Source organism: Streptomyces sp. AM8-1-1 (assembly GCF_032229325.1).
GTDB lineage: Bacteria > Actinomycetota > Actinomycetes > Streptomycetales > Streptomycetaceae > Streptomyces > Streptomyces achmelvichensis.
This window is the reverse complement of sequence record NZ_CP135086.1, coordinates 8,204,327-8,319,669: the sequence shown is the minus strand read 5'-3', so window position 1 is coordinate 8,319,669 and position 115,343 is coordinate 8,204,327. Positions and strand designations below refer to the sequence as shown.

93 protein-coding genes and 17 pseudogenes (1 of these 110 cut by a window edge) are annotated in these 115,343 nt (G+C 67.4%); 59 read left to right on the top strand and 51 right to left on the bottom strand.

From position 1 onward, the window contains the following. Positions 1–197: 197 nt before the first annotated feature. Complete coding sequence (locus RPQ07_RS37050; RefSeq protein WP_313948652.1) at positions 198–1,289, top strand: PucR family transcriptional regulator; 1,092 nt, start codon at positions 198–200, stop codon at positions 1,287–1,289. Between the two features lie 645 nt (positions 1,290–1,934). Continuing rightward, positions 1,935–2,090, top strand: a complete 156-nt coding sequence (locus tag RPQ07_RS37045; protein ID WP_313948651.1) for a hypothetical protein — start codon at positions 1,935–1,937, stop codon at positions 2,088–2,090. Between the two features lie 95 nt (positions 2,091–2,185). On the opposite strand, the gene aztD is transcribed toward RPQ07_RS37045, so the two are convergent. The 4 genes from aztD to aztB form a co-directional block, all read right to left on the bottom strand. After that, a complete protein-coding gene (gene aztD / locus RPQ07_RS37040) occupies positions 2,186–3,385 on the bottom strand; it encodes a zinc metallochaperone AztD (RefSeq protein ID WP_313948650.1) in 1,200 nt (399 codons plus the stop codon). A gap of 89 nt (positions 3,386–3,474) precedes the next feature. Continuing rightward, the gene (gene aztC, locus RPQ07_RS37035; protein ID WP_313948649.1) at positions 3,475–4,464 is read right to left on the bottom strand and encodes a zinc ABC transporter substrate-binding protein AztC; all 990 of its coding nucleotides are present in this window, start codon (positions 4,462–4,464) and stop codon (positions 3,475–3,477) included. After that, entirely contained in the window at positions 4,461–5,696 is a 1,236-nt protein-coding gene (locus RPQ07_RS37030) for a hypothetical protein (RefSeq protein WP_313948648.1), read from the bottom strand. The genes aztC and RPQ07_RS37030 overlap by 4 nt, the downstream gene beginning before the upstream one ends. Beyond that, positions 5,693–6,571 (bottom strand): zinc ABC transporter permease AztB, encoded by an 879-nt coding sequence (aztB, locus tag RPQ07_RS37025; RefSeq protein WP_313949139.1) that lies wholly within the window; start codon positions 6,569–6,571, stop codon positions 5,693–5,695. The genes RPQ07_RS37030 and aztB overlap by 4 nt, the downstream gene beginning before the upstream one ends. A gap of 16 nt (positions 6,572–6,587) precedes the next feature. On the opposite strand from aztB, the gene aztA reads away from it, so the two are divergent. After that, a complete protein-coding gene (aztA, locus tag RPQ07_RS37020; protein WP_313948647.1) occupies positions 6,588–7,331 on the top strand; it encodes a zinc ABC transporter ATP-binding protein AztA in 744 nt (247 codons plus the stop codon). A gap of 539 nt (positions 7,332–7,870) precedes the next feature. Here aztA and RPQ07_RS37015 read toward each other — a convergent pair. The 4 genes from RPQ07_RS37015 to RPQ07_RS37000 are packed head-to-tail and all read right to left on the bottom strand — an operon-like array spanning position 7,871 to position 11,827. Continuing rightward, positions 7,871–8,905, bottom strand: a complete 1,035-nt coding sequence (locus RPQ07_RS37015; protein ID WP_313948646.1) for an NAD(P)-dependent alcohol dehydrogenase — start codon at positions 8,903–8,905, stop codon at positions 7,871–7,873. Positions 8,906–8,926: 21 nt separating this feature from the next. Next, on the bottom strand, positions 8,927–10,153 hold the full coding sequence (locus RPQ07_RS37010; RefSeq protein WP_313948645.1) for a cytochrome P450: 1,227 nt from the start codon (positions 10,151–10,153) through the stop codon (positions 8,927–8,929). Between the two features lie 55 nt (positions 10,154–10,208). Next, on the bottom strand, positions 10,209–11,612 hold the full coding sequence (locus RPQ07_RS37005; RefSeq protein ID WP_313948644.1) for an NAD(P)/FAD-dependent oxidoreductase: 1,404 nt from the start codon (positions 11,610–11,612) through the stop codon (positions 10,209–10,211). After that, a complete protein-coding gene (locus tag RPQ07_RS37000) occupies positions 11,609–11,827 on the bottom strand; it encodes a ferredoxin (RefSeq protein WP_313948643.1) in 219 nt (72 codons plus the stop codon). The genes RPQ07_RS37005 and RPQ07_RS37000 overlap by 4 nt, the downstream gene beginning before the upstream one ends. A gap of 488 nt (positions 11,828–12,315) precedes the next feature. Here RPQ07_RS37000 and RPQ07_RS36995 point away from each other — a divergent pair, with 488 nt between their 5' ends. From RPQ07_RS36995 to RPQ07_RS36985, 3 genes are all read left to right on the top strand, one after another. Beyond that, the gene (locus RPQ07_RS36995; RefSeq protein ID WP_313948642.1) at positions 12,316–14,142 is read left to right on the top strand and encodes a glycoside hydrolase family 15 protein; all 1,827 of its coding nucleotides are present in this window, start codon (positions 12,316–12,318) and stop codon (positions 14,140–14,142) included. Between the two features lie 347 nt (positions 14,143–14,489). Further along, on the top strand, positions 14,490–16,667 hold the full coding sequence (locus RPQ07_RS36990) for a SpoIIE family protein phosphatase (RefSeq protein WP_313948641.1): 2,178 nt from the start codon (positions 14,490–14,492) through the stop codon (positions 16,665–16,667). A 673-nt stretch (positions 16,668–17,340) separates the two neighbouring features. Beyond that, positions 17,341–17,922 carry a TetR/AcrR family transcriptional regulator gene (locus RPQ07_RS36985; protein WP_313948640.1) on the top strand — a complete coding sequence of 194 codons (582 nt, stop codon included), beginning with the start codon at positions 17,341–17,343 and terminating at the stop codon, positions 17,920–17,922. A gap of 161 nt (positions 17,923–18,083) precedes the next feature. On the opposite strand, the gene RPQ07_RS36980 is transcribed toward RPQ07_RS36985, so the two are convergent. From RPQ07_RS36980 to RPQ07_RS36970, 3 genes are all read right to left on the bottom strand, one after another. Then, complete coding sequence (locus RPQ07_RS36980) at positions 18,084–18,758, bottom strand: TetR/AcrR family transcriptional regulator (protein ID WP_313948639.1); 675 nt, start codon at positions 18,756–18,758, stop codon at positions 18,084–18,086. A gap of 266 nt (positions 18,759–19,024) precedes the next feature. Further along, the gene (locus tag RPQ07_RS36975) at positions 19,025–20,071 is read right to left on the bottom strand and encodes a zinc-binding dehydrogenase (RefSeq protein WP_313948638.1); all 1,047 of its coding nucleotides are present in this window, start codon (positions 20,069–20,071) and stop codon (positions 19,025–19,027) included. Between the two features lie 132 nt (positions 20,072–20,203). Further along, complete coding sequence (locus RPQ07_RS36970; protein WP_313948637.1) at positions 20,204–23,422, bottom strand: cytochrome P450; 3,219 nt, start codon at positions 23,420–23,422, stop codon at positions 20,204–20,206. A 199-nt stretch (positions 23,423–23,621) separates the two neighbouring features. On the opposite strand from RPQ07_RS36970, the gene RPQ07_RS36965 reads away from it, so the two are divergent. Further along, positions 23,622–24,311, top strand: coding sequence for a TetR/AcrR family transcriptional regulator (locus RPQ07_RS36965; RefSeq protein WP_313948636.1), 690 nt, complete (start codon positions 23,622–23,624; stop codon positions 24,309–24,311). Positions 24,312–25,593: 1,282 nt separating this feature from the next. Here RPQ07_RS36965 and RPQ07_RS36960 read toward each other — a convergent pair. Next, on the bottom strand, positions 25,594–25,923 hold the full coding sequence (locus RPQ07_RS36960; protein ID WP_313948635.1) for an NIPSNAP family protein: 330 nt from the start codon (positions 25,921–25,923) through the stop codon (positions 25,594–25,596). 565 nt (positions 25,924–26,488) lie between these two features. After that, positions 26,489–26,734, bottom strand: a complete 246-nt coding sequence (locus RPQ07_RS36955) for a hypothetical protein (protein ID WP_313948634.1) — start codon at positions 26,732–26,734, stop codon at positions 26,489–26,491. 374 nt (positions 26,735–27,108) lie between these two features. Between RPQ07_RS36955 and RPQ07_RS36950 the strand changes: the two are divergent. After that, positions 27,109–27,296, top strand: a pseudogene (locus RPQ07_RS36950) (glycoside hydrolase family 15 protein); the annotation flags it as partial. 648 nt (positions 27,297–27,944) lie between these two features. Next, positions 27,945–28,256, top strand: a complete 312-nt coding sequence (locus RPQ07_RS36945) for a hypothetical protein (protein WP_313948633.1) — start codon at positions 27,945–27,947, stop codon at positions 28,254–28,256. Here RPQ07_RS36945 and RPQ07_RS36940 read toward each other — a convergent pair. Together RPQ07_RS36940 and RPQ07_RS36935 are read right to left on the bottom strand one after the other, a co-directional pair. Further along, positions 28,253–28,600, bottom strand: coding sequence for a DoxX family protein (locus RPQ07_RS36940; protein WP_313948632.1), 348 nt, complete (start codon positions 28,598–28,600; stop codon positions 28,253–28,255). The genes RPQ07_RS36945 and RPQ07_RS36940 overlap by 4 nt on opposite strands. Before the next feature lie 332 nt (positions 28,601–28,932). Then, positions 28,933–29,568, bottom strand: coding sequence for a TetR family transcriptional regulator (locus RPQ07_RS36935; protein WP_413777815.1), 636 nt, complete (start codon positions 29,566–29,568; stop codon positions 28,933–28,935). Positions 29,569–29,970: 402 nt separating this feature from the next. Here RPQ07_RS36935 and RPQ07_RS36930 point away from each other — a divergent pair, with 402 nt between their 5' ends. Both RPQ07_RS36930 and RPQ07_RS36925 read left to right on the top strand, forming a co-directional pair. Beyond that, positions 29,971–32,430 carry a SpoIIE family protein phosphatase gene (locus tag RPQ07_RS36930; RefSeq protein ID WP_313949138.1) on the top strand — a complete coding sequence of 820 codons (2,460 nt, stop codon included), beginning with the start codon at positions 29,971–29,973 and terminating at the stop codon, positions 32,428–32,430. 85 nt (positions 32,431–32,515) lie between these two features. After that, positions 32,516–34,945, top strand: a complete 2,430-nt coding sequence (locus tag RPQ07_RS36925; protein WP_313948630.1) for a SpoIIE family protein phosphatase — start codon at positions 32,516–32,518, stop codon at positions 34,943–34,945. Positions 34,946–35,675: 730 nt separating this feature from the next. On the opposite strand, the gene RPQ07_RS36920 is transcribed toward RPQ07_RS36925, so the two are convergent. From RPQ07_RS36920 to RPQ07_RS36905, 4 genes and pseudogenes are all read right to left on the bottom strand, one after another. Continuing rightward, positions 35,676–36,086 (bottom strand): SRPBCC family protein, encoded by a 411-nt coding sequence (locus RPQ07_RS36920; protein ID WP_313948629.1) that lies wholly within the window; start codon positions 36,084–36,086, stop codon positions 35,676–35,678. 1,055 nt (positions 36,087–37,141) lie between these two features. Next, positions 37,142–37,624, bottom strand: coding sequence for a lamin tail domain-containing protein (locus RPQ07_RS36915; protein ID WP_313948628.1), 483 nt, complete (start codon positions 37,622–37,624; stop codon positions 37,142–37,144). Between the two features lie 327 nt (positions 37,625–37,951). Next, a pseudogene (locus RPQ07_RS36910) lies at positions 37,952–38,877 on the bottom strand (helix-turn-helix domain-containing protein). 1,115 nt (positions 38,878–39,992) lie between these two features. Then, positions 39,993–40,196 carry a cold-shock protein gene (locus RPQ07_RS36905; protein WP_313948626.1) on the bottom strand — a complete coding sequence of 68 codons (204 nt, stop codon included), beginning with the start codon at positions 40,194–40,196 and terminating at the stop codon, positions 39,993–39,995. 226 nt (positions 40,197–40,422) lie between these two features. Here RPQ07_RS36905 and RPQ07_RS36900 point away from each other — a divergent pair. Beyond that, positions 40,423–40,901 (top strand): annotated as a pseudogene (locus RPQ07_RS36900) (ATP-binding protein). A 185-nt stretch (positions 40,902–41,086) separates the two neighbouring features. On the opposite strand, the gene RPQ07_RS36895 reads toward RPQ07_RS36900, so the two are convergent. Continuing rightward, positions 41,087–42,055, bottom strand: coding sequence for a chlorophyllase (locus tag RPQ07_RS36895; RefSeq protein ID WP_313948625.1), 969 nt, complete (start codon positions 42,053–42,055; stop codon positions 41,087–41,089). Between the two features lie 310 nt (positions 42,056–42,365). Here RPQ07_RS36895 and RPQ07_RS37890 point away from each other — a divergent pair, with 310 nt between their 5' ends. Beyond that, positions 42,366–42,641, top strand: a complete 276-nt coding sequence (locus RPQ07_RS37890) for a hypothetical protein (protein ID WP_413777814.1) — start codon at positions 42,366–42,368, stop codon at positions 42,639–42,641. 600 nt (positions 42,642–43,241) lie between these two features. On the opposite strand, the gene RPQ07_RS36890 is transcribed toward RPQ07_RS37890, so the two are convergent. Then, positions 43,242–44,309 (bottom strand): endonuclease/exonuclease/phosphatase family protein, encoded by a 1,068-nt coding sequence (locus RPQ07_RS36890; RefSeq protein WP_313948624.1) that lies wholly within the window; start codon positions 44,307–44,309, stop codon positions 43,242–43,244. Between RPQ07_RS36890 and RPQ07_RS36885 the strand changes: the two are divergent. The 6 genes and pseudogenes from RPQ07_RS36885 to RPQ07_RS36860 form a co-directional block, all read left to right on the top strand. Continuing rightward, positions 44,310–44,429, top strand: a pseudogene (locus RPQ07_RS36885) (FKBP-type peptidyl-prolyl cis-trans isomerase); the annotation flags it as partial. Positions 44,430–44,634: 205 nt separating this feature from the next. Then, positions 44,635–45,534 (top strand): RNA ligase family protein, encoded by a 900-nt coding sequence (locus RPQ07_RS36880; protein ID WP_313948623.1) that lies wholly within the window; start codon positions 44,635–44,637, stop codon positions 45,532–45,534. 147 nt (positions 45,535–45,681) lie between these two features. Next, entirely contained in the window at positions 45,682–45,828 is a 147-nt protein-coding gene (locus RPQ07_RS37885) for a hypothetical protein (RefSeq protein ID WP_413777813.1), read from the top strand. Further along, on the top strand, positions 45,828–46,040 hold the full coding sequence (locus tag RPQ07_RS36870) for a LexA family protein (RefSeq protein WP_313948622.1): 213 nt from the start codon (positions 45,828–45,830) through the stop codon (positions 46,038–46,040). Before RPQ07_RS37885 ends, RPQ07_RS36870 begins: the two co-directional genes overlap by 1 nt. A 115-nt stretch (positions 46,041–46,155) precedes the next feature. Continuing rightward, a complete protein-coding gene (locus RPQ07_RS37880; RefSeq protein WP_413777812.1) occupies positions 46,156–46,398 on the top strand; it encodes a DUF6233 domain-containing protein in 243 nt (80 codons plus the stop codon). A 207-nt stretch (positions 46,399–46,605) separates the two neighbouring features. Beyond that, on the top strand, positions 46,606–46,800 hold the full coding sequence (locus tag RPQ07_RS36860; protein ID WP_313948620.1) for a hypothetical protein: 195 nt from the start codon (positions 46,606–46,608) through the stop codon (positions 46,798–46,800). Between the two features lie 183 nt (positions 46,801–46,983). Here the strand turns inward: RPQ07_RS36860 and RPQ07_RS36855 are convergent, their stop codons facing one another. Both RPQ07_RS36855 and RPQ07_RS36850 read right to left on the bottom strand, forming a co-directional pair. Further along, a complete protein-coding gene (locus RPQ07_RS36855; RefSeq protein WP_313948619.1) occupies positions 46,984–47,361 on the bottom strand; it encodes a fic family toxin-antitoxin system, toxin component in 378 nt (125 codons plus the stop codon). Next, the gene (locus RPQ07_RS36850; protein ID WP_313948618.1) at positions 47,361–47,600 is read right to left on the bottom strand and encodes a hypothetical protein; all 240 of its coding nucleotides are present in this window, start codon (positions 47,598–47,600) and stop codon (positions 47,361–47,363) included. Before RPQ07_RS36850 ends, RPQ07_RS36855 begins: the two co-directional genes overlap by 1 nt. Positions 47,601–47,758: 158 nt before the next feature. Between RPQ07_RS36850 and RPQ07_RS36845 the strand changes: the two genes are divergently transcribed. Beyond that, on the top strand, positions 47,759–47,902 hold the full coding sequence (locus RPQ07_RS36845) for a hypothetical protein (RefSeq protein ID WP_313948617.1): 144 nt from the start codon (positions 47,759–47,761) through the stop codon (positions 47,900–47,902). Between the two features lie 27 nt (positions 47,903–47,929). Here RPQ07_RS36845 and RPQ07_RS36840 read toward each other — a convergent pair whose 3' ends face one another. The 3 genes from RPQ07_RS36840 to RPQ07_RS36830 form a co-directional block, all read right to left on the bottom strand. Next, positions 47,930–50,095 carry an NACHT domain-containing protein gene (locus tag RPQ07_RS36840; RefSeq protein WP_313948616.1) on the bottom strand — a complete coding sequence of 722 codons (2,166 nt, stop codon included), beginning with the start codon at positions 50,093–50,095 and terminating at the stop codon, positions 47,930–47,932. A 954-nt stretch (positions 50,096–51,049) separates the two neighbouring features. After that, entirely contained in the window at positions 51,050–51,202 is a 153-nt protein-coding gene (locus tag RPQ07_RS36835) for a hypothetical protein (protein ID WP_313948615.1), read from the bottom strand. A 792-nt stretch (positions 51,203–51,994) separates the two neighbouring features. Continuing rightward, positions 51,995–52,621, bottom strand: a complete 627-nt coding sequence (locus tag RPQ07_RS36830; protein WP_313948614.1) for a class I SAM-dependent methyltransferase — start codon at positions 52,619–52,621, stop codon at positions 51,995–51,997. Positions 52,622–52,684: 63 nt separating this feature from the next. On the opposite strand from RPQ07_RS36830, the gene RPQ07_RS36825 reads away from it, so the two are divergent. Further along, a complete protein-coding gene (locus RPQ07_RS36825) occupies positions 52,685–53,347 on the top strand; it encodes a helix-turn-helix domain-containing protein (RefSeq protein ID WP_313948613.1) in 663 nt (220 codons plus the stop codon). 263 nt (positions 53,348–53,610) lie between these two features. Here RPQ07_RS36825 and RPQ07_RS36820 read toward each other — a convergent pair. Continuing rightward, positions 53,611–54,620, bottom strand: a pseudogene (locus RPQ07_RS36820) (IS30 family transposase). Between the two features lie 1,291 nt (positions 54,621–55,911). After that, on the bottom strand, positions 55,912–56,868 hold the full coding sequence (locus tag RPQ07_RS36810) for an alpha/beta hydrolase fold domain-containing protein (RefSeq protein WP_313948612.1): 957 nt from the start codon (positions 56,866–56,868) through the stop codon (positions 55,912–55,914). A gap of 405 nt (positions 56,869–57,273) precedes the next feature. On the opposite strand from RPQ07_RS36810, the pseudogene RPQ07_RS36805 reads away from it, so the two are divergent. From RPQ07_RS36805 to RPQ07_RS36790, 4 genes and pseudogenes are all read left to right on the top strand, one after another. Then, a pseudogene (locus tag RPQ07_RS36805) lies at positions 57,274–57,426 on the top strand (IS5/IS1182 family transposase); the annotation flags it as partial. A 127-nt stretch (positions 57,427–57,553) separates the two neighbouring features. Next, a pseudogene (locus tag RPQ07_RS36800) lies at positions 57,554–58,031 on the top strand (transposase); the annotation flags it as partial. A 670-nt stretch (positions 58,032–58,701) separates the two neighbouring features. Beyond that, entirely contained in the window at positions 58,702–59,910 is a 1,209-nt protein-coding gene (locus RPQ07_RS36795; RefSeq protein ID WP_313948611.1) for a nitrous oxide reductase family maturation protein NosD, read from the top strand. A gap of 272 nt (positions 59,911–60,182) precedes the next feature. Beyond that, positions 60,183–60,698 (top strand): annotated as a pseudogene (locus RPQ07_RS36790) (transposase family protein); the annotation flags it as partial. Between the two features lie 29 nt (positions 60,699–60,727). Here the strand turns inward: RPQ07_RS36790 and RPQ07_RS36785 are convergent. Both RPQ07_RS36785 and RPQ07_RS36780 read right to left on the bottom strand, forming a co-directional pair. Beyond that, positions 60,728–61,924: pseudogene (locus RPQ07_RS36785) on the bottom strand (IS3 family transposase). Between the two features lie 70 nt (positions 61,925–61,994). Further along, positions 61,995–62,108, bottom strand: a pseudogene (locus RPQ07_RS36780) (IS5/IS1182 family transposase); the annotation flags it as partial. A gap of 316 nt (positions 62,109–62,424) precedes the next feature. On the opposite strand from RPQ07_RS36780, the gene RPQ07_RS36775 reads away from it, so the two are divergent. The 8 genes and pseudogenes from RPQ07_RS36775 (at position 62,425) to RPQ07_RS36745 (ending at position 71,936) form a co-directional block, all read left to right on the top strand. Next, positions 62,425–62,730, top strand: coding sequence for a hypothetical protein (locus RPQ07_RS36775; RefSeq protein WP_313948610.1), 306 nt, complete (start codon positions 62,425–62,427; stop codon positions 62,728–62,730). Positions 62,731–63,260: 530 nt separating this feature from the next. Then, positions 63,261–64,190 (top strand): 3-oxoacyl-ACP synthase III family protein, encoded by a 930-nt coding sequence (locus RPQ07_RS36770; protein WP_313948609.1) that lies wholly within the window; start codon positions 63,261–63,263, stop codon positions 64,188–64,190. Position 64,191: 1 nt separating this feature from the next. Beyond that, positions 64,192–65,139, top strand: a complete 948-nt coding sequence (locus RPQ07_RS36765; RefSeq protein WP_313948608.1) for a 3-oxoacyl-[acyl-carrier-protein] synthase III C-terminal domain-containing protein — start codon at positions 64,192–64,194, stop codon at positions 65,137–65,139. Beyond that, positions 65,136–67,103 carry a fatty acid CoA ligase family protein gene (locus RPQ07_RS36760; RefSeq protein ID WP_313948607.1) on the top strand — a complete coding sequence of 656 codons (1,968 nt, stop codon included), beginning with the start codon at positions 65,136–65,138 and terminating at the stop codon, positions 67,101–67,103. The genes RPQ07_RS36765 and RPQ07_RS36760 overlap by 4 nt, the downstream gene beginning before the upstream one ends. Continuing rightward, complete coding sequence (locus RPQ07_RS36755; protein WP_313948606.1) at positions 67,100–68,134, top strand: NAD-dependent epimerase/dehydratase family protein; 1,035 nt, start codon at positions 67,100–67,102, stop codon at positions 68,132–68,134. Before RPQ07_RS36760 ends, RPQ07_RS36755 begins: the two co-directional genes overlap by 4 nt. Positions 68,135–68,136: 2 nt before the next feature. Continuing rightward, positions 68,137–70,665 (top strand): annotated as a pseudogene (locus RPQ07_RS36750) (amino acid adenylation domain-containing protein); the annotation flags it as partial. Further along, positions 70,642–71,256, top strand: a complete 615-nt coding sequence (locus RPQ07_RS37875; RefSeq protein ID WP_413777867.1) for a non-ribosomal peptide synthetase — start codon at positions 70,642–70,644, stop codon at positions 71,254–71,256. The pseudogene RPQ07_RS36750 and the gene RPQ07_RS37875, both read left to right, overlap by 24 nt. Further along, complete coding sequence (locus RPQ07_RS36745) at positions 71,253–71,936, top strand: formyltransferase family protein (RefSeq protein ID WP_313948604.1); 684 nt, start codon at positions 71,253–71,255, stop codon at positions 71,934–71,936. The genes RPQ07_RS37875 and RPQ07_RS36745 overlap by 4 nt, the downstream gene beginning before the upstream one ends. An 88-nt stretch (positions 71,937–72,024) precedes the next feature. Here RPQ07_RS36745 and RPQ07_RS36740 read toward each other — a convergent pair whose 3' ends face one another. From RPQ07_RS36740 to RPQ07_RS36725, 4 genes are all read right to left on the bottom strand, one after another. Next, positions 72,025–72,324 carry a hypothetical protein gene (locus RPQ07_RS36740; RefSeq protein ID WP_313948603.1) on the bottom strand — a complete coding sequence of 100 codons (300 nt, stop codon included), beginning with the start codon at positions 72,322–72,324 and terminating at the stop codon, positions 72,025–72,027. A gap of 582 nt (positions 72,325–72,906) precedes the next feature. Continuing rightward, a complete protein-coding gene (locus tag RPQ07_RS36735; protein ID WP_313948602.1) occupies positions 72,907–73,461 on the bottom strand; it encodes a hypothetical protein in 555 nt (184 codons plus the stop codon). A 911-nt stretch (positions 73,462–74,372) separates the two neighbouring features. After that, the gene (locus tag RPQ07_RS36730; protein ID WP_313948601.1) at positions 74,373–74,546 is read right to left on the bottom strand and encodes a hypothetical protein; all 174 of its coding nucleotides are present in this window, start codon (positions 74,544–74,546) and stop codon (positions 74,373–74,375) included. Between the two features lie 46 nt (positions 74,547–74,592). Further along, positions 74,593–75,060, bottom strand: coding sequence for a MarR family winged helix-turn-helix transcriptional regulator (locus tag RPQ07_RS36725; protein WP_313948600.1), 468 nt, complete (start codon positions 75,058–75,060; stop codon positions 74,593–74,595). 103 nt (positions 75,061–75,163) lie between these two features. Between RPQ07_RS36725 and RPQ07_RS36720 the strand changes: the two genes are divergently transcribed. The 3 genes and pseudogenes from RPQ07_RS36720 (at position 75,164) to RPQ07_RS36705 (ending at position 77,703) form a co-directional block, all read left to right on the top strand. Further along, positions 75,164–76,390 (top strand): amidohydrolase family protein, encoded by a 1,227-nt coding sequence (locus tag RPQ07_RS36720; protein WP_313948599.1) that lies wholly within the window; start codon positions 75,164–75,166, stop codon positions 76,388–76,390. Between the two features lie 119 nt (positions 76,391–76,509). Further along, positions 76,510–77,224 (top strand): annotated as a pseudogene (locus RPQ07_RS36710) (integrase core domain-containing protein); the annotation flags it as partial. A 209-nt stretch (positions 77,225–77,433) separates the two neighbouring features. After that, positions 77,434–77,703, top strand: coding sequence for a hypothetical protein (locus RPQ07_RS36705; RefSeq protein ID WP_313948598.1), 270 nt, complete (start codon positions 77,434–77,436; stop codon positions 77,701–77,703). 127 nt (positions 77,704–77,830) lie between these two features. Here the strand turns inward: RPQ07_RS36705 and RPQ07_RS36700 are convergent, their stop codons facing one another. Continuing rightward, complete coding sequence (locus tag RPQ07_RS36700; RefSeq protein ID WP_313948596.1) at positions 77,831–78,799, bottom strand: chlorophyllase; 969 nt, start codon at positions 78,797–78,799, stop codon at positions 77,831–77,833. 300 nt (positions 78,800–79,099) lie between these two features. After that, entirely contained in the window at positions 79,100–79,711 is a 612-nt protein-coding gene (locus RPQ07_RS36695; RefSeq protein WP_313948594.1) for a glycosyl hydrolase, read from the bottom strand. A 187-nt stretch (positions 79,712–79,898) separates the two neighbouring features. Between RPQ07_RS36695 and RPQ07_RS36690 the strand changes: the two genes are divergently transcribed. Further along, positions 79,899–80,093 (top strand): DUF6381 family protein, encoded by a 195-nt coding sequence (locus tag RPQ07_RS36690; protein ID WP_313948593.1) that lies wholly within the window; start codon positions 79,899–79,901, stop codon positions 80,091–80,093. Between the two features lie 163 nt (positions 80,094–80,256). On the opposite strand, the pseudogene RPQ07_RS36685 reads toward RPQ07_RS36690, so the two are convergent. Beyond that, a pseudogene (locus RPQ07_RS36685) lies at positions 80,257–80,781 on the bottom strand (CNNM domain-containing protein); the annotation flags it as partial. 379 nt (positions 80,782–81,160) lie between these two features. Between RPQ07_RS36685 and RPQ07_RS36680 the strand changes: the two are divergent. Next, positions 81,161–81,499, top strand: a complete 339-nt coding sequence (locus RPQ07_RS36680; protein WP_313948592.1) for an STAS domain-containing protein — start codon at positions 81,161–81,163, stop codon at positions 81,497–81,499. Positions 81,500–81,654: 155 nt separating this feature from the next. Here the strand turns inward: RPQ07_RS36680 and RPQ07_RS36675 are convergent, their stop codons facing one another. Next, positions 81,655–82,542, bottom strand: coding sequence for an RNA polymerase sigma factor SigF (locus tag RPQ07_RS36675; RefSeq protein WP_313948591.1), 888 nt, complete (start codon positions 82,540–82,542; stop codon positions 81,655–81,657). 335 nt (positions 82,543–82,877) lie between these two features. After that, positions 82,878–83,474, bottom strand: coding sequence for a helix-turn-helix domain-containing protein (locus tag RPQ07_RS36670; protein ID WP_313948590.1), 597 nt, complete (start codon positions 83,472–83,474; stop codon positions 82,878–82,880). A 47-nt stretch (positions 83,475–83,521) separates the two neighbouring features. Between RPQ07_RS36670 and RPQ07_RS36665 the strand changes: the two are divergent. The 5 genes and pseudogenes from RPQ07_RS36665 to RPQ07_RS36645 all read left to right on the top strand — a co-directional run. Beyond that, a pseudogene (locus tag RPQ07_RS36665) lies at positions 83,522–83,686 on the top strand (ATP-binding protein); the annotation flags it as partial. 691 nt (positions 83,687–84,377) lie between these two features. Continuing rightward, positions 84,378–85,751 carry a hypothetical protein gene (locus RPQ07_RS36660; RefSeq protein WP_313948589.1) on the top strand — a complete coding sequence of 458 codons (1,374 nt, stop codon included), beginning with the start codon at positions 84,378–84,380 and terminating at the stop codon, positions 85,749–85,751. After that, positions 85,699–86,313 (top strand): sensor histidine kinase, encoded by a 615-nt coding sequence (locus RPQ07_RS36655; protein ID WP_313948588.1) that lies wholly within the window; start codon positions 85,699–85,701, stop codon positions 86,311–86,313. The genes RPQ07_RS36660 and RPQ07_RS36655 overlap by 53 nt, the downstream gene beginning before the upstream one ends. 11 nt (positions 86,314–86,324) lie before the next feature. Then, positions 86,325–86,978 carry a response regulator transcription factor gene (locus RPQ07_RS36650; RefSeq protein WP_313948587.1) on the top strand — a complete coding sequence of 218 codons (654 nt, stop codon included), beginning with the start codon at positions 86,325–86,327 and terminating at the stop codon, positions 86,976–86,978. 711 nt (positions 86,979–87,689) lie between these two features. After that, a complete protein-coding gene (locus RPQ07_RS36645) occupies positions 87,690–88,892 on the top strand; it encodes a heparin lyase I family protein (RefSeq protein WP_313948586.1) in 1,203 nt (400 codons plus the stop codon). Positions 88,893–89,129: 237 nt separating this feature from the next. Here RPQ07_RS36645 and RPQ07_RS36640 read toward each other — a convergent pair whose 3' ends face one another. Next, positions 89,130–89,420: a hypothetical protein gene (locus RPQ07_RS36640; RefSeq protein WP_313948585.1), complete on the bottom strand. Its 291-nt coding sequence runs from the start codon at positions 89,418–89,420 to the stop codon at positions 89,130–89,132. Between the two features lie 119 nt (positions 89,421–89,539). Here RPQ07_RS36640 and RPQ07_RS36635 point away from each other — a divergent pair, with 119 nt between their 5' ends. Then, positions 89,540–89,710 (top strand): hypothetical protein, encoded by a 171-nt coding sequence (locus RPQ07_RS36635; RefSeq protein WP_313948584.1) that lies wholly within the window; start codon positions 89,540–89,542, stop codon positions 89,708–89,710. 116 nt (positions 89,711–89,826) lie between these two features. Next, entirely contained in the window at positions 89,827–90,150 is a 324-nt protein-coding gene (locus RPQ07_RS36630; RefSeq protein ID WP_313949137.1) for an ATP-binding protein, read from the top strand. Between the two features lie 428 nt (positions 90,151–90,578). On the opposite strand, the gene RPQ07_RS36625 is transcribed toward RPQ07_RS36630, so the two are convergent. Continuing rightward, complete coding sequence (locus tag RPQ07_RS36625) at positions 90,579–91,715, bottom strand: sensor histidine kinase (RefSeq protein WP_313948583.1); 1,137 nt, start codon at positions 91,713–91,715, stop codon at positions 90,579–90,581. Positions 91,716–92,425: 710 nt separating this feature from the next. Here RPQ07_RS36625 and RPQ07_RS36620 point away from each other — a divergent pair. Both RPQ07_RS36620 and RPQ07_RS36615 read left to right on the top strand, forming a co-directional pair. After that, a pseudogene (locus RPQ07_RS36620) lies at positions 92,426–92,500 on the top strand (hypothetical protein); the annotation flags it as partial. 100 nt (positions 92,501–92,600) lie between these two features. After that, positions 92,601–92,858, top strand: a complete 258-nt coding sequence (locus RPQ07_RS36615; protein WP_313948582.1) for a transposase — start codon at positions 92,601–92,603, stop codon at positions 92,856–92,858. Here RPQ07_RS36615 and RPQ07_RS36610 read toward each other — a convergent pair. Together RPQ07_RS36610 and RPQ07_RS36605 are read right to left on the bottom strand one after the other, a co-directional pair. After that, positions 92,851–93,570 (bottom strand): hypothetical protein, encoded by a 720-nt coding sequence (locus RPQ07_RS36610; RefSeq protein WP_313948581.1) that lies wholly within the window; start codon positions 93,568–93,570, stop codon positions 92,851–92,853. The genes RPQ07_RS36615 and RPQ07_RS36610 overlap by 8 nt on opposite strands. A 527-nt stretch (positions 93,571–94,097) precedes the next feature. Next, positions 94,098–94,403 (bottom strand): annotated as a pseudogene (locus tag RPQ07_RS36605) (GNAT family N-acetyltransferase); the annotation flags it as partial. A gap of 166 nt (positions 94,404–94,569) precedes the next feature. Between RPQ07_RS36605 and RPQ07_RS36600 the strand changes: the two are divergent. Continuing rightward, complete coding sequence (locus RPQ07_RS36600) at positions 94,570–94,704, top strand: hypothetical protein (RefSeq protein WP_313948580.1); 135 nt, start codon at positions 94,570–94,572, stop codon at positions 94,702–94,704. Positions 94,705–94,988: 284 nt separating this feature from the next. Here RPQ07_RS36600 and RPQ07_RS36595 read toward each other — a convergent pair whose 3' ends face one another. Then, positions 94,989–95,144, bottom strand: a complete 156-nt coding sequence (locus RPQ07_RS36595) for a hypothetical protein (RefSeq protein WP_313948579.1) — start codon at positions 95,142–95,144, stop codon at positions 94,989–94,991. 727 nt (positions 95,145–95,871) lie between these two features. Further along, positions 95,872–96,798: a winged helix-turn-helix domain-containing protein gene (locus tag RPQ07_RS36590; RefSeq protein WP_313948578.1), complete on the bottom strand. Its 927-nt coding sequence runs from the start codon at positions 96,796–96,798 to the stop codon at positions 95,872–95,874. Between the two features lie 134 nt (positions 96,799–96,932). On the opposite strand from RPQ07_RS36590, the gene RPQ07_RS36585 reads away from it, so the two are divergent. From RPQ07_RS36585 to RPQ07_RS36575, 3 genes and pseudogenes are all read left to right on the top strand, one after another. Continuing rightward, entirely contained in the window at positions 96,933–97,886 is a 954-nt protein-coding gene (locus RPQ07_RS36585) for a hypothetical protein (RefSeq protein WP_313948577.1), read from the top strand. Positions 97,887–98,751: 865 nt separating this feature from the next. Continuing rightward, a complete protein-coding gene (locus RPQ07_RS36580; RefSeq protein ID WP_313948576.1) occupies positions 98,752–99,264 on the top strand; it encodes a hypothetical protein in 513 nt (170 codons plus the stop codon). Positions 99,265–99,706: 442 nt separating this feature from the next. Then, positions 99,707–100,557, top strand: a pseudogene (locus RPQ07_RS36575) (IS5 family transposase). 157 nt (positions 100,558–100,714) lie between these two features. On the opposite strand, the gene RPQ07_RS36570 reads toward RPQ07_RS36575, so the two are convergent. Continuing rightward, positions 100,715–101,056, bottom strand: coding sequence for a hypothetical protein (locus tag RPQ07_RS36570; protein ID WP_313948575.1), 342 nt, complete (start codon positions 101,054–101,056; stop codon positions 100,715–100,717). A 430-nt stretch (positions 101,057–101,486) separates the two neighbouring features. On the opposite strand from RPQ07_RS36570, the gene RPQ07_RS36565 reads away from it, so the two are divergent. After that, a complete protein-coding gene (locus tag RPQ07_RS36565; RefSeq protein ID WP_313948574.1) occupies positions 101,487–102,278 on the top strand; it encodes a class I SAM-dependent methyltransferase in 792 nt (263 codons plus the stop codon). Between the two features lie 1,038 nt (positions 102,279–103,316). Here RPQ07_RS36565 and RPQ07_RS36560 read toward each other — a convergent pair. Beyond that, positions 103,317–104,513 carry a phosphatidylinositol-specific phospholipase C1-like protein gene (locus RPQ07_RS36560; protein ID WP_313948573.1) on the bottom strand — a complete coding sequence of 399 codons (1,197 nt, stop codon included), beginning with the start codon at positions 104,511–104,513 and terminating at the stop codon, positions 103,317–103,319. Positions 104,514–104,622: 109 nt separating this feature from the next. Between RPQ07_RS36560 and RPQ07_RS36555 the strand changes: the two genes are divergently transcribed. Continuing rightward, positions 104,623–105,006, top strand: a complete 384-nt coding sequence (locus tag RPQ07_RS36555; RefSeq protein ID WP_313942391.1) for a hypothetical protein — start codon at positions 104,623–104,625, stop codon at positions 105,004–105,006. A 19-nt stretch (positions 105,007–105,025) separates the two neighbouring features. Here RPQ07_RS36555 and RPQ07_RS36550 read toward each other — a convergent pair whose 3' ends face one another. Continuing rightward, entirely contained in the window at positions 105,026–106,159 is a 1,134-nt protein-coding gene (locus RPQ07_RS36550; protein ID WP_313942390.1) for an IS630 family transposase, read from the bottom strand. Positions 106,160–106,443: 284 nt separating this feature from the next. Next, entirely contained in the window at positions 106,444–107,046 is a 603-nt protein-coding gene (locus tag RPQ07_RS36545; RefSeq protein ID WP_313948572.1) for a 3'-5' exonuclease, read from the bottom strand. Positions 107,047–108,387: 1,341 nt separating this feature from the next. On the opposite strand from RPQ07_RS36545, the gene RPQ07_RS37870 reads away from it, so the two are divergent. The 4 genes from RPQ07_RS37870 to RPQ07_RS36530 all read left to right on the top strand — a co-directional run bounded on the left by RPQ07_RS37870 (position 108,388) and on the right by RPQ07_RS36530 (position 110,940). Next, positions 108,388–108,627: a hypothetical protein gene (locus tag RPQ07_RS37870; protein WP_413777811.1), complete on the top strand. Its 240-nt coding sequence runs from the start codon at positions 108,388–108,390 to the stop codon at positions 108,625–108,627. Between the two features lie 243 nt (positions 108,628–108,870). After that, positions 108,871–109,470 carry a hypothetical protein gene (locus RPQ07_RS36540; protein ID WP_313948571.1) on the top strand — a complete coding sequence of 200 codons (600 nt, stop codon included), beginning with the start codon at positions 108,871–108,873 and terminating at the stop codon, positions 109,468–109,470. A gap of 54 nt (positions 109,471–109,524) precedes the next feature. Beyond that, positions 109,525–110,073 carry a GNAT family protein gene (locus RPQ07_RS36535; protein WP_313948570.1) on the top strand — a complete coding sequence of 183 codons (549 nt, stop codon included), beginning with the start codon at positions 109,525–109,527 and terminating at the stop codon, positions 110,071–110,073. A gap of 363 nt (positions 110,074–110,436) precedes the next feature. After that, positions 110,437–110,940, top strand: coding sequence for a DUF1877 family protein (locus RPQ07_RS36530; protein WP_313948569.1), 504 nt, complete (start codon positions 110,437–110,439; stop codon positions 110,938–110,940). A 354-nt stretch (positions 110,941–111,294) separates the two neighbouring features. Here the strand turns inward: RPQ07_RS36530 and RPQ07_RS36525 are convergent, their stop codons facing one another. Both RPQ07_RS36525 and RPQ07_RS36520 read right to left on the bottom strand, forming a co-directional pair. Next, positions 111,295–111,813: a hypothetical protein gene (locus RPQ07_RS36525; protein WP_313948568.1), complete on the bottom strand. Its 519-nt coding sequence runs from the start codon at positions 111,811–111,813 to the stop codon at positions 111,295–111,297. Positions 111,814–112,239: 426 nt separating this feature from the next. Next, a complete protein-coding gene (locus RPQ07_RS36520) occupies positions 112,240–112,920 on the bottom strand; it encodes a histone-like nucleoid-structuring protein Lsr2 (protein WP_313948567.1) in 681 nt (226 codons plus the stop codon). A 380-nt stretch (positions 112,921–113,300) separates the two neighbouring features. Between RPQ07_RS36520 and RPQ07_RS36515 the strand changes: the two genes are divergently transcribed. Together RPQ07_RS36515 and RPQ07_RS36510 are read left to right on the top strand one after the other, a co-directional pair. Continuing rightward, positions 113,301–113,663, top strand: coding sequence for a hypothetical protein (locus RPQ07_RS36515; protein WP_313948566.1), 363 nt, complete (start codon positions 113,301–113,303; stop codon positions 113,661–113,663). A 401-nt stretch (positions 113,664–114,064) separates the two neighbouring features. Then, on the top strand, positions 114,065–115,343 hold the 5' portion of the coding sequence (locus tag RPQ07_RS36510; RefSeq protein ID WP_313948565.1) for a S8 family peptidase. 2,531 nt of this gene lie beyond the right edge of the window; the window shows 1,279 of its 3,810 coding nt (coding positions 1–1,279); it begins with the start codon at positions 114,065–114,067; the stop codon falls past the right edge of the window.

Sequence of the window (115,343 nt, the reverse complement as noted above, 5' to 3'; positions counted from 1 at the left end):
TCCAGTGGTTGCGGCCGGACCCCGCACGCCCCACCGAGACCGTCCTGTCGCCGGCGGACCTTGCCGCGGCCCGGGCAGAGCTCGGCCCTGCCCCGGTCCAGTGGGCCCTCCAGAGCGCCGACGCCATCGCAGAGGAAGTCATCAGGAGGGTGCCCGAGCACGGCGGCGGCCCCGCCGCCACGACTACCCTGAGACGTGTGACCCAGTCGGCGGTGCTGACGGGATTGCACTTGATGATGTCCGACTTCAACGCCCCCATCCCCCCTCTCGCCGAGGAAGCGCTGGAAGGATGCCGGGAGTTCGCGCGCCGCGGCATCCCGCTGGAGCTCGTCCTGCGCGGAGTGCGGCTCGGACACGCCCACTTGACGCGCGGCCTGGCAGCAGGAGTCGAGGAGCACGTCCCGGCCGACCAGCGTCTGGCCGAGATGCGCCGGATCGAGGACCTGCTGTTCACCTACGTCGACGCCCATTCGAGCGTGATGGCCGAGGAGTACATCGCCGAACGGGACCGCTGGCGCGGCAGTGACGAAGCTGCCCGCCGCGCGGTCATCGACGAAGTACTGGCCGGGCGCCCGGTCGACCAAGAAGCCGCCGCGCTGCGTCTGCGGTACGACCTGTCTCGCACGCATGTGGCCGCAGTGCTGTGGAGCGACGGCACCGCCTCTTCCGCGCCCGCCGCAGAACATCTTTACCGCGCGGCCTCCAATATGGCCCGCGCCCTGGAGACGGCCAGGACGCTCATCGTCCCGGCCCACGACAACGACGTGTGGGCATGGTTCGCCGTCGGCGGCGAGAACGCCGATGACCTCATCCGCTCCTTGCCCAGCTCTCTGCCCCAGCCGGCAGGGGTGCGTGCGGCTCTCGGCCCGCCGGCACCAGGGCCCCGCGGCATGCGGCGCAGCCATATGGGGGCGCTGCAGGCACAACGGATGGCATTGCGCGGTTCGGAGTACTGGCTCTGCGACTACAGGAACATCCGCCTGGCGGCCCTCGTCACGGCTGACTCCGAACGCGCACGCTGGTTCGTTCAGGAGGTCCTCGGGCCGCTAGCGGCCGAGGGAGGCCGCCTGCGTGAGTTGCGCGAAACCCTGCGCATCTACCTCGCCGAAGGACGCAGCCCCCGCACGGCGGCCGAGCGCCTGCACATTGCCCGCAACACCGTGACCTACCGCGTCAAGCGCGCTGAGGAATTACTGCCCACAGCTACCACGGCACTCAGCTCACTGGAACTGCGCGTAGCGCTCGAAATCGCGAATGCCTCGCCAACCGGCACGTCGGCCGTCAATTGAAGTCTCGCTGTCTTGTGTCGCGGACTTCCTGGCGCCTGCCCCGGTAGCCACGTTCGTAGATCATTGGGATGAGGAAGCTGCCATGACCGGGCTCGGGTCTCGACGAAGAGGGCTTTCCGTTGTGCGCCAGGGGCCCCACCCGTTTGTGTGGGCGGACTCCCCCGCCGGTCGTGCCGCAAGCGGGTGACGGGAAGTCGTCCCCCGTCCGAGACCGGCATGGACGCGCGAGGCGGAAAGACGCGTGACGAATGGCAAGACGGTGGACTGCAAGGTCAAAGGACCGGTCCGGCATCACGTGCACGGTCATGATGCCGCTGTATTCAGCCATAGCCAACGATCCCCCAGGCGTTCGGTTAGCCAAAGAAGGACACACGCTCCGCCCGACAAGCCCCACACCCAATGCCACGACGCGCAGGGGAAACTGGCGCCGTGCAGCGAAGGCCAGCCATAGCCCGGCTGCCGCCCGCGGGGCGGCCAACTGCAAAAACTCGCACCCATCACTTGAGCCGTCCGCATAGGGCGGCCGACGGCTCAGGGGGCCTCGGTCACGAGCCCCCTTCACATGGTGTCCTCAACGAGCTCCCGCAACCTAGCCATTCCCAGGAACAGCAGTTACAGGGTGGCAGCGGCGGCCGTGTGGTGGTCATGGCGCGCGAGATCGGCCAGGACGTCAAGGACGTGCTCATCGAAGCCCTGCGGCCGGGGGAAGGACCCGACACCGTGGAGCGTGGCAGACCTCAGCCCAATCTCCCTCATGGACTCCAGCGGCAACACCGTCTTCTGCCATCCATCGACTGGTGAGTGACGCACATGGGTGTGGCGCATCGTTAGTGCCGAGGAACCCGTATTGCGAGGCATTGCCTGGACGTCCAGCCACGGAACGGCAGCATGCGAAGTCAGTGCCCCGCAACGACGCCCGACAGCTCGTTGGTGCTCTCCGGCAGGGTGACGGAGGTGATCTTCTTGCCGCTCTCCAGGTCGATGGCGTGCAGGGCCTTCTTGCTGGGATCGGAGACGTACGCGGTGGCGTCGCGGACGAACAGGGTGGGCCGGGCCTCCTGCCAATCCAAGGGCTCCTGCCACTTACCCACGGCGGGGATCTTCTTCTCGATCTCGCCGCTGTCCGGGTCGATGACGTGGATAGCGCCGTCGGTACCGAGAACGAGGGCCTCGCCCTCCGGGCCGCGGGCCAGTGAGCGGAAGGAGTAGCTGGTGCCCAGGTCGACCAGACGCAGCTTCTTCTTCTCGGTGTCGATGAGGGAGACACGGGTGGGCCGCTCCAGCTCGGCCTCCGGGTCCGTCTTGTAGTCGCCCAGGAGGACCGGGGAGGTGTCGCTGCCAGCCTGGTTGCCGATGCGTCCGTAGTCGTCGGGGGCGTCGACCTTGGTGAATGCGCCGTCCTTGTAAATCAGGATGCCATCCTCGCAGCCGACGGCGATGGCCTCGTTCTGGGCGGCCGCCTCACCGTGCACGCCGGGGCACTGCTCGTTGCGTGTGATCTCCTTGGTGTTCTCGTCCAGTACCAGCGCGCCTGTCCGCTTCTCCTCGGTGCCCAGCGTGCTGAGGAGTTCGGCGTTCTCCAGTTCGATGGCGACACCGTGGTGCGCCTCAGCAGAGGTGTAGGTGCGTCCTTCCGGCTTCTCGCCACTGCTCAGGTCGGCGGGGTCGAAGACGTTGACCTCTCCGGTGCCGTCGGTGAACAGCACCGTCTTGCCCGCGTGACGTACGACGTGGCCGGGCTTGGAACCCTTGTACTCGATGTCGGTGAGGGCCTGCCCGGTGGCGTTCAGCACGCGGAAACCGGTGTCGGTGGAGACGATGACATGGTCCTCGTCGCCCGCGGGGTTGACCCGGTTGAAGCCGGAGAGCTCGATGGTCTTGGTTAGCCTGAGGCTCTCGCCGTCCAGGATGTACAGTCCGCCGTCGAAAGTGGTGACCAGCGGGTTCTTGACCGCGGCGGCGGGCGCGGCACTCGCGGTGCCCTCGGCCTTGGCGTCGGAGGAGGAGTCCCCCTCTCCGCAGGCGGTCAGAACCGTGGACACGGCCAGGGCGAGTGCCATTCCCGTGAGGGCTCTGTTGCGTATCGACTTGCTCATCGACGTGTTCCTTTCCGCGGCGGGCGGTGGTGGCAGTGGTGTGTGACGGTTTCGGCCCGGTCGGCCGGTGTCCGTTGGGATTCAGGGAGTCAGTTGCCGCTTGAGCCGTCGGTCAGGCCGTCGGTCATGGCGGTGGTGTTGGCGCGCATCATCCGCAGATAGGTGTCGGGACCTTCGCCCTGCGCGGTCAGCGACTCCGAGTAGAGCGCGACGACCTGGACCCGGCCGCCCAGTTCCGTACGCAGGACTTCGGCGAGTCGTGTGGGCTGGGAGGAGTCGGCGAACACGGTTCGTACGCCGGCCCTTTCCATCGCGTCGGTGAGCGAGCGCAAGTCGGAGGAGCTGGGTGAGGCCAGCGTTGTGCCGCTGGGAATGACCGCGCCGATCACCTGGAAGCCGAAGCGGTCAGCGAGGTAGCCGAAGACGTGGTGGTTGGTCACCAGGGCACGCTTGTCCTTGGGAACGCGCTCGAAGGACTTCTCCATCCAGGTGGTGAGGTCGGCAAGTTCTTCGCCGTAGCGATCGGCATTGGCGCGTATCGCGTTGCCGTCCACGCCGTCGACGTGCTCGATCACCTGATCGGCTATCAGGCCGGTGGCCCGACGCACCCGGTCGGGATCGGTCCAGAAGTGCGGGTCGGACTGTTCATCCTCTTGCTCCGGGCCTCCGTCGTCGGCTGTATGGAAGGTGAGCGGGTCGGCCGCCTCGCCGACGGCGAAGGTGGCGACGCCGGACTCGCGGGCGGCGCCCACGTGCCGCAGTACGTTTTCCTCAAGTCCCAGGCCGTTGTAGACAACCAGGTCGGCCCGCTCCAGCTCGGCTGCCTGGACCGCCGACAGGCCGAAGGAGTGCGGGTCGGCGTTGGGCTTCATCAGCACGGTGATGTCGGCTTCGTCACCCACGATCTCCCGGGTGATGTCGCCGAGGATGTTGGTCGTGACGACGATGCTCGGCTGGTCCTGACCGGTGGTGCAAGCCGTGGCGGCAGCGGCCGTGACGAGGGCGAGCAGGCCCACGGCCAGACGGCGCAGCCGTGCCACGCTCACCCGCACGCGCTGCTTCGCCGCGATCCGGCTCATCGGCCGGTCTCCGCCATGAGGACCGGCTCGATGTCCAGATCAAAGGAGCGCGCGATGCGCAGGTCGTCGTTGTAGTCGATCTCGAACACCTTCTTGCCCTCGGGGTCGTTGACGTAGGCGCGGCTGCGGTCGACTTCGATGACGGGGGTGCTGCCGTCGGTGTCGGCCCGCTCTTCTCCGGTCAGGAGCGGCTTGGTCCGCGTGATCTGCTTCCCGGTGGCGATGTCGTAACCGTGCAGCGAGCCGTCGGTCTCCAGGACGAGCAGTGGGGAGCCCGATCCGGCCGTGTTGGCGGCGACGACGGGCCCGGTGCTCACCCGGGTCCAGGTCCGCTCGGTGACATCCAGGACCCATACGGCGTCGTCCCCGGCCGGTGCTGTGAGGGTGTCGCTGCCGGGTCGCTGGCGGAACGAGGCGGCCCTTTCCTTCGCCGAGACGTCTTCGCCGTAGGGAATCTTTTCGGCGGTGAAGGCGCCGTCCTCCTCACGGACGAGCAGGGCACCGTCGGCGCAGCCCAGGACCACGCCGCGCCGGGTGACGGCGTCACCTCGCGGCTCCTCGCACTCCACGTCCGGGGAGGCGACGCGCTGGCCCTTGCGGTCGAGCACGACGAGCTTCGTGGTGCCGCCCTCGTCCGCGAAGGCCAGCAAGTGCCCCTCGTGCGGCACGACGGCGCCGGCGTAGGTGCCCACCAACGTCCGGGAAGACGCGATCTGGCCCTTGTCCAGCTTGCTCCGGTCGTAAAGGGTGGTCTGCCCGTCCTCGTCGGTCGCTGCGGTCACGGCGACGTCACTGCGCACCTGCGCCTGACCGCCCACGGGAAGCTCACCGACGTCACGTATCGCCGCGCTGTAGTAGTGAACGTGGTCGCCGTGGTCCACCCTCCAAACGCCGCTGTCGAGCACATGCGTGCCGCCGGAGGCGTGGAGGTAGCCGAACCTTCCGTCCGTGCCCAGCCGTACGGCACCTTCTACTTGTGCCGTCTTGTGCACCTTGCCGGTGATGAGGTCGAGCACCCGGCTGTTTCCGCTGTCGGGGTCGTTGAGGAGCAGGCGGGACTGCTGCTCGGCGGCCTCCTGTGCTCCCTCGACGTACCCGTGCGGAGTGGCGGACGAGGAACTTGCCGCGGGTCGGGAGTCGTTGTCTTTCTCTTCCGCGCAGCTCGTAGCGAGCAACGCGGTGAGTACCAGTACAGCCGGAGCCCACGGAGTGACGTTTCTGCGGACGGTCATGACGATCGCCTCAGGCTTCTTTCCGTTGACTTCAAGGGCGGGGGTTGGACGAGGCGCGCACGGTGGTGACGTAGGCCGGACACCACGTGGGAGAGGAAGAACTGACTCACCGCAAGGGCCGATACGGTCGCGCCAGCGGCCGTGCCCAGGTGCCAGGACAGCAGCAGGCCGCCGAACGTGGCCGCGCCGCCGAGGAGTGCAGCGAGCGTCATGACCCCGCGTACGCTGCGCGCCCACGGCAGGGCCGCCGCCGGCGGAGCGATAAGCAGGCCGAGGACCAGCAGCGTTCCCACGATGTGGAACGAGGCCACGATCGCCAGACCGAGCAGGCCGAGCAGCATGGCGTGGGTCAGCCGCGGACGCAGCCCCAGGGTCTGAGCCTTGCGTGAGTCGAACGCCAGGGCCAGGAAAGCGCGGTGGCCGAAGACCGAAACCACCAGCGCCGCGAACAGTGCCGCCGCCAGCAGGAAGAGGTCCTGCTGCCGGACGGCGAGGACGTCACCGAACAGGAAGCCGGTCAGGTCCACCGCGAAGGACTGCGAGCGCGACACAATGATCACGCCGAGTGAGAGCATGCTGACGAAGAGCAGTCCGATGCCGGTGTCCTGGGGCAGCCTCGGCGTACGTCCCAGTACGGTGACGCCCGCCGTCATGACCGCGGCGCTGGCCACTGCGCCCACCAGCAGGTTCCCGCCGAACAGTGAGGCGAGCGCGACCCCCGGCAGCAGACCGTGAGACATGGCGTCGCCAAGGAAGGCCATCCCCCTCAGGACCACCCAGGTGCCCGCCAGCGCGCAGATCGCGGACACGAGCATCCCGCCCCATAGGGCTCGCTGCACGAAGGTCACTTCGAACGGGGCTGTCAACCATTCCATGAGCGAGGACACTACAATGAAAATCATGTTCAAAAAACCCGACCCTTCGCCCACCTCGCCCCAAAAGCGGACCCCCCGCATCCGTTGCACCGAGCTGTCAGCCGGCTATCCGGGACACCCGGTCCTCCAGCAACTCAATGCACAGATACCGAAGTTGGCCACGACGGCACTCGTCGGACCGAACGGCAGCGGCAAGTCCACCCTGCTCGGCGTTCTCGCCGGTGTGATCCCTCCGACATCCGGCGCGGTCCACCACGACGGAGAACGACCACCTGCCTTCGTACCGCAGCGCGGAGCCGTCGGCGACAACCTGCCGCTCACCGTCCGACAGACCGTGGAGATGGGACGCTGGGGCGAGCGCGGACCGTGGCGGCGGCTGACCCGCCAGGACCACTCGGCCGTGGACTCCGCGCTGGACCGACTCAGCATCCGAGACCTCGCCTCACGCCAACTGGGAGAACTGTCCGGCGGGCAGCGTCAACGCGCCCTCATCGCTCAAGGGTTGGCACAGGAATCGGACCTGCTGCTTCTCGACGAACCGACCACGGGCCTGGACCCGGAGGCCAGGAAACGGATCGGGGAACTGCTGACCACGCTGGTCGCAGACGGCGTGACGGTCGTCCAGGCCACGCACGACCTGGCGGTCGCACGCACGGCGGACGCCTGCCTCCTGCTCAAGGACGGCCGCCTCGCCGGACAGGGGCATCCCGACCGAGTCCTCACCACGTCCACGATGGCCCGGATCTGGCAACCGCTCTGAACCACCGGAACTTCTACCCGTCCCGGACCCGCTCGCCCTGTTCGGCGACCCGTAGCCACAGCCCAGTTGAGCACCACGGTCCATGTGGCGGGTCGGACCGCGATCGTCATCAGGGTTGTCAAATGAAGGTGGAGGTGACTGCGCTAGACATCGCTATGGCAAGTTTCCGCAGCAGCATGTCCGCTCAAGGCGGGGCGTGGGCACTGCCCTTGTCGGCAGGCCTCAGCAGTTGCCCTTCCTCCTGGCCTGCGATCAAGGTGAAGCAGCAACACACTGTCGAGCTACGTGTCCTCACTGGCTTGCCAGGACCCGACGCGAAACTTCTCGCCGCTATGGTTGCCATCCGTGCTGCACGTTGCGGCGGCGTTCGGAGCCACATGTGCACAGGGGGTGCGCGTCCGGGTCCTGCTGGGGCGCCACCGCGGCGTGAGGGCAGGGCCGTCGAGAGCGGTCCGAGGACCGAAGGAGGCCGCCTAACACCCGAAGGCAGAGGTGTGGCCCCATGCTCCGTCGTGGCGCGGTCGCGTGGATGACGGTACTCACGCGTGGGGAGTGATGACGGCTCGTCCTTGGATCTTGCCGTCATGCAGCAGCTGGTATGCCTCATTGGCGCGTTCCAAGGGGAAGTACTCGACCAGCATCTTGATCTTTTGCTGCTGGGCAAGGGTGACCACTTCCATGAGTTCGGGGATGAAGCCCCAGTAGGGCGAGGTGACCGAACACTCGTGCGGCGGGCTCAAGAAGTCGACGGGAAGTGCTCCGCCGCCGAGACCGACGATGGTCAGGTGGCCGAGCACCCGGGCCACCTGAGCCGCCATCCGCAGAGTCGGGTCTACGCCCACCATGTCCAGCACGAGCTGAGCGCCCTGCCCCCGCGTCATGTCCTTGATGCGCGTGACCGCCTGGTCGCCCGAAACCAGCGCCTCGTCCGCGCCCATGCTCTTGGCGATCTCCAGCTTGCCGGCGTCGGTGTCTACCGCGACGACGGTCGTCGCCGCGCTGAGCGCTCGCAGAATCTGAATGGCCATCTGGCCCAGACCGCCCGCCCCGATCACCACCGCCGTCGAGCCCGGCCCCAGCAGGTGCAGCGACCGCTTGACGGCGTGATAGCTGGTCAGCCCCGCGTCGCTGAGCGGGGCGGCCTCGCGGGGATCGAGGGTGCCCAGCGGAAGCAGGAAGCGCGACGCCGGAACCAGCAGGTACTCAGCCATACCGCCAGCGTGACCACCCAGGCCCCCGCCCAGACCGCCCGTCGTCTGGCAGTAGTTCTCCCGGCCCTCCCGGCAGTTGGCGCACAGCCCGCAGCCCCAGGGGCCGTAGACGATCACCGGATCTCCGGGCGCGAACCCGGTGACGCCCGGTCCCAGCGTCTCCACCCACCCCGCGTTCTCGTGGCCGATAGTGAAAGGGAGCCCCCCCACGCGCTCCGGGGGCGCCTCCATGAGATGCAGGTCCGAGTGGCAGGCGCCGGCCCCCCCGACCTTCACCAAGACCTGCCCCGGCCCGGGCTCGGGCACCGGTACCTCGCGCAGCTCCGCCGGCTTCTGCGGTTCGACGAACTGGAATGCTTTCATGGCTATCCCTTGCTCGGGGGCTCAGTCGCGGATTCCGTCGAAGTCGACCAGGAGGTGGCGCGGGCCGCGGAAAATCTGGTTGTGGCGGTACGGGGGCGGGTCCTCGACGAGCCGCGGGTTCTCCACGCGGCGGAAGAACTCGCTGACAGCGGTCTGGACTTCCAGCCGCGCGAGCGGAGCGCCGAAGCAGTAGTGGATGCCCTGGCTGTAGCCGACGTGGTCGTTGTTCGGGCGCTCGAGGTCGAGCTTGTCGGGATTCTCGAACCGCTCCGGGTCGCGGTTCGCCGAGGCGTAGCACAGGAAGATCGTCGAGCCCGCCGGGATGGTGGTGCCGGCGATCTCTATGTCCTCGAGGGCGGAGCGGGTGTGCCACAACTGGACCGACGACTCGAAGCGCAGCAGCTCCTCGATCCCGGGCACGATGAGCTCGGGCTGGCGGCGCAGTTTCTGGAGCTGGTCGGGGTACCGCAGCAGGGACAGCACGCTGTGGGCGATCAGGTTGACCGTCGTCTCATGCCCGGCGAAGAGCATGAGCATTGCATTGTTGACGAGCGACTCCTGGGGGGACAGGCGCCCCTCCGGGCCGTCGTCGTTGCACATATCCGACAACATGCCCGGGCTGGGCTGCTTGCGGTACTGGTCGAACAGGTCAGCCAGGTACTGCCTCAACGCGGCCACCTGAGCGGGAACCGCCTCTAGGCGGCGCTGCTGCTCCGGGTCGTTCGCCTCCGGGCCGAAGTCCACCCCGTCCAGGGCCTTCTCGATCCAGTCGTGGATGCGCGGGATGGCCTCCAGCGGCACGCCCAGGACCTTGCAGATAACGGTCACCGGCCCCGGGAAGGCGAACTCGTCGACGACGTCGATTCGGGTCTTGCCCTTCATGCCGTCCAGAAGCTCGGCGAAGATGCGGCCGATCTCGGGCTCCATGTCGGCGATCATGTGGGGACACTCGGGCGGCCCGAAGTGCCGATTCATCCGGCGGCGATCCCCATCGTGCCCGGGCGGGTCCGTGGTGATGATCGTCCCCTCGAAGGGGTCGGTCCCCGGGAGCGCCCCGGGGCGCTTCCTCGTATCCGAACTGACACGGTTGTCGTGGAGCAGCGCGACGACCTCTCGATAGGTGCTCACGACATAGCTGCCGTCCGGCTGCAGCGACACCGGGGTCTTCCGGAGCTCCTCGAAGAAGGGGTACGGATTGGCGCGGTTGGCGTTGCGGAGAACCTGCTGCCAGGGGGTTTCCTCGGCCATGATGCTCTTCTTCCTGTTGGCGCTGTCCGGTGACGCGCTGGTCCAGAAGGGCGCGTCAGCGGCGTCGAGGCCGGAACTCGGCCCTTCGCTCGTTCGGGTCATGGCCGGTCAAGACAACGTCGGGCAACTCCGTCGGGACGCCCGGCGCGGGGAACTCGGCCGGCATCGGGTTCATGTCGTCCGGCCGATCCCAACCCGGCGGCGGGGGCGGGAACGGAGCCGATTGCTCGATCAGCCGCCCGTAGTGCTCCAGCCACCTGCCGTGATCGAAGGTGACGGCGGCGACGATACGGCCCCGACGACCGTAGGCGGCGGCGAAGCGGCGCTCCTTGACCGACCCCTGCGTGAAGACGATCTCGTCGCCGAACGTCGGCACGCCGACAGACTTGATGTTGACGCCGAACTGACCGGACCAGAAGCCGGGCAGCAACAGATGCGGATAGTAGTCAGGATCGAGATTCACCATGTTGTGGGCCACGACCTCGGCACCAAGGACGGCATTGTCCCAGTGCTCCATCGCGAGGAACTGGTACTCGTACAGCACGTGGGGCGCGCGCGCCACGTCCCCCACCACGTAGACGGTGTCGGTCACCACTCCGTTGATGTCGAAGGCGCGACCGCCGGCGTCGCAGCCGATGCCCCAGAAGCCGGCCGCCAGCCCGGAGCCCTCCAGCCATTCCACGTTGCGGATCGACCCGAGCGAGGCCACCACCACGTCTGCCTCGACGATGGTCCCGTCCGACAGCCGAGCACGCCGCACGTGTCCGCTCGCGTCGCCCTCCAGCGAGGACACGCCCACCCCGCAGCGCAGGTCCACGCCGTGGTCGCGCTGCATCTCCGCGGCGATCTTGCCGATCACTCCCCCGAGCGCGCCGACCAGCGGCGCCGAGCCCCGCTCGGCGACGGTCACCGGGATTTCGAGTTCTCGGCAAACGGAGGCCATCTCCGAGCCGATGAACCCGCCGCCGATGATCAGGACGCGCGACGGCCGCGCGGCCAGCGCCTTTTCCAGCCGCGCAGCGTCATCACACGAGCGCAGCGAGTACACCCCCTCCAGGGAGGCTTCGTCCGGGTTCGGCCACCGCCGCGCGCGGGTGCCCGTGGCGATCAGCAACCGGTCGTACGGGACCTGCTCGCCGTCGGCCAGGCGCACTTGCCTGGTAGCCCGGTCCAACCCGGTCGCGGCCACCCCGAGCCGCCACTCCGCACTCACTTCTCGCAGGCGGGGCAGCTTGGTATGGTCGGCCGGCACCCAGCCTTTGAGCACCTGCTTGGACAGCGGAGGACGGTCGTAGGGCTCATGCAGCTCATCCCCAATGAGGGTCAGAGACCCGCTGAAGCCCTCCTCGCGCAGGGCTTCGGCCGCGCGCAAGCCCGCCAGGGAGGCACCGACGATGACGATCCGTCCGTTGGCCTTGAAGTCGCGCACCAGCTCCGCGACGGTTGCCGGCATGGTCATGACGTCACACTCCGCTCCGCGCCGTCCAAGCGGTCGATCAGGATCGCCTGTACCGGACACGCCGCGGCTGCTCGCTGAACCTGCAAACGCCGCTCGTCATCGGGGTTCGGCTCGTAGGTGAGTGCCTCCTCACCACTCAATCTGAAGACGTCGTGTGCCAGAAACACGCACTGCGCATATCCCTGACACCGATTCAGGTCTACAACGATCCGCATGGGCAGACTCCTTCCTCGTCGCCTCCCGCATCACAACGACTGCCGGCGAAGTCATTCGGCTATGCCTCAACTTTGCGGGGGAACAGGCCACTGTCAGGCGACCCGGCTGGACAACCCACCCATCGCCCCGGCCGAGGACCAGAGGGCTCAACGCCCGGCAAGTTCGCTCTTCTTCGCGACGGAGCTCCCTTGCCGCAACGCATAGCGACAGGCGACAGGCGACACGGCTCGACGGACGATCCCCTAAGGGGCGTCGACACCAAAGCGCGCCCGGACATTCCGTTACCTATAGGATAGTTCACCCCGCCCCCCAAGACCACAACTCCGCTATCAGGGCAGATTGCTCCATGCGGAACGTGGCGGTCGGCAACGAACGCACCGTGGTCTCGTACCCCGCACCGCCGCCGCCCGGCCCGCCGGGCCCGCCTGATGACCCCTGCGATCGGGAAGAACTCAAGGAGTGGCAAGAGCACAGGGAGGCTGCTGAGATGTCCGGAACACCGACACAGCGCAAAGCCGTCCGGTATCCGCCGATCGCTGAGCACGGCCTGATCGGGAATCTGCGTACGGCGGCCCTGGTCAGCACGGACGGGACCATCGACTGGTACTGCTGCCCTTCCTTCGACTCCCCGAGTGTGTTTGCCGCCATCCTCGACGCGCGCCGGGGCGGGGCGTTCGAGCTGCGCGCAGCCGTGCCGGCCGAAACCAAACAGTTCTACTTCCCGGACACCAACGTGCTGATCACCCGGTTCTTCACCGAGGACGGGCTGGGCGAGATCCAGGACTTCATGCCGGTGACGGACGCCAACGAAGACGACGACCCCCACAGACTGATCCGGCGGGTGGTGTGCATCCGCGGGAAGATCCAGTTCCGGGCCAGGGTTGCCCCCCGTTTCGGCTACGGCGCCCATCCACACACGGTCCGGATGCAGGACCGGACTGCCCTGTTCACCTCCGACTCGCTGTCCTTGGCGCTGACCGCCACGGTGCCGCTGGAGTGTGACGGGAAGGACGTATGGACGCAGTTCGAACTCTCCCGGGGGGAGACGACGGTTTTCGCCGTCGACCGGGTCAGCGGCAACGCCCCGCCGCGCGGGTGCCCGCATGCGGAGGCCGAGCAAGCGTTCACCGCCACGGTCACTTTCTGGCGGCGCTGGCTGCAGCAGTCCCGCTACCGCGGCCGATGGCGGGAGATGGTGAACCGCTCCGCCCTCACCCTCAAGCTGCTCACGTACGTCCCCACCGGCGCGATCGTGGCAGCCCCCACCACCAGCCTGCCCGAGCAGATCGGCGGCGGCCGCAACTGGGACTATCGCTATGTATGGGTACGCGACGCCGCGTTCGCCGTCTACGCCCTGCTCAGGCTCGGCTTCACCGAGGAGGCCAAGGCGTTCATGGGCTTTCTCACCCAGCACAGTGACCGCCCCGAGGACGGTCTGTCCGGCCCGCTGCAGATCATGTACGGCATTGACGGGCGTTCCGAACTGCCCGAACGCGAGCTGCCCCACCTAGAGGGCTACCGGCGCTCGGCGCCCGTGCGGGTCGGCAACGACGCCGTCAACCAGCTGCAGCTGGACATCTACGGCGCCCTGCTCGACTCCGTGTACCTGTACGACAAGTGGTGTGAACCCCTCCTGAGCGGCCAATGGCGTGGCGTGTGCCACGTGGTGGACTGGGTCTGCGAGCACTGGGACCAGCCCGACGAAGGTGTGTGGGAGACCCGCGGTGGGCGCAAGAAGTTCCTCTATTCCCGTCTGATGTGCTGGGTGGCCATCGACCGCGGCATCCGCATCGCGCTGCACCGCGGCCTGCCGGCCGAGCTCGTCCGCTGGGGTCCGGTCCGCGACACGATCTACCGTCGGATCATGGACGAGGGCTGGTCCCCCGCCCGGCAGGCGTTCGTCCAGTACGAGGGCGGCGACGTGTTGGACGCCGCTGTGCTGATGATGCCGCTGACCAAGTTCATCGCTCCCAACGACCCCGTGTGGCTTTCCACTCTCGATGCCCTCGGCAACGAACTGGTCTCCGACTCCCTGGTCTGGCGCTACGACCCCAAGGCAAGCCCCGACGGCCTGGAAGGCGACGAAGGCACGTTCTCCATCTGCTCGTTCTGGTATGTGGAGGCCCTCACCCGCGCCGGACGCCTGGACGAAGCCCGCCTGGCCTTCGAGAAGATGCTCACTTACGCCAACCATCTCGGGCTGTACGCCGAGGAGATCAGCCACACCGGAGAGCAACTGGGCAATTTTCCCCAGGCATTCACCCACCTCGCCCTCATCAGCGCCGCCTACAACCTCGACCGCGCGCTGGGCTGACGGGCAGACCCGGCGGCTCCCAAGAGCAGTCACCGCAAGAGCCTTTGATCCCCGGCTCATGCGGGAAGCCTGCGCCGCTCGTCACGCTGATCCCCCACCTCGGCACGGCACGCCTGGTCGAGGACCCGCCCCCTCCGCAGAACGCCAAGCTCCGAGACGCGCGACCGCCGCCGGGACGGGAACAACCTGAAGGGGACGAATGATGGGACAGATGCCGGAGACAACTAGCGCCATGGCGTCCTTGACCACGACCGCCTGTGAGACCGGGGCTCCTCCCAGACGCCGCGAAGACCTCAGCCGGAATGCGAGGGCTTCACGGTCGGCTTGGACGGCGTAACCTCGTCAGTGTGGACTTCACCGCGGACAGTCTTCTGTCTCGTGCCGCGCATGAACTCAGCCCGCGAGCGGACGAGCTGATCCACGACGTAGAGCAATGCCTGCGGCGCGAGGTCCCCGAGCTGTGGGACGAACCGGATATCGCGCAGATGACCGGGGAGAATGTCGCCGAGCATGTCACCGCCCTCCTCTTCGGCATCGAGCACGGCATCGAGCCGCGGCAGATCAAACCGCCAACCGCCGACGTGGAGCGCGCGCGTCGGCTGGCTCAGCGCAACAAGCCGGTCACAGCGATGCTGCGCGCCTTCCGCCTCGCGCAGAGCCGCATCCTCGACCGGCTGCTCGAAGAGTTGCCTCGATTCTCCGGCGACGCCGAGCTGATCAGCGCGGCGACGCGCAGGCTGCTCGCGCTGGCGACCGAGTACGTGGACCGCACATCGGAGACGGGCGTCCTGGCCTTCCAGGAGGAGCGAGATCACCGGGTGCAGCGGCGGCTGTCGGTGCTGAACGAGGCGAGTGTACGAGTCGGAACGACACTGGACATTGCCCGCAGCGCCCAGGAGCTGGCGGACCTGGCCACCGAGTACTTCGCCGACGCCGTCGCCGTAGACCTCCTCGACTCGACTACCGCAGACGGCGTCATGGCGGAGGGCGCCCTCGTGGTCCGACGGGTCGCCCAGCGGTCCGTGGCGGAGGGTTACCCCGAGACGACCTATCCGGAGATCCACCGGGAACTCTCGATCCCGCCGCAGCAGCTCCACAGCTATCCGGACGGATCCCCCACGGCTCGCGCCCTGGTCACCGGCCTGCCCTCACGGCACCACTTCGGCCCGTCCGTAGCAACGCTCCTGGTACCGCTGTGCGCCCATGGCAACACGCTGGGTGTCGCTCAGTTCTTCCGGCACAGCAAGCCCGGCCAGGACGAGGACGAGGATCTGCTCCTCATGCAGGAGATCGCGGGCAGGGCGGCGACAGACATCGACAACGCCCGCCACTACACACAGGCGCGCGTCACCGCCCTCACCCTCCAGCGGAGCCTGCTCCCTCAAAGCTCCCCCCCGCAGTCCGCCGTGGAGGTCGCCTCCCGATACCTCCCTGCTGCCGCCCAGCTGGGTGTGGGCGGCGACTGGTATGACGTCATACCGCTGTCCGGTGCCCGGGTCGCCCTGGTCGTGGGCGACGTGGTCGGGCACGGTATCCACGCCGCCGCCACCATGGGCCGACTACGGACCGCTGTGCGCACCCTCGCCGACATCGACCTTCCACCCGACGAACTGCTCACCCACCTCGACGACGTCGTCATCCGCCTGGCCGCCGAAGCCTCTGCAGAAGTGGACACCGAATCCGCAGGGGACATCGGCGCGACCTGCCTGTACGCCGTGTACGACCCTGTCGCCAGCCGCTGCACACTCGCCCGCGCGGGGCATGTGTTGCCCGCAGTGGTGAACCGCGACGGAACCGTCGACTTCCTCGATCTGCCCGCCGGCCCACCGCTCGGCCTGGGCGGCCTCCCCTTCGAGACGGCGGAGGTCGACCTGCCCGAAGGCAGTCTCATCGCCCTCTACACCGACGGCCTGATCGAGGCCCTCGACCACGACATCGAGGCGGGCCTCACCCGACTGTCCCACTCCCTCGCGCAGACCAGCGCCTCCTCCCTGGAAGCGACCTGCGACACCGTCCTCCATGCGCTGCTGCCCGCCGACCGGCCGCACGACGACGTGGCACTCCTCCTGGCCCGCACCCACACCCTCGGGGACCGTCAGGTCGTCACCTGGGACGTAGACGCCGACCCTGCCGCAGTCGCCCGGGCCAGAGCCAACGTCTCCGAACAGCTGACCACCTGGGGACTGGAAGAACTCGAATACACCACCGAACTGGTCGTCAGCGAACTGGTCACCAACGCCATCCGCTACGGCCTCCCTCCCATCCAGTTGCGTCTCATCCACGACCGCACCCTCATGTGCGAGGTCGCGGACGCCGGCAGCACGACTCCACATCTGCGTCGCGCTCGTGTCCTCGACGAGGGCGGGCGAGGCCTGTTCCTCGTCGCTCAACTCTCCGAACACTGGGGAACACGCCATGCCCGACGAGGCAAGACGGTCTGGGCGGAGTGCACCCTGGACGCACCGGAGCTCTTCGGTGGTGCGGCGCTGGACCTGGACCTGGAGGGGCTTCCTGAGGTGGTGTAGAGGCAGCCCGCGCTGATGGTCGGCCGCTGCCCTGACAAGCGGTGCCGTCCTGGGCCACACACGGCACGCCGGGCAAAGCGGCGGCGTGGTTGCACGCAGCGTGCCAGTGGCGTCGACATGTCGCACGAAGTACGAACCTTTAGCATCAACAGGGGCGGGCTGTTAATGGGATGAGGGACCGCTCGGTCTCCCGCTGCGGAAGAACGCCTGAAGTCGCCTTGTCGGGCGCCGTTTTCACCCAGTGACCGTGTGCATCCGTAGGTTTTCAAGCCGGCCCGAAGGCAGTTGCTGGTTCCAGTCGCGATCGTGCTGAGTCCGGATTGATCGAGCCGAGTTGCTAGGCCGGTCTTTGCGGGCCATTCATGTTGGCCATGTTCAGGAAGGATGCCGTGGGCGCCGGTGTCGGGGGCCACCGGCGCCCACTCACCCCTTGCCCGAGGTGGCTTCAGGACGGCTCTTGAGCTGTCGCTCAAGGGACGAGAGCGTCAGACTGCTGCCCCTGGGGGAGGTGCAGGGGCGCTGTTGGGTGCGGAAGCAGCCGCAGCGCCCCCTTCGTTCCATACTGCGTACGGAACTTCTGGATGGTACCGTACGTCGTATGGAAAAGCAAAGGAAGGCCCCCCGGGGGACCAGGAAGAGGGACGTCCCGCTTACCACGGACGGCATCTACGCCATGGCACTGCAGCTCATCGACGCCGACGGGGTCGAAGCGCTCACCATGCGCAAGCTCGCGACCGCGTTGGATGCGAATCCGATGTCGCTGTACCACCACGTGCCGAACAAGGACGCTCTGCTGCACGGGGTGGCAGCGCGCGTCGGCTCGCAGTTCCGCGAGGAAGAACTGGAGGACATTCCCTGGCAGGACCGCATGCGCCAACTGGCTCTGGACTTCCGCGCCTTGGCACACCGCCACCCCAAGCTGATGAAGTACTCCTTCGCGCGCGCCGACTACGTTCAGCCGGAAGACCCGTTCTGGCGGGGACTCACCGACACACTGGCCGCCGCCGAACTGCCGGCCTCCGCAATCCCGCGCGTCGCTGCCTCCCTGGTCGCGGTCTTCACGGGCCTGTTGCTCAGCGAACTGAACGGGGCACTCCAGCGGTGGACCACCCTCCCCCCGGCGCCCTCGGGCCCCGACGGTGAAGAGGCGTCCCCACCCGCGAAGGACGTGGTCGACACGATGTTCGACTATGCGCTGGACGCCACGATCGCCGGCTTGGAGAGCCAAATCGCACGAATCCGCAAGGAGGCATAACGAAGCGGGCGGCGGCCGTGGACTCCGCTGATGCACGCGTCTCCCCGCATCAGTGACTGCCCGCTGAGGCAGTGAACAGCGGACGCAGGAGCCTGGTCAGCCATCTCACCCAAGGCGCGACGCTCAGCGGCGGACGGCAGGCCACCGCTGGTCCGTCACCATCAACATGCTCGTGCAGACCGCGCAGCTGTCGGAACGCCGTGCATGCCCTCTGACTCATACATAACGTCACGCACGCGGAGCGCAGCCACCTGTGGTGTTACGCCGGCGGCGACGAGGAGCATGGTCGCCGCCGCCTCACCTGTGGGATCCGCCCAGGTGGACGCGGCGTTCTCATCGGCGAGGGCCAGCATCAGCGCTTCCAGCGCCCGGGCGAGGACAGGCGCCGGAACATGGTCCGCGAACACGCCTTCCTCCTGACCACGACGCACGGTCGCGATGGCCTCTTCGCGCGCCGGTGTCAGGGTGGCTCGGATGGCCGCCACTCCCAGATCGCGGCGCCCCAGCGAGATGAGCAAGCGGTACCGGTCACCCACCACCCATGCCGCCAGGGCCATCCGCGCCATCGCCTCCAGTGGGTCGGCACCTGGACTACGGGCGGCGGCGAACGCCTGTTGAAGCGTTCGGCCTGCTTCCTGCGTCAAGGCGGCGATCAGCGCTAGCCGGCTGGAGAAGTGTCCGTAGAGGGTGCGCCGCGCGACGCCGGCCGCCTGAGCGATGGTCTCGAGACTCGCGTCGGGGTTGTCTCCCAGTTCCTGCCGAGCGGTCGCGAGGATACGTGTGCGGTTGGAGCGCGCGTCATGGCGCTGCGGCGTGCGGCCCAGCACGTCGGTCATCTGCATGACTCCTTTCTCACTTCAGTCGTGTGCGCCGCTACGGAGGACGCCGAGTGCGGTACCTGGTTACGAGTCGGCAGCAGCGGTTTCACGGCTGCGGCGGGAGGGGTCAGCTCGCCGCCGTGTCCCTACCGGCCTCACCTGGCCCGGAGTCTTCGCGTGTCAGGCCTGCAGGTGCCGGAAACTGTGGGCGCCGGCGCTCCCTCAAGCGCCGGCGCCCACTCACCCCATGCCCGAGGTGGCTTTGATATCCCGCTGGACAGGTGTCAGGGGACGAGGATGAGTCGGATCGGGTCGCCGATCTTGTTCTCCAGCCGGTGGACGGCGTCGGCGGCGTCGGCGAGCGGGACATGGTCGGTGATGGAGGGGGCAAGGTCGAGGCGGCCGGATGCGGTCAGCTGCACGAGCTCGGTGACGGATTCGGGGAAGCCGCCGTAGTGGCCGCGCACCTGCTTCTGCATGTAGTTGAACGTCAGGCCTTCAGTGATGGTGAGGGGCTTGGGCGTGATGCCGACCAGGATCAGGGAGCCGCCGAGACCGAGCACGGCGGCTGCCTGCTCTCGGACGGCGGGAACGCCGGCGCAGTCGAAGGCGAAGTCGAGGCCTCGTCCGGCAGTGGCCGTGCGTACCTGCTCGGCGAAGTCGGGGGCGGTTGGGTCGAGTGCAACGTCCGCGCCGAAGGCCAGGGCTCGTTCCCGGGCGCTGGGCAGCGGGTCGACGGCGATGATCGGTGCGGCGCCGACCAGGCGGGCGATGCGTACGTTGTGGGCACCGACTCCGCCGACGCCCCAGACGCCCACGGACTGGGCGGGGCGTACGCCTGCAGTGGCGACGATGGCTGCGTAGGGGGTGGAGACCGCGTCGGGGATGATGGCGGCTTGGTCGAAGGGGAGGCTGTCGGGGATGGGGATGAGGGTGTCCTCGCGGGCGACGGTGTACTGGGCCCAGCCGCCGTCGTAGTCGATGCCGGCGGTGCGCATCTGGGTGCAGGGGCGGTGGCGCACGCAGCCGGCGCACTGGCCGCAGGTCTTGCCGGCCTCCAGGGTGACGCGGGTGCCGACGGTCAGGTCGCGCTTGAGGTCAGGTCCGGGGGTGTGGATCACACCGGAGACCTCATGGCCGACGGTGACCACGTCGGAGGTGGCGAACAGCGGGACGAGGGTGCCATCGATCAGGTGGACGTCCGAGAGGCACACGCCGGCGGCCTTGACCTCGATGAGGACCTCGCCCGGGCCGGGCACGGGGACGGGGACTTCTTCCACGACGAACTTCTTGCTGTCCAGGTGGAAGCGTCCTGCGAGCATGGTGTTCATGGTGATCTGCTTTCTGTCAGCGGCAGGCCCCGGCGGTTCGACCGATGAGTGCCGTGTGATGTCTGGTGAGCCGGTGATGGCCGGGAGGCGTGCGGGTGTCAGGACGGCCGCACGCCTCCCGGCGTCTGGGGGTCAGGCGAAGACGTCCTGCTGGTAGCGCTCGTCGGCCTCGAGCTGGGCGAGCCACTGCTGGGCGGCCTCGTCGTCGCCGCCGGTGTGCTCGCGGTAGATCGCGGCGAGGGCCTCGCGCACGGCGGGCGCCATGCGGCGCCCGTCACCGCAGACGTAGATGTACGCGCCGTCTTCAATGGCCTGCCACACCGTGTCGGCGGCGTTGGCGATGGCGTTCTGCACGAAGCGGGCCGGGTGGCCGGTCACCGCGGAGTACGCGGTGTGGACCTGAGCGATCCCGGACTGCTCCCAGTCCTGCATCTCCTGGCGGTAGAAGTAGTCGTGCTCCGGGTGGCGGCAGCCGACGAACACCTGCGACAGGCCGACCTTGATGCCGTTCTCCTGCTGCGTGGCGCGCTCCTCCAGGAAGCCGCGCAGCGGCGCGATGCCGGTGCCGGGGCCGATGAGGATCAGCGGCGTGGTGGAGTCGGTGGGCGGGGCGAAGGTCGGCGAAGGCACCCGCACGTAGCCGTAGAAGACGTCTCCCGGCTCCAGGCCTGCGATGTAGGAGGAGCAGGTACCGCGGTACTGGCCGTCACCGGACAGGGCCGGTCCCTCCAGCAGGCCGACGGTCAGGCGCACGTGACCCGGGTTGGCCAGCGGGGCAGAGGAGATGGAGTAGAAGCGGGGACGGATCGGCCCCATCATCTCCAGGAAGTCGGCCAGCGGCAGTTCAATCGCCGGGAAGCGCTCCAGCAGACCCAGCACCGAGACGCGCTTGCCGAGGATCTCCTTCTGGTAGCGCTCTTCGGCTTCCTCGGTGTCCGCCGTGTACGCCTCCAGCTGCGGCCGAGTCCAGGGGCACTGGGTGTGCCCGGACAAGATGCGCACCTGGCTGCGGGTTGCCACATCCTGCAGCTCCACAAACTCGGTGAGCAGTAGACCCGCGGTGACCGGCGTGCCGACCGGCAGGTGCGTCCGGCCGCCTGCGGGCTGGTCCAGGCGCAGGACCTGGTCGCGGTCGACGCCGAGGCGGGCGAGGGTGCGGTCGACCAGGGCCGGCTCGTTCTTGGCGAAGACGGCCAGGTGGTTGCCGGTGTCGTAGGTGACGCCCTCGGGCAGCTGAATGGTGATGGACTTCGCCGACGGGCGCGGCGGCTCGAGGCTGAAGTCCCACAGCCCGGTCGCGTCGGCCACGAGTTCCTCGTTGGCGACCACCGTGAGGGGGTAGGCCTGCTCGGAGACGATCGCGGGGCGCAGGTCGGCCTCAGTAAGCATTTGCACCTGGTAGCGCGGGCCGCTGGCCTGGGAGGTGTCGGCGGCGTACTCCTCGGCCAGGGTGGCCCAGAGGTTGTCCATCCAGCGGGAGGCCATGCCGTCGAAGTCACCGGCCGCGTCCGCGGTGCCCCGCTCGATGACGGGGGTGGCGCCGGCGGCCAGCAGGCCTGCCTCGATCCGCTTGGGGAAGCCCTGGTAGGTGGCCACCCACTGGGTGTTACCGGCACCCAGCAGCGCGAACCGCACGTCCTTCAGTGAGCCCTCGGGAAGGCCAGCGGCAATCAGGTCGTCGAAACGCTGCGCGTTGTCCGGGGCCTTGCCGTTGTAGCTGGAGGCGACAACCACCAGCAGGCCCTCGGTGGGCAGGTTGTCGCCCAGCTCGTCCAGGCCGACCATGGTGGTGCCGAAACCGGAGCGCTCGCTGCGGTCGGCGATGGTGCGCGCCAGGTCCTCGCACGAGCCGAGGCTGGAGCCGTAGGCGACGGTCAGGTTCACCCCGACACCGCTGACCGCGGCCTGCGCCTGCGTGTCGTTGCTCTGCAGGTCCTCCACGGCGCCGAACACGGTCCGCTCGTGCTCCCGACGGGAGCGCACCTTCAGTTCGAAGCCGCCGGGCTTGCGCGTCAGCGCCTCCTTGACGTCCATCTTGTAGTCGTTGGAGTCGACGAACTTGAACTTCTGCAGCACCAGTGCGAGGGCCAGACGGGCCTCGGTGAGCGCGAACTGCCGGCCGATGCAGGCACGCACGCCATTGCCGAACGGCTTGTAGGCGTGCGGGTGGTGGTTGACCCGGTTCTCCGGCAGCCACCGCTCGATGTCGAACTCCTCCGGCCGGTCCCACGCCTTGGGGTGGGTGTGCAGCGGGCCCTCGAGGAGGTTGACCTGTGCACCCTTCTTCAGCTCGTAGCAGCCGCCGATCACGGTGTCCTCGATCGGGGACTTACCGATCATCGGGATGGGAGCCCACAGGCGCAGGGTCTCCTCCAGGACGCGCGGGATCACGTCCATCTGCATGATCGTGTCGTAGTCCGGGACCGTGTCGCCCGGCAGCAGCCGGTCCACCTCGGCGTAGGCCTGGGCCAGCACCTGCGGGTTACGCATCAGCGAGTACGTGGCGAACGACAGCAGACCACTGGTGGTCTCATGACCGGCGATCAGGAACGTCACCACCTGGTCACGGACGTTGTCGTCTTCCAGCCCCTTGCCGGTCTCCGGGTCCGTGGCCTCCAGCATCAGCCCCAGCAGGTCATCCTCAGCGGTGCGCTCCCCCTCACGGCGCCCCTTGATCACACTCTCGACCAGGTCCCGCATCAGCTGGATGTTCTCGCGGTACTTCTTGTCATCGGCCTTGCGCATCTTGGTCATCATCGGCAGCTCCTGCGAGCGCTTCAGCGACTCAACCAGCGCCTCCAGCAGCGCCTTGAGGAAGGGGTGCAGATCCTCCTTGGCGAAGGAGTCGAACCGGTAACCAAACCCCGACAGGGCGATGGTGTCCAGGGTCAGCCGGGTGTAGTCGTCGGTGATGTTGACCGACTCCCCCTCCCTGAGCTCCCACTTGCCCACCAGGTTCTGGGCAATCTCCAGCATCTGCCCGTAGTAGCCCTTCATGGCCCGCTGACTGAAGGCCGGGAGGAGGACTCGGTGCGCCATGCCCCATTCCTCCTCGTGCTGGTGGGCCGTGAACAGGCCCGCACCCGTGTAGTCCCGGACATGGGACAGCGGCGTCTTGTCGATCTGCTTGAAGAACCGCGTCTCGTCGCAGACCTCGGCCACCAGGTCCGGGTCCCAGACGAAGACCTGCTCGACGCCTGCGATCTTCAGGCCGTAGAGCCCCTCGGGGAACTGCTTGGCCAGTTCGCCGAAGTACTCGACGGGGTTGGTGCTGGGGATCTGCGGCGTGTGGCCGAGGAGGGGTACCCCACGCGGGGATCGGATGGGGCGAAGGTCGCTCGACGTGGTCATGACGTGCTCCTTTGTGTCAGAGGGATTGGCAAGGGCGCCGGTCGATGCTGTGCTGCATCACAGAAACATACGTCGTATGGAAAGAACCATACGCCGTACGGAACGTCGACGCAACCCCCTCCCCGCGAGAGCGACTGCTCCGTCACCGTGTGGCTGAGTTCATGCCCGCCGCTGCACGAAAGCCAGTACCGTACGACGTATGAAAAAGGTGACGCGTCCCCCGCGGGGAACAAGGAGGAGAGACGTACCTCTGACCGAGGCCGGGATCTATGCCACCGCTCTGCAGCTCATCGACGCGGACGGGGTCGAAGCGCTCACCATGCGCAAACTCGCGACCGCTCTCGATGCGAACCCGATGTCGCCCTACCACCACGTGCCGAACAAGGACGCGCTGCTGCGCGGCGTGGTGAGGATGGTCGGTGCCCAGTTCCGTACCGTGATAGTGGAAGACGCTCCCTGGCAGGAGCGCATCCGCCTGCTGGCCACAGATTTCCGGAAGCTGGCGCACCGCCACCCCAACCTCATGACCTACTCGTTCAGCCAGCCGGACTTCATCCAGCCCGAAGACCCGTTCTGGGCTGCGCTCATCGCGACACTGGAAGCCCCAGGGGTGCCGCCGGAAGAGATCCCCCAGGTCGCCGCTCTCATGTGCGCCGTCGTCATCGGAGTCCTCATCGCCGAGCTCACCGGCGCGCTGCATCAGTGGTCGAATCTCCAGCCCAACACCCCCGCCGCCGACGAAAACCGATCCGCGAGCGCCGACCTCGAGGAAGACCACATGTTCCGACTGGTACTCGACACGATCATCACGGGCTTGGAGAGCCGGCTCGCCGCTGCTGGTGAGGGCGAGGGCGCCCACCGAGGCGTTGGGCCCGGCGCGGGCTCATAGCCGTGAGCACGGGCCACAACGCACGGGGGGACGACCTGATTTACGCTGCCGCATCTCCCTCATGCTGCCTGTGCGGTGCTCGGCCATGGTCGTGCATGGGAGGCTCCGGGCGCGGTGCTGCTGTCAGCAGCACCGCGGTCCGTCTTCCTGTGACAGCCCTCCTGCCACGGGCCACATTTGTGCGAGACCTACGGGCCGCCCCGCCGCGCACCACCTCTTCACGTCGCCGTCGGCTGCGCCTCCCTGCCGCGCTCGGCTGCATCCCGTCACCTCACGCCCACCCTTGCCGCTGGTTCGCTCCCCTCAGGCATCAGCAAGACATCCGGCCAAGCCAGTAGCCGTGGCTGATCGTCGATTCGGGAGCAACCTGCGGTACGCCGCCTGGGCCCGATGCTGTGATGGTTGGTGAACTGATCGCCTCCGTGGCGAGGCAGAACGTCGGGGAACGGCGCGAACGTGCGCACGGGTCCCGGTCGGCGGTGAGCCAGCCGGCAGGCCGAGGCGGGGGAAGGGTCCCTTCCGAAGTGCGAGCGAGCGACGCGACAGCATCCAGGGCCCCGCCGCAGCCACGCTGCGGCTTCTGGCACGCCTGAGACGTGGGCATCCGCACTATTGACTCAGTTCGCGCACGCCGCGGCCGGCGAGAGCTTCAGCGACCAGGCCTGCCGGATCTGTGTGACGGCTACCCTACGGACGCCATTGCCTTGCCCGGGCTCATCGGTGACCGTGACGTGGTCCCGGACGGCCGACCGACACGAAGACGAGCAGCACGTGCTGGCCGGCGGCATGGAAGTATCCAAGTACACCCCACCCGAGCACAGATGGACGGGCGGGTGCCACGGTGACGGGTCCTCGGGCGATAGAGGATGCAGCGGGTGCGCCGAAGGTCGCGCTGGAGGCTGGTCATGGCCTCGCACCGCCAACAAGTCCTTCGTTTCTCGGTCCGCTAGGCAGCAAGGTGCATCTGTGTGCGGTCAAGCAGCTCTGGACTGCGTGCACCTCCCCCGGTCGAACGGTCGCGCCGCTGCCCCAGGCATTCAGATGATGCAGTAGCCGGCTGGCCTCCGAGGGTGGCGCGATGTCCCACCCCCGTGGGCCCCGGGGGGTGTTTGTCTGTATCCCGCCGCCCATGATCGGGCGAGACCGTCGCCGGCGGCTGGCTCCGTCAGGCCATTGCCAGCCGGGTCGGGGAGCTTGTGTACCAAATGCGGCCGCTTGATCGCTGACGGCGCACAGATCGGCCTTCGAGTGTGTTGGCCATTTCGAGCGGCTCGGGGTCTTGTCACCGCAATGGCGAGTCGCCGGTGGGAGTCAGCACGGATTCGGCGACGTCGACGATCTGGCTGATGTCGAAGCCCTCCATGTCGGCGCGAAATTCAGGGCTGGCCAGGTACGCCGCGAGGCGCTCCTGCACGTCGTCGGCGTCCCTGTACGAAACGAGCGCGCACAGTTGGGGCGCCTCCGTCCCGGGAGCAGCGGTCACTGTCCAGATGCCGTGTGTGGTGATCCGGTGCTTGGCCATGCCAGGAATGTGCTTGGACCAGACGCTCTCGTAGGCGCCGAGCGCCTCGGGGCTGCTCAAGGTGTAGACGCGGAGCTGGTACTGGGACATGGGAACTCGTTCCTCTTCTTCTGAGCACGATTGTCATATGGTCGGGCGTGACACGGTGGAGGCTGTCCGGATCCTCCGCTCGCCGGCGGCGAGCGAAAGAGCGGGCAACCGAATGAGTGGGCATGCCAGTTGGGCGGCACTTCTCTGCTCCGAGCAGGCTCACCCTGAGTCGGTGCGTCCAGGCCCGGCGCTCCTGAGCTTTCGTGCTTCCGGGATGGCTCTGACGCCCTGGGGTCGGGACCTTGAGGACGGCGGTGGTCGCGGAAGCGCCGAAGGCGATGGACATCGCTTGGTCACCGCGACGAACGGCCGATCGAACCCGAATGTTCGCATCGCAGGGCGGAACCGCTCAGGCCCTCAGCCAGGATGCACTCCTCAGGACCATTCGAACCGGATCGTCACTGGGTGACAGGTGGCACGGGATCAGTGGGCTGGTACCCCAGGCGCCTGCACCTGGGACGGCGGGCAGTCGCGTGACATACGAGCACCTTGGCCCGCTGGTGCACAGCTCTCAAGGGGTCAAGTCGTCGGTCACTCTCACGGCGCCTCTAGATGAGCGTCGCGGTCACTGCCGGGCCGCATCAGCGAGGCGGTCGCCGTACAAGCCACGGATCTCGTCCCGGGTATACCCCAGGTCGAACAGGTAGCCGACACCGTGATCCCAGCGGTTGCCGTCGGCCTTGACGCTGGCCGGCGGGCGCTGAAGGGACATTGAGTCAGAGGACGTGGCAGAGGCTGCGCCCCCGGCACCGAGAACGACCGCGACCACCACGGAGGAGGTGACAGCAAGGCGCTTTGTGATCTTCTTCATGATCTTTCCTTTCCTTCTTGGTGCGACGTGCACCGACGGTTGCTTTGCGCCGGCGACAGGAGCGCCTGGCGTTTACCTAAGAGTCATTTCCATACGGCGTATGGAAATGACTCTCAAAGAAGTACCATACGACGTATGGAAATGTCGAGTCGGCGAAGGCGGCCCGCCGGCCGGTGGCGACCTGCACACACCGAGTCGAGCCGTCCCCGACAACCCCCGGCCGAAGACCCGCACCCCTGCTCGTCAACGCGCCCCGCTGAGCAGCCCGCCGCCCCGCCGCGATCAGCCACTGCATCCGAGTGGCCGAGTAACCGTCACAAGCGCCATCCGCATGCCCCCTGCGCAGCGGCTTCCGCTCCGGCACGACGATGGTCCTCACACAGGCCGGACGCCTCGACGAAGCCCGGCTGGCCGTCGAGGAGAGGCCACCTACGCCAATCCACTCGGCCTGCACGCCGAGGAGATCTGCCACGGCGGCGAGCAACTGAGTGTTTTCGCCGAGGCGTTCACCCACCTCACCCTCATCAGCGCCGCCTTCAACCTCGACCGCGCCCTGGGCTGACCGCCGCCCTCCAGTGGCAGAGATGCACACGGCCGCCGCCTTCGCTACCGTGACGCGCGGGCGTCTGGGTCCGACCCCCGTGCCGGAAACGATGGGGCAGGAAGTGGTGAGGATGCGGACCGTTACCCAACCATGCGCTGCCAGGGCTGCGCGCGGGGTCGACCGTCGTAAGGGCAAGGTGCGGGCGTTGCAAAGGCCCGGGCTGAGGCGCTACTTCTCCGACCACGTGGCCCTGGCACGATCAGGAGTTGGTCTCGGTCAACGAGCAACGGCAGATCGCCAGCTGGGCCAGCACCTCACGTGCGAAAGCGCGGAGGGCGGCAGCGGGCGGCAGGGCGGGAAGGCTCCGCGACGGCGTGATCGCCCGCTCCAGCCCGTCCGCACGCCGCTCCGGTGAAGCGTCTCGTCGGGAGGCGCGGCGACACCGCCGGAGAACAAGGACGGTCCGGTCCGAGTCGATCATGAACAGTTGGTCCACGGCGGCACCGTGGTCATCACCAGTCCGTGCGTACGTTATGCGTCGCCCAGGCCGCCCGGCAGCGTGTGCGGGCCGAGTTCCTGGGCGAGCGACAGCCCGCTGGCGGGTGTGGACAGAGAGCGCCCAGGGCGTGGCGGTCGCTCGCGTGTACGGCCAGGCGAGGGCCGGACATGCAGCAGGAAGAACTCCCGGGTGAAGGCGCCGACATGCAAGCGGTCCGCGGACGCGCTGCACCAGGCGTTCGCAGGGTTCGGCGGCAGTTTCGCACCCGGCTGGACGCGATGCTGCCGCAGCGAATCAACCGGGTCGGCGATATCCACATCAGCTGGAGCCGGGCCGGGTCGTCCTGCTCGGCGCGGCACGTTTTCATGCCCGCCCACCGCTTCGGGCGACATCCGAAGAACAGCCCGGGCAACCTCGCCCCGGCAGCATCGACGAGTTCGTCGCGCTGGCCCGAACACGCCTCCCAGCGGCCGTACTAGGCAACGGCCAACAGGAGGAGATGGGTCGCGGCCAGCGCGCCCACGACGATGGCCGGTATGCAGCGAGCTGTTGGGTGGCCGAAGCGCACGTGCACGACGAGAGCTCCGGCCATGAGCAGGATGAGCCCTGCTGAGGCAGCAGCACTGAGCGCGGTGATGCGCATGCCGGCGAGCAATCCGATCGCTGCCGCAACCTCTAGAGCCCCCAGCACTCGATAGTGGGCGGTGGTCATGCCGACGTGGGCTGCGGCCTCCCGCATCGCAGGGACGGCTGCAAGCTTGGCCGAGCCAAGCAGGAGGAAGATCGCGGAAAGGATAACGGCCAGGACGGTGGTGGCACTCATGGAAGTTCTCTCTGTGTGGTGGGTTGCTCGCTCCGCGGACCCGCAGAGGGCGGTGGGAGCGGCGAGTCGATTGGGGGCGTGGATAACCAGTGCAGGGCGTACCGGTCAGGGGCTGGTCGCTTCGGGTGTGCGCCTCGTCAAGGGACGGTCGCCGTCACATTCGTGAAGCAGTAACGCGCTCCGGGACCATGATTGGCGCCCTAGATGATCAGGAATGGCCACTCCTGACGGTTGGGGGTGGCAAGAAGAGTGTCGGCGGTGTCGTCCAGCGGCAGGTGGCTTTGAAGAGCAGGGTCGGGCCGGCCCGCCGGTGTGCAGACACGGGTCCCTCTTCACACCGCAGCGGGAAGGGGACGCGATGCAACCTCGCGGGCCTCATCGAGGGGAAGACCGAGGATGTGCAGGAGCATCTCGGCCATCGTGCCTGCGGCCTGGTCACTGTCGGCCTCGGGCTGGTTGAGCCACAGTTCCAGCAGGGCCAGCAGGCTGCCGTTCAGCGCGGTCAGGGCGACGAACGGGTCGACCACGGTGAAGCGGCCGGAGGCCATGCCCTGCTCCACGTCGCGCTTCGCGCGCGGAGCCAATCCGTGGCCGGCGCATAGGCGATCGAACTCGCTGTGGCACAGAATCCGCATGATCTCCGGGTGTGACGCGGCCAGTCGGGCGCTGAATCGCACTCCCCCGGCGACGCGCTCGGCGGGATCGTCGAGGCGGTGCAGGCGTTCGGTGACCGCTTGGGCGTACTCCTGCAGGGCATCGGCCACGGCCGCGTCGAACAGGTCCGGCTTGCCCGTGAAGTGGTTGTAGAAGGAGCCGAAGCCCACGTCCGCGCGCTCCGCGATGACACGGATGCTGGCGCTGGTGTCGCCCGACTCGGCCAGGATCTGCCGCGCGGCGCGGACGAGTGCCTGCCGGGTCTCGGAGCGACGGCGTTCGAATCTGTTCCTGCGTGAGTCTGACATCTGCATGCACCATGAACAACAGTAGCAGTTTTGATAAATTCATCACCACACTACACGACCTTTGCCGTCAACCCACGGCGCCGCCCATCCACGAGCAGGAAACCCTGCAGGGCTACCGGGCGCATGATGCGATGCCCACCGGCGCCGCCCGGAAATTCACCTCACGCGCCGCCAGGGCGCCGAGACGCCCTGCCGCCCAGCCTGCGCGACGTGCCTGATGATTCGATCAATGCTGACGGACTTGACCAAAAAGCAATCACCGTTGATGCTTTCATCAGAAATTGGGACAAAGCGGTCGCAATGTGCGAAGTGCCGCGCTGGCGGCCGCCCCGGGGCGCCCGGCCCGTCCTGCGACCCTCAGCCCCTGGCCGTGACCTCGCACTCCGCGCCCCCATGGAAGGAATCGCAATGACGAACACGGTCCAAACGCCACTCGCCGAACCCGTGAGCCCTCTCGAGATACCCGACGCCGCGATAGCCATGCTCGATGCGGAGGGAACGGTGGCGGGGTGGACGCAGGCCGCTGAGCACCTTGTCGGGTACTCGGCCAGGGAAATGGTGGGCCGTTCCGCCGCTCACGTGCTGGAGTCCCCCGAAGACACCCTGAGGACTTCGGCGTTCGCCGAGCATTGCCAATCGCAGGATGGCTGGTCCGGCACCGTGATGGTCCGCCACCGCGACGGCCACGCCATCAACATGACGCTGCGGACCTCGCTCCTGTGGGGACAGGACGCCAGTTCCCGGTGGCTGGTGTCCGTGACCGACATAGGAACCCTGTCCTCGGAGGCGTCCAACGGATCTGTGCGGGAGTCGCTCCTGGCCCACGCACCGATCGGCATCACCGTCTATGACCAGCAGCTGCGCTGTGCCTGGGTGAACGACGTCATGGAGCGTCATGACGGCACTCCTCGTGACCGACGGTTCGGTCGCGGCCTGCAGGACTCACTGCCCGCCGTCGAGGCCGAAGCCCTCGAGGTCGTGATGCGGCAGGTGCTGGAGAGCGGAACCACCACCGTCCATGAATACCGGGCGTGGTCGTCGGCCGATAGGCACCGGGAACACGCGTTCTCCGCCTCGTTCTTCTGCCTCCAGGACGCGAGTGGCCAGGCGATGGGGGTGTGCTCCATGACCGTGGACGTCACCGGCAACCGGCGGGCACGCGAGCGCCTGGCCATCCTCAGCGAAGCCAGCACGCGCATCGGCAGCACCCTCGATTTCATGCAGACCGGTCAGGAACTGGCCGACCTCGCCGTTCCCCTGCTGGCCGATCACGTCATAGTCGACCTGATGGAGTCGGTTCCGTTCGGCCTCGAGCCTTCGACAGGGATCAGCAAGACGAGCGACCGCCTCCCCGTGCTGCGCCGTGCCGGCCTGGCCACCATCGACATGGGCCTCCTGAAGTTGCCCTGGGTGCGTGAAGAGGTGATCCGCCCCTTCCCGACCTCACTGTTCGCCACCGCCCTGCGCACGGGCGAGTCTTACCTGGAACCGGTGCTGGACACCCATTCAGGCCCCTGGACCCACCACGACCCGCAGCGGACGCAGGAGGTCCGTGACACCCCTATCCACTCCTTGATGGTCGTTCCCATCCGTGCACGACGCTGTGTGCTGGGACTGGCGGTGTTCGGCCGCTCCGAGGAACAGAAGCCGTTCCAGGAGGACGACCTGCTCCTCGCCGAGGAGCTCGTCACCCGGGCGGCGCTCAGTCTGGACAATGCTCTCCAATACGCCCGCCAACGCACCGCGGCCCTGACGCTCCAACGCGATCTGCTCCCCCACCATGTGGGAGGAGGCGCCGCCGTCGATGTGGCCTCGCGCTACGTGCCGGCGGACATGGACCACGGCGTGGGGGGCGACTGGTTTGACGTGATCAAGCTATCGGGCGCCCGCGTGGCCCTCGTCGTCGGAGATGTGGTCGGACACGGCATCAACGCCGCGGCCACGATGGGCCGATTGCGCACCGCCGTCCGCACGCTCGCAGACATGGAGTTGCCTCCCCACGAATTGCTGACGCGCCTCGATGACACGGTCCGGCGACTGAGCGAGGAAGACCCCCAGGCTTTGGACCAGATGCCCGCGGCGGTGGGCGCCACCTGTCTGTATGTCGTCTACGACCCGGTAACCCGGCGGTGCACGATGGCGCGGGCCGGCCATCCGCCGCCCGCGATCCTCGACCCGCAGGGCCATGTCACTTTCCCCGACATGCCCGCCGGAGCCCCGCTCGGCCTCGGCCTCGGTCTGGTCCCCTTCGAGTCCGTGGAACTGGAACTGCCTGAGGGAACTCTGCTGGCGCTCTACACCGACGGTCTGGTCGAGTCCCGCGACGACGATATCGACGCGGGCCTGAATCGTCTGGGCGCCGTCCTGGCACAGTCCGGTGCGTCCCTGGAAGACCTGTGCTCGCTGGTGATCGAGAAACTGCCGACTCAGGCCCCGGCCGACGATGTCACCTTGCTCCTTGCGCGCACTCGCGTACTCGAACCGTCTCAGGTGGCCTCCTGGGACCTGCCGAACGAGCCAGCCGCCGTCACGACCGCCCGGCAGGTGGCCGCACGTCAGCTCAGCGAGTGGGGGCTTGAGCATCTGGTGACCACTGTGGAGCTGATCGTCAGTGAACTGGTCACCAACGCCATCCGCTACGGCGAGGGACCGAGCCGCCTACGCCTCATCCAGCACCAGGTGTTGACTTGTGAAGTCTCCGATGGCAACACCAGCCACCCCCGCCCCCGTCATCCCCGCATCCTCGACGAGAACGGCCGCGGTCTCTTCCTCGTCGCTCAGTTGTCCCGCAGGTGGGGCTCGCGCTCCGCAATGGACGGCAAGGTCGTCTGGGCCGAACAAGACCTCCCCACAGCCGTTGCCGTGTGACGCGCTGCCGACCGGGCGGCCGATGGCCGCCACAGGATGCCGATCTCTCGGAGCCACAGGCTCTCGTATAAGGAAGCCGGAGACCATGAATGAAGCCAATGCTGAACACGCCGTCTGCGCATTCGCCTCCCAGGGAGCGACGGACGCCCCCCGTTCCGTTCCCAGCGCCATGCGGCACGCCTTCGACGGACTGGCCGCCGCCGTGCTCGACGATCAAGGCGCGGTGGTGCAGTGGACAGAGACAGCGCAGGACCTGACGGGGTTCCCCGCCGAGGAGGTCTGCGGCCGTCCCGTACAGAAACTGATGGCCGACCTCCCGGATGACCTGCGCGGCGTCACGGAGATACCGGAATCCGGCCAGGCACGGCTGAGGCACCAGCGCGGCGACACCGTCGACGTCACTTTCCGGACCACAAAGGTGGAGAGCTCCGCGGAGATCCTCGTCCTCGCGGCACCCACCCACCACGTCGCCGACCACGAACAGGGTGCGGCGCTCCTGCGCGCCCTGTCGGCACAGAACCGGATCACGATCGCGCTGCACGACACGGATCTCACCACCGTGCAAACGAACGCCACAGCGGGCAATCTCGACGGCCGTCCAGTGGCGCCCGGCGCTCGGTTGTGCGACGTGCTGTGCACCGAGGACGCCGAGAGCCTCGAGGCAGTACTGCGCCAGGTGCTCGCGACGGGTGTCCCGGTGGTCCGCAAGAACCTGCAAGTGAGCTGGCGGCACGATCCGGTGCGGCAGCACGTTCTGTCACTGTCCGCCTTCCGTCTGGAGGACGCGCAAGGACGCCCCACGGGAGTCGCAGCCCTGTACATCGACAGCGCTGACGATCTGCGTGCCCGCCGCCATCTGGATCTCGCACGCGAGGTGGCCCAGCAGGTGGGAGAGTCCCTGGACGTCGTGCGCACCGCGCAGGACCTTGCGGACGTACTCGTACCCGCGTTCGGCGATCTCGCCGCAGTCGACCTTGCGCACGCCGTTTTCGACGGGGAAGAACCCGAGAAGCAGCTGGGCGGTAAGGACATGGGCAACGCGGCCCTCGCACCGGCCACCGCAGCATGGCCGGCCGGCATCAAGCGCGGCGACTCCATACCGCCTCTCCCCGACCATCCCCTCCTGCGCAGCGTCCGGCACGGCGAGACAGTCATCTTCGCCCGTGACGACTTCATCGCCCTGGTCAGTGACCCGCAGATGGTCGAGTATCTGGTCCCGAAAGGCGCTCATTCGGTGCTGGTCGCACCGCTGCATGCCCGCGGCCTCACGCTCGGCGCCATATCGGCCTGGCGGTGCGGCCGATCCGACCCCTTCACCGAGGACGAGGCAGATCTGTTGAGGCAGATCGCCTCCCGGGGTGCGCTCGCCGTCGACAACGCCCGCCGCTACACGCGCGAGCACAAGGCGGCCGTGGCTCTGCAGCAACTCCTCCTTCCCCCGGCCACCACCGACACTCCGGCAGCCGAGACCGCCGGCGTCTACCTGCCCGCAGGCGGCAGAGCAGGCACGAGCGGCGACTGGTACGACGCCATTGCCCTGCCATCCCTGCGGCTGGCTCTTGTCGCCGGAGACGTCGTCGGGCACGGCATACCCGCAAGCGCCACCATGGGCCGTCTGCGCACCGCCATCCAAACGCTCGCCGACCTGGAACTGGAACCGGACGAGCTGCTCACCCGGCTCGCAGACCTGGTCCAGCGCCTCGCGTCCGAAACACCGCTCGGCGACGACGATGCCGGCGCCACCTGTCTGTACGCGGTCTACGACCCGGTCACCCGACGCTGCACCATAGCCAGTGCCGGCCACCCGCCGCCCGCCCTGGTCCGGCCCGACGGGACCGCCGAAGTCGTCGCAATCTCCCCAGGACCACCACTCGCCATCGGCGGCCTGCCCTACGAAACAACGACGATCGACATCGAGCCGGGCAGCGTCCTCGCCCTCTACACCGACGGCCTGGTCGAACACCGCGACCGAGACATCGACCACGGCCAAGAGCGCCTGACAAATGCCCTCGCCACGTCCTGCCGCCCGAATCGCCCACTGGTCGAAACCGGCCGGACCCTCCTCGCCGACCTGACAGACCAAGCGCCGCGCGACGACGCGACGCTTCTCCTGGCCCGCACCCGCGCCATCCCGGCAGAGGACACTGCTCACTGGGAAATTCCGGCCGACCCTGCCGCCGTCTCCCAGGCCCGAGAATGGATAACCTGCCAACTCACCACCTGGGGGCTGCAGGACCTCCTGTTCACCACCGAACTCATCGCCAGCGAACTGGTCACCAACGCCATCCGCTACGGGCGTGCTCCGGCGGAGCTGCGGCTCATCCGCCACGACGTCTTGGTGTGCGAGGTCACCGACTCCAGCAGCAGTTGGCCTCGTCTACGACGCGCCCACACCACCGATGAGGGAGGACGCGGTTTGTTCATCGTCGCCCAACTCGCCGAACGCTGGGGCTGCCGCCCTGGGCAGAACCGCAAGACGATCTGGTCCGAGCAGCCCATCGGGCGCCCCCGCTGACGGAACCCGTTCCTTCGGCCCCCACGACAACATCGTCAGCGCGTCGGTACACCATGAGCACTTCACCGAACCGGCAAGCCAAGCTCCGGCGATGCGATCTCTCGTGACAAGCCAGCCCAGCCCGTTCCTCACCACGCCGCGCAGCGAAGAGCCTCCGCAGGCCTACTACGCGACAGCCGCACTGTCCGACCCATGCGTATCGGGCTCGCTGGGCCGCGACGACCAAAAGCGCCGCGTGGCCAGGGGCCGCGGCCCGGGACGCTCGCCCATCAAGACAGGCCGGTGGCGACTGACACTTCGTAAGCGCGAAGGCCGACATGGCGCCTGGTTCGAGCGCATCTCCTACGGCGGCCGGGTCGCCGCACGACCGTGACTGTGCCCCAGCCAGCCGACACCCCAGTCGCTACACCCGGCACTGCCCGTCTGCACCCATAGCCCCTCCCCCGGCTGCGTCGCGAGCGTCACCTCCGAGTGACCGCAGTTACGCATACGGCGGCCACGGTCAGGTCAGCTGAAGCGCAGTCACCCGCCCCGGCAGACCAGCGCGTCCCATGATGTGACGAACGGCGTGCCGCAGCACCTATCGGCAGAGCTGAAGAATCCAGCACCCGCCCGGGCCCGCTCCTCCGCGCAGACGAGATGCGCGGGGCCCCGGCTCACGCCCCGCGCCGCCCAGTTGCAAGCCGGCCTGCGCAAAGGGGCGACCAACCCCTCCACGCCGACATCCGGTTCACCGCTCAGCGTTTTCCACCGCCTGCTTGATCCCGCTCAGTGCCTCCTTGAGGGCCTGCTCGACCTGCTCGCCCGTGTGCCCGGTCTGCAGCTCCACCGTGAGTCGGCAAGAGCCGGCGTCCTCACCTTCGTCCACGTGCGCCTTACCCCGGTAGTCGTGCGGGCCGGGCGCGCCCCATTCCAGGCTCCTGCCCTTCTCGACCACATGCACCCACGCCTCGCTGGTCACATCCTGCTCCGGAGCATCAGGAGGTTCGATGTGAGCGGTGACGGTGACCTGATCGCCTTCATGAGGGTGGACGGCAGTCATCCGCGGCATGTAGTTGGGCAGGTGCTCCACATCAGACAGATACGCAAAGAGCCGGTCCGGTGGCACGTGCACGGTAATGCTGTCGCTGTATTCATTCACAGCCAACCAGGTCCCCGATGCATTCGGCCAGCAAACGGAAAAGCACACGCTTCGCCCGGCAAGCCCACACGTCATGCCACGACAGGTGGGCTTGGCATATTGCAAAGCCAGTGGCCCGGTTGCAGCCCGCAGGGTAGCCACGTTGCAAGGCCAGCGCCCCCATCATCGTGCCCCCGCCGTTCGCATCAGACAGCCGACGGCTCAAGGGCCTCACCCACAAGCGCCCTACAAACCGCACGGTGGAGTCCACCGCCATCGCGCCCACTGACACACGCTCCTAGCCGTGGGCCAGGAGGCCTTCGCGGAGGCCGAGTCAGGGTGTGGCTGAGGAGCCGGGACGCGTGCATCTGGGAGATGCCGAGTTCCTCGCCCATCCGTTTCGCGATATAGCCGGCCGAGGCGACCAGGCCCTCCATGGTCGCCGACTGCCCGTCATCGACGGACACGACCTGGCCGGCATGCCGTCGAGGTGGCCATCAGTCCTCTCACCGCTTCCGCGACGGTCGGCCCGCGCGGCGGCCTCACGCCCGACGGTCGCTGGTGCGGACCGAGTGGCCAGGAGACAGAAGTCCGGCATTTCTCCACTCAGAAAATCTGTCATGACGGAAGTAGACATTGCCCCCTCCCCACCCGGCAGGCTCACCCTTACGAGTGTCGTAGCCGCCCGCCGCTGATCCGGGGCACGCATCACTGGAGGTTCGAACGAGAAGCTTCCGGCCGGTACGTGCACAGTCGCGTGACACGCGGCCAACGGTCACCAGTCCAACAGCAGTCCGACCTCACAATGGACCGTGTCAACTCCCAAGCGCTCCCACTTCGGAGTGGCTGGACCAAGCCCTGGACGGCCGTCACATCCGTCCAGGGCTTCGTCTTGCCTCAAGACCACTCGAAGATCCGAAGTCCGCCCCGCGGCACAGCATGCTCAGGGATTTGTCAGGTCGACCCACACTGATCGCGACGGGCGTTCACACTGCGCCGGCCCGAGTATCGGTCCCGGGCGGACACAACGACGGGGCGGCGTGCCGATCGGCACGCCGCCCTGGAGTGGCCCGCGGTCAGCGGCGGTGGTGGTGGCGGCCCCAGGACTCGGTGTCGACGGTGCGGCCGCGGTCGTCGCGGAGGGTGGCGGTGTCGGAGTGGTTGTCCCAGACGTAGTGGCGGCGGTCCTGGAAGAGGTCGGTGCGGGTGTCGCGGCCGACGCCGGTGTGGATGCGGACGCTTGAGCGGCCCTGGAGTCGGACGTCGTCGAAGCGGTAGCGGTTGCCGTCGCGGTCGCGCAGGGTCCAGCCGTCCAGGTTCACCGCGCGCCGGGTGTTGTTGGTGATCTCGACCCACTCGGCGTTCAGCGACCGGTTGGAGCCGTTGTCACGGCCGGGGCTGTCGGCCTGCACCCGGCTGATCTCGACCCGCGGCTGACGGTGACGGTCACGGTCACGGTCACCGTCGTGAGCGGAGGCCGGCAAGGCAACAGCCGATACCAGGGCGCCGGCGGTCAGGACGGTCGCGGCGACGCGGCGGGCGGTCGACGAAGCAGACATGATGTCCCCTCAAGAACACTGCCCCACCAGCAGACACAGACGGTGGCGGCAGTTGCGGTCCCCGACCCCTATCGGGCCGAGGACCCCACTCTGGAGCGCCGGCACCACCTACGGCGGCTCGACCGGACCCCGTTACTGCTTGCGGACATATCAGTAACTGTCGCCTGTACGGGACACAGAAGCGCGGCGAGCGTGGCCCTGACATTCACTGACCACTACAACCACCCCGTAGAACCCACACCGAAAGGCCCTGCGAGCTCCGGCGCACCACCCGGCGCATCACCCGAACAGCCCGCCCCCCCTGTAACAGCCGCCCACCACCGTTCTTCACACACCCGTACGCACACCGTCCAACCGTGCGGGCGCCATCCGGCCCGCCCCGCCGCGGACGCGCGCCTGATGGCCGCTGATGTACGTCTTGATGGCGTTGGTGATGAAGTCGCGGCTGCCGGCGGGGTCGAGAGCCTGGGCCTGGAGGTGGTCGTACCTCAGGCCGTAGTGCTGCACGTCGGAGGGCTTCTCCAGGTAGAGGTCGCTGGTGAACCGCTCCAGGTACACAACGGCGTCGGGGCTGTCGGCGAACTGCAGGATGGAGAACTGTCCTGACAGGCCCGGATGGGCACCGACCGTGTAGGGGAGGACTTGCACGGTGATGTGCGGCTCGCCACCGAGTGCGTGCAGGTGCTCCAGTTGTTCGCGCATGATGTCGGGACTGCCGACAACGCGGCGCAGTGCCGATTCGTCCACGACGACCCACAGACGCAGCGGACAGGACAGGTCGTAGATCCGGTGCTGACGGCGCAGCCGCACCTTCAGGCACATGGCGGCCTGTTCGACCGTGAGCAGAGGGATCGTTTCCCCCATGACGGCCTCGGCATAGGCGTCTGCAGCAGGCTGGGGACCACCATGGGTTCGTAGGCGCGGAGGGACACCGCGTCCGTCTCCAGACCGATATAGACGCTGTTGGAGAGGTCACCGTAGGTGTGCCACCAGCCCCGCTGGCCGGATTCCCTGGCCATCTGCATCAGGGAGTCGATGACCTGCTGGTCCGTCACTCCGTAGATCGCGCACAAATCGCGCACGTCGCGGGGGCTGGTGGCACGTTTGCCCTTCTCCAGATGGCAGATCTTGGGCTGCGAGACCAAGAGCCGCTCGGCCGCTTCGGTGCTCGTCAGCCCACTGGCCATGCGGAGCCGACGGAGCTCGGCGCCAAGACGGCGTCTCCTGACAGTGGGATTGGTTGTCGCCGCCACGTGCGGGTGTACCTCCGGTTCCAAGTCGCTGTGCTGGATCGAAGGTTGCCACGGGACAACAGTTGCTGAGCAACTGCCATGCCGCCGTCATCACAGGCAGCAGAAACAGATTCTTACGTTGGCAATTGCCCCGGTTGAAGCGCCACGAGAGCCATCGTTGAAAGGAGAAACAGACCCGCGACGAAGACCACGCGATCCACAGCCACGCGCCTCCGCCGCGCCCCTGGCGTACGCGCAGGCGGAAAGGATCAGGCCTCGCGCTCCGCGAGGATCCGGTCAACGGCATAGGGCGAACAGTCCACCCGATGCCACGTCACCGACACCTGCTCTCCTGTCACCCACAACGTTCGACCCGTCCCGTCCACAGACGTGGCCCCACAAAACGAGCACAGGACAGTCAAGGAGGGACAGCGGCCGGGGTCGTCGCAGCGGACCAGAAAGGGTGTCCAAGAGGGCAGACGGATCGTTTTGACGAACGTGACGGATGACTATTGGATGAGCTCCAGCCAGGGCACACAGGCAGGCAGCGGCAAACGCAGAGCCGACGCCCGTCTTCCTGAACAAGCGCGCCGAGGGCAGCCCGCGCACGCCCGTGGCCAGACCCCAGCAGAAGCCGCGGACCAGGGCACACCCGTGTACACACAGCTCGCCAAGGAGTGGGCCGCCCGCGGCGCCACCGTCCCCTGCCGCCCCGACCCGCTGTGGCAGCGTCTGGCCTCTCCCGAACACCTCAGGCACGACACAGAAAGCACCTTGCGCCGGCTACACCTGGAACGGGACAACCACCCCGCTGAACGCACAGCCCTGCCAGCTCAACCAGAAGCACCCCGCCGTGCGGAGCGATGAGCTCTGCCAGAACGTCCCACGCAGTCCTCGCACGCGGCCACTGCCGTCGACGCACGGCACGCTGCCCCGTGCCAGCCCCAACGCCTGCGGGACGCCGGTCTCGACACGGTTCAGGGCCACGCAGCCGTCGCGCGGCCCCGAACCGTGCCTCTCAGATCCCGCCGACGCGCCGGACAAGCCCAGTCACCCCTCGTCCGGGGCGGGCCGTACGACTGGCATAGGGCAGCCGTGCTCGCCGAGCGCGGTGCCCGCGGGCGGGGGTGAAAAGGTCAGGCGAGGTTGATGTTCTCGGCCTGGGGGCCCTTCTGGCCCTGAGTGATATCGAACGTCACAGCCTGGCCTTCCTGGAGCTCACGGAAGCCCGAGGAGTTGATCGCGGAGTAGTCCGCGAAGACGTCCGGACCGCCGCCGTCCTGGGCGATGAAACCGAAGCCCTTCTCCGCGTTGAACCACTTCACAGTTCCCGTAGCCATGTCTCATGCCTTCCAGTCGATGAACGCCTCCCACTCCATGCGGAAGGCGGAGGTTATCGCCCTGATTCCTGCGGCACAGCACAGCAAAGCGCCCACGCTAAATGCGAAATTCGGGGGAAGCCGTGTCGCAGCAAGTAGGGGGCACGGGAGCGAGGGCGGCACGGAGCAGACAGCGAACAGCGACGACGGGCAGTCGCAGCTGGAGGACGTCATCTCGGTGTCCGGGATGTTCGAGAACATCACCGCCGCCCGCGAGCAGGCCCGCCGTGTTCTCACCGAGGTCCAACTCCTGCACGGGCTGCCGGTGTCCGAGCGCGCCATGGACGTGGTGCAGCTGGTGGTCAGCGAACTGGTGACCAACGCCCGCAAGTCGCGTCCGGACCGTGTCTGCTGACACTCGACGTCAACGGCGGCGCGGTCGAAGTTGCCGTGTGGGACAGCAACCCGACGCCGCCGGCGATCCTGGCACCCGACCCCACCCGGATCGGCCAGCACGGACTGGAAATCGTCATGGCAGTCAGCCAGAGCTTCGCGGTCCACCGCGAACCCGCCGGCAAACGGATCACCGTGGCCATCGCGCTGGCCGACGATCCCGATCCGTCACGCTGTCCCGACGTCCACGCAGGCGCGCCCGGCCGCAGGAGCGCATGCTGGATAGAGGGCCAGCCCCCGGGCTTGCCCATCAGGGTGGCGGCCAGATTCTGAGCGGCGCTTTCGCTGGCCCGCACCCGCAGACATGCCCAGGGTGACCCATCTCGATCACCGGCCACGATGCACCGGGCGTTGCTCCGACCGGTCACCCCGCAGGCCAAAAGACCGGGGCGGTGCGGCTATGTACGCCTGGAGTGACGCGCCCGCGCTTTTGCCCGTCGCGCAGGCCGGCCACAGGGCTACTTGGATTCGACGCGTCCGAAGGCGTCGGGGCCGGTGGTCAGCGAGTCCTGCGCTGTCTGCCAGGCGTTGTCGTCGGGGTTGAAGGCGGTGTGGAGGTAGGCCGCGGTGAGTTCGGCGATCGCGCCGACCCGGTCAGGGCTCTCGTCGGTGGTTTCCACGCTGTCGTGGCCCTGGATGCCGCCCAGGAGGTGCTCGCCGTCGAAGACGGTGAGCAGGGTCTTGGGCCCGGGGGCGAGGTGGTAGGGGTCGGTGTGCCAGTCCGGTCCCATGGTCGTCCAGTGCTGCGAGTCGTCCTTGTCGCCGGCGACGACCAGCGCGGGGGTGGCCATCGTGGTGAGGTTGGTGGTGCGGAGCACGGGCACGTTGGCGGACCTGTATCCGTTGAAGGCCTCGCCGCCTCGGCCGATGGCGCCCAGCAGCACGCCCTGTGTGATGCGGGGGTCGAGGGCGTTCACCTCTTCCCCTGTGTCGGGGTCGGTGACCCGGGCGCCGAGGAGGAGTTCGCCGGTGAAGGAGCCCAGGGAATGTCCGGCGACGGCGATCTCGCTTCGGTTGATACGTCCGGCCAGTTGCGGTACGGCCTGTTCGATCTCGTCGAGCCGGTCGAGGATGAGACTCATGTCCTCGGTGCGCGAACGCCAGAAGAGGGGTGCTCCGGGGTGGTCGGCGACCTGGTGACTGAGCCTGGGGGCGCTGAGGTGGTTGGGCTGGATGACGACGAAACCGCGGGCGGCCCAGACCTTGGCGAGGGGGAGGTAGCCGTCGAGCGAGGAGAGTCCGTAGGCACCGCCGTGGCCGTGCGAGAAGAGGATGACGGGCAGATCGGCGCCGGTCACGGGAGCGGATATGCGCACCTCGAGGTCCAGCGGGCGTCCAGGCACGGTCAGCGTCACCGGGCTGACCGACATCACGGGCGGCGTGTAGGGGTGGAGGTAGGTGTCGGCGACGGAAGTCCATTCGGTCATGCTGCTCTTTCCCTTCGATGGCTTCCACCATTGGCCAGGGGGCGGATGGCGGTCTGAGGACGTTCAGCCTCAAAGCGAACCAAGCGGAACGTTGCTCCGTTTAGAATACGGAGCACGGTTCCATTTCGCAAGAGGGTGAGCCGCGGTCAACCGCCACTCAACGGGAAGGGGCCGTGGTGCCCGATACAAAGCAGTCCGGGAAGGCGCCATCCGCGGTCATGCGGGCAGTGGAAAGAATTCGCACGGCCACCCGTCCGGGTGAGGCGGTCAAACTTCGGCGGCGCGGCCCGGTGCGGCGGCCCTACAGTTCGTGCGCAATTCGCGCCGCGGAGCACCAGGAGTTGGGCGAACGGGTCGCGACCGCGGCCCAGGGGTACGACGACTCTGGGAGCAGCTCCGGGCCGGCTGCCGGGCGTTGCTGACTGCGGGCGCCGACCCGGCGGTGCGACAGATCCTGCTGCTCGACGCTCCGACCGTGCTCGGCTGGGACGAGTGGTGGGCCTTCGACGACCTATACCGTCTGGCACCTCGCGGAGGCCCTGCAAGCACTCGTCGCAGCCTGGATCATCGCCAACCAGCGGGGTGAACCCCCGACTCGGCGTCTCTCGCTCGGGGAGGTGGACCCACTGGGATCCCATGTCGAACTTCCAGGCGATCGCGTCGATCCGGGGGTCGCGAAGGCGGGCCATGACGTGTGTGAGGGCGGGTGCGTCACCAGCCTGTCCGGCGGTGAGCACGAAGGCCAGTGGCCGGCGTCAGGATCACGACCCCGGCCGACCAGCAGCTCGGCGAGTCGGGCCTTCCGTGTCTGCGCGCGGGTGACCACCCCTCCCCCGTCAGCGGTATCGCCTGCACCCCCTGGTAGTAGTTCCCGACTCCGCGGCACCGGTCCGGGCTCAGGGAGAGACAGTGCGTAAATCCGTACTCGGCTTGTTCGAGGTCCAGGCGGCGATGCTTGCCGTAGCGCCGCTCGCCAGCACCCATTAGACCGACCGAGACAGTCGCCTGCCACGGCATGCGTCCAGCCATCCGTAACGGGCACTCGCCACGGGCTGGATGTCGCATGAGGGCCCGTCAGCTCGCTGGCGGGCCCTTCCTCGCGTTCGGAACGGTGACAGACGATGAGAAGCAGCCAGCGCGGTAAACCGGACGATCAGACACAGTCCGCCGCACCAGAGGGCCAAACTCAGCTGCTGGGAATGGCGAACTCCACCCAGAGGGGGTAGTGGTCGGAGACGTGCCACGACAGGTCGTTGAGCGTGCCATTCCCCCGCAGCTCCGGGACGAAGTCGACATGACCGCCGCCGACCGCGTCCAGCGTCAACACCGGCCGGCGCTCCTGGCCGTGGGTGAACCAGGCAATCTGGTCGTAGAAGTGCTCGGCGCCCGGGTCGTCGAAAATGGTCCGCGGCAGCCCCTCCAACTCCGGTGCGGGCACCAGCCCTGTAGAGGTGAACGCCTCGAACAGCGGGTCGCCCGCCCGGTCGATGTTGAAGTCCCCCAGCGCGATCAGGTTGTGGTCCCAGCCGAACTCCCGCTCCGCCCAGCCGGCCAGCCACTCGGCGATCGCCCGCAGCTCCGGCACCCGGTCAGCGGCCTTCTGACCGAACAGGACGTGCAACGTGACCAGGGTGAAGGTCTGCCCCTGGGAGAGGAAGCTGACCGCGTACGGTGTGCGCGCGAACTGCCGGTCCAGATCACCCGCGGGAACACCCGCCTCCTGCTCCAGCGGGACGACCAACTCGCACGCCAGACCCGACGGCTTGACCCGCCGCGTGTCGAAAAGGAACGCAAGGCGCTCGTTGTTGCCCGCCTTACCCTCGGTCACGTCGGTCAGGACAAACGCCCAGTCCTCCCCCAGCGCCTTGAGCATGTAGCGCAGCGCCCGAAGATCGCCACGTACCTCCTGCACCGCCACCACGTCGAACCGGCTCACCACCGAGGCAATGACGCGCACATCGGTGAAGTTCCGCTTCGGTGAAGCGCCTTCCGGTGTGGTCCACGCCTTGGTCAAGCCGGAGAAGGCCCGCAGATTCCACGTCGCGATACGCAGATTCGATCCAGGCTCCTTCGGCTTGACCAACTCGTCAAGCGCCGCCTCCCACCGTGCGAGACGTTCCGCCACGCGCTTGGGCGGCGCCAGGATGTCGGGTTCAGACGGCACGAACTCCTCCTCGACACGGGAAGCCAGACAGAACGAGAGTCCAAGATCACGGATAGTGACCGCAAGGCCCGTTCCGGTGAAACCGAGCAACCACGGCTGGGTTACGGCGTGCAGTCACCGTCTCCGCTGATACCGGCGGGCTCGACACTGATCTTCGTCGTGGACCTGGTCACGGTCGTGGGCGGGCTCCCGGAGCGAGCCCCGGCGTGACCGGCTCGGCCTGATGTGCGTCACTGCCAAGGCGCAGGCTGGCAGGAAGCCCTGCAGCGTGTGACGACACGGCCATCCAGGTTGGTCCCGCTACCGCAGCAGCCGGGCCGGGTAGTGCAGGAAGGTGACGATCACCCCACCGCTCATGCCGATGGCGGCGCAGGCCTTGGAGCGCCTGCCCGCGCCTGGAGCGTTGCCCGGTGGCATGGTGTTCGAGCCCAAGTACGACGGCTACCGGATGCTGGTCTTCGCGCACGGGGGTGAGGTGTTTCTGCAGTCGAGGAATCTGAGGGACCTGACGCGTGCGTTCCCGGAGATCGCCGAGGCTGCCGCGGCGCTCGGCGAGGACGTGGTGCTGGACGGCGAGGTCGTGATTCACACCGGCGGCAGCCTGGACTTCTCGGCCTTGCAGCAGAGGCTGAACCGCCATCCCTCGACCGCTGTCCGCCTCGCTGTGGAACAGCCCGCCCATTTCATCGCCTTCGACATGCTGGAGCATGCGGGCACCGACATGCTGTCCTGGCCCTTCGCGGAACGTCGGGCCGCGCTGGAGTCCTTCTTCCAAAGACACGCTCTGCATGCACCGTGGCAGTTGACCCCCGCCACGACGGACCGTGACCTGGCGGAGCAATGGCTGACCGAATGGGGCGGCCTCGGCGTGGAAGGCGTGGTCGCGAAGGGGGCGCAGCAGCCGTACCTGGCCGGACAGCGCCGATGGTTCAAGATCCGGGCCCGCGACACCGCGGAAGCGATCGTCGGCGCGGTCACCGGCCCGATCACCCGACCCAACACACTTCTCGTCGGCCGCTACACCCGCGGTGGCCGGCTACGGCTCGTCGCCCGCAGCACTCCCCTGTCCCTCTCGCTGCGCGACGAAATCGGCCGGTTGACCACCCCCACCGGCCCGGAGCATCCATGGTGGGGGATGCGGCTGACCGTCGCCTGGGGTAGCCGCGAACCTCTGTCGTTCACCTGCGTCGCCCCCGAACTCGTTGTTGAGTTCCTCGGCGACACCGCCATCGACTCCGGCCGCTGGCGCCACGCTGTCTGGGTACAGCGGACTCGCCCCGACCTTGCTCCGGGGGACATCCCCACCATCGACTGATCGAGCGCGCCGCTCGCCCCAGAAATCGAACACGTGTTGTAATTTAGATATGACGCGAACCATGTTTCCCGACGACCTGGTGCAGGCCCAGAAGGACTGGGACCGCACGTATGCGGCGCTTGCCGCCCCGCGGCCAGCAGCACCACGGTGCTGCGACGCCGGCTGCTGCGGTTGTCGGCGCGCCTGGTCTGTCATCCGTTCTGGTCGACGGCGGCGGGCCGGTCGCCTGCCGCCCGGGTGGAACTGCAGCAGGTCACCCGCGACCGTGTGCACGGAGAGGAGACGTCGCTGTGATGGATCACCTGAGCGCGCGGCAGGAGCGGATCCTCGGCTGTATCCGTGAGCGGATTGCCGAGACCGGCGAGGGGCCGAGCATCCGCCAGATCGGGCAGCTTGTCGGCCTGTCGTCCACCTCGTCCGTGGCCTACCAGCTCAGACGGCTCGAAGAGGGCGGGCTGATCAGCCGCAGCACCAGCAGCTGGCGCTCGGTCCGCCTCGGAACCTGACCTCGGTCAGGAGCACCAGCGTGTCCGAACCACTCCCTCCCCCGCCGCCCTCACCGCTGGAACTGCTCTACTTCGTGCGCCGCGTCCAGGTCCAGCAGCTCGCAACCACCGACCGGTGGATCAAAGAAGCCGAGCAGCGCCAGGCTGCCCTCGCCGCCCGCCGCCCCCACCGCCGGACTGGGTGCTCGAACACAGCGGCAAGGACAAAACCCCGATGTACGTCCACGCCGGACCGTGCAACACCCGCCTCCGTACCCGTCAGGTGATCACCGCCCAGGAGGCTCGGCGCCTGATCACCGATGGCGTCCGCGCCTGCGTGCTGTGCCGCCCCGGCACCGAACTCGGCATCATCGGCTAGTGGACGGAATGCAGGAATAGCCAGGCGGAGCACGACGGCAGAAAGCCCGACATCGCATCCGGCCGCAAAAGGCGCATGCTGGGAAGGAAGGGCTTGCCCAGGGCCCCTTTGGGCTTGCCCGCCAGGGGTGTGGGCCAGTTCTGAGCGGTCCTGGCCCACACCCCTAGGCATGTCCTCGGGTGGCTCTTCCCGGTCCTTGCCGAACGCTTGCAGGCCTCACCCAGAACATGGCACGGGGGGACCGCAGCCGTACGGCGACCGCACCGCGAGACGATCGTCGCAGACGGCGAAGAGCACGAACTCGCCCTGGGCATCTGGTTCGCCAACCAGAAGCAACGACGGGACAAGCTCACCGAGCCGCAGCGGGACGCGCTGTCGGAGCCGGGAGTCGACTGGGCGTGACGATGCCCGCCGCGGGTCGTTGAACAGAGCGGTCAACGAAGTGCACACAGGCCCCGGGAACTGTCACCCGGGGTCTCGTGCTGTCTTCCCGTGCGGGAAGGCGGAGTGACCGCGACTGCCGCCTCGTCGAACTCCGCCGGCCCTGCTTGGCCCCTCCGCTGGTGCCGCGGGGTGCTGGTGGTGTCAGCTGGTGGTGGGCCAGGACTGCAGGAGTGCCGCGATCTGCTTTGCGGTGCAGGCGGGATCGAGGAGCAGGTCCTTGAGTGCGATGGCGTCGTCGCGGGTGGGTTTGACCGTGATGCCGGCGGCTTCCAGGTACATGACGCCGGTAGCCGCCGCTACGGCCAGGTTGGAGCGCTCCAGCCAGCGGCACCGGCCCAGCGTGTGCACCAGTGCGGCCGCCCGCGCGTAGGGACCGCCGTAGACGGGCTGCTCGAACAGCTCGGCCCGATGTCGTGCGACGGCCGAGACCGGCACGCCGTAGTCGTCGGGAGCGGGGTCACCCGCTCCGGCGATCTCGGCGACCTGAAGGATCCAGGGAACGTCGATGTGCAGTTCCATCAGGCGGCGCGCTCTCCCCGAGGGGCCTGCTGAGTGTCCTCGGCCTCGTCGAAGATGTCCTGGTGCTCGGCCAGGAAGCGGGCTGCTGCGTCCACGGAGCGGGCGCGCAGGCCGCTGGTGTCTTCCTGGACGAGGCGGCCGAGATAGTCCCCGATGCTCAGTCCGAGGTCTGCGGCCCGCTGTTTCGCGAGTTCCGCGACGTCCTGGTCCACGCGTGCGCCCAGTTGTGTCTTCGCCATACCCGCATGGTAACAGCTGTTACCACCGTGGGGTACGGCCGGGCAGGGCGGGTGCGGGCTGCGAACGAGAGGCGCCAGTCCCCGCGTCGGCCCGGCCCCCGCTTGGATCGGGCCGAACCGTATCCACGCCACGTCGCGGGCCACTACCGTCCTGAGGCATGACCTTCCGCTCACGCCGTCTGGAGGAGCTGCTCGGCGGCACGCTGGATGCCATCACACAGGCCGATGTCGCCGCTCTGGTCGGCCACCCGGACGCGGCCGAGGCCGAGGACCTGGACTACAAGCAGGCGCACTGGCGCTAATCCCCCACCGAGGCGGCGTCGTCATGGTCACGTGAGCGATCCGGTGCCCGCAGTGCGGTTGTTGGGTGCGAGGTGGCGTTGCAGGTCGATGTGCCGGAACTGGTAGACCGCTCCCACCTGCCGCAGCACGCCGCGCCGTTCGTGCGCATCTTTGAGGAAGGGCATCAGGTCTATCGGCAGTTCGCGACGCATGCCGAGACAGAGCCGGACAATCGTGTAATCAGCCCAAACCGCCTGAAGCCGCCCCAGTGTCACAGCAACCCCGAGCCCGACAGCAAGCCCGACACCAAGACCGGACATGGGTTCGAGTCCCATCCCGAACATGACCCCGAACACAAGTCCGGGTGCCAGACCGAACGCGAGGGCGAGGACGAAGAAGGACCGGCGGTCTTGCGTAATGAGCATGTTCGGTCCCACGACAGTGGTCAGGTCGGGTGTCTCCGCCGTGAGGCCGCCCCGGAGCCCCATGGCGAGCATGAAAGCCAACACGATTGTGAACCCAACCGCGCCCCCCACCACGGGTGCGACCGCCTGAGCTACCCCCAGCCCGACCACGAGGGCCACCCCGAGCCCCACGCCCAGCCCGAGCAGCAGGTGACGGCCGAACGCTCTTGATGACCAGCGCAATCGAGTACTCGGCGTGAGGGCGCCACGTCTGGTCGTCACCGCAGCCGCCAGCCCCGCTGGAAGACCGAACGTGATTGCGAACATGATCCCAGCCGCGAACCTTCCCCCGATCTCGCCCCCAACCGTGATCCCCATGCCTGTCCCGGCCACGACCCCGGCCACGATCCCAACCGTTGATCCAAAAAACGTTGCACGAATGATGGAGGGGAGGGCGTGGTGGAGTTCCCACCACGCCAGGTCAGGGCTGCCTGCGCGTTGGTGTTCCTGAAACTCTGCGAGGAATACGAAGGCGTGATGCGCCTGTTCGGCTGTCCAGCGGGGTGGGTGGGGCTGGCGGGGGGTGTAGGCGGCGGGGATGAACGCCTGGCAGAGATGGGTGTTGACGGCGTCGTGGTCGGGGTAGGCGACCGTGTCGCACAGTTCATCCGGATGCGGTGCCGATAGGGATGCGGTGGGTGTCTCGAAGCGGGGGTTGTAGATGGTGCGGCACAGAAACAGGCCCAGCGGGGTGGCGAGCGCTTGCCCCACAGGGCTGGAGGTCCCCAATTGGGTGATCACGTTGTTCCACCGGTCCGCTGCACGAGTGTGCTGGCCGCCGGCGTCGCGGCGCAGGTAGTCCTCGGCAACCTGGGCCGTGAGGGGGAGCAGTTCGATTGCAGCGGCACCGTTGAGGCGAACGGTGGTGCCCGGCCGGGTCAGGGCCGTGCGATAGCAGTCGGTCCGGCTGGTCAGGACCAGTGGCTGCCGGGCGGGCAACGCGCGGTTGAGCATGTCGAGTGCGTGGGAATGCTGAGATGGCGGCAGTTCGTCGAAGCCGTCGAACAGGGGCAGGATGCTACCCGCGTTGAGCAGGCACAGGGCCAGATCACTGGACTCGGCGTCAGCGGCGTCCGTGCGGGCGACCAGAGGCGGTGCTGTGGAGACCAGGCCGGGGTGGGCGCGGCGTAGTTGGTCAGCCATCCATGTTTTCACTGGCTGACGAGCGTCCCAGGATGCCAGGGAAAACAGTACAGGCAGTGGGTCGCCCTTGCTGCGGCGTGCGATGAGGTCCTGCAGCAGCCGAATCAGCAGCACGCTTTTGCCGGCGCCGGGTTCGCCCAAGATGACCAGGCGCTGTGTGGGTACCTTGTCAGAGAACACCCGTCCGATCTCCGCATCCTGACCTGCCAGCCCGGCGGCGTCTGTAGGCCACAGGGCAGAGTCGCCCCGAGGCCCGCCGGGCAAGGCCCGGGCCTGGCGGCACAGCAGCGGCCAGTCCTCGGCGAGATCGTTGCCGGTCGCCCGCCAAGCCACGGGCAGCGGGTAGGGGTCGTTGACCCGGCGCACGTCCGCTTCGTTGTCCCACTGCGTCCTGACCGCCACCACCAACTGCTCCAGGACCTTGTCCATCTCCAAAGGTGCGGCTTCGGCGCGATCGGCATGGAACGCTGCCCAGGCAAGGTAACCCGGCGCCAGGGTGGGAAGCACAGCCGCAGCGGTTTGGGCCACTCCGAGATCAAAGCGCCGAGCCAGAACGAGCGCTGCGATCAGCCCGATCACCGCCAACAGCAGATAGACCCTGGCCACATGCCCCGTCTCCCGGCCACGCCCCCCATGTCCCATAACAGGAAATCATGGCCTAACTCCCGCAGGCCAAGGGGCCGTTTGGCCATAACCCACCCCCAAGGGGCCCCGAGGCCAGAGGGACCCTCAACGACGACGCACGTCCCGCAACCAACCAGCATCACACCAGGTCCACCGACACCCCGTACACCAACCACCACCCGCCAAGCGTGACGGTCACTTCGGCACGATCCACTCGACAGGGTCGCCCGTGCTGCTGGGCGAGTAGTGGATGATGCGGGTCGGCCGAAGCCCCTTCTCAACGGCCCATGGCATCTTGCCGCGCAGGCAGTTGCCGGCTCTCAGACTCGTGTCGGGGGAACTCGGGCCTCGGCCATCCCGTGCCTCCAGGAAACTGTGACTGCCCCCGACTGTCACCCGGCATTTCGAGGACCCACGGGTCCTGTGAGACGCGGATCGGTCCGCCTTCCGTGACGCAGATCTTGAGGTCGAGTGCAGACCACTCGGGATTCGGGACACCGAGGCTGTCCGTGGGGAAGTCGATGCCGGTAACGGGCTGCGCATAGCCGAGGACAGTGCTGGTGCCCCTGTACGGGCCATTATTGTCCGCGCCCGCCCACTCGTGAGCCGTGCCGATCTGCAGCACCGCGACCGGCTTCGGGGCGGGAGCCGTCTTCGCGGCGGCAGACGTGGACTCGGCGGCACTCCTGCTGTCATCGCCCTCCTCATCGCTAGAGCATGCGGCGAGGGCAAGCAGGAACGTGACGGTAGCGGCAACAGCGCCGAGTCTGCCCATGATCCCCCCAGGACGCTGCGTGATGATGAGGCCATCATCCCGCAGCCTCGGGCGGCTGCGGGATGAAAACGGCGAAGCCCCCGACCGGATGAGAGAGCCCTGCGGGCTCTGACGGCAGCGTCTCGGAAGGCGAACAGGTAGCGCTGCGAGAAGTTGTCGTCTCAGCCGTCGATCTCCTCGCCACCCCACTGGGCGGTATCGGCGACGGGTTCTGCTTGGGCGATGTCGACGACCCGGTCCTGGATGGTGCGCTGTGCCGTGGAGAACTCGGCCATGATGGTCTTCGAGGCCTCGCTGAACGGGGCGTCGGCCACATGCCCATGCCGTCGGGTATCCACGGGGATACCGGGTGCCCGGCGGCCTTCGCCATGCAACCAGCAGACGCCAGGCGGGCGGTTGGACGGAACCCTCGCGGTCCACGAAACCGCTGACCCGCACCCCCCGCGCTCTCCTCACCACCGGCGTCGTACAGGGTGGTGAACGTCCAGCCCCACGCGGCGATGTCGGACAACGTGCCGGGCCTCGCCATGCCAGAAGGCGCCGGAGGTATGCAACGGCAACGACCCCGGCCCCGGCCCAGGGAGAGAGGCCGGGGCCGCTCGGCACGCGCAGGCGAAAGCAGATGCCGATGTGCACACCGCACGCTAGCGATCAACACCTCTCCTTTCGCGGAGGCACGGCCGGGTGAACAGTGGCTGCACATGGCTCCCTCGTCGCATCCACCCGCCCGGCGCGTAACGCGCAGGAAGAAGCCCCCGTTAGAGACCACGCCGAAGCGGCCCACCTACCCGGGTACGCCGCTCCGGCTTCACCGACCGCGCTGGGAATCACGCTGCCTAGCGCCGGAAGTACGCCCTGCGCCGCCGTCACGGGACGGTGCAGGGCGTACGTCGTCTTGCCGAAGACGGAGTGCTGCCGCCGTCTGCACCGCCGCTACGAACGCAAGGCTGAGCACTTCCTCACTTTCGCCAGCATCGCGGCCACCCTCATCTGCTATCGGAGACTGACCAGACGTGATCACCCCGAGGGCTCTCGCAGCTCTCTCACAGACGTTCATTTGTGAGAACGACCGCGCGCGATGGCCCGGCGATGCCCGGGGACTGAGCTCATGCCGTGGCGGTGTCGCGGTGCAGCGTGAACCAGAACGTCGGGACCGGGTTCGTGCCGGGCGTTACGTCGGTCAGCTGCCACCCGGAGAATCTGGCGCTGAGTTCGTCGGCAGTGACGCCGGAGATCGGGTCGTCGAACGCTTCGGGCCCGTAGCCGAACATCAGCAGTCGTGCGCCGGGGGCGGCACGCTTCGTGAGGCCGGCGGCGTAGGCGTCGCGGCGGTGCGGTGGAATCCCGCAGTAGCAGCTCAAGTCGAAGAACAGGTCGTACGGGCCCGGCACGCCCACCTCGTCGAGTCGGGTGGCGTCCCCACACAGCACCGTGACGTCCGCTCCGGCAGCGGCGGCCTTCTCCCTCGCCTGCCGGACCGCCCGGTCGACCAGGTCAACGGCCGCCACCCGCCAGCCGTGCCGGGCCAGATACACCGCGTTGGTTCCGGTGCCGCAGCCGAGTTCGAGGACCTGGCCCGGCATCAGCGCACCGGGCCCCTCTACCAGGGCCACGAGCTCGGGCGGCGTGATGCCGCTGTCCCACGGCGGCTTGCCGTCCCGGTAGAAGTCCTCCAGCTCACGGCGCACAGCCGCCTCTTGGTCGAGCTCCTCAGCCGTCCGAGTCCTACTCATCGCTACCCCTCCAAGAATCTAGAGTTCAACTCTAGTGCCTGACTCTAGAGATAGACTCTCGATATGGATGCGGTCAAGGGATCCGACGGACAGAACGCCAAGCGCCCCGACAAGCGGGCCGAGCGCTCACGGCGCACCCGCGAAAACATCGTCGCGGCAGCGCGGGACCTGTTCGTCGCACAGGGGTACGGCGCGACAAGCCTTCAAGAGGTTGCGGATCGCGCGGGCGTGGCCGTGCAGACCGTGTACTTCGTGTTCCGCAACAAGCGCGCGCTGTTCAAGGACGTCGTCGACACGTCCATCGCGGGCGACGCCGAACCGGTCGCCACGATGGACCGCGACTGGTTCCGCGCCGCATGCGCCGAGCCCACCGCGGCCGGGCAACTGCGCGCCCACGTACGGGGCGTACGCGACATCCTCGGCCGTGTCGCCCCGATCATTCCCCTGATCGCGGCTGCCGCGGCCACGGACCCGGAGATCGCCGCGCAATGGCCCGACGGCCCCGAACCGCGCTATACCGTCCAGCACACCGCAGCAAAGGCACTGACCTCCAAGCCCGACGCCCGCCCCGACATCGATACCGACCGCGCCGCCGACCTCCTGTACGGGCTGCTCAGTCCAGAGCTGTACCTGATCTTCGTCCGCGACCGGGGCTGGTCCCCCGACGCCTGGGAGGAGTGGGCCTGCGCGGCCCTGACTACCCACCTCTGCACAGACCACGACTAGGCCACCGCCCCTTCGGCGACAGCCACCGAAACAGAGTCCGCGAACTGCTACGGCTGCGGAAGCTGACCGGGACGCACACTCCGCTGCACCGTCGTGATCATCGTCAAGCCCGGCAGCGTCCGGGTCGCGCAGCGGCCGCAAGGCCCCGCCGCCCGGAGCGGAGGCGGTGAAGCTGTAACGGCCCAAGACGACGAGGTTGCGGTGCTTCAGCGGCGAGAGCCGGGCGATGGGCGGATTCGCACGATCGTCGCAACGTTGCAGGCTCAGAGTGCCAGAGCCGCAGCGAATGCCTGAGCGGGGGTCTGCCAACTAAGGGTTTTGCGGGGTCGGTTGTTGAGCCAGCGCTCGATGGCGCGGAGCTCGTCCGTGGTGTGCAGGGACAGATTTGTGCGCTTGGGCAGGCACTGCCGGATCAAGCCGTTCGTGTTCTCATTCGTCCCTCGCTCCCAGGGGCCGGCGGTGCGTGCGAAGAGGATCCCGTCAGTGAAGTAGGGCGCGAGTTCGTGATGGCGGGCCATCTCGGAGCCTCGGGCAGCGTGCGGAGGGTGGCAATGAGGACGTCGCGCAACTGGCCCGAGTGCCCGTCGGGCAGCGGGACCAGGTGGAAACAGCGGGTGTTGCGTCGGTCGACGAGCGTGGCGACGGCGGACTGGCTGCGGGCGCCGACGACGAGGTCGCCCTCCCAGTCGCCGAGACGCTCGCGAAGCTCGACGACCGGTGGCCGGCGGTCGATGAGGACAGCAGGCGCAACGAACCTCGGCATGCGCTGGTCGGAGCGGCGGCGCTGCCTTCTCAGTGGCCGGCCGGTGCGAAGTCTCCTGGTCAGGATCCTACTCAAGCCGCCTTTGGCACCTTGGTAGAGGGCTCGGCAGAAGGTCTCGTGACAAAGATGCCGCTCGGGACGGTCGGGCCAGCGTGCTCTGAGATGGGCGGCGATCTGCTCCGGGCTCCACTCCAGATTGAGCTTGTCCTGGACCTCTGCTTTGAGCTCGGGATCAGTGGACAGCTTGGAGCGTCTGGGACGTCCGGCTCGTTCGCGGCCGCGGTGGTGGGCCAGGTCGGCGTCGTATCTGCCGTAGTCGCGCGGACGGCTGTTGCGCCGCAACTCCCGGCTGACCGTCGACGGTGCCCGTCCAAGCAGGCCGGCTATCTCCCTGATCGCCAGGCCGCGGCCACGCAACGAGGCGATCCTCCGGCGCTCCAACAGCGACAAGTACCGGCCCGAACGTGAGGCTTCCGGGAGATAGTCCGGCTGCAGGCCACCATTCTCCACCCGCCACCGGTAGCCCGTCTTGCGTCCGATCCCAAGGCGCCTACACGCCTCGACACTGCCCACTCCGGCCGCTAGAAGGCGCCAGTACTCGGCCCTCGAGCTCCAGCCTGCGCTTGCGTCCCCGCCTCGACATCAACACCCCACAATGATCAAGGAATGTTGCGACAAGCGTTAGAACCCAAGCGTCGCTGCTGGTCCACCTTTCAGCCGTCGCCGACACCACAGATGGCGAGCGGTGCCTGAATCTGCATAGATGACCCACAGGCCTGGGATAGAGGCCATGCCTCAGGCCTGGGCCTTACGGCATGTCGGCCTTCCGTGTCGATGCGGCTGCCGATCTCGAAGGATCGCAGAGCCCCATGGACAGGGCTGCCCGCTCACGACGCAGATAGCCGAAACGCTCCAACTCCCCCAACCCGGCCCGCACGGCGTCCCGGCCCTCCCGTAGCCGCAGGGGTACACGGGGCGAGGACCCGACGTCGCTGAGCGGGCACTCGACCGACTCCTGATGGGACTGCGCGCGCCCGAGCTGTCCCTGGCGCAGACACTCAAAGCTTTTGCGTTGCGCAGTACTCGAACGTCCGCTTGTGCCGAGCGCGCGACACGCGTTGTGAAATTGCCAACAGAACCGCCAGCCGACCCCACACTGGATTCTGCGCTCACTCCACAGGCTCCCGTGCTGGAGTGGCTGGGCCACGTCCTGAACGGTTGTCACGTCCCGTTCAGGACGTGGCAATCCTTTGACAAACCCGAGGGAAGCGCCGTGGAGAAGCCCGGGATCTCGGCACGGGGAGGAGCGGGACCCCCGCCACTCCTCGGGGCCCTGCACATGGGCCCCAGGCGCAGCGCAGGGGGCGCGCCTCGGAGCAGGTGAGGGCTATTGGCGGGCGGTGGGCCGGGCCGGAGCGATCCCGTCGTCCCAGCTATCTCAGCCATGCCGAGGGCCGAACCGCAGCGCGCCGCCGCCGTAGCCGGATAAGTCGGCCGCGGCATACCCTGTCCATATGCTCGTCCGGGGTAGTCCGTATCGGCACACCACGCTTCACCAGCGTCCGTAGCGCTGGCCAATCTTCGTCGGACGGGCTTGCCTGAGACCTGTACACAAGGTTCGCCTCCTTCCCCACGAAAACGGACCAACGAGTATCCAAGCCGACAGCCACACCATCAGCGGCTTCTATCAGGACCTCGAAGGGGTGCGCATGATCCAGCGCCCGGCGCTCAGGTCACCGTCGCCCCTCTACTCAACGCCCGTTTCCAGGGTCACAGCGAGGCGGCCCGTGGGCTGGCGTGGTCAATCGGTCTTGAGCGCCTTGCGGAGGGTGCGAATGGCCTGCTCCACGGCGGCAGTGGTGGCATTGGTCGGGCGTACGGGATTGAGCATCATGAAGTCATGGATGATGCCGTTGTAGCGGACGCTGGTCGTGCGAACGCCGGCTTGGGTCAACTTGCGGGCATAGGCCTCGCCTTCGTCACGCAGCACATCATTCTCGTCGACGATCACGAGCGCTGGCGGGAGTCCGGCAAGGTCGTCCAGCGCGGCGCGCAGCGGCGACGCCGTGATCTCGTTGCGTTGCTCGCCGTTGTCAGGGATGTAAGCGTCCCAGAACCACTCCATGGCCTTCGCCGTAAGGAAGGGGCCTTTGGCGAACTCCCGGTAACTATCCGTGTTCTGCCCGGCATCCGTTACCGGGTAATACATCGACTGATGCACAAAGCTGACGTCGCCCCGCTGCTTGGCCATGATCGCGACGGCAGCCGTCATGTTCCCTCCGACCGAGTCACCGGCGACCGCCATGCGGCTCGCATCGAGCCCTTCGCTGGCCCCGTGCTTGGTGACCCACTGTGCGGTCGCATACGCCTGCTCGATCGCCACCGGATAGGGGGCCTCCGGCGAGCGATCGTACTCGACGAAAACCAGCGCGGCATTCGTACCGTCACACAGCTCACGAATGAGCCTGTCGTGCGTACCAGAGTTGCCCAGGATCCATCCACCCCCATGAATGTAGAGAATCACCGGCAGAGGGCTGTCAGCACCCAGCGGCTTGATCAGGCGGACCCGGACGTCGCCCACCTCGGCCGGCACTGTGATCCACTTGTCTTCACCCACCTCAACCTTGTCGACCGGGACAGCCTGAATGTCGTCAAGCACCTTGCGGGCACCCTCTGGGCCGAGTTCGTACAAGAAGGGCGGGTTCGCAGTCGCATCTGCGAGTTCCTGCGCCTCCGGCTCAAGAACATGCTTTCCCATCTTGCGGCCTCCTTCGCGCTGGAGTCTCACACTCGCTCAGAGGCAATTTTCCCAGCCGAAGAAAGATACGGCATTCGGAGACTCCGTAAGTCCTGCCGGTATTCCCAGATCACTGGCGATGGACGGGGGTGCTGCGAGACGGGCTGCGCGCTGTGGGCGGGGAAGCACGGCAACTCCGCCCACGACCGGCGTCGGATCGGCCGCGAGGACATCCGGTGCTTCAGAGAATCGAGGCCGGCGTCGCGGTGGTCCTGGAGGGCATCTTGCACGAGGCCATGCCGCAGAACCAAAGCCGAGGCGATCGTGCAGGCGCCGCGTCGCGCGGGGACGGTGGTCGGGACCTGCCGCATATCGGAGTGCGGTGGCAGGACCGAGCGTATCTCGCATGCCGTCATTCCATTCGGTGTCTCCGGCATGAAGATGAGAACAACGATGAAGGCCACCGTCGTCGCCGACGGGCAACGCCGCACGTTGTGGACCGATGCCCTGTGCCCCGGACAGATGCACGACACCACGGCCGCCCGCGCCGAAGGCATCGCCATCTGCTTCCAGCACTTCTGCGGTTCTTCCCGGGACAGCGGAGACGGCCGTTCTCCACCCTTCGAGATGTTGAGTCACGAAGTACAAGAGAACGGCCGCTGCGTATGAGGCTGTCTGTCGATTTCCCGCAGGCGAGGCGTTAGGCGTGTTGTCCCGCTTTCGGGTTGAGTTCTATGAATGCCTCTACGCCCGCCAGGACGCGCTCTTCGAACTCACGGACGCGGTGTTGTCCGCGGACGGGCCGGTGAAGACCCTGATCGAGATGTCGCTGGCGGTCGAGCACCGGCGCGGGCACGGCGCGCTGTACGCGGCTTTGGACCGCGGCTGACTGGAACCGACGCGGTTGCGCCGCACGCTGGCCGGCCTGCCGCTGCCAAAAGCCGGTGATGGGCGCATCGTGCTGGCCGTGGACGTGAGCAACTGGCTCCGCCCCGATGCCCCGATGCCCCGACCAGCGACGACCGGCTGTTCGGCCAAGTCTATGGACGTGGCGACCGCAAGACGGACCAGTTACGCTCGTCACCGCCACCCAACTGTGCGACGTCATCGAGCGGTTGAAGCAAGCCGGGCACTGGCGGCAGGGCGACCCGGAGATCCTCATCGTGATGGACGCCGGCTACGACGTCACCTACGCTGCTGGCCAATCCGCTGGCCTCACCCAACGACATCGATGGCCTGGACGGCTGGACGCTCCACCGGCTCCGCCACAGTGCCCTCACACACGACGCCGAGGACGGTACGTCCACCCGGATACTGCTGGCCCGCTCCCGCCACGCCTCCGTCCGCTCCCCGGAGCGGTACGCCCGCCCCGGCATCGACGCGGCCGCCGGGCGCCGTACGTGACACCCATGTGGGTGGATGGTGCCGACGTTCTGACCCGGACTGGGGGAACAGCGGAACTGCCAATAGCGGTAGCGACCGTTCGCCCCCGGGCGGGCGATCCTGAGCCCGCCCTCGGTCCGCCAGGGCGGGGAACCGGCTGATCTTCTGCGGCAGTGGACGGCGCCGTTCGACAACCTTCCGAGCTGAGGCACGCGCTTGCCCTCCCCGGCAGGTCAGTGGCGTCGCATGCCCAGCGGCACATACAGAGTGCTACCGCTTGCACACCTAACGTGACACGCCTAGGTTCGCAATCAGCGGAAACTACCCGCTCTTCGTTCGGTTTGCATAGCTGATGGAGTCCTGCCAATGCCAGGTGATTCCATTAGTTTCGCTGCCAGCCATGTGCCACCTAGTCGACCATGCTGCCGCACGACCTGACTGTGGGCTGCACCGAAATCCAAGGAGAAGGCTATGAAGAAGACAGTCCTCGTCATGGCGGGCGTGGCAGTGGCTACGGCATTCTCAGCAGTGCCCAGCCAGGCAGCCCAGTCCGTACTCGTTGTGGATGACAATGGGGTGCAATGCCCGGGCGCACCTTTCACCACGATCCAGGCAGCGATTACTGCGGCCTCACCAGGAGATGTGATCAGGGTCTGTGCCGGAACATACAACGAGGTTGTCACCGTGAACAAGGCGAATTTGCAGTTGATCGGACCGGCCGCCGCCCCCACAGGGACAGCGTGCCGCCTGGCCGGAGCTCCGGATCCGTCCAGACAGGCGATCATTCAGTCGGCGGGCGGTTCAGGCAGTGTCCGCTTGTTGGAGAACGGCATCAGATTCTCCCGCTTCACCGTTCAGAACAACACCTCCAGCTATGGCATCGTCACGAGTGCGGCGCACTCAGGCCACCAAGTCCGGCAGAATATGATCCAGAACAATGTCATCGGAGTCTATTTCCACTCCAGCGGCACAAGCCTTTCCGAGGTCGAACAGAACTGCATCCGCCAGAATAATCAACCAGGTTCCGCAAGTGGCAGCGGGATCTACTCAGACGCGGGCCTGAAGAATGCGGACATCGAAACAAACACCTTCTCTGGTAACGAAAACTCCGGCGTCCTTCTGGACGCGCCGGCACCCGGAGGAGTCGACAATGTCAAAGTGAACAGCAACACCTCCTTGGAAGACAGAGCCTTTGTATTCATCTTCAAGTCCAGCAACTCCAGCGTAAGGAGTAACATCATCCGGGACAACTTTGGCGCCCCCGGGATCTTCTTGGGCGACAACAACACGAACTTGAAGATCACCTCCAACATCATTGAGAGGGGATTTCTAGGCGTGCGGGCCAACGCTTTCGGCCTTTCGCCCAGCACCAACGTCACCATCGCCAGCAACATCATCAGATATTCTGAATCAGGCACCGTTGGTCACGGCATCAGTGTGGCAGCGAACTCCCTCACGAACTCCGCCATCTCCGGAAACATCGCCGACGACAACGCGGGCGACGGAATCCGAATCGATGCCGGCGGCAATGGGGTCAACACCATCAAGTCCAACGTCGCCCGACGCAACGGCATGCTCGACTGCCGCGATAGCACCAGCGGCACCGGCACCGATGGCACTGCCAACACCTGGACCGGCAACATTGGGCCGAACGCGGCCCCTCCCGGCATCTGCCTCTAGCCTCGCCCCCTCTTTTGGGGATGGCTGACTCTGAGGCCCTGTAGATAGTCTGCGATCACAGGGCAGCATGTCGATTGTCCGGCCACGATCCGAGCCGAGCCACTACCGATCGTCAAACTTCAGTGGCAAACGGTCAAAGTTCAGGGAGCCTTACCAACGTGGCCACCAATCGAGTGACGCCGGGGTCATGCGGTGGGTGTACGCAACGGACAGGGCTCCAGTGCCGTTGAGAGAGGTGTTCGACGTCTCAACCCAGCAGCACAGGAGCCCTGTTGGTTCCGTATCCTGCCGCACTCGACCTGCCTCACGCTCTGGTCGAGTGGGTCACGATGCTCATCGTCACCCGCGAGGGTGACCGGCGGCGAAAGCTCCCGCCGCACCGGCGTGCGCTCGTCGCACTCGTGTACCTGCGCCGCCACGACACCCTCGCCCGCATCGCGGCCGGCTTCGGCACATCCGTCGGCACCGCCCACGCCTACGTCACCGCCGTCACCGGCCTGCTCGCCGACCGCACACCCGCCCTGCTGAAGACGCTGCGCGACCACGAACCGGACTTCGTCCTCCTCGACGGCACCCTCGCCGAGTGCGACCGGGTCGGCGACAACCGAAGCGACTACTCCGCCAAGCACCGCCGCCACGGCGTCAACATCCAGGTCGTCACCGATCCCGCCGGGAAAGTGCTGTGGATCTCACCCGCCCTGCCGGGCCGCACCCACGACCTGACCGCCGCCCGCACCCAGCGCATCATCCGGATCTGCGAACACCAGGGCGTCCCCATCCTCGCCGACGGGCCTTGACCCCGAATCCTGAACACGGGTTATGCGGCTGGTTCCAGCGTAGTTGGTGTGAGGTGGAGGGCGTTCTCGAAGGCGATCGGTGATCGTTGTCCAAGGCGGGAGTGTCGGCGCCGGGTGTTGTAGCGGTGGGGCCATCTGAAGGCGTCGAGCCGGGCCTCGCGCTCGCCGGGCCAGCTCTTTCGTCCCTGCAGGGTCTCGCGTTTGAAGGTCGCGTTGAAGGACTCGGCGAGTGCGTTGTCCGCGCTGGATCCGACTGCGCTCATGCTTCGGCGAACCCCTGCTGACCTGCAGGCTTCAGCGAAGGCCCTGCTCGTGTACTGCTCCGTGGTCAGTGTGCATGATCGATCCGGCGAGGCTGCCGCGGGTGCGGATCGCCGCGGCCAGGGCGTCGGTCACGAGATCCGCGCGCATGTGGCCGGCGATCGCCCAGCCGGCCAGACGGCGAGAGGCGAGGTCGATGACAGTCGCCAGGTAGCAGAACTTCCCGCCGCCGATAGGCAGGTAGGTGATGTCGCCGACGTACTTCGTGTTCGGCTCGCCCGCGGTGAAGTCGCGGCCGATCAGGTCCGGAGCCTTGGCCGCAGCCGGATCGGGGACCGTGGTGCGGTGCCGGCGGCGCAACCGGACCCCTTCGATCCCGGACGCCCGCATGATCCTGGCGACCCGCTTGTGGTTGACCGCCTCACCGTTCGTCTCGCGGAGCTCGGCGGTGACTCTTGGGGCTCCGTAGGTGCCGTCCGATTCCTGGTGCACCGCCCGTATCCGGGCGGCAAGCTGTGCGTCGGCCGCCTGCCGGGCGGCCCGTTCCGCGGCTGTCCGGCGCCAGTAGTAGAAGCTCGAGCGGCTGACGCCGAGAATGCTGCAGAGCCGCTTCACGCCGTAGCGGCGCTGATGGTCGGCGACGCACTGGAAGCGGTTCACCAGCGTGTCTCCCCGGCGAAATACTTGGCGGCCTTCCGCAGGATCTCGCGTTCCTCCTCGAGTTCGCGGACCTTCCTCCGCAAGGCTGCGTTCTCCGCCTCCAGCGGGGCCGGCGGCTGGGCCGGTTCCTGCGTCCGGCGCCCCCGTGGACGGCTTGCTCCGGCAGCCCGGACCCAGTTCCGCAGGGTCTCCGGATTGATCCCCAGATCGGCGGCGACCGACCTGATCGTCGCATCGGGCCGCGACTCGTACAGCGCGACCGCGTCCGCCTTGAACTCCGGCGGGTAGTTCTTCATGCACGAGATGTCCGTTGTCAGATCCTCAGGATCCAGTGTCTCGTGTGTCCAACATCAGGGGTCAAGGCCCACGACCTTCGACCCTTGCCTGCCACGGCTCGGCCAACTCTTCGACCAGGCAGGCAAGATGATGCCGAGAGATCCCCGTGAACAGTGGATGCGTCAGCACCGTCCGATTAACCATGATCGCCACAGCGGGATCATGCCATCCCCCCGGCACGACACCTCACCCGCTATCACGCACCAACTCGTAAGAGAGGGCGCCCGTCTGCGGCATCGCTGATTGAGCGCCAGGAGGGGTACGTGGAACGGGTCTTGCTGGATTGCCGGGGTGCTTCTGCTCGTCTTCGCTGCGGCGGAATGGGCAAGGTGGCGCAGCTCGGGCATGGCGGGGCGTGGGCCGCATGGCCGTCCCAGGGCATCGCCGGTCTGCGGGGTCTCGGCTCGGTCCGCGGGCGGCATGGCGGCGAGGCTCCGTGCGCTGTGGGCTGGAGTGAGTCGTGATGGACGATGCAAAGAGTGCTGAACTGCGCGTCAGTGAACCGCTTGACGCGGATGAGGTCCCGCAGGGGCGGGATCTGGCCGAGTACTTGCACCATGATGAATTTCCGGGCCTTGTCCGCTTCCTGCTGCTGCAGGGGGCGTCCTGGAGCGAGGCTCAGGATGCGCTTTTAGGCAAATGTGCCGGCCGGGTACGCATGTCCGTCATCTCGGAGCGCGCAAACTCCGGACCCCATTCCGCCTTCATGCCCCGGCGGTTCCTCGTACCCGCCGGGGCCTGCCAGTTCCGGCCGGTGCGCCGCTAATCAGGAGCCGGGAAATCCGTTTCACGCCAACTTCCCCCGGGGAGCCTCACTTCGGCCATTTCCGCTCGCGCGACGTACGCCACAGCAGACGCAATCCCTTGGACACGCCGCCGTCATACTCAGCGACTATTATCCGGCCGTCACGCACGGCAACCCGTGGCGTACCACGAGTGGTGATCATCACAGGCTCGCAGCGTGAGACCGCCCCGAGCCGTGCGCTAACGTCGTCGGAGCGCGCACCCGATGTCCGGGATTCCGTGAAGCGGGACCAAGCCGGCTCGGCGGTGAAACCAGAACGTATTGAGGCCTTCACCGGAAAGAACACGACGTGGACAGAAACTGTCTGACGTCCATTCAGCACTCACCGTGTCGGCAGCGCCGTGTGAACGAGTAACCATCAGGAGAGGTTTGTGTACAGCAGTCGCTTAGAGTCCATCGGGGCGCATCTCCCTCCGGCGGTCATGAGTACTCCGGAACTCCTCAACCGCATGGAGAAGGCACCGGAATTCGACCTCTTCAAGATTACCGGAATGGCTGAGCGCCGTGTCGCGGACGACACCGCCGACGTCCCCGAGGACTGCCTCATGATGGCGCTCTCGGCGGCCCGCGAGTGCCTGGACCGTTCGCAGTACGCTCCCGGCGACATCGATGTCGTCATCTCCTGCTCCATCAGCCGCACCACGGACGGCCGACGCCATCACTTCGAGCCGTCGTTCGCGCATCGCATCGCGCAGGAGCTCGGTGCGGCCGGCGCCATTCACTTCGACGTCTCCAACGCCTGCGCGGGCATGATGACAGGCGTCTATCTGCTCGACCGGATGATCAGGTCGGGCGAGGTGCGCAACGGTCTGGTGCTCAGCGGGGAGCACATCACCCCGATCGCCTTCACCGCCGCACGGGAGATGGAGGACAGCAGGGACCCCCAGTTCGCGTCCCTGTCCGTCGGTGACTCGGCCGCGGCCGTGATCGTCGACCGCTCCGTCGACGACGCGGACGTCATTCACGACGTCGAGCTGATGACCTGCTCGGAGTACTCGCATCTGTGCATCGGCATGCCCAGCGACGAGACCGGCGATCTGGCGATGTACACGAACAACAAGATGATGCACGCCGAGGACCGCCTCTCGCTGTGGCCGACCTTCCACCGGGACAAGCTGGCCGAGGACGGTCGTCAATTCGCCGACGAGGGCTACGACTTCATAGTCCAGCACCAGGTCGGCAGCCGGTTCGTCGACTTCATGAACAAGGTGGGCGAGGGCATTTTCGAGGCGCCGATGCCGCAGTCGCTGTCGGTCGTCGAGAACTTCTCCAACACCGCGACCACCTCCCACTACCTGGTACTGCACCAGGCCCTCGCGGAGCGCCGCATACCCAAGGGATCGAAGATCCTGCTGGTGCCCGCGGCCTCGGGTGTGGTGACCGGTTTCCTGTCCGCGACTGTCTCCTCCCTGGAGGTATGACATGGCTACCGTCATCGCCTCAACCGCGCTCTGCCCGGCCGACGACACCGGCAGCTCCATCGCGTACGCGGCCTCGGCGGGCAGCGCCTGCCTCCAACAGGCCGGGCTCGGACCCGCGGACGCCGACGTCCTGATCAACGTGGGTGTATACCGCGACTCCAACATCTCCGAGCCGTCCGTCGCCGCGCTCATCCAGAAGCGCATCGGCATCAATCTGGACTACCTGCACGACACCGACCGGCGGGCAGCCTTCTCCTTCGACCTGATGAACGGCGCCTGCGGCGTTCTCAACGCCGTGCAGGCCGGCGGCGCGTTGCTGGCCGCCGGCAGCGCCCGCCGGGTGCTGGTGGTCTCGGCCGACACGCACCCCTCGATGGACCCGGCCAGGGCGGGCACCGCCGCTTTCCCGTACGCCGCCACCGGCGCCGCCCTGCTGCTGGAACGCAGCGACGACGCCCTCGGCTTCGGCCGAGTGCACCACCGGTCGCGGCCGGGCGGCCCCGGTGTCAACGGGTACGTGCCACTGCGCGAGGCGGGGGCCGAGGGCCGGAACACCATCACTGTCGACCGCGACAGCGACGTACTGGAGCGGATGCTCGATCTGGCCGTCGACTCGGTACAGGGCACTCTGACCGCCGAGTACGGCACGGACGCCGCCCGCTCACAGACGGCTCTCGACCGCACGCTGCTGATCACCTCCCAGCCCTCGGCGGAGTTCGCGTCACAGCTGGCCAAGCGCCTGGGCCTGGCGTCCGATGCCGCCGTTACCGTGGAAGGTCTCACGGGCGACCCGCACACCTCGGCGCTCACCTACGGCTTCCGGCAGGCTCAGGACGCCGGCAGGCTCGCGGGCCACGACCGGATCCTCTTCCTCGCCGTCGGCGCGGGGCTCAGCTCGGCAGCCTCGCTGTACCGACTCGGCGACGGCAACAGGGAAGCCGCGCTGTGAGGCACGGCATCGCGAGCGGGGCACGTCAGGAGGCGTTCCTGGCCGAACTGCTCACCCGGCACGGGGCCCGTACGCCCGACAAGGCGGCCGTGATTCATCCGGACGGCAGCCGTGACACCGCCGGCCGGCCCGGCTACACCGCGGTGGGCTACGCCGAGTTCGCCTCCGACGTCGCCGCATGCGCCGCCGGACTCCAGGGGCAGGGAATCGGGCGGGGTACCCGCACCGCGCTGCTCGTGACTCCCGGGGCCGATCTGCTCACCCTGGTCTTCGCGCTGATGCACATCGGCGCGGTGCCCGTGGTGGTCGACCCCGGTATGGGTCTGGGCCGCATGCTCGACTGCATCCGCCGCGTGGGGGTTCAGGCCTTCATCGGCGTACCGGCCGCACACCTCCTGCGGCGACTGCGCCCGGGCGCCTTCGCCGGGGTCACGACGGTGATCAGGGTGGGCGCTGGCAAGGGCGGCGGACTCGCGGAGCTGACCGCCCTCGGCGGCTGCGGGCCGGCTCTGCCCCCGCTCGCGTCCGGGCCCGGCGATCTCGCGCTCATCGGCTACACCACCGGCAGCACCGGCCCGGCCAAGCCGGTCGAGATCACGGTCGGCATGCTGCTGGGCATGGCGCGCGGCGTCGAAGCGGGTCACTTCACTGCCGACATGACGAGCACCCTGGTCACCCTGCCTCTGATCGGCGTGTTCGACCTGGCGGCGGGCCGCACGGTGGTGGTGCCGAAAATGAACATGGGCCGCGTGGGATCGGCGGACCCGACTCTGCTCACCGATGCGATCCAGCGCTTCGGCGTGAACGCCATGTTCGCCTCGCCCGCGCTGCTCGGCCCGCTGTCGGCCCATCTGACGCGGACCGGTGCCCAGGTGCCGTCCCTGCGGATGATTGTCTCCGGCGGAGCGCCGGTGAGCCCGCAGCTGATGAGCACGCTGCGTTCCGTACTGCCCGACGAGGCACGGGTGTTCAGCACCTACGGCTCGACCGAGGCGCTGCCGATCGCGCTCGTCGAGAGCCGTGAAGCGATGGACGGACCGGCCGACGGACCGGCCGACGGCCTGGGGGTCTGTGTGGGCCGCCCCGCACCCGGCACCTCGGTCGCCATCATCGGCATCACCGACGGCCCGGTTGCCCGCTGGGCATCCGAACTGCCGGTCTCCCCGGGCGAACTGGGTGAGATCGTGGTCAGCGGCCAGGCGGTCAGCCAGGGCTACTTCCAATCCCCGCGGGCTGATGAGGACCACAAGATCCAGGACGGCGACCGCCGTTGGCACCGCACCGGTGACGTCGGATGGATCGACGACCGGGGACGCATCTGGTTCTGCGGACGCAAGAGCCATCGCGTCCGCACGGTGAACGGCGACCTGCACACGGTGCGCTGCGAAGGCGTCTTCAACAGCCACCCTCAGGTGAACCGCACGGCCCTGGTCGGCTTCGGGCCCCACGGCGAGCAGCGGCCCGTGCTGTGTGTGGAGCTGGAACCCGGCACCGATCTCACGCGGTGGCCGCGCATCGAGAGCGAGTTGCGCGCCGCGGGGGCCGGCAACCCGGTGACCAAGACGATCGAGGACTTCCTGCCCCACCCGGCGCTCCCCGTCGACATCCGCCACAACGCCAAGATCCGCCGCGAGCTGCTGGCCGGCTGGGCCGAGGACCGGCTCACCGGAAGCCGCCGGCCCACCGCCGCCGATTGGGCACTGCGCGCCGTACCGCTGCTGGGTTGGGCCTACCTAGCGGTCTGGCCGCTGCTGCCCTGGGACCATGGGGCGCTCACCGCCCTGTGGTGGGTCGACGCCTTCCTCAGCGTGGTCGTCCACGCGGGGCAGATACCGGCCGCGCTGCGCGCGGAGTACGAATTGGCCACCGGGCGCCGGCCCTGGGCGACCGCCGCATTCACGATGCTGTTCGGAGCGACGTGGTGGCGTCGACGCAGCCGCGAACCGAAGGATGTTGCCGCGTGAAGGTACTTGTGACGGGCGCTTCCGGGTTCCTGGGCAGCCACATCGTCGACGCCTGCGTCCGCGCGGGCGACGACGTGCGCGTCCTGGTACGCGAGGAAAGCGACCTGACCTACCTGCGCACGGTTCCCGGCGTCGAGTTCGCCTACGGAGACCTACGTGACGCGGCCTCCGTGCGCCGGGCGACGGACGGCGTCGACGCTGTGCACCACAGCGCGGCCCGGGTCACCGACCGGGGCACCCGGGCGCAGTTCCACGACGAGAACGTGGCGGGCACCGAACGTCTGATGACGGCGGCCCGGGCGGCGGGGGCACGGCGTTTCGTGTTCATCAGCAGCCCGAGCGCGCTGATGGGCGTGCGCGGCGGTGACCGGATCGACATCGACGAGAGCGAACCCTTCCCCGCCCGCCATCTCAATCTCTACTCGCAGACCAAGGCCGCCGCAGAGCGTCTGGTCCTCGACGCGGACCGGCCGGACTTCACCACCGTCGCCCTGCGCCCGCGGGCCGTATGGGGACCACGTGACCACTCCGGCTTCATGCCCCGGCTGATCGCGAAGATGATGGCGGGCAGCCTGCCCGATCTCTCCGGCGGCCGACGCGTGTACGCCTCGCTGTGCTACTGCACCAACGCCGCCGACGCGTGTGTGCGGGCGGCGCGCGCCGACGGCGTCGGCGGCCGGGCGTACTTCATCGCAGACGAGGAGCCGGTGGAGGTCTGGAGCATGCTCGCCCTCCTCGCGGAGCGGTTCGGCGGCAAACCGCCGACCAGGCAGGTCTCCCACGGTGTGCTGCGTGCGCTCGCCTTCACGGCGGACATGGTCTGGAAGCTGCCGCCGCTCGCCAGGAACTCCTCGCCCCCGCTCTCCCGCTACACGCTGGCCCTGCTGACCCGTTCGGCGACGTACGACACATCGGCGGCGCGCAAGGATCTCGCTCCGCCGCTGGTGGACCACGACACCGGCATGGCCGAGCTGGAGTCCTGGATCGACAGCATCGGCGGCGTCAACGAGTTCATCAGGAAGGTGCACTAGTCATGACCGCGCAGCACGCCGCCGTGAGCGGCAGTACCTGTTCCGGTCCTGGCTGCCGGAGCGCCTTCCACCGGCCCGTCTCCGCGACCGAGTGGTCGTATCTCGCCGCCACACGGCTCGGAGAGCTGCTGGTGCTCCAGCTGGTGGTCGAGGGCACCGGACCGGTCGACGCCCTGGCCCTCAACCGGGCGGTGGCCGAAGCCTCGGCGTCCTGCCCCGGCTCACGGCTCGTACGCCGCGGCAGGACGTGGGTCGACAGCGAACGCCCGGCCCGCGTGGTGGTCGCCGACGGACGGAGTTTCGACCGTACGACGCTCACCGGCCTGCCGGAACTCGCCGGCCCACTGGCCGAGTCGGAGGGCAGCCCGGCCTGCGAAGTGCTGCTGCTGACCGGCGAACCGGGCACCGTGGTCTTCCGCGCCTCCCACGCGGTGATGGACCTCAAGGGCGCGTCGATGTGGGCGGCCGAGGTCTTTCGGGCGCTGCGCGGTGAACCACTGCACGGCGCCGCCGACCCGCTGGCCGACTATCCGCTGCTGGATGCGGTCGGCCGGACCGGGCAGCGGCCCCGCCTCGGGCTCGACCAGCGCTCGCCGCTGGGCGGGCGCCCGGGGAACGACTCGGTGTGGCGGCGGCGTACGGTCACGGGCCGGCACCCGGCGCTGGCCGCGAAGGTGGCCGCCGCGGTCACCGGAGCCGTGACGGGGTCCACGGCCCGGATCATGGTCCCGGTGGACCTGAGGCGTCACACCCCCGGTGTGTCGTCGACCGCCAACCTCGCTCTGCCCGTATTCCTGGACCTGACGGCGGGCCAGGACCCGGACACGGTCCACCGGCGTCTGCTCCACGCGCTGGCCTCCCGCCGGGAACTGGCATCCGGGGTGGAGGCTGCACTGGGCCGGCTCCCGCTGCGCGCCGCCGCCGCGCTGATCGGCGCCTCGCGCTCCGCCGCAACCGCACGGCACCGCTATCTGGCGTCGGCCATCGTGTCGAACGCGGGCCGGCTCGACCCGTCGGACTTCAGCACGCGGGAGTTCACCGCGACGACCGTGTACGCCCTGCCGGTGCACGCACCCCTGGTGCCCGTCAGCATCGCGCTGCTCGAACTGCCCGAGCACACCGAACTGGTGGTCTCCGCCCGCGGCGCGGCAGATGTCGAGGAGCGCTGCGACGCGCTGCTGGACCGCATCGAGTCCGCCCTGAACACCGCGGCGCCAACCCCATCCGCGCCGCCGACCGCCTCGCCGCGCAAGCCAGGCGCCGCCGAACTACTGCTGGCTCCCACCGGCGGGCTCGGTTCGCTGGACACCACGGTGGTGCAGTTGTTCCGGGCACAGGTGGCCCGCCGTCCGGACGCACCGGCTGTGCTCGGCGACAAGACGGAGTGGTCGTACGCCGAACTGGACAGCCGTTCCGACGCCGTCGCCGCCGCGCTGCTCGCCCGCGGAGTCGGGCGTGGCGAGGTCGTCGGTGTCCTGGCGGACCGCTCGGCACTCGGCCTCGCCGGAGTCTGGGGCGCCCTCAAGGCAGGCGCGGCCTTCCTGCCCATCGACGTACGCAACCCGGCGCGCCGCGTCGAGGAACTGCTGCACGACGCCCACGCCCGTTTCTGTCTCGCGGAGATCACCTCGTGCGCCGGGGCGGAGGGAGGCGACAGCACGACTCTCCTCCTGGAGGACATAGCGGGCGACGGCGCCGTGGTCACCGGGCAGGACCGGACGGCCCTCAATGCGGCCGCTCCCGGCCCGGACGACCTGGCATACGTCATCTACACCTCGGGTTCCACCGGCAAGCCCAAGGGTGTCCAGATCGAGCACCGCAGCCTCACCAATGTCGTGGGCTGGATATCTCCCTTCATGCGGTGCGACGAGGACACCCGGGCGGCGTACTCCTACTCCCCCGGCTTCGACCTCTCGATCACCCAGATCTTCCCGCCGCTGCTGCACGGCGGTGCCGTCGTCCCGGTCCCCGGCGAGCTCGACCACCTCAAGCTGCGCGAGATGTTCTCCGGCAGGCAGGCCAACACCCTGGGGCTGACGCCGACCCACCTCGACCTCGCCGCACGCCTCGGCATCCGCCCGCAAGGCATCCGGGCCCTTCAGTCCGGCGGCGAGAACCTCACCGCGGCCACCGGCCGCCGGACACGTGCCTCCTTCGGACCCGACTGCCTGTTCGTCAACGTCTACGGCCCCACGGAGGCGACGGTGGCCTGCACCGTGGCCGTCGTCGACGGCGGCGCCGAGGGCCCTTCCACGCCGATCGGCGTGCCGGTGCACCGCACGTCCGTGGCGATACTGGACGAGCAGCAGAACGAGGTCGCGGACGGCGAGTTGGGCGAACTTCATGTAACCGGGGTGCAGGTGGCCCGCGGCTACCTCGGTCGCCCCGATCTGACGGCCGAGCGCTTCCTGTACCTCAAGGACGGGCGGCGCGCCTATCGCACGGGCGACCTGGTGTTCCGGCTTCCGGACGGGCAGCTGGAATACGCGGGCCGGATCGACACCCAGGTGAAGGTGCGGGGCCACCGGGTCGAGCCCGGCGAGGTCGAGGCCGCGCTGACCGATCTGCCCGGCATCGGGCAGGCCGCGGTGGTCGCCCGCCGCAGGGCCGACTCCGACGCACAGGCGCTGTGCGCGTTCGTGGTTCCTGCGGAGAAAGCCGCCGCGTTCGACGAGGCCGCCGTGCGGGCGGAGTTGGAGCAGTCGCTGCCGTCGCACCTGGTGCCCTCGGTGGTACGGGCGGTCGCCGCGTTGCCTGAGACGGCCAGCGGCAAGACCGACCGCAACGCGCTGCCCAATCCGTTCGGCGAAGGGGTGGACGAGCCGGGGACCGTGGTCGCGCCCTCGGACGCCCCCGGACCGGGGCCCGACATCACGGCGGTGACGGCGGGGATCTGGGCCCGCGTGCTGCACTGCGAAGCGGCGGGCCTCGATCCCTCGTCCGACTTCCACAAGCTGGGCGGCGATTCCCTCGCCGTCCTCGAGATGCTCACCGCGCTCGGTGAGGACGTTCTGGGCGGAGCCTCAGAACAACGGTTCCTGGACCGGCTGGGGTCCCTCAGTGGGAACCTGACGCTCGGCCGGGTCGTCGAGGCCCTCGAAGAACTGCGGAGCACGTCGTGATCTTCGTGGGAGAGGGTTCGCTGCTCTGGCGCGCCGTACAGCACACGCTCGACAACGGCCTGTCGGTGGACCTGGTCTGCGCTCCTGCCCCGGTCGCACCCGCCGCCCGCCCCGACGTTCCCTTTCTCGCCGTCTCGGATGTCAACGCCGTCGCGGACGAACTGGCCGCCGCCAGCACGGACGGCGTGGTCTGGTCGCTCAACAACAGGATGATCTTCCGCGCGCCGGTGCTGTCGGCCGGACTGCGCGTCCTCAACATCCACCACGGTCCGCTCCCTGCGTACCGGGGGATGCCCGAAGTGGCCCTCGTGTACGCGATGCTGCGGGGCGAGCGGGAGTTCGCCGCGACCCTCCACGAGGTGGACGAGGGCATCGACACCGGTCCAACGCTGGCCGCCGGCTCCTATCCCATCGGCGCGGACGAGCCGTACCACGTGGTGCTGCGCCGGGGTCTTCAGGTCTGCCACCGGCTCTTCGAGCGCTGTGTGCCGCTGGTGGCGGCCGACCCTGCCTGGGCCGGGGAACCCACCCGGCCGTCCGGGTCCGACGGAGGCGGCTACTTCGGCCGCACGGCACTGGAACGCCTGTCCCGGCACCGCGGGGACCCGGCCTACGCACGCGCCACCGACCTCGGTTTCCTGGCCGGCTACCTTCCGGAGCTGGCCGCAGCGCTGCGATAACGTGAGGGCGTGTGCCTGAACAGACGAACGTGTGCTGTGCCCGGATCCAGAGTGGGCACAGCACACGTCGTCATGCGTCAGAGCCCGGTCAGCGCTTCAGACCGGGCGGGATGACGTTGCGATCATCGCTGAGCGCCAGGTCTCTCTTGAACCCCTTCGCCCGGAGGGATCCGGGGACAGGAGTGGTCAGTTGCGTCCAGCCTTCGTCCCAGACAAAGCTCGTGCCGCCGACGTCACCGTGCGTCTGGAACACAGTCCCGTCCACGGTCACCACCCTGACATAGGCGTTGGCCAGCCGGGACGAGATCGAGATTCCGCAGACCTGGGCCGTGGGGTAGTCCGGGTTGTCGGCGTTGGTGAGGTCCGTCCAGGTGATCGCGCCACCCAAGGTCGCCGCTCGACCCGCGTACGCGATGCCGTTGCAAGCGCCGCGATGAACTCCTCCGTGGTGAGGACTGGGCCATCGGTATCCGTGCCGACGATCTCGATGATCATGGCCTGGTTCCCAGTAGCCGCATCAAGGTTCCGGCTGAGACGGTCGACCAAACAGTGGAGGAAGTAGACGAAACTCTTCAGCCCGTACGCGGTGCGTACCTCGTCCGGCTCACGGCGAAGTTCATGGTGAAGCCTCGTTCAGGACTGGCCCGACGGGATCCAAGAGATGCTCAGCGCATACACCGTCGCCACGCAAACGGTGGACGTACGTACGTAAGAGGAACCACACGAGCTCTTCAACGAGTTCAGGGAGCTCAACGAAAGCCAGCCGCCACGAGCATCGTGCGGCCGGGCAGCACCACACTTGGTGCTGCCCGGCCGCACGACCAGTTGCAACTTCTGGACGGGCTCAGCCACCGCACGGCCAGCAGTCGGATGGACGACACCGCGCACCCAACCAACCGCCACGACCACCGACCCGACGAACCTATACGGTCACAGCACTGGCACGAGGACCGCGCACCTGAGAGTGCAGTCAGCCATCCTGATCTGCGTGCCACATGCTCTGGCAATGCAAGACGCCAGCACGGCGCAAACACGGCCGGACGGCGTTTTGATAGCCCTCGATGATTTGCGTCTCGTAGGTACGGTTGGAGCTGGCAGTAATTCCGCAGTAGTCGTACCCATTTAGTTCATTCATGACCTGGGTAGTTGTCGACCATTTACGAGTGGTTTGGTATTTGGAACGGTCCAGCGTCAGCACGTCGCCCTTCCGGAGGATCGCAGATGCTTTGGCTGCCCCATTAGGGCTACCGCTCCACAAGTGGACGACCGTATCTCCATGCAGAAGCACGGGGTAGTACGTTCCGACCTCTTTGAAACCAATTTCCCAGGTAGTGTGACAGATCGCGTCTGCCTGCGCCGGCTCAGCTGTGATCATCACGGCGGAGGCGGAAAGCACGGCGGTCGCCAAACTCGACACAAGTCGCTTACGGTTCCCCTTGACACGCAATGAGGCGATCCCCTCAATCTTGGTGTGGCCGCGAACAGTTGGGCAATTCTCAAGCTGAAAGTGATCGAGTGTCAACACCTGTGCCACAGAAGAAGGCGCGAGCGGCAGGCCGTGCGCTCACGCTAGAGAGATGCCTGCGAACTGCAGGTAAATTGCACCAGCCGCGATCGGGGCTACCCTGCGGAACCAAATCCCGCTGCAGCGTCTGCACCTTCCCTCGGCATGGCGGCGTGGCGCTGACAATGGGGTAGCACGGGATCCACGAGACAGCGGCACGCCTCCGGTTTCGATGAAGGGTGGAGGCTCTCACGAACCTGGCGATCGGCAGGCTGTGCCGTCGAACATCGAGTCACCTGTTGGAAGGGGTGGGCCGGGATGGCGAGAGCCTCCACCACGCTGTGAGGCCGCGCCTGTATCTGATCGGGGCGCTGCAGTACAAGGAGAGGTGGTACGTCGACTTTGCCCCCTGACAGCTCGCTCGGAGAGTAATGCCCACAGGCCCAGTGACCCGCAGGTGGGCGCTGCACGAAGACTGGCGCCAAAGAGGACCGCACACTCGAGGTCACCCGCTCGCATATGCCGAATTGCTGACCTTGTATGTGCGTGACGTCAACAGCGTCGGCGAAGGCACCAGCCGGGTCAGGGGACCACCAAAAGGGGCATGCGGCCGGGGCCGCCAGAAAGACCTCCGCCAAGGCGCCTGCCGGCCAGAAGCCCCGACACGCGTGACGACACGGCCATCCAGGTAGGTCCCGCTACTGCACCAGCCGGGCCGGCTAGTGCAGGAAGGTGACGATCACCCCACCGCTCCTGCCGATGGCGGCGCAAGCCCTGGAGCGGCTACCCGCGCCCGGAGCGTTGCCCGGCGGCATGGTGTTCGAGCCAAGTACGACGGCTACCGGATGCTGGTCTTCGCGCACCGGGGCGAAGTGTTCCTGCAGTCGCGCCATGGGCGGGAGCGGTACGAGGCCGGCCTGACTGCGCGCGGCCTAGATGCATTGACCACGAGCGTTGTTGACAGTGATCCAGGCTGGTTTCGTCCACTTTTCGCAATCCAGCGCGAGGGTGTTGACTCGGCGGGCCGCGTAGCGGGCATCGTCGCCACCGTTCTCTGCGATCCAGTTCGCGGCGATCCACTCGCAGAAGCCGAGCAGCTGGATCACCCGAGAGTCGCTGCGGGACGTTCAGTCCTGCGAGCAGGTGTTCGCGTCAATCCTCGCTGCGACGGATCTGCCGGGCGGACCAGGCACTGGCGTCCCGGCTGTAGCGGATGAGGAACTGGGCGAACTGGGTGCGCTCGGTCGGCTCCCATGCGGCGGTGATGTGTTCAAAGGTCTCGCGCTGCTCAGAGGCGAAGCGGTGGCGCTCGGTTTCGCCGGCCTGCGTGAGTTCAACGACAGTGCGTCGGCCGTCTGCCTGGGATGCGGCTCGCCGCAGCAGCCCGTCGGCAATGCAGGCGGCAATGGTGCGGCTGGCGACGGGCTGGGTGACGCCCATCTCGGTGGCGATGCCCCCCACCGTCATCTCGCCGGGCGCATCAGCGACCACATTCAGGACGAGGTTGCGGGTCAAATCCCCGCGCCCGCCCGGGGCCCGCCGCCTCAGTCGCGACAGGGCAGGTCCGACCTGATCGAAGAGGCCCTTGCCGGTCTCCGGAGGTGTTGACGAACTGCTCATGCCGCCATCCTAGGGAGCTTTGATCGACCCACATAACTATGCCGTCACGCATGTGTATAGCGTTAGGTATATATTGTGTCGTACTCCAGGATCGAGGTAAGCCATGTCCATGACCGCTATCACCGGTGCCCGGGTCTTCGACGGCGAGAAGACGCTGGGGGTGACCACCGTGCTCATCGAGGGAGGACGGATCGCCAGCCTCGGCGGCAATGCCCCAGGAGGAGCCGAGATCGTCGACGGTAGTGGCGCCACGCTGCTCCCGGGCCTGATCGACGCCCACGTCCACACCAGCCGGGACGCGTTGGCGTTGGCGCTGCGGTTCGGTGTGACGACCGAGCTGGAGATGCAGGGCACCAATACGCGGGACAACCGGGCCCACATCAGCGAGGACGACGCCGTTGCCGACGTGCGTTCCTCCGGCTTCGGCATCACCCCTCCGGGCGGCCACCCCAGCGAGCTGTTCCCCGAGGGCTTCCGTCCCGGCCCGCCCGCAGGCGCGAAGCCGACCGGACCGCCGCCGCTCATGCCGTTCTCCACCACCCCCGAAGAAGCGGTTGCCTTCATCCCGCAGCTGATCGAGCGCGGCTCGGACTACATCAAGTTCATGGTCGACGACGGCAGTATCGAAGGTCACCCCGGCCTGCCCATGCTCGACCAGGCCACCTTGAACGCCGGCGTGGCCGAGGCCAAGAAGCACGGCATGCTCACCATCGCCCACGCCCTGACCGCGGACGCCACCCGCATGGCCATCGAAGCGGGCATCGACGGCATGGCCCACCTCTTCATGGACCAGCCCCACACCGACGAGATCATCGAGTTGATCACGAATGCTGGAGTGTTCGTCGCTCCCTGCGTCGTCCTGAACGCTTCCATGATGGGCATCACCGGCAACGACCTCGCCGACGACCCGCGCGTCGCATCCCGCCTTGATGCCGACTGGGACAAAGCCCTGCGCTCCGCCTTCGGCCACTACCCCCAGGGCAAGATCGAAGACGTCCTGGCCACCGTCAAGGCCCTCGCCGACGCGGGCGTGGACCTGCTGGCCGGCACCGACGTCTCCCTGCCCCTGCCCTTCCTGGGCGGCCTCGCCCACGGCGCCAGCGTCCACCACGAACTGCAGTACCTAGTCCGAGCCGGTCTCACCCCCGCCCAGGCCCTCCGCGCGGCTACCGCCACCACCGCCCGCCGATTCGGCCTCGAAGACCGCGGCCGCATCGCCGAAGGCATGCGCGCCGACCTCCTCCTCGTTGACGGCGACCCCACCACCACCATCTCCGACTCCCTCAACACCCGCGCCGTCTGGCGCCGCGGCACCCGCCTCGCGGCCTGATCTCACCTCCCTCACCCACCGCCACAGGCCGCCGACCATCCGGTCGGCGGCCTCACACATGGCCACACTCCCCGCCTGAGTCAGACGGCTGATCAAACCGCACCACAACGGAGGTCTTCGTGTCTCACCCCCATGCCGGACTGACCGTCCACCGCAGACGACTCCTGGTCGACCGGGTCCGCGCCGGCCGACCCGTCGCCCACGTAGCTGATGAGATGAGCATCTCCCGCACCACCGCTCACAACGAACGGCCCGGCGAGCTCGTCCACGTCGACATCAAGAAGCTCGGCAACATCTCCGACGGCGGCGGCCACCGGATCATGCCCCGGCAGCAAGCCCTCGCCAACCGGCAGGCCACCACCGGTGTACGCACGGGCGGCAGTCCCGTGATCGGCTACAGCTTCATCCACACCGCCATCGACAACCACTCCCGACTCCCCTACAGCGACGTCCTGACCAACGAACGCAAGGAGACCGCCACAGCGTTCTGGCGACGCGCGAACGCCTCCTTCAAGGCACACGGCATCACCGTCGAACGCGTCCTCACCGACAACGGCTCCTGCTACAGGTCCAGGCTGTTCGGGCAAACTCTGAGCGCCGCAGGCATCGTCCACAAACGCACCCGGCCATACCGTCCGCAGACGAACGGCAAGGTAGAGCGTCCAACCGCACCCTGCTCGATGAATGGGCGTACGTGCGTCCGTACTCCAGCAACTCCGAACGCACCAACGCCCTGGCCGACTTCTTCCACACCTACAACCACCACCGGTGCAATATGCACTCGACGGGCAGCCGCCCATCAGTCGCGTGAACAACCCTGCGGGTCAATACGGCCAGACCGCTTCTACGGAGTCGATCTCCCCGCGGGTGATAGCGGCGGCTACCTGCACGACAACGATCGGGTACGGGTATGGCTCGCTGAGCTGAGGAAGCGCCGAGCGATGTGAGGCAGCCGCAGCTCTGTCCCATGCACCGGGATCCAGCTCCCCGCCCTCCCGTTCACCGAGTGGGGCCGTGCCAAGGTGTGTGGCAACCTCCACCGCGTGAGCTTGGATGAACCCGGCGCCCGCGGGATCTGGACTGGTCGCGGTGCACGGTCGAAGCCAGCACCGGGTGGCCTGCCACGCTGCGATTTCTACACGCCGAGGAACTCCAGCAAGGGCCTGTTGTTGGAGGCGAAGGAGAACTTCCAGAAGGTGCTGGCAAGCATGCCCCTCACCGATGACGAACGCGCCGCCGTTCGACGACCGGGAAGACCGCCCTCGATCAACTTCCCGAATGGCGAACCGATGTCCCAACTCTTCCGGGACTGACACCACGGCAGATCGGCGTTCCCAGCCCTCGGGGCCCTTCCCGGGAGGAAGGCCGCGGCGGTGCGGCTGTTTGCCGCCTGGAGTGACGCCCCCGCCCTCTTGCCTGTCGCGCAGACGGCCCACGGCGCTAGTTGGATTCCACGCGTCCGAAGGCCTTGGGGCCGGTGGTCAGCGAGTCCTGCGCTGCCTGCCAGGCGTTGTCGTCGGGATTGAAGGCGGTGCGGAGGTAGGCCGCGGTGAGCTCGGCGATCGCGCCGACCCGGTCGGGGCTCTCGTCGGTGGTTTCCATGCTGTCGTGGCCCTGGATGCCACCCAGGAGGTGTTCGCCGTCGAAGACTGTGAGCAGAGTTTTGGGCCCGGGGGCAAGGTGGTAAGGGTCTGTGTGCCAGTCCGGTCCCATGGTCGTCCAGTGCTGCGAGTCGTCCTTGTCGCCGGCGACGACCAGCGCGGGGGTGGCCATGGTGGTGAGATCGGTGGTGCGGAGGACGGGCACGCTGGCGGACCTGTACCCGTTGAAGACCTCGCCGCCTCGGCCGATGGCTCCGAGCAGCACGCCCTGTGTGATGCGGGGGTCGAAGGCGTTCACCTTTTCACCCGTGTCGGGGTCGGTGACCCGGGCGCCGAGGAGAAGTTCGCCGGTGAAGGAGCCCAGGGAGTGTCCGGCGACGGCGATCTTGTCGCGGTCGATGCGTCCGGCGAGTTGCGGAACGGCCTGTTCGATCTCGTCGAGCCGATCGAGAATATTGCTCATGTCCTCAGCGCGCGAACGCCAGAAGAGGGGTGCTCCGGGCCGGTTGGCGACCTGGTGACTGAGCCTGGGGGCGCTGAGGTGGTTGGGCTGGATGACGACGAAGCCGCGGGCGGCCCAGACCTTGGCGAGGGGGAGGTAGCCGTCGAGCGAGGAGAGCCCGTACGCCCCGCCGTGGCCGTGCGAGAAGAGGATCATGGGCAGATCGGCGCCGGTCACCGGAGCTGATACGCGCACCTCGAGGTCCAACGGGCGTCCGGGCACGGTCAGCGACACCGGGCTGACCGACATCACGGGCGGCGTGGAGGGGTGGAGGTAGGTGTCGGCGACGGAAGTCCATTCGGTCATGCTGCATCTTTCCCTTCGATGGCATCTACCGTTGGCCAGGTGGCGGGTGAGGGCGTTCGGCGTTGCTCTGACGGCGCAAAGCGGAACGTCGCTCCATTTAGAATACGGAGCGCGGTTCCACTTCGCAAGAGGTGAGAGTCGCGGTGAACCGCCAGCCAAAAAGAGGGGGCATGGTGCCCAAGGCAGAGCAGTCCGGCAGGGTGCAATCCGCGCCGCAGGGGATCGCCGCCGCCTCCGTCACATTGACCCGTGCGGCCTGAGCTCCGCCCGGGGACCCGGGCGACGAGCCGGCGCACGCCGTCACGGCGAGAGAGGCAGCGGCCAGTACCGCCAGGACACGCCAGTGGGCTGACGATCGCGCACTTCGCGTCCTCGCCGAGGAGAGAAGAGAGGGAACCCATGCAGGGGAATGAAGTCCACCCGGTAACCGCGGGCGGCAGCACCTTTCATGAACCGGTCGAGCCAGCCTCCGGCCAGTTCACCGCCGGTAGCCACCGCGGGTGCTCCAAGGCGCATTCCGGTCGACTGCAGCCGGGGCCACAGATCCAGAGCCTCCTTGACGGACATCCCGGCCTGGTCCGCCCGGTCGGGTTCGTTGAATCCGAGCAGAGCGCTGCCCTGCGCCTTGGCTCGTCCGAGATGTTGTTCGGTCACGAAGTCACGGCCCCAGATCATGGGTACGAACTCGACGCCGGACGAGGGCTCGATCATCTGCTTGTCAGAGGCCCAGGTGTAGAACCAGCCGACGTCGGCGTCGGCCATCGCCCCGGTCACCCCGTTGAACTTCCAGGCGCTGACGCCCTTCTTCCTCGCAGCGGCGGTGGATGCGCTCGCATCGGCCTGGTTACTCCCGGTCGCGGCGAGCATGGTCAGGACGGCCAGCAGCATCACGAGTAAGCGCAACTTGCGCATGGCTTCCACGCTCCCGCGTCAAAACTTGGCACCGAAGTCGCACGAGGAGCAGCAGGTCGGCTTGCAGACATCGGTCATCACCGCACCATCACAACCTTCGTCACGGGGTGTGATGCTTCGGGATGCGTTCATGTACGGCTGCTGATTCGCTGAATCGGTCCGCTTCCCCGAGAACCTTGGAGTGATCATGACCAGTGCAGGCGAGACCGGTAGCCGTGCCCAGCAGATGCGTGAGAAGGCGCAGGAGATGACGAACGCTGCCGCGCGTGCCACCGACCCGGAGGAGCGCAAGCGGCTCACCGACAAAGCCAAGCGCCTGATGGACGAGAGCAAGCAGGCAGGCGGCAAGGGCATCGACGACACGGGCATGAGCCCTCTGTAGCCGGCCCCCTTCCAGACCACTGGCCGGCGGTCCACCCTGCGTTTCCAGGGCACAGGACGGACCGCCGGCTGCGGGCGGCAGGGAGAACGGCCGTGGCGGTTGCTACGCCTCGGTGTAGGCCCACCACCGTGATCATCTGCAATGCGGTGACCAAGAAGATGACCAGCACACTGTCGATCTCGACGCGGATCACTGTGTGCAGCGAGCTGCGGGGGAAGGGGCGGGTCCGCTCGGGGATGCCGAGGGCGTCTTTGATGTGCAGGTAGCCCAGGACCTCGTTGTCGGGGCCGGTGACCGGCATCCGGGAGAAGCCGCTGGCCGCCGCCGTTCGTTCGAGTTGCTGCGGGGTGTTGTCGTGGGAGACGGAGATCATCCGGTTCAGCGGCACCATGACCTCGCCGGCAGGGCGGGTGCCGAGCTCGAGGGCGTCCTGGAGCCGTTCGCCGTCCTCCGGGTCCAGCAGTCCGGCGTCGCTGGAGTCCTTGCCCAGGCGGACGAGTTCGCCGTCGGTGAAGACGGAGACCACCTCGCCCTTGGGATCGACCTTCAGCACACGCAGCAGGACGTTGGCGAACGCGTTGATGCCGAAGATCACCGGACGCAGGGCGTGGGTCCGGGCGACCAGCGGCGGAGCGAGAAGCAGTGCGGTCGGTGCCGGGGCGGCGAGGGCGATGTTCTTCGGAATCATTGAGTGGGCGTGACTCCGACAGGCGGTCGATCGTTGAACCGGCCGGATACATCAGTGCACAGCGAGACCCCGGGCCCCCTCAGCCCGGGGTCTCGTGCTGTCATCCGCTGTCCGTTTCATGAACAAAGCCATCCGGCCGTCTGCATCCGCGGCGTGCCCGGACGGGGAAGTACAACCACAGCAGCAGGGGCATGCTGGAGAGCAGGGCTTGCCCAAGGGGCCCCTTGGGCAAGCCCGCCCGGTGTGGGCCAGGCGTGAGCGGCGCTGGCCCACACCGGGCCGTCCCGTGACGGAGCTGGTCGCCCGTGTAGCCCGGGCCTGCCGGGCAGGGCGACCAGAGTGAGCAGCGGAGCGCCCTGCGCGCCCGAGGGAGGTCACCGTGACAGCCGAACATCCCGTCGCCCCGCAGCCCGTATCGGGCTTCACGGTCTACGCGGCCGACCATCAGCGGGCGGAACTGGTGCTGGCCGGGGAGATCAGGATCGAAGCCCTGCCAGAGCTGGAGAGAATCCTCGACGCGGCGCCGCTGAGCGAAGCCAGCGCTTGGCTCATCGACATGCACGCCGTCACGCGCTTCGATTTGGCCAGCGCCTACGCGCTGATACGGGCCATCACCTCCCGGCGCGAACCCCCGGCAGTCACCATTCACGGCACGCCGCGGATGGTGCAGCGGGCCTTTCGGCATACCGGTCTCGACGAGATCGCCACCATGACGTAGCCACGACCGCCTGCCCCGGCAGGCTTGCCCACTGCCGGGTAGTGCCACATAGGCGGGACGCTGGAGAGGTGCCCAGGAAGCTTCAGCGGCGATACGCGCTGTGTCGGGCGCCGCTGTCCAAAGACGCCGGCCTAGCCATCCGTGATCACGCGCTCCTAGCCGTGGGTGAGGAGCCCTTCGCGGAGCTTGGCCAGGCTGCGAGCGAGGAGGCGGGAGACGTGCATCTGGGAGATGCCGAGCTCTTCACCGATGCGGGCCTGGGTAAGTTCCTGTCCGAATCGCATTTCGATGATCCTGCGCTCGCGGTCGTCGAGGTCCTGGAGCAGCGGCGCGAGGGCGTGCAGGTCTTCCAGCAGGTCCATGGCCGGGTCGTCATCGCCCAGGATGTCGGCGTAGGTACGGCCGCCATCACTGGCGCCCTCCGCGCCGGGGACGGGGATGTCGATGGGGCTGGCGATATAGCCGGCGGATGCGACGACGCCCTCGATGACCTCGTCCTCCGTGAGATCGAGGTGGTCGGCGAGCTCCTTTACGGTGGGATCGCGGTCCAGCTGGTTGCCCAGCTCTTCCTTGGCCTTGGCCAGCTCGACGCGAAGCTCCTGAAGCCGGCGCGGGACGTGAACGGCCCAGGTGGAGTCGCGGAAGAACCGCTTGATCTCCCCCACGATGTAGGGGATGGCGAAGGAAGAGAACTCGACCTCGCGCGCGAGGTCGAACCGGTCGATCGCCTTGATCAATCCGATCGTACCGACCTGCGTGATGTCCTCCATCTCCCCGTCACCCCGGTTACGGAACCGGCGCACCGCGAACCTGACGAGGGACAGGTTCATCTCGATCAGCGTGTTCCGCGCGTACTGATACTCCGCCGTGCCCTCCTCCAGCACCTGCAACTGGTCGAAGACCAGCTTCGACAACTGCCGGGCATCCTTCGGAGCGACCTTCCCGGCGTCCTCCACCCACGGCAGCTCACCGCACACCCCCGGAACCGAAGCAGAAACGGCCAGGTCAGAGAAGGACGTTCCGGTCAACTGCGGGGACACCATCGTGACTTCTCCTCGAGGGTCGCGGTCGGTCGTCTCATGGCCGCCTGCCCGACACCCTGCCCCGCACACATAACCAACTGCGGCTCACCCCACCAGGAGCCCGCACGCCAAGCAGTTGACGAACTCCTCAAGCGACAGAGGAGAGTGGCATCCGGACACGGATGCGTTTGCCGACCGGCCGACGCTGCACATCGAACCCGTCGCACTCCGCCAAGACGACCTCCAGACCGTGCTGCCCGCCCTGGTCACGCTGGCTTGCCGAATAGATCATGGCCGGCCTGCGGTACCGAGGGCGGCACCGATCCGGGACCAGGTATCACCGGCGCTGCGGGAGGCTACGACTGGCCGGGCGGGTCGGCGACGATGCGGCGGCCAGTGATACGCCGGGGCGTGAGAGCCAGCCACAAGGTCCGAACCCCGCCACCGGCCCAGGGGGCCGAGTGGGCCAGCTCGTTGAGGCGGCGCACGGCATGGGGGGCGGTGACGGCGTGGGCGGTACCGACGGCGAGAACGCTCCAGCCTTCGCTCATCACATCGTCGATGTGATCCACCTCGAAGGCGGCGGCCTGCCCGTCGGCGGACGCTGCGACGCTGTCGGGCGCGGTCCTGAAGGCGATGTCCTCGTCGTCGACGCAGTAGTTGAGTGGCAGGATCTCCGGCCCGTCCGGCGTGCTCACAGCCAAGCGCCCTATGCCGTAGGCCGACAGCAGAGCCCGGCACTCGGCAAGGTCCAGCTCAACAAACTGTGGGTTCCGGACGGCCTGACCGTAGCCGGGGGGCATGTTGGCCAGACCACCGGTGAGTTCCGCGAGAGTTGTCTCGAGCGCACCAGCCAGACGCAGCAGGAACCCGATGTCCGGCACGGCAGAGCGCTGTTCCACGTACTCGACGTACCCGGGCACGGAACCGGCTCGCTGAGCAACATCCGCCAACGTCAGGCCCAACTCCGCACGGCGATGGGCGACGCGCCTGCCCAGCCGTGTGGGACAGCAACCCGACGCCGCCGGCGATCCTGGCACCCGACCCCACCCGGATCGGCCAGCACGGACTGGAAATCGTCATGGCAGTCAGCCAGAGCTTCGCGGTCCACCGCGAACCCGCCGCCAAACGGATCACCGTGGCCATCGCGCTGGCCGACGATCCCGATCCATCACGCTGGACTTGCTCCCGACGTCCACGCAGGCGCGTCCGGCCGCAGGAGCGCATGCTGGATAGAGGGCCAGCCCCCGGGCTTGCCCATCAGGGTGGCGGCCAGATTCTGAGCGGCGCTTTCGCTGGCCCGCACCCGCAGACATGCCCAGGGTGACCCATCTCGATCATCAGCCACGATGCACCGGGCGTTGCTCCGACCGGTCACCCCGCAGGCCAAAAGACCGGGGCGGTGCGGCTATGTACGCCTGGAGTGACGCGCCCGCGCTTTTGCCCGTCGCGCAGGCAGGCCACAGGGCTACTTGGATTCGACGCGTCCGAAGGCGTCGGGGCGGGTGGTCAGCGAGTCCTGCGCTGTCTGCCAGGCGTGTCGTCGGGGTTGAAGGCGGTGTGGAGTAGGTCGCGGTGAGCGAGATGGCCTGATGGGATGCCGCACTCGCTGGCGTTGGGGGGCCTCGTGGGCAAGCAGGCCGGCGCAGTTGGAGGTGCGGTGGAATCGCCGTGTAGCTCGGAGGCAAGGCATACCGGTACGCAGTCTGGGTCGCTAACGGCTGAGATCGCTCAAACGGATGACAAAGGGGCGCGACCGACGGGTAGCTCTCTACGCTCCTTGCAGGCCGCTTGGGGTGGCGGCCAATTTTCGGGGGGGCTGGTCGATGGAGAGATTTCGCCAGTGTGCTTATCCGGTGGGGGCCAGCGCGGTGGGCGGTGTGGCCGCGGCGGTGTGCATCGCGGCGTACGAAGGGCGGCTGGAGGGTCTTTACTGGGGTGACGCTGGCATCTCTGTGTCCTTCGCCGCCGTCGGCGCTTTGCTGGCCCGACGCCTGCCGCGCCACCCGCTTGGGTGGTTGATGCTCCTGATGGCGCTGAGCGGATCCTTGGGAGCTCTGATCCACCAGGTGTGGCCGCTTGCCTCGCAAGCACAGGTGCCGGGGACGAGAGTGCTCGGTTGGGTGACGGCGTGGGTGTGGTGGCCGGCTTTCGGCACGCTGCCTCTGGCTCTGCTGGTCTATCCGACGGGACGCCTGCCGTCGTCGCGTTGGCGCATCGTCGGTCTCGTCTTCTCTGCTCTGGTCGTGCTGCCGACCATCGCTCTGGCGGTGGTGGGCGCCATCCATCCCACAGCTGGTGTGGTGGAGCCGGAGGACATCGGGCAGAGTCCTCTCTTCCCGGTGAACCGGATCGCGTTCGTCGCCTTGCAGGCCTGTCTCCTGATCGCCCTGATCTCAGTGATGACCAGGTGGCGGAGAGGCACGCGACTGGAACGCAACCAGCTGAAGTGGCTGGCTTTCGCCGTTGCCCTGTCCATCGGCGGGCAAACCGCGCTGGAATTCGTCACCTTCTCCCCCGCGGTACTGCACGGAATCGTCTTCTGCTTCGACGCCGGCGTCCCGATCGCCGTCGCGGTGGCGGTACTGCGCTACCGATTGTGGGCCATCGATGTGATCATCCGACGGTCCCTGGCGTATGCGGGGCTCACCGCGGGTGTAGTCATTCTGTACGCGGGCGTGATGTGGTCGGCGAACAGTGTTCTCCACCGAAGGGCAACCTTCGCAGCCTCAGTGCTGGCGACCGGCGTGGTGGCCGTCTGTCTTCAACCACTCCACCGGCGCAGTCAGCGGGCCGTGAATCGCATCTTCTACGGAGACCGGGACGAACCCCACCTGGTCATCGCCCGTTTGACCACCCGCCTGCGGTCCTCGGTCGAGCCAGATGCAGCCCTGCCCATGGTGGCCGGCACAGTCGCACAAGCGCTGCACCTGTCGTACGTGGCCGTAGAGACACCCGCAGGGCCGCGCATTTGTCATGGTGCGCCCACCGACACCGTCGTGAATCTCCCGCTGCAATATCGGAACAAAGTCATCGGCCAGCTTGTCGTCGGCCCCCGTCTGCCGGGAGACGACCTTTCCACCACCGACAGAGCTGCTCGACCAGATCGCCGGACTGGCGGCCATGGCGGTGGAGACCGCACGGCTTACTGCCGACCTGAGGGACTCACGAGAACGGTTGATCCGTGCACGCGAGGAAGAACGTCGTCGCCTGCGCCGAGATCTGCATGACGGCGTCGGGCCGGCGCTGGTAGGCCTCCGGCTGCGGCTCGCCGCAGCTGAACATCTGGCAGGGACAGACCCGGAGCACCTTCGCCAACGGCTCCAGGCCCTGCAAGGCGCAGTTGACGGCATCACGTCCGATGTCACCCAGGCAGTCACCGGTCTGCGCCCCGCAGCCCTGGACGACGAAGGCCTCATCGAAGCGCTTCGGCTATACGCGGACCAGCTCTCCACGCCCAGCCTCCGCATCACCGTGCAAGCCGAAGGCAACACAGCAGAGTTACCAGCAGCGGTCGATGCCGCTGCCTACCTCATCGGCACAGAAGCCATGACCAACGTTGTCCGGCATGCAGCCGCAACACGATGCGACGTATCCGTACGGGTGTCCGACACCCTCGAACTGAGCGTCTCCGACAATGGAAAGGGCCTCCCAACACAGCGACGACGCGGAGTAGGGCTGACATCCATGCGTGAACGGGCGGAAGAACTCGGCGGTCAGCTGCTGCTCGAGACGAACCCGGAACGCGGTCTGACTGTCGTGGCACGCCTTCCGCTGGGGAGCACAGATTGACACTGATCCGGATGGTCATCGTCGACGATCACGAAGTCTTCCGCAACGGTCTGCGCGACTACGCAGAAGTCGCAGGCATGCAGGTAGTAGGTGAGGCGAGCAATGCCGTGGAGGCGGTGGACATCGTGCTGGCCTGCGAACCGGACGTCGTGGTGATGGACATGGAGATGGCGGGCGGGGATGGCTTGGCCGGCATCCGCGCCTGGGCGAGCGAACGGCCGGACCTGCCGGTCGTCGTCGTGTCGGGCTATGACGAGGGTTCCAGGGTCAGCGACGCCCTGCGCGCCGGCGCTGCCGGATTCGTACTGAAAACCTGTTCGGCACCCGCTCTGCTGGCAGCGCTTGGCGCAGCTGCCCAAGGACTGACCGTGCTCGACCAAACTGCGCGCAGACACCTCTTCAGTGTCCTGGAGGCGGCACCCACGCCGGTGGCCAGTCCCTTCCCCTCTCTCAGCGGGCGGGAACGTCAGGTGCTGACCCTGCTCGCACAAGGCAGGGAGCCCTCACGAATTGCCCGTGAGCTCGTCCTCGACCCTCACACGGTGCACAACTACCTGTCGTCCGTCGTTCGCAAGCTCGGTGTGGGCGGGCGGGAGGAAGCCGCGGCCTTGGCGCGATCCCACGGCTTGGGGACCGGTTTCGCTTCCCGGCCGGGTGACCCGTGACCGGGAAAATCAAGGACTGATCAGGGAGTGCTCCCGGGACACCCGGGAGCCGAGCATGGGATGCATCGGCTCAGTGTTCCGATGCGGCCGAGCAGCAGAGAAGGTCCACTTCTCCAAGGCCGCCTGGACACCAGATTGAAGGAGCATCGCATGACTCGAGCGCCGCTTCGACGCCTTGCCGTCAGCCCATCGGCCGTCAGCGTCGTGTCAGGTCTGGGCCTGGGATCGGCCGGCCTGGCCCAGGCATCACCACGGCCGGCGATCACCGCCCCTGCACAGCACGTCCTCTCAACTCCCGCTCGGGCAGCAGCAACGCAGTCACCACCGCTCTACTACCACAGCGACTACAACTTCCCGACGTGGCTCTTCGGGAAGACCCGGCTGTGCGTCACCGGGCACTCCTCGGGCACCGCAAGGGTGCAGAGCAGCGCGCCCCTTGCAGCACCCGAGTACGTCTCCGTAGGAGCGGGCCAGACGCGTTGTATTGAGAGGTGGTGGGGCGGGTTCCCGGTTAACGCGATGAACATCACCTACAGCCAGCTGACGGTCAGGGCCAGCTGAGGAGCCGGGCCGTGGCTTCGGTGCTGAACACCATCCGCTCGTCACTCCGGAGCCCCCTGGGCCCTTCCGGAGCGCCGGTAAGCCGGCGCCCCGCTCTCGGGGGTGAACGAACAAAACCTGTCGCTTGGCGTCCTACGAAGGAGCTCGAGCATGAAAAGGTCACGTATCAGAGCATGGATCGTCGCAGCGAGCTCGGCGGTGCTGGCCGCCGGAGTGGCGCTGACACCCGTTCAGACAGTTGCGGCCGATCCCGCAGGCGTACAACGCACCATCGACTGGGAGCAGTCGGCTGACCGGACCCTCCCCGCCGCGGCGCCCGCCAATCTCAACAAGCAATGGGCCACTTCGTACGGCGCCACGAACGTCACGAGCCCCACACGCGACGGCTCCCACGCAGCACGCTTCGAGCTGCGCAAATCGGATCCGGTCGTCTCCAGCAGCAAGCGTGCGGAGATCTCGCAGCGCGACGAGCAACCCGCAGGCGCCGACCGGTGGTACGGCTTCAGCATCAACCTCGCGAACACATGGACCCACGACACCTCGGCCGAGATCGTGAGCCAGTGGCACCACTGTGACGTCGGCTGCCCGGGCACCTCTCCCCCCTTGGCGCTGCTCACCGACGAAGGGCGCTGGAAGATCGACTTCCGCGGTGAGCCCATCGATCTGGGCGCCTACACCACGGGGACCTGGGTGGACTGGGTCTTCCACGTGACCTGGAGGACGGACAGCACCGGCCTCCTGCAGGTGTGGAAAAACGGCGAACGCGTCGTACACCAGACCGGCGCCACCCACGACGGAGGACCACGATCGCCCTACTTCAAGTTCGGTATCTACAAGTGGGACTGGAACACAGGAGCTCCCTCAAGCACCACGCAGCGGGTGATGTACTACGACGCTCTGCGCCTGGGTGACGAACGCGCCGTCCACAGGGACATCGCGCCCCAGCGAACCTGTGCACGGGCCCCAGCGGTCGCCGCCGCGTCCGCCACCACGTACGAACCGGCGAACCCACCCTCCAACGCCATCGACAACAACCCGACGACCCGCTGGTCCGGCCAGGGATTCGGCGCCGCACTAATCCTCGACACGGGCGCACCCCGCCAGCTCTGCGGCGCCACCGTGGCCTGGCATCGCGGTGACCTGCGGTGGAACGACTACACAATCCACGCATCACAGGACGGCATCTCGTACACCAAGGTGTGGGAAGGCCGCAGCTCAGGGACGACAACGGCGCCGGAGACAGTGCACTTCACCTCTGGCGCCCTGGACGCCCGATACCTCAAAATCTCATTCTGGGCGAATCCCGAGAACGACTGGGCAAGCATCACCGAAACGAGGCCCCTCGGTCTCTAGATGACGAGACGGTCAATCAAAGTGCACAACGGGACCCCGGGCTTCGGCGCCCGGGGTCCCGCTCTGTCCGAGTTCCAAAGCGGGAAGGCCGGCCAGGCCGGTGCCGATCATGATGCAGTCGACGGTCTCGGTCACCGAGCTATCGGCGTCGATGACGGTCTCGGTTCCGTGGGCAGCAGACCGCATTCGGCCAAGCAAGCAGCGACCCCGAGCTGGTTGAAGACCAGCCGATCGGGGTCAGTCACCGATGAACCACAGATAAAGGTGCGTCCCGCGCTCGACGACCTGGCACAACTCGCGAGCCTGGGCGACCCAGGCGCCACCGCAGACGGCGGGAAGTCGATCGAGTTCCGCCAGTAGCAATGGCATCTGCCGATGGTTGAACACCGCGTCCCCATACGGAGTCAAGGCGATGAGCATCGGGAAGTCCGCCGTGTCCAGATCCGCGAAGGCAGCGGTCCACTCAACGCCGGCCTCAGCGCTAGCCACGATCTTCCTGCTGTCACCACGCACCGCCAGATTGATCACCCGCCGAACTTATCGTTGCTCACCCCAACCAGCGAATGAATATGCGACTGTGACTTTTCCCCAGGCCCCGGCCCTACCCGAGGAGCTGGACAGGCTGATGCGCCGAATGCGCCTCCTATATGCGCAAAGCCGCCCCCGACGTGCTGGCCGCCGCACGCGCGCAACGCAGGGATCTCGCCGAGGTCCTGCGGCTGCTGATCGCTGAAAAGGTCACCGGCCGCGATGCCGCCACCCGACGATTTCGGCGGCACTCGGCGAACTTCCCAACTGGCAAGACCCTGGCGTCCTGACGAGCCGAGGACTCCACCCTTCCCGAGCCCACCCAGAACTCGCTGGTCACGCTGGAGTGGATCGGCCGGGCGGAGAACTTGGTGATCGCCGGTCCGTCGGGAACTGGAAAGTCGCACTGCACGGAGGATCTGGCACAGGCCGCCATCGAGAACGATCTGCGGGTGGCTGGTTCACCCTGGAGACCCCGAGCGGGGCCATCAGCAAGTCGAAGGTCGACGGGGCCACCGCCCGAGCTGTTGCGCGGGTCTGCCGGGCGGACCTCAGCGTCGTCGACGACATCGGCCTGCTACCCGTCGGCGAGGACGCCGCCGAGGTGTTCTACCGGACCATCGACGCTGCCTACGAACGCCGCTCGATCGCGGTGACAGCAACATCCACCCCTCAGGCTTCGACACAATCATGCCCAAGACCCTTGCCGCAGCAAGCACCGACCGCCTGATGCACCTCGTCACCACGACTGGCGACTCTCACCGACTCGCCGAGGCTCACGCCGGCAAGGGCGTGATCCCCCTGCACTGACCCACACTCTCGGGAACACCATTGCCACAGCCATGGAATTCTGATTGCCACCAGCCCGGACACCCAACGACCACCCACCTGGGCATCTCAATGACCGTTGACACGGCGGAGAGCGCTTTGAACCCAGGCCCGGGCCTTCCTGACGTGACCCAGCCGGGGCTCGCCCTCCGCCGCGGCGCGGGCCTTGGCCGTCCAGCTCGCCAGGCGTGTGACGAGCTGACGCCACCGCTCGTCCCGCTTCTCCAGCTCCCTGGCGGCGTTGTCGTTCACTACGGCGCAGGCATCGGCCAGGGTCAGGTCAATGTCGTGGACGCGTTGGGCGAGCTCACTCGGGTCGCCGTCGGTTCCTCAGACTGGAGTGGGATCCTCTTCCGGTCGTGGTGGTCTGCCCTCAACTGGCAGTTCCAGGCGAACCTCGAAACCTCCGTCGCGCGTGGGGCCGGATGTGACAGTGCCGCCGAGGAGCGCAGCGCGCTGACGCAAGCCAATGAGTCCGTACTTCGCACTGGGCAGGCGGAGAGCGGGCCGGGTGGGCGCTGTGTTCGTGACGGTGACATGGACAGCGCCGCCGCCATGCGAAACCTGAACCGTTGCAGTGGCTCCCGAGGCATGCTTGTGCACGTTGGTCAGGGCTTCCTGGACTGTGCGATAGATGGCGCGCTGGACGGTGAGGGGGAGGCGGTCCGGTAGGTGTATCTGCAGCTCAGCATCAATGCCACTGCCATCGACCAAGTGCGGGAGGTCGGCAAGTGAGGGCTGAGGGGTCAGCTCTGTCGGGCGGCCCCCGGAAGCACGCAGGACGCCGACCATGTGCCTCAGTTCGTCCAAGGTCTGCACGCTCAGTTGCCGGATTGTAGCTGCGGCTCCCTTAGCTTCAGCGTCCCGGGCGCCGACCTGGAGCGCTCCGGCCCGCACCGCGATCAAGCTGACCTGATGAGACACCACGTCATGCATCTCCCGCGCTAGCTGCGCTCGCTCCTTGGCCAACACGGTCTGGTTTGTGAGGAACCGCTCGTGGTCATGTGCCTCGGAAATCTCCGCCAGCCGCAGCGACAGATCACGCCGGGCCTGAACGAGCTGGCCCAGGAAGACTGCAGCTGCCGCAGTGGCAGCGGTATAGCCCAGAGTGATCCACGTCGATGAGTCGGAAAGGTCCAAACCCGGCGAGGGCCAGTAGATCGCATTACTGATCAGGAACAAGGTGACACACAGGGCCAGCAAGAGGCGGCGGCGGCTGAATGTGGCGAGTGTGTACAGCGCCACCAGCGCGGCGAAGACCGCGTCGGTAAACAGGACTGCGGGCAGGGTCAGGAAATACGTCAGCATCGGGAGGCGACGGCGCAGGGCAAGAGAGACGGCTGCGGTCAAGGCGAGAGCGAGTCGCAGAGGCTCGCCTGTACCGACATTGGCCCAGACATCCAGCAGCGCGACTGCGACAAGGGCAGCGTCCACTAGCGGGCCAGGGACTAATCGACGGGCGTTCATTATCCCTCCTGATCCCGCAGCTACTTGACGACACTGGCCCGTTGGGCGAGCGGAGGCGCCTGAACCCCGCCGCTAACCTCCAGATTGCGCGCATCGCTCTCACATGATCCTTGATCGTCCCGCCACTGAGGCGTAGACGTGCCGCGCCGCTTCCGAAATGGCGACCAATCTTGAGGCAGTGGAAGCCGGCCCCGGCCAACTCCTCTGAGGAAGAACCTCGGAAGGACTACCAACGCGCAACGGACCGGAGACCCGATCGGTTCAACCGGGATCCGTCCGTGCCGGTGAGCAGCAGCGCACCTAGCACTATCTCGGCGCGGAGATCGCCGAGCGTGCTCACGACGAACTGAAGCGGCAGTGAGCTTGGGGCGATGTAGCGAGGGACGTGCCCGAGGCCCGGTCACATAGCTCTGTCGCTGGACCTGGATGTAGGCGGCGACGACGCGCAACGCGGGTGACCACGACAGGGAAGTCGAGTTGGACGACATCGGCGCCGGCACGGAAGACTGCAGCACCAGGGGCCTCCTGTTGCTCGGTTGGATTGATTGCCTCGCTCACCGGTTCGGGAACGCCGGGGACAGGCCGCACAGGCGACCGAGGTATCCGTCCGACATGAGTGACGCGGAGTGGGCCGTCGTACGTGACGCGATGCCGGTGCCCGTCTGGCTGGAGGGCCGCGGCGGGCAGCCGGAGAGCATTGCCACCGGCAGATGGTCGACGCGGTGCGCTATCTGGTCGCGGGCGGCATCACCTGGCGGGCGATGCCGGCGGACTTCCCCGCGTGGGACCGCGTCTACGCCTTCTTCCGGCGCTGGCGGGACAACGGCCTGACCGCCGAGTTCCACGACCGGCTGCGCGACCGGGTCCGCCGGGCCGCGGGCCGGGATGCAGAGCCGACCGCGGCCGTCACCGACCGCGGCCGTCATCGACGCGCAGTCGGTGAAGGCAGCCGCATCGGTGCCGGGTGCGACCAGGGGCTTCGACGGCGGGAAGAAGGTCAACGGCCGCAAGCGGCACATCGCAGTGGACACCCTCGGACTTCTGCTGGCCGTGATGGTGACCGCGGCCTCGGTCACCGACCGGGACGCGGGGCAGACACTCCTGGCCCGGCTGCGTCTGTTCGGACCACCGCGGCTCAGATAAACAGTGCGCTCTCGACGTCGATGGTGATCAGTTCCAGGTCCCGGGACACGGTGCCGTCCTCGGCCAGAGGGTGGACGCGTCTGCGGGTCGGCACCAAGATGCCGTCGAACTCCTTGTGCTCCGAGCAGTAGTGCGCGGCCGCGCCGGCATTGATGACCTCGGCGGTGTAGTCGTGCCTGCGCAGCAGCCCGTCCTGATCGAAGTAGAAGATCTGGTCCTGGCAGTGAGTGGCGATGCGGTCGGGGAAGGAAACCTTCAGGCGCCGCAGGATCTGCCCGTCCTCCGTGACGGACGGCAGTTCCTCGGTCTGGAAATCCGGGGCGGCGAAGGTGAACGGAGACGTGAGGTAGGTCCACATCGCGTAGCCAGCGAAGTACGCGACGTGCAAATCGTCCCACGGGGTTTCGAGGGAGTGTCCTGCGAACGCCGCGCGTGGGTCGAGCCGCTCAGCTTTCACCTCGCCTGCAGCGTTTTCGACAGCCACCCGCTCGGCGGTGAGAGAGGTGTGCAGGTCGGGTGACTTGAAGGGGTAGTGGCTGGCGTGCTCTCCGTGGATGTCAAGCCGTACACCGGCGTGATCGAATACGCCTTCCTGCCCCTTCAGCCCCCACAGTGCACCGCCGGAACGGAAGTGCACAGTGACCGTGCTGAACTGGTTGTAACGCTCCAAGCCACCCTGAGCCTCTATGACGGTGCTGGTGAGATCGCCCATGAAGAACTCCTCTCAAAACCAGGCTAACCCCCTACATCAGACAAAGAGGCCGGGGGCTCGCGAGGCGCATGGTCAACCTGCCCGGGCTGACCGTGCACCGCCCTTCTGGCCCGTACGAGCCGGCTGCATGGCTCGTGCAGGCCGAGGGGAGACCAATGACGAGCAGCGGCACCTCGCCGCCTACCGGCGGCGTCGGGATCGCCACGGGCGTGCGTCATGCCCTCAGCGGTACCGACGGCCGCCCTCGCTGAAGCAGGACGTCGGCTCCGAAGCGGATGGGAGATCCAGCCGCAGCAGCTAGCAGACCAAGCGCGCTGCACCGATGCCGAAGCCGTACGGTGGGCCAGGCATGTGGTTTCGTCGACCGCACTGCCCGCAGCGCAGTGCCTCCTGTTATGTGACGATCGCGGCAGCGGGCGCCGTACCGGCGGCAGCAGGATGGCCTGATCGCGGGCTCACGGACCCTCCCGGGAACTGGGGCCCGACCACATGGACACCATGCGCGGCCGATACCCCGACCACTGGGCTTCCCGGGTCGTGGACGCCTCGGCGCGGTGCAACCCGAGTTCGTCCGTCAGCACCCGAAGTACTAGCCCGACGGCGCGCCCGGCATGCCCTTGATTCTGGGCGAGGCCGGCGATCCAGTATCCGACGGAGCCACGGCGCAGGTGCGGCTGCGGCAGGATGCCTCCGACGGTGACCTGCCCGATCACCTGGTCGTCGGCGAGCACCACGCCCGGCCAGACCGTGCCGGCCCGGTATCCGGCCAACAGGCTGCCGATCCGCTCCGCCTGGCCCTCCGGGGTAAAGAAGTCGGCCGGCCGGGCCGGTTCCACACGTTCGCCTCCTTCATGCCCATGCGCAGCACACAGGCCGGGCCGGGAACCCAGAACGCGGCTGCTGCGGACCAGGCCGGGAACGGGAACGGGAACGGGAACGGGAACGGGGAAGTTTCCATGACGTCCTTGTCGCCGTGGGCGGTCGCGGGCGGAAGCCTCGATGCCGAGTTCCACGTCGGCCTCGGCGTGCCCGGCACCTGGTCCCACCGTCGACCGGTACGGGGTGACCATCACTCCCGACGGCGCATCGACGCTGTGGGTCGACACCCCCACCACACCCGCGACCACCACATGATCGGAGTTCAACGCGCGCCGACGTCGAGGGAACTCGGCTGCGGAATCGGCGCGGACGAACCGACGGACGTCCCCACGCCGAGGCGACGGGTGCCCGGCACCCGGTGTACGGCGAACCCGCCCCAGGCGGAGGGGCGTCGGCGTTCCTGACCGCAGACCCGGCGCGGATCGTGTTCACACAGTGTTGGGGTTGGAAAGGCGCTGCTGGTCCGCTTCTTCGGAGTCGCGAACGAGGCCGGGGTCCACCTGGACGGCGCGCTCGACTATATGGGCTTCGGCCGTAGGTCAGACCGACGAACAGCTGCGGCATGCGGGCTCGGGCGTACGCCCCCACGGTGTGTTGAAGGCGAGAGAGCTCTGCCGGAGGGCGGCGACGCTGCGGCGGTGTCCTAGGGCGAGGGCGACGATCGCGAACGCCTGCGTCTGGTCGAGGACGACCATGGTCGTTGCCGCGCAGGTCTCGACGCGTCGGCGACGTCCACGAGGGTGCGCCGGCGACGGCTTATACACGCCGAATGCTCTGAGCGGGGAGGCCTCACGGCATGAGCCCCGAAGTGCGTCGTCTCAGAAGGGTGCGGGGCCGCTGCCCCGTACGCCCATCGCCGTTTGGCCGGGCGCCAGCTTGCCCTCCAGAACAAAGCGGCCTTCCTGCCCATTCGGGAGGATCATGACCGCCGTCCGACGTGAGCACTTTGAACATGTCGGCGTCTTCATAGTCGGACAGGTGGCCACCCCAGGATTTTCACGCCCCGGTCGGTAACAGACAAATAGGCCTGCATCGTGGCTTCGACGTCACCGGCTACTACGGTCACAAATCCCCGATAGGTCATCATGCCCCTAGTGTGGACCTCGGGGCTGACAACAAGGGATTCCTGCACAGGCGTGGCGCTCGCCGGGGTTGCCCCGGCCGGACTTAAGGACCGTGGCGCCGGCAGTCAGAGACGCTCCGGGCTCTCCCTGACTCGACAGACGCCATTTCCAGGCCGATCCGGCCCGGACCCGTGGGTTGGGCGGCAGAGCGGCAGGTCTCCGTACGGAATCGACTCTCACACTGCTGGAAGGCCGAGCATGTGAGAGCCGGGACGACCCCGGTGGCGCCCGGCGCCGGCTAGCCGATGAGGACGGTGTGTGGGTTGCGAGACGAACGCGTCCGAGTGAGGCCGAGGAGTCACAGTGCCTCGCCGCGCAGCAGATCCTCCCCCAGGGGTGTCAGTGCATGCAGCACGGAGACACCTGTGCGGGTAGTCGTCACCAGCCCGGCATTGCGCAGCACCGTGGCGTGCTCACTGGCTGAGGAAGGGGAAACGCCGGCGCGTTCGGCGACGGCTGTGGTGGTGGCCGGGACGCGCAGCGCGGATAGCACGGCCGCCCGGGTCCTGCCGAGCAGCGGCCCGAGAACGTCAGCGCTGTGGGCTGGGGGGTCTGTCAGGCGAACCGGATAGACGAGTACGGCTGGATCCTCGGGCCGATACATCAGCGTCGGCGTGTCCGTGGCACACGAGGGCACTAGCAGCAGGCCCCGCCCGCACAGTGGCACGTCGTAGGTACCCCGCCATGGAATGTGCAGTGTCGGTGGACGCCAGCGCCAGTGAGTGCCCAGCGTAGCAAGGAGCGCATCGACGCCGCCGCGCATCAGCGTCTCGGCGCGCAGCGCCCGGTCGGCGGCCACCGCGGCCCGGGTGCGCGGCCAGAGCGGGAGGACCGCGGTGTGGTGGTGCCGCAGGTCTTCTATGAGAGCGCGTCGTGCCTCTGGGGTGCCGGACGCCAGTTCGCCGTGCAGGCGGGCGGTACCGGGCGTGGCTGGGAGCGGGGCGACCTCGGCGGCGAGGCGAGCACCGGAGATGCGGCCGACGAGGTCGAGTGCCGTGGGCAGGTCAGTTGCCTCTGGCTGCAAGAGAAAATCAGGCAGGTAATCCCTGGCGCCGAGCAGCCCGTGGAGCACTCCGGGGCGGGTCGTGCCGTCGGTCTCCGACGATCGGCTTCCGTGCAGTGGGGCGTACCGGCGGCGGGCGGCGAGCACCGTCTCGGTCAGCGGGTCGGGGCCCGGCGCGAGTGTGATCCGCCGCAGGTCGGCAGGGAGGAAGTGCAGACGCATCATAGCGGTCGATTCTCCGCCGGCGCGGAGCTGTTCGGCCAGACCCGAAAGGCAATGCGGCCGGGGTGTGGCCAGAGGACGCTCGCGGGGCGTACCGCAAGAGCGGACATTAGGAACCCACTCACGGAGGACCCATGCGGAGATCCGTCCGGCTGTCGTGCATCGGTGCCGCGACACTGCTGGCGCTGACCTGCTCGGCTACACCCACCATCGCCCGCGAACTGCCCCGCACTTACGTCGTTTCGGCGGAACCCGGCGTCCTGCCGGAGGGCATCGCCATCCACCAGGACGGCACGATGTTTGTCTCGTCTGACGGAACCGGGGCGCTCTTCCGCGGCCACGTACGCTCACCGCAGATGCGGCCGTTCGCGGCCGAGGGCATCCGGGATCGGCCCAGCACGCTGGGGGTCCACACCGACCGGCGCGGCCGGGTGTTCTCCGTCGGCGGCGGAGAGCTCACGGTGCACGACCAGCGCGGCCACGTGCTAGCGGAACGCACCGCTGAGGTCGGGCCTCTGGGTGCGCCCGACCTCAACGACCTGGTGGTCACGCGAGACGCGGTGTACGTCACCGACTGGGCCAACCCCGTCGTTCACCGAGCCGAAATCCGCGGCGGGCGAATCGGGCCGCTGCTGCCTTGGCTGGACATGCGGCCAGCCTTCCCCGGTTTTCCGTCGCAGTATTGGCTACTTAATGGCATCGTCGCCGACCGGAGCGGGGAGACGCTGTTGGTGGCGTCCAACGGCACCGAGGCAGTGTGGCGGGTGGAGACCGCCACACGCGAGATCACTCAACTAGACCTGGGAGAGCAGTCGTTCGGCGCAGACGGCATGGTGCTGCACGGTCGCACGCTGTACGCAGTCCTCAACTACGGTGCCCCGCACGGGGTGTACGTGGCAGAGCTGGACAAGGAGCTGCGCGGCGGGACGGTGTCACACCGCTTCATAGGGGAGGGGTTCGACCTCCCGACCACGCTGGCCCGTCACCAATGCCGGCTGTACGTCGTGAACAGTCAGCTCGACGACCCGCCGGGCTTGCCTCCCTATACCGTCACCGCGGTCGACGACCCGGCGTGCCAGCGGCACTGAAATCCTGGTAACGGCGGGTCCCGCGCTCTGTGTGAGCGGGACCCGCCACCGGAGAGGAGCCGCCGCCGTCCAGGTGGAAGGTGCCCGACAAGCGGCCCGCCCACCTGCGGGGCCGTTTCGCGTTTCGTCAGCAGCACGGGATAGCCAGAGACGCAAGAGCCCGACGTGGAGGCGGCCGGAGCGGCGGACACGCTGGCGTGCTCGAGGTCGTCATCATGGAGGCAGGTGACGACGTGCATGAAGTGGCTGACGGCTCGTCTGCTGTGAGGGAGTTCACGGGCAGGCACACAGCACGGGGCCCCCGCCGGAGAACTTCAGTTCCAGTGGTCGTTGCACACCCCAGATGAAGGGGTGCGACACCTGCGGCAATATCCAGCCCCGAGGGCAGTTCAGCTGGCCCTACGAGGCCCAGTGAGGGTGGGAGCAGTCAACCCGGCGGGCTACTGCGGCTCGCCTCCCAGCGCCGCGCGACACAACGGCTCGGCCTGACGCGAGAGTTGGCTGGCCGCCGATGCCACCGTGCGGTCGGCGAGACTGATGCGGCACTGAAGTTCCTCCCTGGACCCATACGACTCCGGCGCGCTCCTGCATATGAGCCACAACTCCCGTGCAACCTGACGCCTGCTTCGCGCGTATAGCCAGTGGCCGCTTCAAGCGGCGCCGGACCGGCGATCAGGAGGAGAAAGTGCGCAAAGCCGTACTCGGCTCCGGTGGCACTGGCAGCGGTACTTGCGGTAGCACCCTTTGCCGACGCCGACCGGACCGACACCGTCGCCTGTTGCGGCATGCCGCCCGGCCACCCGTAGAGGGCACTCGCCAGCAGTGCAAGAGCTGGACCAGGTTCACCTTCGACCAAGGAGAAGACATGCGCAGTATCCGCCGGATCTTCAGCGTGGGAACGGCCGCACTCGTGCTCGGGGCAGGGCTCGTAGCCGGTTCTTCCGGTGCGGCTCAGGCGGCGCCGTCGGACTGCACGGGCGGTGCAAAAGGTTTCACCGACATCCCGGACAGTCTCAGCGGTCGCGGTGTCGCGGGGGCGGGGGCGGTGGTGCTCGACTTCGGCAATCGGCCGTACGCCGTCGCCTCGTACGCGATGCAGGCCGGCAACGTCGGCGGCAGAGAGATGGGGTGGGGCGTCCTGAGTACCAGCTCCAGCACATGGGGTGCCGGCGCCGTGGGATGGGTCTGGATGGATGTCACGAACGACGGCAAGAAATCGTGGATCCAGTGCGGCCCGTTCACGATGAGCTCAGCCGGCGTCAGGATCACGACCCCGGCCTACCCGACCAGCAGCTCGGCGAGCCGGGCCTTTCGCGTCTGCGCGCAGATAACCACGCCCTCCCCCGTCAGCGGCATCACCTGCACCCCCTGGTGGTAGTCCGCGACTGTGCGGCACGGATTCCGGCCATCAGGAGGAGAAATCGCGTAAAGCCGTACTCGGCTTGTTCGTGGCACTGGCGGCGATGCTCGCGATAGTGCCGCTCGCCAGCGCCGGCCAAACCCAGACCGTCGCCTGCTGCGGCTTGCCGCCCGGCCAGCCGTAAGGGCGCTCGCCGTTGGCTCGATGCTGCATGAGGGCCCGTCAGCTATCTGGCGGGCCCTCCCCCTCCACCAAGCAGTGACAGACGGAGGCTCGCCTCAGCTACATGGCGAACTCCGCGTGCTCGATGTCCATGAAACGGACCTCTTACAAGGAGCCGGTGCGTCGGCCGCCGTCCGGGAAGCACAACTCTCTGAGCGCTTAGAGAGCATCTGATCTAGGTAGTTGGTGTTCTGGGGTGATTTTGTGATTGCCTTCGTTGGCGGTCGTTGGATGAGGTGTGAGTGTTCGTCGCCCGTACCGCAGTGACGTGTCCGACGCCCGCTGGGCCTTGATTGAACCGGTCTTCACCGCTTGGCGGGCGAGACGGACTGGCCCCGGCACAGCGGCTCGGGTACACGGCCTGCGAGAGATCGTCAACGCGATCCTCTACGTCAACCGCACCGGCATTCCGTGGGAATACCTGCCGCACGACTTCCCGCCCTTCAAGACCGTCTACGACTGCTACGCGAAGTGGGAAACCGACGGCACCACCCAGCAGGTCCACGACCTGTTACGTGACAAGACCCGCCGATTCCATGGTCGCCGTGCGGAGCCCACCGCGGCCGTGGTCGACGCGCAGAGCGTGAAGACCTCGGCAAATGTCGCCGAAACCAGTCAGGGCATCGACGCCGGCAAGAAGATCAAAGGGCGCAAGCGGCACCTGATCACGGACACCCTCGGCCTGGTGCTGGCCGTCATCGTCACCGCCGCGAACGTCCACGACACCAACGGCGGCAAGCTCCTGCTCGAGGACTTGGCCGCGGCGCATCCAGGCGTCACCAAGGTCTGGGCCGACGGCGGTTACCAGAACAGCATCCTTAACCACGGCGCCCGGTTGGGCATCGATGTCGAGGTGGTTCAGCGGCCGCGGGCGAGGGGGTTCGAGCCGCTGCCGGAGCGGTGGGTGATCGAGCGGACCTTCGGCTGGCTCATGCAGCACCGCCGCCTGGCGCGGGACTACGAAGCCCTCCCGCAGAGGTCGAGAGCGATGATCCACTGGGCGATGGCTAACGAAATGTCCCGGGACTGACCGGAGAATCCGCACCAACCTGGCGAATCGAAACGGGCATCCCACTCACATCGGCGTGAACACTGATCAGATGCTCTCTAAGGGCCCCCTCTGACAGGCTGTTCATGGAGATGCTGGCTCCTGCTCTGAAGAGGCAGGGGGCTCTTCATGTCGATGTCAGGGAATGATCGAATGCTGCCCGGGCGCCCCTTGACCTTGTCGCACCAGGCGGCAGGGTCAGTCGGCGTTCTCGAACCAGTCGCCGATGTTGCTCCACATGAAGGCGTCCCTCCAGCCCTGGCGGTTCTCGGCCCATCCGCTTAGGGCGTCGATCACCTTGTCCTGGGAGATCGTCCGGGTCTGATAGTGCTCAGCGGGGATCCCGTCCCGGAACTCCAACTGGTAGGTGTTGTCGTCCCTCAACCACACCTGCACATACCAGTCACCCTCCGACTCGTCGTCAACACGCTCGACGATCACAAAGGCATTGCTCCGCCCCAGGCTGGCCACCATCGCGCTCAGCGCCGACGCCTGGGGCTTCCTCACCAGGCGGCCGTATTCGTCTCTCGCTTGCAGCATGGGCCGATCATTCCCGATGGGTCTGACACCGGAGCATCCCTGACGCTCACTGAAATTCCACAGTTGATTCGCGCCGAACCAACTGGGGAGCAAGAGCACCTCTGAGGAAGAATGGACTCTGCGGGCGCGGGCACGGCACCCCGGGCATTTGGGCGGCGGACCACACGCACCCGCCGGCACGACCAGGACAACAGCACCACGGCAGTATCCCTGCTCAGCTCGGTCCGAGTACCACCAACAGAAGCGACGTCCAAGGCTTCCGCAACCCCGACAACCAGCGCTTACGCACCCGCTGCGCGACCACCCGTCGAGCCCGTGAACGCCTCGATGCCCGCAAATTTCGTTGAGCCCGCACCCTGCAATCGTGTTTGCTAGTGGAACCGAACGTCAGTACCGCAGGTGTCCGCTTGGCTGTAGCAGGGAGTTGAACGTGCAGGACTTTTTTGTCGACCCGGTTGCCCACAATCGGGCAGCTTGGGACAAGTGTGTCCAAGAGGGCAACGAGTGGTCGAGGCCGGTGAGTGCTGAGGATGTCGAGCGCGCCCGCATCGGCGACTGGTCGATTGTTCTCATCGGGCGTGAGCCAGTCGACCGCTCCTGGCTACCGACGGACCTGACCGGCAAGGACGTGTTGTGCCTTGCCTCCGGCGGTGGCCAGCAGGGTCCGATCCTCGCGGCCGCAGGGGCGCGGGTCACCGTATTCGACAACTCACCCCGCCAACTCGGCCAGGACCAGATGGTGGCGGCGCGTGACGGACTTGAGCTGCGCACCGTCCTGGGCGACATGCGCGACCTCAGCGCCTTCGGCGACGCAGCATTCGACGTCGTATTCCATCCGGTGTCCAACCTATTCGTACCCGACTTGGCAGCGGTGTGGCGTGAGTGCTTCCGCGTCCTGCGACCGGGCGGAACTCTGCTCGTGGGATTCCTCAACCCTGATGCCTACTTGTTCGACCACGAGGCGCTCGACGAGCGCGGCGAGCTGATCGTCGTGCACAAGCTGCCCTACAGCGATGTCACGCAGTACTCCGCCGAGGAACGCGCTACGAAGTTCGGCGCGGATGCCCCTCTTGAATACAGCCACACCCTCACCGACCAGATCGGCGGGCAACTCGCCGCGGGGTTCGTCCTCACCGGCTTCGCGGAAGCGCCGCACCAATCCAACGCATCCGCTCGATACATGTCGAGCTATTTCGCGACGCTGGCGGTCAAGCCGGGCTGACCCAGCCGTGGGGCCGGCCGAGACCGCCGGTGTCTCCGAATAGTCAGGTGGAGCGCTGCGCCAGCCCGACCCCCCACCAACTTCGCTAAGCCGCTTCGACGAGGACCGGTACAAGAATCGCAACACCTTCGAACGCACGATCACCTGCCTGAAAGGTCCAGGGCGATCGCCACTCGCTATGACGAGCGCGGCTACGTATTCCTCGGGACCGCCACCGCGGCGTCTGTCATGATCTGGCGCCGAACGCTGATTCCTACGCGACCCAACAGTAGACGCTTTGGGCCTGGCGTCGGGCGCTGCTGACGAGAGCGGCCAGGTCACCCAGGATCACGTCAGCAACCCCCGTGTCGATGGCCTCGCCGTCCTCCGCACGCTGCGCTGCCCACGACGTCGCGACTTGGCGCAATCTGGAGCGCTCGGCGTCGGCAAGTGCGACAGACAGGCGAGGCGAGATCGCCAAGACGACGCACCCGCCTTCATCCTGGCCGGCGACAATACGAGGCTCAACGGACGGTCTCCATCCTCGCCGTCGCCAAACAGCTCGCGCTCAGGTCCGCTCAACGGCAGTGAGCTTCACCAGCCGCTGGTACCGCCGGCCCGGCATAACAAATCGTCGGATCAGGTCCATGAGCTCGGGGTCGGTATTGGCGTAGCGCATGGCTGCATCGTTGCCCGGCGAGGGCCCAGCTGCCAGCGGTCTACTCAGAGCCCCGAGTAGCGGTCGCTGATTCAGACAAGCCTGTGTCCGCTGCCCCAACGCTTCGCGTCGACCCGCAGCAGCGCCGACAGCCCACGCCAACGGCTGGTTCGGCGAAGTGCAATGACTGCGGATCAGCCTCGAAGCCGCCCGCAGCAAGGTCGCTTCACTCGACCGGCTCACCCGAACCCGCAACCGCACGTCCGTCACATTGGGCATGCCAATCATCCCCGGACAAGCAACGTGAAGCCTCCGCCATCACAGCCGTCGGCACTGCGGTTCGCCGTTCGGAAAAGAACAGGCGGCCGTCCGGGATCGGCCGACCGCCTTTCAGAGCGCGCTCATCGGGTGGACGAGGGCTCCAGCCTGTCGTCGTGGCAGTTGCGCGGCGCGGTCACCGGGTTGCATTGAACCGGCTCGTTGCCGGGCAGCTCGGCGACGAAGTCGCTGTTGTATCGGGCGGCCATGCCGATGCTCGGGAAGTCCGTCGTGACCATCTGCGCGCCGCTGGCCAGCGCGGTCTGGACACGGCTGAACTCGTTGTTGACGACCGTCTTCAGCGGCTCGTCCGAGCGGGTGCGGACGATGTAGCCCCGCTTGACCAGGTCGCGGATGGTCGCCTCGTTGGCGCCGCGCGGGTCGTTCACCATCGTGATCGCCGCATCCGCGTCGCCCGGGTTGCCGCGGGTGAAGACCGCGCGGCCCTGCAGGCTGGGGTGCCCGTCGAGGTACATGTCACGGATGGCGCCGGGGCCGCCGTTGTCCAAGAAGAACATCACCTTGCCGCGCGCCGAGTCCAGGGTGGGCCAGCCGTTCTTCAGGATCGACTGCTCCAGCGTCAGGCCAGGACGGCGCAGGTCGTCGGCGGTGATCAGCTGCGACTCGGAGAAGACCGAACGGATCTCCTTGTCGAGGTCGTCGAGCAGCTTGCCGTTCCACGCCGGGCTGACTGCGCCGCCGAGCTGCTCCCAGCGGTCGTCGGTCTGCTTGAGCTCCAGCTGCAGGATGATCGGCACGTGCTGCGGGTTGGCCTTCGACCAGGTCTTCACCTGCTGCATGCACACCATGAGGGTGCGACAGGTCGAGTTGTAGTCCTGGTCGGCAACATGGATGACCTTCATGCCGGGTGCGGCCATGGCCGGGTCGTCGATCGGGCCGAGACCGGCCCGCTTGCGGGCCAGCGGGTGCTGGTACAGGCCGCCGTCGGGGTCGGGCAGCAGGTCGAACTCGAGCGCGCGCACGTTCTGCCGGCCCAGCAGATCGGAGACGGACGCGTGCGAGTAGAAACCCCACGACGGGTAACCAGGGTCGATCTTGATCGACTCGGCCAGCTCGACGCCCTGCATCTCCCGGTGAAAGGCGTTGTGGGCGCCCATGAACTGGATCTCATTCATCCGAACCTTGCCGGAGCGCGCGGTGGCGCTCGCGGCGGCCGGGTTCGGCTCCTGCGCCGAGACGGCACTCGGCACGACGGCGCTCGTGAAGACCATCGTCAACGCGGCGGCAAGTATGACGCCCAGGCGGGCACGGGTGATCATCAGTCCTCCATAAGTGACAACCTCTGCAACCTAGTGCCGCATCAAGCAACGCTCGCCCTGTCTTGGGGCGGCAGGTAGCTGTTGGGTGCGCTCCGCGTAGTCTCGCGGAGTGCACTCTCATCTGAGCTTCGAGAACCCTCCCGCGCTGCCTCACGAGGTAGTGGTCGAGACGATGGAGCGGGCCCTGCGTGACCGCTCAGCAGAGGGCGAAGCAGCGGGAGTCCTGGTCGGGACCGCATTGAACGACGACGACGCGGGATTCATCGAGCACTGGTGCGTACAGGTTGGGACGCGGGCTGTGTCGGGTAGTCCGCTGCTAGGACTGGCCGGCCTGTGTCTGGGACACGCCGCTCGACGCTTCGGTCGTCTCGGTGATGAAGCCCTGGCGCTGGCGGAGTCGCTGTCGGCGAGGGCCCAGGCGGATCCGACGGACGTGGACGGTCGGGCCCTCGACGGCTATGACGATGTCCGGAGTTTCCTGCACCTGTGGTGACGCCGCCCGCCGTAGCAGGTCAGGCGACGTTTGCCCTGCTCACGAGGGCTTTGAGGCGCTTGTCGGCGGCGTTCTTGTTCCGCCAGATGATGTAGCGGCGGATCATGCTGCCCTGGGCCTTGTGGGTGGGGTGGTCGGTGCCGTCGAGGGCAAAGTAGCGCAGGGCGGTGAACTGGGCCTCGATCCGGTTGAGCCAGGAGCTGTTGGTCGGGGTGTAGGCGATCTCCACGTTGTTCGCCGCCGCCCAGGTCCCGACCCGCTGGCAGCGTTTGGTGGTCAGGTGCGGGGAGTAGTTGTCACAGATGATCGCGATGCGTGTGCCGGCTGGGTGGAGGGAGCGCAGGTAGCGGCAGAACTCCAGGAACTTGGAGCGGGTCTTGGTCTTCTTGATGTGGCCGTAGAGCTGGTCTTTGCCCAGGTCGTAGGCGGCGAACAGGTGCCGCACGCCGTGCGGTCGGGTGTAGGTCGCACGGCGACGCGGCCGCGGTTCACGGTCGGGGTCTTTGTACTTGCCACCGCGTGCGGCCCACTGCCTGCCGGGGTGGGGCTGGAGGTTGAGCGGCCCGAACTCGTCCATGCAGAACACGACCTCGGGCTCGCCCGCCTCAGCTATGACCTCGCCGTCGGCGATGGCGTAGAGGTGCTCGACGCGGGCCTTCTTGGCCGCGTAGTCGGGATCCTTCGAGGTCTTCCAGGTCTTCAGGCGTTGAAGGGTGACGCCTTCCTCGCGGAGCAGGATGCGCAGGCCCTCGTGGCTGATGTCGTCGACCACCCCCTCAGCGACCAGGAAGTCGGCCAGCTTGACCAGGCTCCAGGTCGAGAACGGCAGGCCGTGCTCGACCGGCCTGGACTTGGCGATCTTCTTGATCTCGCGCCGCTCGGGAAGCGTGAACGTCCTGGGCCGACCGCCTTTGTACTTCGGGTAGAGCGAGGAGAAGCCGTCGGCGTTGAAGTTGTGGATGACATCCCGGACCCGGTCGGGGCTGGTGAACGTCACCTCGGCGATCTTGGCCACGTCCATGCCCTGGGCCGATAAGAGCACTATCTGGGCCCGCCGCCAGGTCACCACCGATCCGGTTCCCCGGCGGACGATCCGCAGCAGCCGTTTGCCCTCGTCGTCATCGATCTCACGCACCCGCACACGCTCGGCCACTCGCAGAGCATGACGCACAACGAGCCGCCCGGATCACCATCCGGACGGCTCGTCACAACAGGGCCAACGTTGCTTGATGCGGCACTAGAGATGACGTGTGTCCCGACAGTGCCTTCCACTCTCCGAAAGATCATCGGCAGAATGAATTCTGCCTGAACTGGCCCGCCCCGCCCGCTTCTGGGCGTGCAGCCTACGGTGGCGGCATCGACAAACGGCCCGCTACTTCCTCAGCCGTACATGTCTCGGTGACGGTGAGCAGGAGATCGACGCTGCTCCTGTCGAGGTCACCACAGAGTGGGTTCCTGTTCTGGTTCGGGTGCTCCGGGCAGGCCAGGCGGGACGGCGGCAGCGACGAGGTGCTTCCAGCTCTCGTAGCGTTCGGCCATGGCGATGAGGAGCTGGGCGGTCGCGTAGGCGTCGAAAGGGGCGCGGTGGTGTTGTGCGGGGGCTTCACGCAGGTCGGGGGCTACGTGCTCGATCAGGGCGTCCAGGCTGTGCTTGGGCAGATCGGGGTAGGTGGCCTTGGCCAGCCGGTGCGTGTCAATGACTCCGGCCGGCTGCCACTTCGGGAGGTGTGCGGACAGGACTCGGTAGTCCACGTGGGCGTTGTGGGCTGCGATCCACTCCGTACCGAGCATCGTGTGGACCTCGTCCCGGATCTCGTCCCAGCCCGGCTTGTCTTCAAGGACCTGGTTGGTCAGCCCGTGCACCCGGGCGGCGAAGGGCGTGACGGGGCGGTTCGGCTTGGTCAGCCATGCGCCGGCCGTAGTTTTGTCGGCTTGTCCGTGGCGTACGGGGAACCATGCGACTTCGACCAGGTCCGGTGGGTTGTTGCCGTTGCCCTCGATGTCCGCAACGAGCAGCGTGGGCCAGGAGGAGAAGTTCATACGGCTGGTGTTCCGTCCTTCGCCGGGCAGCCAGTGTCAGCTCGGCCGTCCTGGCGGTAGTGGTGGGGGCTTTGCTCGGTCGTGGCACTGGTAGCCAAGCCGTGCTGGAGGTCGTCGCGCAGCCGTTCGTCCAGTCCCTTAACGACAACGCACGGTCGCTGACCTCGACTCGATCGGGCCACTCGCCTAGTCCCAAAGCCACTGTCTACCCAGGGGTGACCCAGACCTGCTCCGTGGATCTCCCAACAGTCCGGCGCCTGACCTGCGGCTGGAGGCAGTCATCGGTGACTCATCAAGCAGGACCTGGCTGCAACACCGAATATGACTTGCTGTTCTGGATGACGGCGCAGGTAGGCGGTGACCTCGGCGTGGGTGCGTGGTTCGGGAATGACCGGGCCGCACCGATGCGTCACCTTCCCGAAAGCCCGGCTCCGGCAAGAGACGGGGTCACCCAGGCATTGCATGTTGCGGCGCTGCGGCCTAGTGCAATACGGAGTTCGCAAACTTCGTCCTCGCGGCCGCCTGGCACTCGTCGCCGAAGGTTCCCAGGGTAGCCCTCGGTCCGCCCGTTAACGGTCCGCCACGCCCACATTCGACCTGCGGGTGAGCGCGGTCTGGGCAGTTCAAGCCACCTCGCCGCCCGCTTAACCGCCGGACTGTGCCGACCGGTTCGAGAATCCTTGCTCCAGCTCCGCCCCAGGCCATCCAGCAGGGTTGACCACGCCCGTCGCCGGAAGGGGCGCTCGGATTGCCCGAATCCCGGCATCGCCCCGCCTCACTATCAGCGGCGTGGCCCAGGGTTCCGTCCGCAGCCCGCATTCACGCCTCACGAGGCGACCGGTGCTCTCGATGCCCTCACGCAATCCCCCGCTCGGGTTCCGGCTTCGGTCCCGTCCCTTGACGAGCGAATCGAACGGGCATGGGCGCCGAACGTGCGCCTTCTCCCTGCCGCCCATTCCGTGTTCGAACCTCCTCCCGCTCAGCCCGTCAAGTCCGCGCTGATCCTGGGCCCGGCGGACGCGCGCCGTCCTCCGTTCGCATCCGCATCACGACCGTCACCGAGGTGGGGGGCATGAGCGACGCGAAGAATCTTCTCCCGGCGTTGCGCGGCTGGGCCGAGCGAGAAATTGGGTGCATCTCCGGCGTCCGGGAGGCGTCGCACCCGCGGGCAAGCTGCCGGGTCTGGGAGCTCGTGCGCGCCGACGGCTGTCGGATGGCCGGCGGGAAGACCTCCTCCTCCATCGCCTTCTGTCCCGCCGACGCCTGGAATCCGACAGGCCGCCGCCCTGATCACCGACTTCGGCCGGCTCCCCGCAGCAGCAGCGGAACCCGCTACGCCTGATGAGCGTCGACCCCGCCGTCAGAGCGCTGTACCCGGACTGGCAAGGTGTCGCCCACACCGGTGTGGCCCAGCAGCGGATGATCGCGCCCGCGACCCGTGTGACCCGAGGCCGGCAGCTCTCGTCGGGGAGCCGTCCGTCCAGGACCGCAGGCTTCCGGTGCTGGTGGGCGCCGATCACGTCGCCGTGGCGCGTGCTTTCCGGAGGGCACCCGCCGCGTGCCAAGTGGCAGATCGTGTAGCCGACGCTTCGTCAGGCGCGAGCGGGTTGCCGCCGTTCCCGCAGCAGTAGATAGCCGAGGTAGGCACCGCCCACAGCCATCGTGTACAGACCGACCGGCAGGTTGTCGAACAGGGGCAACTTCCCGCCACCATCACGACCGCTTGGCGAAGGAGAAAGACCCCGCTCCACCATCCCCCCTTACGGCTTCCCTGGCGTGGGCATGATTGAAGCCGAGGACATTGGCGACACACGGGGGCGGCTCATGTTCGACGGCGTCAGAATCAAGCGCAGACTGAGCGAGATGACCCAGGCCTGGTTCTGGGAGGACATGTTCGACGCGGTGTGCGACTACATGCGGTCCCGCTCCGTGTGGGTGGGAGTTGGCAACGCGGCCACATTCTTCAGCGCCCTCGCCGGGTTGACGTACTACTGGTCGCGCCCGTTCTCGTTCGCGGGCTATGCCGTCGTCCAACTCGCCTGCCTGGCCTGCCAGGCGGTCGCCCTGATCCCGGTCGTATGGCCAGGAGGGGCGGCGACGAATCGAGACGCCGGCGACTTCTCCGATCTCCACCAATCCCTGACGGTGGCTACCGTCTGCGGCTCGTGGGTCTTCGGCGCGTACCCGGGCGCGGCCCTGCTCGTCTTCTTCGACGTGGACGTGAACAGCCCGCCGTGGGCCGCCGTGTTCTTCTCAGCCACAGCCCTCACGATCGCCTGTGTAGCAAGCCTGGTCACCGCGACGGCCGTCTCCGGCAAGGTGAACAAACACCACGGCGAAGCGTCCGGGCTGCCGAGCGTGTCCGACCGGGTGGACGATGGAGACAGCTCCGTCGCGGACACAGGCGGCTTCGACAGCGACTGAGTAGGTGTTTTTGAACTCGTAGCGCTGGCCAACTCCAGTTGACAAGATCACCCCATGAGTCAGCACTCGGTGGCCTTGGACAAGATCTCGTTTGATGACTGGCAAGCCATTCACTCATGGGCCTGTCTCCCAGAGGCTTGTCGTTACCAGCCTTGGGGTCCAAACACTGAGGAGCAGACACGCGATTTCGTGAAGGCCGCAGTCGAGGCTTGGTCGAGCACGCCCCAGCAGAGGTTCGCCCATGTAGCGCGCTTCGGGGACGACGTTGTCGGTGTGGGCGAGTTGCATGTACGCAGTCACACGCAGCGCCAGGGCGAGATCTCCTACATCGTGCATCCTCGGGTATGGGGGCAAGGCATCGGCACAGGAATCGGGCGCCAGCTTTGCTCACGCGGCTTCGGCCAGTTGGGGCTTCATCGAATCTTCGCCACCTGTGACCCGCGGAATTTCAGCTCCGCCCGTGTGCTCGCCAAGCTGGGCATGACGTACGAGGGGCACCTGCGACACACGGCATGGACACGGGACGGCTGGCGGGACTCCCTGACGTTCAGCATCCTCGAAGAGGAATGGCGTGCTGAAGACGTCGGAGTGATGCCGACGTAGAGACGGTCGGTTCAAGAAGCGGAGCCGCGCTTCTTGGTCCAGTTGTTGGGGGGTTTCGTTCGCGTTCAGTACCAGCGTTCGTTCACGGGGCCCTGGTCGTGGTCTACCGGCGCCAACGAGTCGACGAGGAGGGCACCCTGCACGACGCCCCGGCCTGCACACCCAACGCTTCACCACCACCGTCTCTCAACCCGGCGACGAATCGGCCGCCGTACCCTCGACATTCGTCACCTCCACGCTGCATCCGGCACAGACCTACGAGTGGGTGCGGGTGCGGTCGTAGACATGCCGGCCCTCTTGCTGCCACAGGCGTGGGGCAATAATCGCTGCTCTATCCGATCATTGCCGGTGATACTCCGATGCATGGCCTTGACTCAACGACTCGCACGCGTGTCCCCTCAGTACCTCGACTGGTGTCGTGATGCTGCTGCGGCAGCGCTGGACGGTGATCCGCACTGGGATCCGCCTGAAGAGGACACCTTGGATCTTGACTGGGCGGTCTGGGAGCTGCTCGCCTTCTACCGGCGAATGCAGCCCGATTCGCGTCACATCAGCATCCTCGAGCGGAGCATCGCAGGGGATGTCAACGACCCGGTCGCCTTCCTCGACCACCCTGAGTTCTACGACGGATTCGACGGCCCTCCGTCCCTGCTGGCCCCTGGCGCAGTAGCCGAGGTGGCTCACTCGCTCGCAGCCATGAAGATCGACTCCTTGCTCCGGGTCCTCCCTGCCTACCGGGAAGCTGGCGGGTTCTCGGCGTTCCATGGAGACCCAGGCGCCTATCTTGCTGGGCACTTCGCTCTGCTGCAGAACTTCTACGGCATCGCCAGTCAGCAGGGTTTGGCGGTAGTCGTCTGGGTTGACTGAACAGCGCCAGGGGACTTCCGGGACTTGTCCGGCCGATCATGTTCCTGGTTAGGTGCGAGAGTGTCGAAGACGAGCGTGGGCAACGAGACCGGCAGCATGATCTGCCTGTGGGTCGAGCCGTGGGGCACCGATCACTGGATGCGTCCGGGTGTCGATGACATCAGCGGCTGACACCAACGCGGCCGACCGTAGGCGAATCCCGTTGGACTCACGCGGCAGGAGGGCGCGGCAGGGGCCGCATTGACCATGGTGCGCGGTGCCCATGGACCGACGTGACAAGGATGACGCCGACGACAGAACACGTGTCGTCCGGGCGCTCCAAGCCAGGGCCGGCACCCTTTCGACGTGCTACGGCTACTTTCGCTCCAGGACGTAGGTGCTGCGGGAGTCGGGGTCGCCGAAGAAGAAGTACAACATCAGCTGCTTCTTGTCGTCGCGTTGCAACTCGAAGGTCCACCTGTAGGTCTCAGGTGCTGGCCCACGCTCTGGCGACGGGTCGAGACGCTCGGCGGGATCCGGAGTGCGCGTGGTCGATGACATGCGCGAGGTGAGCGTCAGCTGGACATGCTGACCGTCGTTCCACCCGGTGCGCTCGTCGGTCAGTTCCCACTCCCCGGTACCTGACAGCCGCCACCGGTCGTCGAAGTCGAACTCCTGCCCGTCCAGGAGGCTGATGACTGCCTTTCCATCAGACTGGAGAGTGACCTCCGTGCGGTCGAAACCGAGCCACGAACCCACGATCTCCGCCCGCTTCGCATCATGCACTGCGGGAACCTCGTCGTACATGTGCGGATTGCAGCCCACCAGTACCAACAGGCAGGCGATGACAGCCGCGATCCTCCGTGGCGGGGCGAGTGAGTTGGTGTTCACCATCCGGCCTCCCCGCCACGGCACCGCTAATGACTGCGGTTCGACCGGGCGTCGATCACGCGTTTGTTATCCTGCCAGCGCTCTTGAACATGTTCAACTCCTTCACCGGACTACAGGAGCACGGGAAGCGCGCCTCGATGGCTGCGGCTCGTGGCTACCACGCCGCCGATCCCGAGCCGGGCCTCGTCCGTGTTTCCACCTCAAGCCCGGTGGATACGACACCGTTGCGCTGCTGTGGTCGTAGCTCAACAAGCGCGAGCTCGCCAACTCGCCGGCGACCACCTCGCCGATGTTGCCGACGCCACCGAAGAAGGCATCCACCGCATCAACCAGAACCGGCAGCTGCCCCGGCCCTTCCTCACCCACGCCGGCCCTGACCGTCCATCCACCAACCCCACCGAACCAACAAAGAGCTCAGTGAGAACGAACTCAGCGAGGGTTCGCCTGTTCCCAGGCTTGCATGATCTCGACCGGTATACGTCCACGCTCAGGAAGGTCGAAGCCTTTGGCCCTCGCCCATTCTCGGATCACGTGGGTGCTGACGGATGTCCGCGAGGCAGTGGCCGTTGCGGTGCTGCGGAGTTCCGCCGGGGTGAAAGTGATGCCGCCGTCGAGAAGGTCTGAGGGGAACATCGGGACACGCACGTTTGCGCTCAGCACGTCGACGAGGAACTCGGTCACGGTTCCGTTGTAGGTGAACCAGGGCGCACGAAGCGCCTCGTTGACGGCGATGGTCCATTCGTCCGGGACGTCGAAAGGCTGGGTTGCCCAGAACAGGTAGTCGCTGTTGCCGGTGACGCCCATGGCAAGGAGGTTCTCAGGGGGGTGCGGCAGCGGCCAGGGCCGACGGGCGGCCTGCCGGACTTCTTCAATCTGCGCACGCAGCCGCTCCGGCATGGGGCCGGCGAGATCAGCCCACTCGCTGGGGGCGTGAGGCTGGTACAGGGTGAGGAAGCCGCAGAACTGTCCGGGGCCGTAGGTAGCGACGAGCTGCTTGTAGTCCTCAGGTAGGCCCGTTCCCAGGGTGTTCTCGGCCTGGGACCAGTCAGGTGCGGACCGCACGGAGGCGGGGGGCGGGCACAGTGCCGTAAGGGTGGTGAGGTCGGTCATCGGATTCCTCGGCGGCCAGGGACGGGGCTCGTCATGAGCCGGGTTCGCGAGAATTGTCCCCTCATCGAATATGAACTTTCCGTCCCGGTCCTTCGTGGTCCCGAAAGCCTCGAGGTGGATGGACTTGGACGCGGGATCTTGAGACCACGAGCCGCCCTTGGCGGGCTCATGCCGCATGCTCGATGAATTGGCGAAAGACAACGGGGTGGGAGCCTTTCCGCGGTGTCCTCGCAGGTCCACACCCCGTGAGCCACGATCCACAGCAGGTTGGTCGGCTCCGCCCACCCGTCGAGCCGCGGGTCATGTCCCGCGGCTACGAGAGCCAGAGACAGCGCGGCCCGATCAGCGCTTCGAGGGTCTGCTGGCGCAGAACGTCGACGTTGGCGAACGCCTCGCGCGGCGGCAGGGTCGGTCAATCCTGTCGTGGTGACGACGACCATGTCGGCACCCAGGTCGCCGTCCATCGTCACGGGCGGCAGATCCGCGTTGAACACCATCGCTGCGAGGGGGTTGAAGGAGACGTTCTGCAGAAGGTCGATCCTGGTCGCGGCCGCGTCCCGCCGCCTCGTCGCGGTACCGGCCTCGTTGCAGGCCATCGCCTGCAGTACCGCAAGGACACGGGCCATGGAGGGTTCGGGCCCGGCGACGACTTCTTCGACGGCGTGGTGGAGTACGGCTCCGGAAGCGGACATCGGCCCGATGCCGAGCTGCAAGGTGAGGTAGTGCAGGCGGGCGGGGCGTAGTGGGCGCCGATCGGACCGTCGAACACCCGCAGCGGGTCCATCGACCGCTCGGCCTTGGCGGCGCCGGTGACCTGGCAGCGGCCTTCTGCCGCGGACTTGGCGAAGGCGGCCCGTTCGCGGATCGGGGTGCGGTCCATGACGATCGCGAGCCCGCCCCGTTCGAGGATCGCGGTCGTCAGAATCTGCCTCGGGGAAGGAACGGGGCAATTGCGCTCGGCGGCGTTGGCGTGGATGGCGCGTCTGTGCCATGTCCAACTTGCGCCAGGATTCATGATGGCTGACCGCGAGTCGAGGTAAGAGGATGCTCCGGTACCTGACTTTTCATAAAACGGAGAAGATTCAGATTGCCTTTCATATCCTCCCATAAAGCGAGGCTGGCGGCGCTCGGCGTCACAGTGCTCATGCTGCCCATCTCGGCCACGACATCTGCAGGTGCGCAGCCCACGCCGCCGGTCGAAAGCAAGGCGTCGACCAGTGTGTTCGGCCCGGCTGGCGAGGCGGCGGCGCAGTCCGGCCCCCGTACCGTCACCCTGATCACCGGTGACAAGGCTGTGGTCACCCCCGCCGCCGGAGGCGGCGCCGGCACCGTCTCGGTGTCCGGCCCGCATGGTGAGCCGATCGCTGCGAAGACCGCCAGAGTCGGCGAAGACGTGTACGTGTATCCCGAGTCAGCCGCTCCGTATGTCTCCGCCGGGCTCCTCGACAAGGAGCTTTTCAACGTTACCCAGCTGGTGACCGACGGATACGACGACGCTCGGGTGGACCGGCTGCCGCTCATCGTCACCTACGCCAGCGCCGGTGCTGCCCGCAAGCAGGGCGCGCCGAAGGGATCGACGAGGATTCGCTCCCTTTCCAGCATCGACGGTGCTGCCATCGCCGAGGACCGCGACAAGGCGACCGAATTCTGGTCGGCGATCACCTCCGGCGTGAAGGCATCCGCGCTGACCCCCGGTGGCAGCCTCCTCGCCTCCCCCGCACCCCAGCCCACCCTGGCCGGCGGTATCTCCAAGATCTGGCTGGACGGCAAGGTCGAGGCGACCCTCGCCGACTCGACCGCGCAGATCGGTGCACCCGCGGCATGGGCCGGCGGTAACACCGGCAAGGGCGTGGACGTCGCCGTGCTGGACAGCGGTATCGACGACGGTCACCCCGACCTGGTCGGCCAGGTCGCCGAGGCGACCAGCTTCGTACAGGACCCAGACCCCGGCGGCGGTGATGGTCCCCAGAGACAGGCGACCGCCGAAACGGATGCGGTGGATCGCCAAGGACACGGCACCCACGTGGCTTCCACCATTGCAGGTACCGGCGCGGCCTCCGGCGGCAAGGAGAAAGGTGTCGCCCCTGGCGTTCGGCTGCACGTGGGCAAGGTTCTCAACGACCAAGGCCAGGGATACCAATCGTGGATCCTGGCCGGCATGGAGTGGGCCGCCCGGGACGCGGGCGCCAAGGTCATCAGCATGAGCCTGGGCGGGGGCGCATCCGACGGGTCCGACCCGCTGAGCCAGGCCGTCAACCAGCTCAGTGCCGAGACCGGCGCGCTGTTCACCATCGCCGCGGGCAACTCGGGCCCGGAGGCGAAGACGGTCGCTACGCCCGGCGCCGCGGACGCGGCGCTGACCGTCGGTGCCGTGGACGGCGACGACAAGCTGGCCGGCTTCTCCAGCCGCGGCCCGCGCTGGG

Bases quoted from the DNA above. Each gene is read 5' to 3' on its own strand.
- RPQ07_RS37045 (WP_313948651.1), top strand. From the start codon at position 1,935: ATGGCGCGCGAGATCGGCCAGGACGTCAAGGACGTGCTCATCGAAGCC.
- aztD (WP_313948650.1), bottom strand. From the start codon at position 3,385: ATGAGCAAGTCGATACGCAACAGAGCCCTCACGGGAATGGCACTCGCC.
- aztC (WP_313948649.1), bottom strand. From the start codon at position 4,464: ATGAGCCGGATCGCGGCGAAGCAGCGCGTGCGGGTGAGCGTGGCACGG.
- RPQ07_RS37030 (WP_313948648.1), bottom strand. From the start codon at position 5,696: ATGACCGTCCGCAGAAACGTCACTCCGTGGGCTCCGGCTGTACTGGTA.
- aztB (WP_313949139.1), bottom strand. From the start codon at position 6,571: ATGGAATGGTTGACAGCCCCGTTCGAAGTGACCTTCGTGCAGCGAGCC.
- aztA (WP_313948647.1), top strand. From the start codon at position 6,588: ATGAAAATCATGTTCAAAAAACCCGACCCTTCGCCCACCTCGCCCCAA.
- RPQ07_RS37015 (WP_313948646.1), bottom strand. From the start codon at position 8,905: ATGAAAGCATTCCAGTTCGTCGAACCGCAGAAGCCGGCGGAGCTGCGC.
- RPQ07_RS37010 (WP_313948645.1), bottom strand. From the start codon at position 10,153: ATGGCCGAGGAAACCCCCTGGCAGCAGGTTCTCCGCAACGCCAACCGC.
- RPQ07_RS37005 (WP_313948644.1), bottom strand. From the start codon at position 11,612: ATGACCATGCCGGCAACCGTCGCGGAGCTGGTGCGCGACTTCAAGGCC.
- RPQ07_RS37000 (WP_313948643.1), bottom strand. From the start codon at position 11,827: ATGCGGATCGTTGTAGACCTGAATCGGTGTCAGGGATATGCGCAGTGC.
- RPQ07_RS36995 (WP_313948642.1), top strand. From the start codon at position 12,316: ATGTCCGGAACACCGACACAGCGCAAAGCCGTCCGGTATCCGCCGATC.
- RPQ07_RS36985 (WP_313948640.1), top strand. From the start codon at position 17,341: ATGGCACTGCAGCTCATCGACGCCGACGGGGTCGAAGCGCTCACCATG.
- RPQ07_RS36980 (WP_313948639.1), bottom strand. From the start codon at position 18,758: ATGACCGACGTGCTGGGCCGCACGCCGCAGCGCCATGACGCGCGCTCC.
- RPQ07_RS36975 (WP_313948638.1), bottom strand. From the start codon at position 20,071: ATGAACACCATGCTCGCAGGACGCTTCCACCTGGACAGCAAGAAGTTC.
- RPQ07_RS36970 (WP_313948637.1), bottom strand. From the start codon at position 23,422: ATGACCACGTCGAGCGACCTTCGCCCCATCCGATCCCCGCGTGGGGTA.
- RPQ07_RS36965 (WP_313948636.1), top strand. From the start codon at position 23,622: ATGAAAAAGGTGACGCGTCCCCCGCGGGGAACAAGGAGGAGAGACGTA.
- RPQ07_RS36960 (WP_313948635.1), bottom strand. From the start codon at position 25,923: ATGTCCCAGTACCAGCTCCGCGTCTACACCTTGAGCAGCCCCGAGGCG.
- RPQ07_RS36955 (WP_313948634.1), bottom strand. From the start codon at position 26,734: ATGAAGAAGATCACAAAGCGCCTTGCTGTCACCTCCTCCGTGGTGGTC.
- RPQ07_RS36945 (WP_313948633.1), top strand. From the start codon at position 27,945: ATGCAGCAGGAAGAACTCCCGGGTGAAGGCGCCGACATGCAAGCGGTC.
- RPQ07_RS36940 (WP_313948632.1), bottom strand. From the start codon at position 28,600: ATGAGTGCCACCACCGTCCTGGCCGTTATCCTTTCCGCGATCTTCCTC.
- RPQ07_RS36935 (WP_413777815.1), bottom strand. From the start codon at position 29,568: ATGCAGATGTCAGACTCACGCAGGAACAGATTCGAACGCCGTCGCTCC.
- RPQ07_RS36930 (WP_313949138.1), top strand. From the start codon at position 29,971: ATGACGAACACGGTCCAAACGCCACTCGCCGAACCCGTGAGCCCTCTC.
- RPQ07_RS36925 (WP_313948630.1), top strand. From the start codon at position 32,516: ATGAATGAAGCCAATGCTGAACACGCCGTCTGCGCATTCGCCTCCCAG.
- RPQ07_RS36915 (WP_313948628.1), bottom strand. From the start codon at position 37,624: ATGTCTGCTTCGTCGACCGCCCGCCGCGTCGCCGCGACCGTCCTGACC.
- RPQ07_RS36905 (WP_313948626.1), bottom strand. From the start codon at position 40,196: ATGGCTACGGGAACTGTGAAGTGGTTCAACGCGGAGAAGGGCTTCGGT.
- RPQ07_RS36895 (WP_313948625.1), bottom strand. From the start codon at position 42,055: ATGACCGAATGGACTTCCGTCGCCGACACCTACCTCCACCCCTACACG.
- RPQ07_RS36880 (WP_313948623.1), top strand. From the start codon at position 44,635: ATGGTGTTCGAGCCCAAGTACGACGGCTACCGGATGCTGGTCTTCGCG.
- RPQ07_RS36870 (WP_313948622.1), top strand. From the start codon at position 45,828: ATGGATCACCTGAGCGCGCGGCAGGAGCGGATCCTCGGCTGTATCCGT.
- RPQ07_RS36855 (WP_313948619.1), bottom strand. From the start codon at position 47,361: ATGGAACTGCACATCGACGTTCCCTGGATCCTTCAGGTCGCCGAGATC.
- RPQ07_RS36850 (WP_313948618.1), bottom strand. From the start codon at position 47,600: ATGGCGAAGACACAACTGGGCGCACGCGTGGACCAGGACGTCGCGGAA.
- RPQ07_RS36845 (WP_313948617.1), top strand. From the start codon at position 47,759: ATGACCTTCCGCTCACGCCGTCTGGAGGAGCTGCTCGGCGGCACGCTG.
- RPQ07_RS36830 (WP_313948614.1), bottom strand. From the start codon at position 52,621: ATGAGTAGGACTCGGACGGCTGAGGAGCTCGACCAAGAGGCGGCTGTG.
- RPQ07_RS36825 (WP_313948613.1), top strand. From the start codon at position 52,685: ATGGATGCGGTCAAGGGATCCGACGGACAGAACGCCAAGCGCCCCGAC.
- RPQ07_RS36810 (WP_313948612.1), bottom strand. From the start codon at position 56,868: ATGGGAAAGCATGTTCTTGAGCCGGAGGCGCAGGAACTCGCAGATGCG.
- RPQ07_RS36795 (WP_313948611.1), top strand. From the start codon at position 58,702: ATGAAGAAGACAGTCCTCGTCATGGCGGGCGTGGCAGTGGCTACGGCA.
- RPQ07_RS36770 (WP_313948609.1), top strand. From the start codon at position 63,261: ATGGCTGAGCGCCGTGTCGCGGACGACACCGCCGACGTCCCCGAGGAC.
- RPQ07_RS36765 (WP_313948608.1), top strand. From the start codon at position 64,192: ATGGCTACCGTCATCGCCTCAACCGCGCTCTGCCCGGCCGACGACACC.
- RPQ07_RS36725 (WP_313948600.1), bottom strand. From the start codon at position 75,060: ATGAGCAGTTCGTCAACACCTCCGGAGACCGGCAAGGGCCTCTTCGAT.
- RPQ07_RS36720 (WP_313948599.1), top strand. From the start codon at position 75,164: ATGTCCATGACCGCTATCACCGGTGCCCGGGTCTTCGACGGCGAGAAG.
- RPQ07_RS36700 (WP_313948596.1), bottom strand. From the start codon at position 78,799: ATGACCGAATGGACTTCCGTCGCCGACACCTACCTCCACCCCTCCACG.
- RPQ07_RS36695 (WP_313948594.1), bottom strand. From the start codon at position 79,711: ATGCGCAAGTTGCGCTTACTCGTGATGCTGCTGGCCGTCCTGACCATG.
- RPQ07_RS36690 (WP_313948593.1), top strand. From the start codon at position 79,899: ATGACCAGTGCAGGCGAGACCGGTAGCCGTGCCCAGCAGATGCGTGAG.
- RPQ07_RS36675 (WP_313948591.1), bottom strand. From the start codon at position 82,542: ATGGTGTCCCCGCAGTTGACCGGAACGTCCTTCTCTGACCTGGCCGTT.
- RPQ07_RS36650 (WP_313948587.1), top strand. From the start codon at position 86,325: ATGGTCATCGTCGACGATCACGAAGTCTTCCGCAACGGTCTGCGCGAC.
- RPQ07_RS36645 (WP_313948586.1), top strand. From the start codon at position 87,690: ATGAAAAGGTCACGTATCAGAGCATGGATCGTCGCAGCGAGCTCGGCG.
- RPQ07_RS36635 (WP_313948584.1), top strand. From the start codon at position 89,540: ATGCGCAAAGCCGCCCCCGACGTGCTGGCCGCCGCACGCGCGCAACGC.
- RPQ07_RS36625 (WP_313948583.1), bottom strand. From the start codon at position 91,715: ATGAACGCCCGTCGATTAGTCCCTGGCCCGCTAGTGGACGCTGCCCTT.
- RPQ07_RS36615 (WP_313948582.1), top strand. From the start codon at position 92,601: ATGCAGAGCCGACCGCGGCCGTCACCGACCGCGGCCGTCATCGACGCG.
- RPQ07_RS36610 (WP_313948581.1), bottom strand. From the start codon at position 93,570: ATGGGCGATCTCACCAGCACCGTCATAGAGGCTCAGGGTGGCTTGGAG.
- RPQ07_RS36600 (WP_313948580.1), top strand. From the start codon at position 94,570: ATGCCGAGTTCCACGTCGGCCTCGGCGTGCCCGGCACCTGGTCCCACC.
- RPQ07_RS36595 (WP_313948579.1), bottom strand. From the start codon at position 95,144: ATGGTCGTCCTCGACCAGACGCAGGCGTTCGCGATCGTCGCCCTCGCC.
- RPQ07_RS36590 (WP_313948578.1), bottom strand. From the start codon at position 96,798: ATGCGTCTGCACTTCCTCCCTGCCGACCTGCGGCGGATCACACTCGCG.
- RPQ07_RS36585 (WP_313948577.1), top strand. From the start codon at position 96,933: ATGCGGAGATCCGTCCGGCTGTCGTGCATCGGTGCCGCGACACTGCTG.
- RPQ07_RS36580 (WP_313948576.1), top strand. From the start codon at position 98,752: ATGCGCAGTATCCGCCGGATCTTCAGCGTGGGAACGGCCGCACTCGTG.
- RPQ07_RS36570 (WP_313948575.1), bottom strand. From the start codon at position 101,056: ATGCTGCAAGCGAGAGACGAATACGGCCGCCTGGTGAGGAAGCCCCAG.
- RPQ07_RS36560 (WP_313948573.1), bottom strand. From the start codon at position 104,513: ATGATCACCCGTGCCCGCCTGGGCGTCATACTTGCCGCCGCGTTGACG.
- RPQ07_RS36545 (WP_313948572.1), bottom strand. From the start codon at position 107,046: ATGAACTTCTCCTCCTGGCCCACGCTGCTCGTTGCGGACATCGAGGGC.
- RPQ07_RS37870 (WP_413777811.1), top strand. From the start codon at position 108,388: ATGAGCGTCGACCCCGCCGTCAGAGCGCTGTACCCGGACTGGCAAGGT.
- RPQ07_RS36540 (WP_313948571.1), top strand. From the start codon at position 108,871: ATGTTCGACGGCGTCAGAATCAAGCGCAGACTGAGCGAGATGACCCAG.
- RPQ07_RS36535 (WP_313948570.1), top strand. From the start codon at position 109,525: ATGAGTCAGCACTCGGTGGCCTTGGACAAGATCTCGTTTGATGACTGG.
- RPQ07_RS36530 (WP_313948569.1), top strand. From the start codon at position 110,437: ATGGCCTTGACTCAACGACTCGCACGCGTGTCCCCTCAGTACCTCGAC.
- RPQ07_RS36525 (WP_313948568.1), bottom strand. From the start codon at position 111,813: ATGGTGAACACCAACTCACTCGCCCCGCCACGGAGGATCGCGGCTGTC.
- RPQ07_RS36520 (WP_313948567.1), bottom strand. From the start codon at position 112,920: ATGACCGACCTCACCACCCTTACGGCACTGTGCCCGCCCCCCGCCTCC.